Here is a 110,940-nt window from a genome sequence, read left to right on the forward strand (position 1 = left end):
GGTGACGATCCTGGTGGGTGCCGACCCCGGTGGCAGCACCGACCTCATCGCCCGGGCGGCAGCCGAGGGCATGTCCGACGAGCTCGGGGTCGCGGTCAACGTCGAGAACCGCCCCGGCGCCAACGGCGCGCTGTCGCTCCAGGAGCTCGCCGGCGAGGAGCCGGACGGGCAGACCCTGGCGGTCTTCAACGGCAGCCTGGCGTACATCACGCCGTTCGCGGTGGCCGAGGGCGAGGCCGTCTCGATCGAGGACTACGAGGTCGTCAGCGGGCTCTCGCTCGACGACTACGTGCTCGTCACCGCCCCGGACTCGGGCTTCGCGACGGTCGAGGACCTCGCCGCGGCCGGCCGGCCGATCACCTTCGGCACCACGGGCGTGGGCACCGGCAGCCAGCTCTCCCAGGAGCTGCTGTTCAACCAGGCCGGCATCGAGGCGACCTCGGTGCCCTTCGACGGCGGCGCGCCGACGCTGACCGCCGTCCTGGGTGGCCAGGTCGACGTCGGTTCGATCCAGCTGGGTGAGGCCATCGAGCAGATCGAGGCCGGCGAGCTGACCCCGATCGTGACCTTCGCCGAGGAACGCCCGACCTACCTGCCCGACACCCCGACCGCGATCGAGGCCGGCTACGACGTGCCGGTGCAGCAGTCGCGGGCCCTCGTCGCCCCGCAGGGCACCCCTGCCGAGGTGGTCGACCGGTTGAACGAGGCCCTGGACGCCACCTTCGAGACCGAGGCCTACCAGCAGTTCAACGAGGACAACCAGCTCACCCCGTGGGAGGTCGACGGCGCGCAGGTGACCGAGGAGTACACCTCCAACCTGCAGGACTACCGCGCCGTGGTCGAGGAGTACGGCATCGACCTCGGCGCGGAGCAGTGACCGCTGCCTCCGGCGGGGCGTCCGCGCCCGGGAGCCCCGGCGGCCGCTCGGCCGCCGGGGCTCCCCCGGCGGGCCGTCCGCAGCCCGAGGGCACGCCCGCTCCCGTCGCCGCCGAGGCCCGCCCGGCGGACCTCGACGACCTGCCGCTGGAGGAGATGAGCCTCGAGGAGGCCATCCACCGGGTCGAGGAGGCCGAGCACGAGGGCCGCCCGCCGGCCGCCGGCACGCCGAGCAACCTCGTCACGGCCGTCGTCGTCATCGCCCTGGGAGGAGCCGCCCTCGCCGGCGCGGTCGGCCTGGGCCTCGGCACCGCCGCGGAGCCCGGCTCGGGCACCTGGCCGATGCTCGTCGCCGTCGTCACCGTGCTGATCGGCGTCGCGCTGGTCGCGGTCGCCCGCCGGGCACACGACAGCGAGCGGTTCACGCGCAGCAGCCTGCTCGTGCTGGTCGGGCTCGCGACGATGGTCGTCTTCGTCGCCCTGCTGCCGGTCATCGGCTTCGAGATCCCGGCCGCGCTGCTCTGCTTCGTGTGGCTGCGCTTCCTGGGCGCCGAGAGCTGGCGGCTGTCGCTGGGCCTCAGCGTCGGCCTGGTCGCCGCGTTCTACCTCGTCTTCGTGGGCGCCCTCGGGGTGTCCATCCCGCACCTCTTCTAGGAGTAGCCGTGGACTTCGCCCCGGTGCTCGACGGCTTCGGTGTCGTGCTCGAGCCGGTCAACCTGCTCTACTGCCTGATCGGTGTCGTCATCGGCATGCTGGTCGGCGTGCTGCCCGGGCTCGGCCCGGCGGCGACCATCGCCATCCTGCTGCCGATCACCTTCGGCATCGAGCCGGTGACGGCGATCATCATGCTGGCCGGCATCTTCTACGGGGCCCAGTACGGCGGGACCATCACCTCGGTGCTGCTGCGGCTGCCCGGTGAGGCGTCGTCGGTCGTCACCGTCTTCGACGGGTACGCCCTGGCCCGCCAGGGGCGCGCGGGGACCGCACTGGGCATCGCGGCCATCGGCTCCTTCGTGGGCGGCACGGTCTCGATCGTCGCGCTGACCCTGGTGGCTCCCCTGGTCGCCGGCTTCGCGCTCGACTTCGGCCCTCCCGAGTACACCGCCCTCGCGCTGCTCGGCATCCTGCTCGTCGCCACCGTCAGCGGGGGGAGCCGGCTCAAGGCCGTCGTGGCAGCCTGCGTCGGACTGCTGCTGGCCACCGTCGGCCGCGACACGTTCACCGGCGCCGAGCGGTTCACCTTCGACAACCTGAACCTGGCCGACGGCCTGGACTTCGTCCCGATCGCGATGGGCCTGTTCGGTCTCGGGGAGATCCTCTACAACCTCGAGGAACGGCACCGCACGGTGCACGCACCGGCCACGGTGGCCAACGTCTGGCCGTCCCGTACCGACCTCCGCCAGGCCTCCGGCGCCATCGGCCGCGGCTCGGTGCTCGGGTTCTTCCTCGGCATCCTCCCCGGCGGCGGCGCCACCATCTCCTCGCTGGCCGCCTACGCGCTGGAGAAGCGGCGGTCGAAGACGCCGGAGCGCTTCGGCAAGGGCGCCGTCGAGGGCGTCGCGGCACCGGAGACGGCGAACAACGCGGCCGCGACGTCGTCGTTCATCCCGCTGCTCACCCTCGGGATCCCCGCCAACGGGACCATGGCGGTCATCTTCGGCGCGCTGCTGATCCAGGGCGTCGCCGTCGGCCCGCAGCTGGTCAGCCAGGAGCCCGAGCTGTTCTGGGGCGTCGTCAACTCCATGTACATCGACAACATCCTGTTGCTGATCATGAGCATCCCGCTGGTCGGCCTGTTCGTGCGGATCCTGCGGGTCAGGCCGGCGATCCTCGCCCCGGTCACCGTGATGATCACGCTCATCGGCGTCTACACGGTGAACAACAGCGTGTTCGACATCGTGCTGGTGATCGTGTTCGGCGCCCTGGGCTACGTCATGAAGAAGCTGGGGTTCGAGCCGGGGCCACTGGTGCTCGCCTTCGTCCTCGGCTCGCTGCTGGAGGACTCGCTGCGCCGATCGCTGCGGATCTTCGAGGGCGACCCGACCGGCTTCCTGACCCGGCCGATCTCCGGGACGCTGCTCGTCCTCTTCGTGCTGGTCGCCCTCCTCCCGGCGTTCCAGGCCCTCCGCCACCGCCGGCGCGCCACCGCGCACGACGCCGCCGCCGCCACCGACGACAAGGAGCTCGTATGACCGAGTTGACGAGGTCACCCAGAGACACAGCACCGTCGGTCGCGACGCCGACGAGCGCCAGCGAGGAGCGCTCGTGACCGTCCTCGTCGCTTACGTCCCCACGCCCGAGGGGGACGCCGCGTTCGCCGCCGCGGTCGAGGAGGCCGGCCGTCGCCGCGACCGGCTGGTCCTGCTCAACACCCCGCGCGAGGGCGCCCCGGTCAGCGCGGCCATGGCCGGCGAGGACGCCGTCCGGGCCCTCGTCGCCCGGGCGTCGGCCGCCGGCGTCGAGGTCGAGGTGCACCAGGAGGCGCACGCCGGCGACGTGGCCGACGAGGTCGTCCGGGTGGCCGGCGCGGTCGACGCGGCGGTGATCGTGATCGGCCTGCGGAAGCGCTCGCCGGTCGGCAAGCTGCTCATGGGCAGCACCGCCCAGCGGATCCTGCTCGACGCCGACCGCCCGGTGCTCGCCGTCAAGCCCTGACGCCCCGGACCGCGCCGGCCGGCCTCCTGGGAGGCTGGCCGGCGTGGCCGTCGAGCGGGTGGTGCCGGACCTGGTGAGCACGTCGATCGAGGAGGCGACCGGCTTCTACGGCCGGGTGCTGGGCCTGCAGCCGGTGATGGACGACGGTTGGATCGTTCCGCTCGCCGACCCGGACCGGCCGCACGTCCAGCTCAGCCTGGTGACGCGGGACGCGACCGCGCCGGTCGTCCCGGCCGTGTCGGTCCAGGTGGACGACGTCGACGCCGCCCATGCCGCCGCGCTGCGCGAGGGCGCCGAGATCGTCCACCCGCTGACCGACGAGCCGTGGGGCGTGCGCCGCTTCTTCGTCCGCGACCCCGACGGCCACGTCGTCAACGTGCTCGGCCACCGCTGACCCCCGGCGGCGGGGGTCAGCCCGGCGCGGTCACCGCGGCCAGCACCGCCGCGTAGGCATCCTCGGCGACCGCGCGCAGCTCGGCGTCCGTGCGGTCCTGCACCGGGTGCGGCACCAGCACGTGGGGCGCCGGGAAGCCCAGCGCCGCCCCCTGCAGCCGGGCCGCGTCGGCGAAGGCCGCGCTGGCGAGGAAGACCCCCACCACGCCGCGGCGCTCCAGGTCGGCGATGTCGTGCACACTGCACGACGTGCACGAGCCCTAGTCGGCCAGCGCCTCGACCACCACCTCGCACTGCTCGGTGATCTCCTGCCGCAGGTCGACCGGGGCGACCCGCGCGAACGTGGGCTTCCGGTAGCGGCGCACCGTGACGCCGTCCGCCCGCAGCAGCTCCGCCAGGCGGTCCAGGACGACGTCGCCGCGGGCCTTGCCGATGTCCAGCAGGCCCACCGTGCGGCCCTGCAGCGACGCCGGGCGCGGCAACGGCGCCCGGGCGGCCGGCCGGCGCTCGCCGGTCGGATCGAGGACCGTCGTCACGCCCGCACCTCCCGGGTCACCGGAACACTGCCCGTCTCGCCGGCGACCCAGCCCCCGACGATCGCGCTGAACAACCCCGCGTCGCCGCCGGCATGGGCCACCAGCAGACCACCGGGCCGGAACTTCGGCACCTCGCCGGCAGCGACCCCGGGCGGCAGGCCCTCGGCCATCCCGCCGGCCCCCCGCACCAGCTCCCCCGCCGGCAGCCGCAGCAGCCCGTCGAGCTCGGCCAGCAGCCGGGCCCGGTCCCAGCCGGCCGCCGCGAACACCCGGCCGTGCTCCGGGGAGACGACCAGCATCGCGTCGAAGGCCATCGGCAGCTTCGGGTGCGCGTTGACGCGCAGGCAGGCCGCGAACGTGCGGGCCAGCGACTCCGGGTCCCGGCTGAGCTGGTCGACCACCGGCTGCACGCCGGAGCCGGCGAAGACGGTGACCGCGTCGCCGGGCACCCCGCGGTCGGCCGCCAGCGGCGGGAACGGGCTGTCCTGCTCCCGCTCGGCGAAGCAGAAGGTGACCTTCCCCGGGTTGCCCAGGGTCGCCCGGTCCACCTCACCGGGACGCCCGCGGCCGACGTTGCGGACCACCAGCTGCAGCGCCCGGCCGATCGTGGCGTTCGCCCGGTTGCCCTGTCCCAGCGCGTTGACCCCGCTGTTCATCCCGATCCGCGTGGCCACCGGTCCGTTGACCACCACCACCGGCCCGGCGAAGTAGGTGGTCGCCAGCAGGCCGTGCAGCGCGAACTCCTCCGCCGACGCCGCCTCGACGGCCGCCAGGACGACCGGCAGGTGCTCGGGCAGGCAGCCGGCCAGCACCGCGTTGACCGCCACCTTCTCGACGGTGCAGGGCACCAGGTCCGGCGGGACGACGGCGACGACCTCCCCGGGGTCGCGGGTCGTGCCGCGCAGCATCCGCACCACCCGCTCCGGTGTCGGCGGCACCACGGGCAGTCCGTCGGTCCAGCCCCGGTCGAACAACGCCTCGTGCTCGTCCTCCAGGTCGGCCAGCTCGACCCGGCGGCTGGTCAGCCCGCTGCTCCCGTACCGCGCGTCGAGCGCGTCGACCCGGGTGGGGTCGACCGACAGCGACCCGCAGCCCGGCCGGTGCTCGGGCAGGCCCTCGCCCAGCCCGGCGACGCCGGCCAGCGCCTCCCACTGCCCACGGCTCCAGCCGACCACCCGCGCGGTCTCCGCGCCGTCCTCCACCCGCATCAGGGTGGGGACCGTCTCGATGCCCAGGCGGTAGGACAGCTCGAGGGCGGTGTCGTCGTGGTCGAACCAGGTGGGGTCGTCCTGGCACCACACGGCGGCGCCCAGCCCGCGCAGCACCGGCTCGACCAGGACGCAGGTCGGGCAGTCCCGCTTGACGACGGCGACCAGGCCGTCGGGCAGCTGCACGGACGCGACCCTAGCCGTCGGGGTTCGTCCGGGGCGTCGGCGGGGAAGGACCACGACGACGACCGACCAGAGCGGGGGACAGAGTGGCTGAGATCGCCTACGTGTCGGAGGTCCGCGTCGAGCGGCTGGGCGGGCCGCTCCGCGCGGCCCACCTGCCCGGCGAGGAGGAGCCGACCGTCTACGGGATGCACGGGGCCATCGCCGAGCACTACGGGATGCAGCCGGGTGCCGCACCGAGCCACGCCAGCACGATCGACCACCTCGTGGGCGCCGCACTCGGTTAGCTGACCGGGACGTTCGCCGGGGCCCTGGCGGCCCGGCGGATCGACCCCACCGGTCTGGTGGGGCACGCGCGCGGTGAGGTCGAGCTGGAGGGAAAGGTCCTGGTGGTCAAGCGCATCGCGGTCACCTACACCGGTCTGGACGTCGCCGAGGAGGACGCCGGGAAGGTGCAGAGGGTGCTCGCGGTCCATGCCGACGGCTGCCCGGTGGCGCGGAGCCTCAAGGGGTCGATCGAGATCACCACGCAGCTCGGCTGACCCGGGTCCGCGCGCACGGACCCGTGGTGCCCGGCCGCGCCGGGGCGGGAGACTGCGACGTGCCGGGGAGCTCCACCGCCCCGGCGTCCGGACACCTGCGAGGGGGGCCGGCGATGGGTGAGCGCACGACGTGCCTGGTCGTCGGTGGCGGCCCGGCCGGGATGGTGCTGGGGCTGCTGCTGGCCAGAGCAGGGGTCGAGGTGACCGTGCTGGAGAAGCACGCCGACTTCCTCCGCGACTTCCGCGGCGACACGGTGCACCCCTCGACGCTGCAGCTGCTCGACGAGCTCGGCCTGGGCGAGGAGTTCGCCCGGCTGCCGCACACGAGGGTGGAGCAGGTCGTCTTCCCGGCCGGGGACGGCGGCAGCGTGACCCTCGGCGACTTCCGCCGGCTCAGGGTCCGCCACCCCTACATCGCGATGGTGCCGCAGTGGGACCTGCTGGACCTGCTCGCCGACGCCGGACGCCGCGAGCCGACGTACACGCTGCGCATGCAGACGGAGATGACCGATCTGGTCCGCGAGGGCGACCGGGTCACCGGCGTGCGGTACCGCACCGCGGACGGCGCCACCGGTGAGATCCGCGCCGACCTCACCGTGGCCTGCGACGGCCGGCACTCGGTCGCGCGGCGCCAGGCGGGACTGCGACCGGAGGAGTTCCCCGTCCCGATCGACGCCTGGTGGTTCCGCGTCCCCCGCCTGCCCGGCGACCACCCGGCCGCCCTGGCCCCGCGGGCGGCACCCGGCCGCTTCGCCGTCGTCATCCCGCGCGAGACCTTCCTGCAGGTGGCCTACATCGGCCGCAAGGGTGCCGACCCCGAGCTGCGCGCCCGCGGCATCGAGGCCTTCCGCCAGGACGTCGCGGAGCTGATCCCCGAGTTCCGGGACCGGATGGACGCGCTGGCGTCGATGGACGACGTGAAGCACCTCGACGTCCGGGTGGACCGGTTGCTGCGCTGGCACGTCGACGGGCTGCTGTGCATCGGCGACGCCGCACACGCCATGTCGCCGGTCGGCGGTGTCGGCATCAACCTCGCCGTCCAGGACGCCGTGGCGACGGCGACCCTGCTCGCCGAGCCGCTGCGCCGCGGCGTGGTGGGCCCGGCGGAGCTGGCCGCCGTCCGCACGCGCCGGCTGGTGCCGACCGTGCTGGTGCAGACCCTGCAGCGGGCGCTGCACCGCGCCCTGGTCGGGCCACTGGTCGAGGGACGACGGCCCGGGCCGCCCGCGCTCGCCCTCGCGCTGGTGCGGCGCATCCCCCAGCTGTCCGTCGTCCCGGCGTACCTCATCGGCGTGGGGCTGCGGCCCGAGCACGCCCCGCCCTTCGCCCGGCGGGCGCCGGCGCACTCCTGACCCCGGCAGCCGAGTGGCGCGCGCACGCGCGGGACCTCCGTACCTGGCGCCCGCCGGCCGGCCCCGGGAGCCTCGGGCGATGGACGACGGCCCGGTGGTGCAGCTCGACGCGGCGTTCTTCGCCGACCCGCACGCCCGCTACGCGCGGTTGCGCGAGGAGCGGCCGGTCGCGCGGGCGGTGACACCGGTGGGCCTGCCGGTCTGGCTGGTCACCCGGTACGACGACGCCCGGGCCGCGCTGGCCGACCCGCGCCTGGCCAAGGACTCCGACGGGTTCGCCGCGGTGATCGAGCGCCAGCAGCTGCCGCCCGGGGCACGGGCCGTGTTCGCCCAGGAGCTCAGCCGGCACATGCTCAGCTCCGACCCGCCCGACCACACCCGGCTGCGCAAGCTGGTGGGCCGCGCCTTCACCGTGCGGGCGATCGCCGGCCTGCGCCCGCGGGTCGAGGCGATCGCCGCCGGGCTCGCCGACCGGATGGCCGCCGGCCCGGACGAGGTCGACCTGCTCGACGCGTTCGCCTTCCCGCTGCCCATGGCGGTGATCTGCGACCTGCTCGGCGTCCCTGAGGGCGAGCGCACGTCGTTCCGCCGCTGGTCGAACACGCTGCTGACCTCCGACGGCGCGGTCGAGGAGCGCACCGCCGCGGGGATGTCCATGGCCACCTACCTCACCGCGCTGGTCGAGGAGAAGCGGGCGAGGCCGGCCGGCGACATGCTGTCGGCGATCGCCGCCGCCGCCGAGGACGCCGACCGGCTGTCGGCCGACGAGACCGTGTCGATGGCCTTCCTGCTGCTGGTCGCCGGGCACGAGACGACGGTCAACCTGATCGGCAACGGCGTCCTCGCGCTGCTGCGCCGTCCCGACCGGCTGGCCGAGCTGCGCGCCGACCCCGGCCTCGTCCCCGCCGCCGTCGAGGAGTTCCTGCGCCTCGACGGGCCGGTCAACCTGGCCACGTTCCGGCACACCACCGAGCCCGTGCCCATCGGCGGCACGACCATCCCGGCCGGCGAGGTGGTGCTGGTGTCCCTCGCCTCGGCCAACCGCGACCCCGCCCACGTGGTCGCCCCCGACGAGCTGGACTGGCACCGCCAGGTCGGCCACCTGGCCTTCGGGCACGGCATCCACCACTGCCTCGGCGCCCCGCTGGCCCGGCTCGAGGGCGAGGTCGCCTTCCGGACGCTGCTCGGCCGCTTCCCCGACCTCGCCCTCGCCGCAGATCCCGACGAGCTGACCTGGCGGCAGAGCATCCTCATGCGCGGCCTGACCCGCCTGCCGGTGCGGCTCCGCGGCAGCAGTCCCGGCCGGGTGACCGCGGGGCACACCGCCACCGCCGGGACGCGGTGAGCGCCGGCCCGGCCGCTCAGCGGTCGGGCGTGTCGACGCCCAGGTCCTGGAGCGCGGCGTGCACCCGCCGGGCGTCCCGGTGGGCGTAGCGCAGCCCGGGACGCTGCTCGTCGACCTCGACGGGCAGGCCCCGCGCGACCAGCAGGTCGGCCACCACCCGCGTCGCGGCAGCGTCGTCGGTGGAGGAGAGGCCCGTCGTCATCGCCGCCCACCTGCGGCGGTCCAGGGCGACCAGGCCCGTCACGACGACGACCGGCCCGAGGGCGGCCCGGACGGCCGGCGGCCGGCCGGTCCACCGCAGGGCCAGCGCCGACCCGGCGGCCGCGGCCAGGCAGGCGCCGCCGAGGGCGGCGTGGCCCACGGCGTCGAGCCGGGCGGTGCGGGGGAAGCGCGGACGCCGGTCCCCCGTCCACCGCGGTGCCCGCGGGGTCACCGCCGCAGGCCGGACTCGAACGCCCGCCGCAGCACCAGGTGCGCCGTGTGGGGGTCCGCGGTCGCCCCGGCCGAGCACACCACGGCTCCGGGGGCGAGCAGGTGCCACCAGCGGCCCTCGACCTCCAGGACGACGGCGCTGGCGCGCACCGCCCCGACGTCCACCTGCCGGTCGAAGGCGACGTCCTCGGCCACCTGACGGACCAGCCCGTACGGGAAGCTGCCGGCCCGCTCGGCGCGGTGACCGGCGTCCAGCCGGTCGACCCAGCGGAGCGCCTCCGGGAAGGTGTCGACGACGGCCCGGCGCAGCGCCGGACGGTCCGCGAGGGCGGCGAAGTCCGGCGGCGACCCCACCTCCTCGCGCCGTGCCCGCACCGCCCACGACACGGGGTGGTCCGGGTCCGGCCGCTCCTCCTGCCGCTGCAGCTCCGCGTCGAGCAGCGCGGCCCACCAGCCGGTCCAGTGCCGGCCCGCCTCCCGGCGCTGCTGGTCGGAGAGCAGGGCGCGGCGGTCGGGCACCGTCCCGGCGAGCGGCGGCGGCACGGCCGGCCCCGGCGGGACCGCCAGCCCCAGGGCGTCCCGGACGAACAGCGCGACGTGCGGCAGCGAGTCCCGCGCGGACTCCGCGAACCGCCACGACGTCGTCCCGGCGAGCTGCACGGTGCACCTCCCTCGGCCCGGCCACGTACGTGCTCCAGCGTGGCCCATCCGGCCGGCGACCGGGACCCGCCTCCGTGCGACACCTCGGCGACGTCCCGGGCAGGTGCGGGCAGCGGGGCCCGGAAACGCGATTGCGCCCCTCGCTACAACGGGGAGGTGCAGATCCTCGAGACCGGCCCCGACGAGGCAGCCTTCACCGGCTGGTGCGAGGTGTGGGCGGCGACCCAGCGCGCCGACCGGCCGGGCGAGGCGCCGCGGCCGGCGAGCGACCACGTCGCCCTGGGACGGCGGCTCACCACGCCGGGCGGCGCGCTGCAGGGCACCCACCGGGCCGCGGTCGACGGCGGCGCCGTCGTCGGCGCGCTCCGGGTGCTGCTGCCGGTGCGGGACAACCCGGCGGTCGCCTACCTCGACGTGGCCGTGCACCCGGCGCACCGCCGCCGGGGAGTCGGCAGCGCGCTGCTCGCCGACGGCGCCCGGCTGGCCGCGGCCGCCGGGAGGTCCACGCTGATCGCCGAGGTCGACGAGCCCGGGCCGGCGGCGCCGGGGCGCGCCTTCGCCCTGCACCACGGGTGGGCGTGCGACCTGCGGGAGACCCGCCGCGACCTGCTGCTCCCGGTCGACGAGCAGCGGCTATCCGCCCTGGAGGCCGGGGCCCGGGCGGCGAGCACGGGCTACGAGGTCGTCACCTGGCGGGACCGGACGCCGGACAGCCTCCTCGAGGACCGGGCGCTGCTCAGCCGCCGGATGTCCACCGACGCCCCGAGCGGCGACGTGCCGGTCGAGGAGGAGGACTGGGACGCCGCCCGGGTGCGCGAGCAGGAGGCCGTCCACGTGGCCCGGGACCGCACGGTGCTGTCCGCCGGCGCGGTGCGCGAGGGCCGGCTGGTGGCCTTCACCGACCTGCACGTGCCGCTGGCGACGCCGGAGCGGGCCGACCAGAGCGGCACGCTGGTGCTGCGCGAGCACCGCGGCCACCGGCTCGGCACCCGCGTCAAGACCGCGGTGCTGCGCGAGCTGGCCGCGACGCTGCCGCAGGTGCGCCGGATCAGCACCTACAACGCCGAGACCAACCGGCCGATGGTCGCGGTCAACGAGGCGCTGGGGTTCCGCCCGGCGGGCGGGCTGTCCACCTGGACGCGTCGACCCTGACCGTCTCCCCCAGCCGCTCGCCGTCGAGGAAGCGGGTCACCAGGCCGGCGATCTCGTCGGGGCGCTCGAGGATGAACAGGTGCCCCCCGCCCCGGACGACGTGCAGCGTCGCGTCCGGGATGCGCCAGGCCAGCAGCCGCCCGTTGACCAGCGGGATGATCGGGTCGTCGTCCCCGGTGATGACCAGCGTCGGCTGCCGCAGGGTGTGCAGCCACGGCATGCTGCTCCACCCGGTGATCGCGTAGAGCTGACCGAGGTAGCCGATCGCCGACGGGGGCCGCACCCGGCCGACGACCGACTGCAGCAGCCGGCGGGGGTCGGTGCGGGCCATGCCGCCGTAGATGCTCCCGGCGATCCGCAGGTAGTGCTCGGGGTCGCGGTACCGGCGCGGCGTGGTCAGGTGCAGCAGCGCGGACGGCGCACCGGGCATGCCGCCCACCCCGGGGGCCGTGGCCGCGAGCACCAGGCCCCGCACCCGGTGCGGCGCCTGCTTGGCCAGCTGCTGGGCCACCACACCGCCCAGGGAGACGCCGAAGACGTCGACCTCGTCGTACCCGAGCACGTCGAGCATCCCGGTCACCGTGCGCACCAGCCCCGGCATCCGCCGCGGGCTCCGGTAGGGCGTCGAGCCGCCGATGCCGGGCGCGTCGAAGCTGACCACCTGCCGTCCCCGGGCGACCAGCGCCCGCTCGAACGGCTCGGCGAGGTCCAGGCTCGCTCCCAGACCGGTGACGAGCAGCAGCGGGCGGCCCTCGCCGCGGACCGACGTCCGCAGCCGGACCTCCCCCACCTCGACCTTGCGGACGCGGGCCTCGTGCCCCGCCGTCACGCGAACGCCGAGGCGCCGGTGATGTCCCGGCCGACGATGAGGGTCTGGATGGTCTCGGTGCCCTCGAAGGTGTGGATCGACTCGATGTCGGCCATGTGCCGGATGACGTGGAAGTCCAGCAGGATGCCGTTGCCGCCGAGCAGGTCGCGCGCCTCGGCCAGCACCGCCCGGGCGGTGGAGGTGTTGTGCGCCTTGGCCAGCCCCGCCAGCGTGGGCTCGACCCGGCCGGCCAGCGCCAGGTCGGCCAGCCGGCGGCAGTACAGCTGCATCGAGGTGACCTTGGCCAGCATCCCGACCAGCCGCTCCTGGATCAGCTGGAACTCCACCAGCCGCTTGCCGAACTGGGTGCGCCGCCCGGCGTAGGTCAGCGCCGCCTCGTAGCCGGCGACGGCGTGGCCCAGTGCCATCCAGGCGCAGGAGCCCCGGGTGGTGGCCAGCACCGCGCCGGTGTCCTTGAAGCTGCGCCCGCCCGGCAGCACGTTCTCCGCCGGGACGCGCACGTCCTCGAGCTCGATCTCGGCCTGCCACACCGCCCGCAGCGAGCCCTTGCCCTCGATCCGGCGCGCCCGGTAGCCCGGCGTCCCCTTCTCGACGAGGAAGCCCTTGACCTGCCCGTCCTCGGTGTCGCGGGCCCACACCACGACGACGTCGGCGACGGTGCCGTTGCCGATCCACTTCTTGGACCCGTCGAGGACGTAGGAGTCGCCGTCCCTGCGAGCCGAGGTCTCCAGGGCGATGGAGTCCGAGCCGTGGTCGGGCTCGGTGAGCGCGAACGCGCCGAGGGCCTCGCAGCGGGCCATGGCGGGGAGCCAGCGCTGCTTCTGCTCCTCCGAGCCGAGCATGGCGATCGACTTCATCGCCAGCCCCGCCTGGACGCCGAGGAAGGTGCCCAGGCTGCCGTCGCCGCGGTTGAGCTCCATGTGCACCAGGCCCGCCGACAGCGCGTCCATCGGCGGGCAGCCGTAGCCCTCGATGCCGTCGCCCACCAGGCCCGCCGCGCCCAGCTTCTCGGCCAGCTCCCGGGGGAACTCGGCGCGCTCCCAGTAGCCGTTGATCACCGGCAGCACCTCGTCCTCGACGAAGGCCCGGGTGCGCAGCAGGTGGTCCAGCTGCTCGGGCGAGAGGTCCTCGCGCAGCTGGAAGTAGTCGGTGGACAGGGCGTTGCCGATGCCCTCGGCCAGCTCCACGTCGGTCCCCTCCGGTCGGGAGTGTGCGGTCACGAGTCCCGCACGTAGCTGCCCGGCGCGGCCTCGCGGACCCGGAAGCGGGCGCTGCCGAGCTCCTCGGGCGCGTCCTTGTCCGGGCCGGACCGCTCGCCGAGCCAGGCGCTGTAGTCCGGCCACCAGGAGCCCTTCTCGGTGCGGGCGGTGTCGGACCACTCCTCGACGGGGGCGGAGTTGTCGTCGGTGACCCGGTAGCTGGACTTCGGGTTGCCCGGCGGGTTGACCAGCGCCGCGATGTGCCCGTTGGTGGAGAGCACGAAGCGCATCTTGCCGCCGAGCAGCTGGCTGCTGCGGTAGCACGACTGCCACGGGCAGATGTGGTCCGCGGAGCCGGCCAGCACGTAGGAGTCGACGGTGACCTGGCTCAGGTCCACCTCGGTGCCGAGCACCGTCACGCTGCCGGGGTGGGTCAGCTTGTTGCCCAGAGCCATGTCGACGAAGTCCGCGTGCAGCCGGGCGGTCATCCGGGTGGTGTCGGAGTTCCAGGACAGGATGTCGAACTTCGGCGGGCGCTTGCCCTGCAGGTAGTTGTTGACCCAGTAGTTCCAGATCAGGTCGTTGGGCCGCAGCCAGGCGAACACCTCGGCGAGCCTGCGGCCGTCGAGGTAGCCGGCGCGCCGGGAGGCCGCGACCGATTGTGCGGCGGTGTCCGGGTCCATCGTCGCGCCGAGCAGGCCGGCGCGGGTCTGGTCCAGCACGGTGACCAGCAGGCTCAGGCTGGCCAGCCGGTCCTGCCGGCCCTTCGCGGCCAGGACGGCGGCGGTCATGCTGGCCAGGATGCCGCCCGAGCAGGTGCCCATGAGGTTGGTGGACTCGACCCCGCAGATCTCCTCGACCGCGTCGAGGGCGTCGAGGATGGCTGTGACGTAGGTGTCGAAGCCCCACTCGCGGTGCCGGGCGTCGGGGTTGCGCCAGGACACCATGAAGACCTGCTGGCCCTGGCCGACGAGGTGCTCGACCAGGCTGCGCCCGGGCGCGAGGTCGAGCACGTAGTACTTGTTGATCGTCGGCGGCACGATGAGCACCGGCACGGTGCGGACGGTCTCGGTCGTCGGCCGGTACTGGATCAGCTCGAACACCGGCGTCCGCAGCACCACCGCGCCGGGGGTGACGGCGAGGTCCCGGCCCACCTCGTAGGCGTCCGGGTCGACCATCGTCGGCACCCGCGGCGGGCTGGCCAGGTCGCGCACCAGGTTCCGCGGCCCCCGCACGAGGTTGGCGCCGGCGGTGTCGATGAGGGCCTTCCACGCCACCGGGCTGATCAGCGGGTTGTTGCTCGGCGCGAGCGCGTCGACCAGGTTGGTGCCGGCGAAGCGCACCCGCTCGGCGTCCTTCCACTCCAGCGGCACGTCGTGCAGCAGGCCCAGGGCGGTCTCGCCGGTGGCGAGGTAGGCCTGGACCAGCCGCCGCAGCAGCGGGTTCTCCGTCCACGCCGGGTCGGCGAACCGCCGGTCCCGCTTGGAGGGGGCCACGTCGCTGGTGCCCACGGCGATCTGCGCGAGCTGACCGGCCAGCTCCCGGGCGCGCGCGGCCACCTTGTCCGGACGGCGGGCCAGCCCGCCCAGGAACCGCAGACCCGGCTTCCCGGGGGACAGCCGCCGCACCGTCCCCTGGGCCGCCTGCGTCAGCAGCAGGTCGAGGGGGCCGGCAGCCCCGGCCACCTCACGTGAGTCGTCGACCGATGTCATGCCAGCCCCTCCCAGGAGAACCCCGTCCGTGGTGCCCGGCGTACGCACCGGGTCACCGGGCGCCGTCCGCATCATGCCCGTGCCACCCGGACCCATGCCCACGGGACGGGCGTCGCACGCCTCGATCCCACCTGGACGGGGTAGCTGCGGGGGCGGGTTCCGGCGACCAGGGGGAGGCAGGCATGCGTGCCGCCGTCATCACGTCACGGGACGGGCCGGACGCCGTCCGCGTGCTCGAGGTGCCCGAGCCCCGGCCCGCCGCCGGCCAGGTCGTCGTCGACGTCCGGTGTGCCGGGGTCGCCTTCCCCGACGTGCTCCAGACCCGCGGGGAGTACCAGCTCCGTCCCGAGCTGCCCGTCGTCCCGGGCTGGGAGGTCAGCGGCGTCGTCCGGGCGGACGCCGGCGGCTTCCGCGCCGGGGACCGCGTGGCGGCCATGCCCGTCCTGGGCGGCCTCGCCGAGACCGTCGCCGTCGACCCCGCCATGGTCTTCCCGCTGCCGGACACCGTGCCGTTCGACGCGGCGGCGGCGGTGCCCCTCAACTACCTGACCGCGCACCTCGCCCTCGGCCGCCGGGCGCGGCTGCGTACCGGCGAGACGGTCCTGGTGCACGGCGCGGCCGGCGGCCTCGGGACGGCGGCCTGCCAGCTCGCGGCCGCCGCCGGGGCGCGGGTGGTCGCCGTCGTGTCGAGCGCCCGGAAGGCGGAGGTCGCCCGCGCCGCGGGCGCGCACGACGTCGTGCCGGCCGACGGCTTCCGCGACGCGGTGCACCGGCTGACCGGCGGCCGCGGGGTGGACGTGGTCGTCGACCCCGTCGGCGGCGACCGGTTCCCCGACTCGCTGCGCTGCCTGGCCCGCGAGGGCCGGCTGCTCGTCCTCGGCTTCACCGGCCGGGGCATCCCCGCGGTCGCCGTCGACCGGCTGCTGCCGGGCAACACCACCGTGGTGGGGGTGGCCTCGGCCGAGCTCTGGCGGGCCGAGCCGGAGTACCCCCGGCAGCAGTGGCGCGACGTGGAACCGCTGCTGCGCTCCGGGGCGGTGGACCCGCCGATCGGCGCGGTGCACCCCCTCGCCGACACCGCCGAGGCCCTCCGCTCGCTGGACGAGCGGCGCGCGGTCGGCCGGGTGCTCGTCCGCGTCCGGGACTGAGCGCGGCGGCGAGCTGCTCAGACCAGCCCGAGGGCGTGCACCGCCTCCGCGACCTCGAGGAAGCCCGCGACGTTCGCCCCGAGCACCAGGTCACCCGGCGACCCGTACTCCTCGGCCGTCTCGTGGCAGCGGGTGTGGATGTCCCGCATGACCTCCTCGAGGCGGGCCTCGGTGTGCTCGAAGGTCCACCGGTCGCGCGAGGCGTTCTGCTGCATCTCCAGCGCGGAGGTGGCGACCCCGCCGGCGTTGGCCGCCTTGCCCGGCGCGAACGCGATCCCGGCCTCGCGGAAGACCCGCACGGCATCCGGGGTGGAGGGCATGTTGGCGCCCTCGACGACGTACCGGCAGCCGTTGCGGGCCAGAGTCACCGCGGCGTCGCCGTCCAGCTCGTTCTGCGTGGCGCTGGGGATGGCGAGGTCGCACGGGACGTCCCAGATGCTGCCGCCCTCGACGAAGGTCGCCGAGGGCACCCGGTCGGCGTAGTCGCCGATCCGGCCCCGCTCGACCTCCTTGACCTGCTTGAGGACGTCGAGGTCGATGCCCTTCTCGTCGACGACGTAGCCGCTGGAGTCCGAGCAGGCGACCGCCGTCCCGCCGAGCTGGTGCACCTTCTCGACGCCGTAGACCGCCACGTTGCCCGACCCCGAGACGACGACCCGCCGCCCGTCGAAGGACTCGCCGCGCGCCTCGAGCATCTCGTCGGCGAAGAAGGCCGCGCCGTAGCCGGTGGCCTCGGTGCGCACCAGCGAGCCGCCCCAGCCCAGGCCCTTGCCGGTGAGGACGCCGGACTCGTAGCGGTTGGTGATCCGCTTGTACTGGCCGAACAGGTAACCGATCTCGCGGCTGCCGACGCCGATGTCGCCGGCCGGTACGTCGGTGTACTCCCCCAGGTGCCGGTACAGCTCGGTCATGAACGACTGGCAGAAGCGCATGATCTCGGCGTCCGACCGGCCCTTGGGGTCGAAGTCGGAGCCACCCTTGCCGCCGCCGATCGGCATGCCGGTGAGGGCGTTCTTGAAGACCTGCTCGAAGCCGAGGAACTTGATGATGCTCAGGTTGACCGACGGGTGGAACCGCAGGCCGCCCTTGTAGGGGCCCAACGCCGAGTTGAACTCCACCCGGAAGCCGCGGTTGATGTGCACCTCGCCGCGGTCGTCCTGCCACGGCACGCGGAAGATGACCTGCCGCTCGGGCTCGCAGATCCGCTCGACGGTCTTCATCTCGGTGTACTCGGAGTGCCGCGTCAGCACGACGGCGAGGGACTCGAGCACCTCGCGGACGGCCTGGTGGAACTCGGTCTCGCCCGGGTTGCGGCGGAGGACGTCGTCGTAGATCCGCTCCACGACCGCCGGCACGTCTGCGTCCACTGTCTCTGCACTCCTCGTCCCCGCGGTCTGCCCGAGCGGCCCACCGGCGTCTGCCGGCCGCCGTGGAGCCGCTCCGGAGAAGGTACGAGGATCTCGGGCGCCGGGCACGCCGGCGGATCAGCCCTCGACGGGTCCGCAGGCGATGCGGCCGCCGGCGTCACCGGTGTTCCGGGTCATCTGGTCCGGGCCACCGGGCGCGTAGCGCTCGGGGACGTTGGCGTAGTTGTCCCGGTCGGCGTGCACCATCACCGCGCTGCCGTCCTCGTCGTCGAGCTGGTCGAGGGTCAGCGCGTCGGTGACGGCCGTCAGCGTCCCGGTGCCCGCCTCCGTCACGTACAGCACGGGCAGGTCGCCGGGGTGGTCCCCGTGGTCGGTCTCACCGGCACCGATGTGCCCGCCGGCGGACAGGAAGTCGCCCGTCATCGAGGGATCGGTCGGGCTGGGGCTGTCCGGCTCGCACAGGCCGACGGCGTGCAGGTGGAACCCGTGGAAGCCCGGCGCCAGGCCGGTGACCTCCACCTCGACCCGGGTGCCCCCGTCCGCCTCGCTCAGGGTCGCCACGCCCACCTCCCCGCCCTCGGGGTCGACCAGCCGCGCGGTGAGCCCCCCGGCCCCGGCCGGCGGGGAGTCCGCAGCCGCCGAGACCCCGCCGGAGGACGCGGACGGCGCCTCCTCGTCTCCCGCACAACCGCCCACGGCGGCGGCGAGCGCACAGGCGGACAGGACGGTGGGGACGACCGGTCGGCGCATGGGGTCCTCCTCCTCGGTCTCGGCGGTTCCCCAGGCTTCTCCGGGCCGCGCTCCCGGGCCAGGACCTTCGGTCCTCGGCCGCCGGCGTGCGCCCGGCGTGCCGCCACGACACGCCGCGGCGAGGCCAGGAGGACGGCGGCCCGCAGGCCGGCGCGTCCCGGCGCGTCCCGGCGGGGTCGAGGGGGAGGAACGGACCCAGCCGGCGTGCACCCGGTGAGGTCGCACAGGAGGTGTCCCGGGTGCGCCGGCCGTCCCGGCTCCGGTGACCGGGTCCCCGGTCCTCCCGACGGGGCCGTCCCCCACGCCGCACCCCGGGGTTCGAGGTCGACCCGTCAGCGGGCGAGCTGGCGGCTGATCACCAGGCGCTGGATCTGGTTGGTGCCCTCGAAGATCTGCATGACCTTGGCCTCGCGCATGTAGCGCTCGACGGGGAAGTCGCGGGTGTAGCCGTACCCGCCGAGCACCTGGACGGCGTCGGTGGTCACCCGCATCGCCGCGTCGGTGGCGACCAGCTTGGCCACCGACGCCTGGCGGCTGTAGGGACGGCCGGCGTCGCGGCGGCGGGCGGCGTCGAGGTAGGTGGCCCGCGCGGTGTCGACGGCCGCGGCCATGTCGGCCAGCAGGAACCCCAGGCCCTGGTGGTCGATGATCCTCCGCCCGAAGGTGCTGCGCTCGTGCGCGTAGTCGACCGCGGAGTCCAGCGCCGCCTGGGCCAGCCCGGTGGCGACCGCGGCGATGCCGAGACGCCCGGAGTCCAGCGCGGAGAACGCGATCGGCAGCCCCTGGCCCTCGGTGCCGATCAGCCGGTCGGCGTCGATCAGCGCGCCGTCCCAGTTGGCCATCGTGGTCGGGATGGCGTGCAGGCCCATCTTCTCCTCGGGCCGGCCGAACGACAGGCCCTCGACCTGCCCGGGTGCGAGGAAGCAGGAGATGCCGCGGGAGCCCTCGCCGGTGCGGGCGAACAGCGCGTAGAAGTCGGCCTTGCCGCCGTGGGTGATCCACGCCTTGGTGCCGGTCACCCGGTACCCGCCGTCGGTCCGCTCCGCCCGGCACGCGAGCGCGGCGGCGTCCGACCCGGCCTGCGGCTCGGACAGCGAGTACCCGCCGACCAGCTCCCCGGCCAGCATCCGCGGCAGCCACCGCTCCTGCTGCTCCGGCGTCCCGAAGGTGGCCAGCGGGTGGCAGGACAGCCCGTGCACCGACACCGCCACGGCCACCGCCGCCCAGCGCGCGCCGAACTCCTCGAGCACCTGCAGGTAGACCTCGTAGGGCTGCCCGCCGCCGCCCAGCTCCTCCGGGTAGGGCAGGCCGAGCAGCCCCAGCTCCCCCAGGGTCGCGAACAGCCCCTCGGGATAGCTCTCGGCGCGCTCGTGCTCATCCACCCGGGTGGCCAGTTCCTTGTCCGCGACCTCGCGGACGAGGGCGAGCAGGTCCTCGGCCTCCTCGCTCGGCAGCAGGCGGTCCACGGTCACGGCAGGCCCTCCAGGGTCAGTTCTTCAGCTCGGGGAACTGGTCGTCGCGCCACTCGACGCCCGAACGGCTGTCGGCGCCGGCGAGTTCCTGCTCGCGGGCCCGCAACTCCACCCGCCGGATCTTCCCCGAGATGGTCTTGGGCAGCTCGGCGAACTCGATCCGCCGCACCCGCTGGTAGGGGTTGAGCCGCTCGCGGGCGTAGCGGAGCACCGACAGCGCGGTCTCCTCGGTCGGCTCGTGCCCGGGCGCCAGCGCGACGTAGGCCTTGGGCACGGCCAGCCGCAGCGGGTCGGGCGCCGGGACGACGGCCGCCTCGGCCACCGCCGGGTGCTCGATGAGCACCGACTCCAGCTCGAACGGGCTGATCTTGTAGTCGCTGGCCTTGAAGACGTCGTCGGTGCGGCCGACGTAGGTGATGTAGCCGTCCGCGTCGACCGTGGCGACGTCCCCGGTGTGGTAGTACCCGCCGGCCATCGCCTCGGCGGCGCGCCCGGAGTCGCCCTGGTAGCCGGTCATCAGCGGGAGCGGGTGCTGCGCGAGGTCCAGGCAGATCTCCCCCTCGCCCGGGCCCTCGACCCGGCGGCCGGTCAGCGGGTCGACCAGCACCACCGGGACGCCGGGCAGCGGGCGGCCCATCGACCCCGGCTTGACCTCCGACCCGGGCGTGTTGCCGACCTGCGCGGTGGTCTCGGTCTGCCCGTAGCCGTCGCGGATGGTCAGCCCCCAGGCGCGCCGGACCTGCTCGATGACCTCCGGGTTGAGCGGTTCCCCGGCGCCGATGACCTCGCGCAGCGCGCCGGGCCCGCCGGACAGGTCGGCGTTGATCAGCATCCGCCACACGGTGGGCGGCGCGCAGAAGGTGGTCACGCCCTGCTCGCGGAGCAGGGTCAGCAGCGCGGCCGGGTCGAAGCGCCGGTAGTCGTAGACGAGCACCGTCGCCTCGGCGATCCACGGGGCGAAGAAGCAGGACCAGGCGTGCTTGGCCCAGCCCGGCGAGGAGATGTTGAGGTGCACGTCGCCGGGCTGCAGCCCCAGCCAGTACACCGTCGACAGGTGCCCCACCGGGTAGGAGACCTGGGTGTGCTCCACCAGCTTCGGCCGCGACGTCGTCCCGGAGGTGAAGTACAGCAGCAGCGGGTCGCCGGGCGCGGTGCCCGGGTGCCCCACGGGCGTGGGCTCGAGCGCCGCGGCGTCGTGCAGGTCGGCCCAGCCCCCGGCCGGCCCGACGCTGATCCGGGTGTAGTCGCCGGGGACGTCGTCGAACTTGCCGACGTCGGCGGCGTTGCAGACGACGTGCCGGGCACCGCCGCGGGTGATCCGGTCGACCAGGTCCGCGGTGCCGACCGCGGTGGTGGTCGGCATGATCACCGCGCCGAGCTTCATCACCGCGAGCATCGACTCCCACAGCTCGACCTGGTTGCCGAGCATGAGCAGCACCGGGTCGCCCTTGCCGACGCCGCGGCCGGCGAGCCAGGCGGCCAGCCGGTCCGACGCCCGGGTCATCTCGGCGAAGGTCCGCCGCGTCGTCGTCCCGTCCTCGGTGACCACGACGAGCGCCGGGCGGTCGCTGTCCCGGGCCACCGCGTCGAACCAGTCGACCGCCCAGTTGAACCGCTCCCCCAGCTCCGGCCAGCGGAACTCGGCCACCGCCGCCTCGTGCCGGCCGCGCACGGCCAGCAGCTGGTCCCGGCTCGCCCGGTAGGCGGCGGTGACGTCCATGGCGGGGTCCTCCCTGCGCGTCGGCGGGTGCGCCCGGCGGGCTCCGGGTGCTCGGACCTCCGGACGCCGCGTGGCGCATGTCACTCTAGGCCCCGTCCAGCCCGGAACCCGCAGGCCACAGGAGTGGAACCGTGTTCGACGAGACGCTCACCGCGACCATCGCCGAGGCCCGCCGGCACGCCCTCGGCGACCTGCTGCGGCGCTCCGCGGCCCGGGTGCCGCGGAGGACGGCGCTGCGCTTCCGCGACCGGTCCCACACCTACGCCGAGCTCGACACCGTGGTCGACCGGGTCGCCAACGCGCTCACCGCCCGCGGCGTGGCGAAGGGCGACCGGGTGGCGCTGCTGTCGCACAACGACGACGGCTACGTGGTGCTCACCTTCGCCCTCGCCCGGCTGGGCGCCATCGCCGTCCCGGTGAACTTCATGCTGGGTGCCGGCGAGGTCGCCTACATCCTCGACCACTCCGGGGCCACCGGCGTCGTGGCCGAGGCCGCGCTGCTGCCGGTGGCGCAGGGGGCGATCGAGCAGGCCGGGCGGGTGGGCGAGGTCGGTGTCCGCGGCGTCCTGGGCGGGGACGGGGACCCGCCCGGCGGCTGGGAGGCGTTCGGGACCTGGGCGGCGCACGACGACGCGACCGCGCCGCAGGTCCCCGTCGCCGACGACGACGTGCTGCAGCTGATGTACACCAGCGGCACCGAGTCGCGGCCCAAGGGGGTGATGATGACCAGCCGCAGCCTGGTCGGCCAGTACGTCAGCTGCATCGTCGACGGGCGCTACAGCGCCGCGGACGTCGTCCTGCACGCGCTGCCGCTGTTCCACGTCGCGGCCCAGCACTGCTTCCTGAACCCGAACCTCTACCTGGGCGGCACCAACGTCGTCCTCGACGGGCCGGACCCGGCCACGGTGCTGGAGACCGTCGAGCGGGAGCGGATCACCAGCCTGTTCTGCCCGCCGACGGTGTGGATCGGGCTGCTGCGCCACCCCGACTTCGACCGCCGCGACCTGTCCTCGCTGGCCAAGGGCTACTACGGCGCGTCGATCATGCCGGTGGCGGTGGTCGAGGAGCTGCGCCGCCGGCTGCCGGGCACGGCGCTGTTCAACTTCTACGGCCAGACCGAGATGTCCGCGCTCGCCCTGGTGCTGTCGCCGGAGGACCAGTTGCGCAAGCCCGGGTCGGCCGGCACGGCGGTGGTCAACAGCGAGACCCGGATCGTCGACGAGGCCGACCGGCCCGTGGGCCCCGGCGTGGAGGGCGAGATCGTGCACCGCAGCCCGCACGCCACCGCCGGCTACTGGAACGACCCGGAGAAGACCGCGGAGGCGTTCCGCAACGGCTGGTTCCACAGCGGCGACCTCGGCGTGATGGACGAGGACGGCTTCACCACCGTGGTCGACCGCAAGAAGGACGTGATCAAGACCGGCGGGGAGAACGTGGCCAGCCGGGAGGTGGAGGAGGTCGTCCACCAGCACCCCGCGGTCGCCGAGGTCGCCGTCTTCGGCATCCCGCACCCGCGGTGGATCGAGGCGGTGGCGGCGGTCGTCGTCCTCCGCGAGGGGCGGACGGTGGACCCCGACGAGCTGGTCCGGTTCTGCCGGGAGCGGCTGGCCGGCTACAAGACCCCGCGGTACGTGGCCGTCGCCGAGACCCTGCCCAAGAACGCCAGCGGGAAGATCCTCAAGCGCGAGCTGCGGACGACGTTCGCGGACCTGGCCGGCTGACCGGCCCGGCGAGTCCCGCCGGGCCGCACCCGGAGCCGTCGGTTACCGTCCGGTACGTGTGGCACGGACCACACCCGAGCGACACCGGAGGACCCGTGCTCTACACCGCGTACCAGTGGCAGCAGCGGCTGACCGCGCCGGCCCGGACGACGACGGCGCTGACCGCACGGGCCCTGGAGGCGCTGCCGGCGCCGCTGGCCGCACTCCCCGCCGCCCGCCGGGTGCGGGCCGCCTGCCGGATCGTCGCCGACGCCCGGCCCACGCACGTCCGCCCGGAGTGGGGCATCGACTCCGTGGACGTCGACGGCCGGCCGGCCGAGGTGGCCGTGGAGCCGGTGCTGTCGACGCCGTTCGCCGACGTCCTGCACTTCACCAAGCCCGACGTCGCCGGCCAGCCGCAGGTGCTGGTCGTGGGGCCGATCTCCGGCCACTTCGCCACGCTGCTGCGGCCCACGGTCCGCACCCTGCTCGCCGACCACGACGTGTACGTCGTCGACTGGCACAACGCACGCGACGTCCCGGTGGCGGCGGGGCGCTTCGGGCTGGACGAGTACGTCGACCACGTCGTCCAGGCGATCCGGCACCTCGGCCCGGACACCCACGTCCTGGCCGTGTGCCAGCCCGCACCGCTGGTGCTCGCCGCCGTCGCCCTGCTGGCGGCGGACGGCGACCCCGCCCAGCCCCGCAGCGTCACGCTCATGGCCGGGCCCATCGACACCCGGGTCAACCCCAACCGGGTCAACGAGACCGCCGGCCGTCACCCGCTGTCGCGGTACGAGCGGATGCTGACCACCACGGTCCCGGCGCAGTACCCGGGCGCCGGCCGGCGGGTCTACCCCGGGGTCGCGCAGCTGACGGCGTTCATGTCGCTGAACCCGCGGCGACACCTCGGCGCGCACGTGGCGATGTACCGGGCCATGGTGGCCGGCGACGAGGCGACGGCGGCGACCACCCGAGCCTTCTACGACGAGTACGGCGCGGTCATGGACGTGCCCGCGGAGTTCTACCTGGAGACGCTGCGCCGCGTCTTCATGGAGCACGACCTGCCCCGCGGCGTCTTCACCTGGCGCGGCCGGACGGTCGACCCCTCCGCCATCGAGCACACCGCGCTGCTCACGGTCGAGGGCGCCCAGGACGACATGTGCTCGCCCGGGCAGACCGAGGCCGCGCACGCGCTGTGCACCGGGATCCCGGCCGAGCACCGGCGCCACCACCTGCAGCAGGGCGTGGGCCACTACGGGGTCTTCGCCGGCTCGCGCTGGGAGACCGAGATCTACCCGGTCCTGCGCGCCTTCATCGCCGAGCAGGAGGCCGCGCGGGAGGTGGTCCCGGTCGGCTGACCGGGACGGCGGGCGGCCCGCGCCCGGGCCCGCAGCAGGACGGCGACGCCCAGGACCGCGGGGCGGCCGGCGGTCAGCGGCGGTGCCAGCGGACCGCGCCGTACGCGGACGTGCCGAGCACGATCGAGGAGAGCACGACGCTGCGCGGCGCCACGTCACCGCCCCGGCGCGCCACCAGCACGGCCGCGGCGTCGAGCGCGGTCAGCAGCAGGGTGACCTCCGTCGTCCGCCGGGCCTGCGGCGCGGGGGTGACCAGCAGGGCCGCGCCCATCGCGATGTTGCGGGCCGCGGCCAGCCGGACCAGCAGCGGCAGCAGCACGTCGGTGCGCGTGCCGGTGTCGTCGGCCCCCAGCAGGCGGGGCAGCGCCCGCGGGGCGAACAGCGCCGCCGTCCCGATCCAGATCGACAGCGTCCCGATGGTCTTCCGGGTGACGTCCCAGTCCCTCGCCATGGCCGGTCACTGCCCGCCGGGCGACCGCGCCAACCGGCGCCCTGCGGCGATGACCAGCACCATCGCCAGGAACGGCAGGGTGACGACGCTGGCCACCCCGTCGCTGACCGTGGCGACGGCGAAGGCCACGGCGCCCGGTGCGTCGAGCGGGCCGAGCACGCCGTCGACGCCGAGCGCGGCGATCGAGGGCGGCAGCGTGAGCAGCGCGGAGACCGCTCCCCCGAGGACGACGCCCAGCGCGACCGCACCCGGCGCCGTCCGGACCGCGCGCAGCGCCAGGCCGGTGCCCCGCCCCAGCGCCCCGCGCGGGGCGAGCCGCCCGCCGCCGGGCAGCGCGGCCACCGCGCCGGTCACCCACAGCTGGGCGACCAGGGCGGTGCCGAAGCCGACGACGTCGACCAGCAGGGCGGCCACGACGCTCGGGCTGTCGTGCACGAGCAGCTGCCGTGCCACGTCGGGGACGGTGTTGACGGCCGTGGCCAGCAGCGCGGCGAGGTAGGCGGGGCGCCGGTGCCGGACCAGGGCCGCCAGGGCGGCGCGCACCACGCCCACCGGCGTCACGGGCGGGTGGCGACGAGGGCGGTCCAGCAGCCGGCCAGCCGGGTCTGCTGGCCGACGACGGTCAGCCCGGCGCCGCGGCAGGCGGCGGCGATGCCCTCCGGGGTGGGCCGGTCGCCGTCGGCCGGGTGCCGCGACACCGCCCGCAGCGGGCGGCTGTCGACGAACCGCGCGGTCATCTCGCAGGAATAGAACCGCCCGCCGGGGCGCAGCACGCGGGCGGCCTCCCGGACGACGTCCCGCCACGCGTCGCTGTGGTGCAGCACGTGGTAGCCGAACACCGCGTCGTAGGCCGCCGCGGCGGCGGTCAGCGACGTCGCGTCGCCCTCCTGCACGTCGACCCGCGTACCCAGGTCGCGCACCGCCTCCCGGCAGGCCGCGACGCTCGCGCCGAACCGCTCGACGCCGTCGGCGTGCCCGGCCCCGAAGACCTCGAGCGCCAGCCGCAGCCCGGTGCCGCGGCGGCCGGTGCCGAGCTCGAGCACCTGGCCGCCGGGGACCCGCCCGCCCAGCCGGAGCAGGAGGGGCGCCTCGATGCGGCGCTGCGCCAGCGCCCGGAGGCGGGAGTTGACCCAGAGCCGGTTGGCGTCGACGAGGGTCGGCGGGACGGGGCGGCTGGTCGGCATCGTGCCGTCCTGCCCCGGAGGCGCCGGGGGTAACCGGCGGGTCAGCCCCGGTAGTTCACGTGCGGGTGGTCCATGTGGTTCGCGGTGCGGCTGCCGCGGTCGGCCATCGACTTCCAGGAGCCGCCGGGCGAGGAGAGCATCCGCTGCTCCCAGATGATGTAGTCCACACCGAGCTCGTCCCAGTGCGCGATGTGGTACTCGACGATCGCGTCGCCGAGTGCCGAGTCGCTCATGACCATGTAGTCCAGCGCCAGGCCCGACGGGTGCCCACCGGGGTCGGCGGCGCTGGGCCGGGTGCCGCCGAGGGTGATCGAGGCGGCGCCGGGCACGTTGCTCACCACGGCGTTCGCGGCGGCCTGCACCACGGCGGCGACCGGGCCCGAGCTGTTCGTGATCTTCGCGACCGCGCCGGCCGCGGCCGCGGCCCGCGGGGCAGCGGCGGCGGGCGCGGCCTCACCGGCCTGTGCGGGAGCGGCCGCGGTCGCGGACGCCTGGGCCGCCTGCGCCGCCGCGGCCTCCTCGGCGGCCTTCGCGGCCGCCTCCGCCTCGGCCTTCGCCTTGGCGGCGGCCTCCGCCTCGGCCTTCTGCCGGTCGAGCACCGCCTGGTCGGCGGCGGCCTGGGCCTGCTGCGCGGCGGTCTCCGCGGCCTCGCGGCTGCTGCGGCTGGCGGCCAGGTCCTGCAGCGGCTGCAGCTGCTCGGTCACGTCGAGCGGCGCGGCCTGGGCGGTCAGCCCGAGCTCCTGGGCGACGCTGACGGTCGCCGCCGGGACGGCCTCGGCCTGGGCGGCGGGCTCGGGGCCGACGACGACGCCGACCAGGACGGCGCCGGCGGTGGCCACGCCCAGGTACAGCGCGGGACGGCGGACGGCAGCGGGGGGACGGCGGCGCGAGCGGGCGGGGCGGCCGTAGGTGATGCGGCGTGACATGGGGTGGGGGGTCTCCGAGGCGTGCGGGCGCAGCGGCGCGACGGGGCGCTGCGGGGTGACGGGGAGTGGCCGTGCGGGACGCCGCTGCTCGCGGGGGGAGCGGCTGGGAGCCGGTCGAGCGCGGGTGCTCGGTCGGGAGCCGGCGGGCGTCCTCGTCGGGTCAGGTGCGGCGGCGCACCCGGGTCCGGAGCCGGCGGGCTGGTGCGGCAGGGCAGGGGCACGCCATCCGGCGGCTCTCCGTTCTTCCGTGAGCCGCCTACCGGGTTAGCTGACGGGTTCGGGCGGGAAGCAGCCCTACCTGCACCCGGACGTGCGTCCAGGAGCGGGATTCACCCCAGTACTGCGGTGGGTCCCCGGCTCGCCCCGGAGGGCGACTCGGCGGCGTCCGGGCGGGCCCCCCACGGGGGCGTGACGACCGACCGGACGCATCGACCGTAGCTGCGTTATGCAGCTGTGACAATCCGCGGTCGCCGATCTCGTGCGTGACACGCGTCGCGGACCCACCGGTCCGCCGACCCGGGCTGCTACGGCGGCGCCGGGGAGCTGGCGGGCGGAGCTCACCCAGGAACCCTCCCGGGGCTCCGCCCGCGGTCAGCATGCTGGCGACCCACCGGTTCCGCAACAGGTGTCCACGACGTCCGAGCCTCGCCGGGCGCCGGCCCCGCCCCTGGCCGGCAGCCCGACGGACGGGACCCGTCGCGGGCACCGGGACCGGTCGCGCAGTGGCGCCCGGTCGCGGACCGGGGGTTCCCCGCGGTGCGGCGGGGCACCTCCTCCCCATGAGCGAGATGGACCCGCGGGACCCCAGCACCCTCTACGCGGAGGGGCCGGTCACCGCCGAGCCACCCGAGGACGACGTGCCCGAGACCTCGCCGCTGCCCGACTCCGGCGGCACCGGCCCGGGCCCGGACGACCTCGACCGGCTGCTCTGAAGGAGGACCCCGTCCTCCCCGCCCCTCGCGGGCCCGGGGCGGGGAGGACGGGGCCGCGGAGGATCAGCCGACGTAGTTGACGTGCGGGTGGTCCATGTGGTTCGCCGTCGCGCTGCCGCGGTCGGCCATGGCCTTCCACGCGCCGGTCGGCGAGGTCAGGATCCGCTGCTGCCAGATGACGTACTCGACACCCAGCTCGTCCCAGTGGGCGACGTGGAAGGCGACGATCGCGTCGCCGAGGGCGGCGTCGCTGCCGACCATGTAGTCCAGCGCCAGGCCCGACGGGTGGCCGTTCGGGTCCGTCGCGCTGGGGCGGGTGCCGCCGAGGGTGATCGAGCCGGCGCCGGGCACCTCGCTCACCACCCGGTTCGCGGCGGCCTGCACCTGCGGGGCCACGTCCCCGGCACTGTTGGTGATCTCGGCGGTGACCGCCGGGGCGGGTAGCGGAGCGGCAGCGGCCAGCGGCAGCGCCGGGGCGGCGGCAGCGGGAGCCGACTGACCGACCGAGCCGGCCACCGGCGCCGGGGCGGCCGGCTCCGACGCCGCGGTCACCAGCACCTGACCGGGGAAGATCCGGTTCGGGTCGGCGCCGATGACGGTGACGTTGCGCTGGTACAGGTCCCGCCACGACTGGCCGTGGGCGGCGGCGATCTTCGCGATCGTGTCCCCGCGCTCGACGGTGTGGCCGGCGTCCGCGGCGGCGGCTGTGGCCGCCACGGGGAGCTCGACGGCGTGCGTGGGGAGGGGGGCGGTCGTCCCGGCGAGGGCCTGGCCCGGGGAGCTCAGGACGCCGAACCCGACGACGGTGGCGCCGGCGGCGACGGGCGCCTTGGCGAGCACCTTCTTGGTGCGGACGTAACGGGGTGCGCGGTGCTTGGCCATGGTGATCTCCGATCACCGCCGGCGAGGTGAGCTGTCGGGTTCGGGCGATCGGTGCCCGGCCGCGGTCTCGCGGCTTCACCCCGAGGCGCGCGGGAGCCCGGGGTCTGTGCCCGGGTCGGAGCGCGCCGTGGTCGTGGGTCCCCCACCCCTGCCCTGGGATCTGGAGGCAACCGGTGGGCAGGGTTTGGCGGAACCGGCGCCGCGCTCTTCTTTGCTGAGCGCACACGAAACGCTACGTGCAGTCATGTGAACTGTCGTCGTGACGCCGGTCACAATCCGGTCCCGGAACGGCGCGCCGCAGGTCGCTCCGGCGTGTCGGCCGACTGCGTCGCCCGTCACGTCGGACGGCGGCCCGGTCGCCGGGAGGCGGTCAGCGGGGGGTGCGGTGCGCGTCGAGCCAGGCGACGACGTCCCCGAGCACGGCGTCCTTCTCCGGCTCGTTGTGCGGCTCGTGGAAGAGCCCCTCGTAGGTCCTCACCGTGAGGTCCGCGGAGCCGGCGTGCGCGCGGACGACCTCGCTCGCGGCCGGCGGGACCAGCCGGTCGGCGGTGCCGTGCAGGACCAGCAGCGGCAGGGTGAGCGAGGGCAGCCGCTGCGGCATGGCCAGCGCGGTGGTCATCAGCTCGGCGCCGGTGCGGGCGACCATCTTCCCGGTGTGGTTGAGCGGGTCGGTCCGGTAGTCGCGGACCACCTCCGGGTCCCGGCTGACCGCCTCCGCGTCCAGCTGCAGCACCCCGACGTCGGGCAGCACGCGGGACAGCAACGGCGCCACGGTCCGCTGCACGGCGTTCGCGGCGCTGGTGTCCAGCGCCGCCGCGGAGATCACCGCGCCGGTGACCCGGGGGTCCGGCGTCCCGGTCAGGTACTGCAGGGCGACCAGCCCGCCCAGGCTGTGCCCGTAGACGAACAGCGGGACGCCGGGGTGCTGCTCGCCGGCGTACCGCACCAGCGCGGCGACGCCGTCGACGGCGGCGGCCATGCTGCCGATGTTGCCGCGCCGGCCCGGCGAGCGGCCGTGGCCGGGGTGGTCGACGGCGTGCGTCGCGTAACCCGCGGCGGCCAGCCGCTCGGCGACGTACCGGTAGCGGCCGCCGTGCTCGTGCGCGCCGTGCACCAGGACGACGGCGCCGACCGGCCCGGGCACCGTCCAGGCCTGCCGGTACTGCCCCGAGGACAGCGTGCCCTCGGTGTGCGCGGGCCGGGCAGCGGTCATCGGGCGGACCTCCTCGTCGGGGTGGCGGTGCCAGCGCATCCTGCAGCAGCCGGCGGACCGGCTGCCCGCGGGTCGCCGGGCGGCCCTAGGTTGGAGGCCATGCCGAGCACGTCGCCGGGCGCCGCGCCCGGAGGGACCGTCCGCGACCTGGGCCTGCCGGCGCGGGCGGTCACCGCGCTGACCCGGGCCGGGATCACCACCACCGAGCAGCTGGCCGCACTCACCCGCGCCGAGCTGGTCGCCGTCAACGGGCTGGGCCCGGGCACGGTGGCCGCCATCCGCCGCGTCGTCCCCGAGCCGCCCGGCCGCCTCGCGCCGCCGGAGCCCGCCCCGCCGGGGGACGACGAGGAGTCGCCGGCCGCCCCGGCGATCCCGTCCTTCGAGTCGCTGCGCTCGACCCGCCGCCGGACGACGGTCGACCTGATCGTGCCGGCGACCCCTCCCCCCGCCGATCCCGTGCCGTCGGCCCCCCGGCCGCCCGACTACGCCGACCTGTGGCGCCTCGGGGTGGCGCTGGGCTCGGCCGCGGCGACCCTGCCGCTGCGGCTGACCCTGTTCGCCGTCCGGGAGCCCGCCCGCCGGCTGCGGCGGCTGCTCCGCGGGTAGCGCCGAGGCCCGGAGGCGCCGCCCGGGCACCCGAGGCCGGCGCGCCGCCGGTCGCCGGCTCTGACAAGCTCGCGCGGTCGTCGTTCCCCACCGTGCAGGAGGACCCGTGCGCGCCGCCCAGATCGCCACCCTCGACGGCCCCTCGGCCATCTCCGTGGTCGACGTCCCCGAGCCCGACGCGGACGGCCGGGTGGTCATCGACGTGCACGTCGCCGGCGTGACCTTCCCCGAGGTCCTGCTCAGCCGCGGCGAGTACCAGGTCAAGCCGGAGCTGCCGTTCGTCCCCGGCAGCGAGGTCGCCGGCGTCGTCCGCAGCGCGCCGGAGGGCAGCGGCCTGCAGCCCGGCCAGCGGGTGGCGGCCTTCCCCGGCTTCGGCGGCTTCGCCGAGGTGGCCGCGGCCGACCCGGGCTTCGTGTTCCCGCTGCCCGACGGCGTGGGCTTCGAGCAGGGCGCGGCGCTGCCGATGAACTACCTGACCATGCACTTCGCGCTGGTCCGCCGCGGCCGGCTGCAGGAGGGCGAGACGGTGCTGGTGCACGGCGCGGCCGGCGGCCTGGGGACGGCGGGCATCCAGCTGGCCAAGGCCTACGGCGCCCGCGTGCTCGCCGTGGTGTCCAGCGAGGCCAAGGGCGCGACGGCGCGGGCCGCGGGCGCCGACGAGGTGGTGCTCGCCGACGGCTTCCGCGAGCGGGTGAAGGAGCTCACCGGCGGCCGCGGCGTCGACGTCGTCGCCGACCCGGTGGGCGGCGACCGGTTCACCGACTCGCTGCGCAGCCTCGCCCGCGAGGGCCGGCTGCTGGTCCTCGGCTTCACCGGCGGGGAGATCCCCACGGTCAAGGTCAACCGGCTGCTGCTCAACAACGTCTCGGTCGTCGGCGTCGGCTGGGGCGCCTTCTGGACGGGCGACCCCGGCTACGTGCAGGAGCAGTGGCGGGACCTGCAGCCGCTTCTCGAGCGCGGCGCGCTGGACCCGGTGCTCGGCACGGTGCACGACCTGGCCGACGCCGCGGCCGCGGTCACCGAGCTCGACGAGCGCCGCGCGACCGGCAAGGTGCTGCTCCGGGTCCGCTGAAGAAGGACCACCCTCCTCCCCACGCCCCGCAAGCTCGGCGCGGGCCCCGGAAGGGGGGCCGAAACGGGTCAGTCCGTCGGCGACGCGGGCGCGGTCGGCGGGGTCGGCGGCGTAGTCGGTGCGGAAGGTGGAGCGGTGCCTGTCGGCACCGACCCGGTCGCCTCGCAGGCGGCGGTCCCGGCCTGCAGCCGCTGCTGCAGCGGCTGCAGCCGGCGGACCACCTCGTCGAGCTGGGCCGCGTCCAGCGACGCCGCGGCGGCGCCGAGGTCGTCGACGGTCGCGGCGATGTCCCGCGCGGCGTTGAGCGCGCGCAGGCAAGCGGCGTCGACCACGACGGGGCCGGTCGGCTCGGCCGGACCCGGCGGCGGCGCGGCCGGCTCGGACGCCACGGCCCCCTGCGCCGTCGTCGCCACGGGCGCGTCCTCCCCCAGCAGGCCGACCAGCAGCACCCCGGCGGCCAGGCCGAGGACGAACGTCCCGGTGGCGAGCCAGCGGGTCCAGCCGCGGTCCGCCCGGCCCTCCGGCGGCTCCTCCTGGCGCCGCGAGACCGGCTGTGCCATCGGTCGTCCTCTCGCCCGGCGGTCCCGAGAGGCCGGTCGTACCCTGCGGGAGCAGCGATACGCGCCGGTCCAGGCTGGTGGGAGGCCGCGTTGTCCGCACGGCACTGGGGCGGGTCCCTCGTCCGGGCCCCGGCGGCCGCGCTGCGTGCCGGAGGCCGGGCCGCCCGGACGGCCGTGGTGGCCGGGCGGTGGCTCGTCCTGGCCGGCTGGCTCGTCCTGGCCGTGGCGGCCGTCCTGCTCCCCGAGCCCAGCGGCGGTGGCGGCGGGGACGACGTCGGCGGGCTGCTCCCCCCGGGCAGCGAGGCGGTAGCCGTGCAGGCGCGCAGCCTGGAGCTGTTCCGGGTGCCGGTCCTCTCCGAGACCACCGTCGTCGTGCACGACCCCGAGGGGCTGGACCCGCTCACCCGGGCCGACGTCGCCCTGTGGGCCCTGGCGCACACCCAGGCCACGCTCGAGGGCACCGTGTCGCCGAGCGGCGAGCAGGTCGTCGCGGCGGTGCCGATCCCGACCTCGGCGCCCGACACCGCGGTCACCTACCTGTACGTCACCCAGGGCACCTCGCTCGCGGAGGCGACCTCGCTGGCCCGCCAGTACGCCAGCCACTTCGACAACCAGGCCTCGGTGCAGACCTCCGTCACCGGGCTGACGCCGGCCCGGGTCGCCCAGGCCGAGTACCTGGAGTCGCGGCTGCTGGTCTTCGAGGTGGCGACGCTCGTCCTGATCGCGGTCGTCGTGGCGCTCACCTTCCGCTCGGTCGTCGCGCCGGTCGTCGTGCTGTTCGTCGCGGGGCTGGGCTACGTCGTCGCGGTGCACGTGCTGGCCGTCGCCGCGGCCGCCCTCGGCTTCGCCCTGCCCGACCAGCTCCGGCCGCTGACCGCCGCCCTGCTCATCGGCGTGGTCACCGACTACTGCGTGCTCTTCTTCTCCGGCTACCGGCGACAGCTGGACCGCGGCCTGCACCGGCACGAGGCGGCCCGCCGGGTCGTGCTCACCGAGGGGCCGATCGTGGCCGTCGCCGGGGTGACCGTCGCGGCGGGGACGGCGGCCCTGCTGGTCGCCGAGTTCGCCCTGTTCCGGGCGTTCGGCCCGGCCCTGGCGCTCACCGTGGTGGTGGGGCTGCTCGTGTCGCTCACCCTCGTCCCCGCCGTCCTGGCCGTCCTCGGCCGGTGGCTGTTCGCCCCGTCGCCGGTCAGCGGCGGCCGGGCCCTGGAGGCCGGTGCCGGACGCGGCACGCGGTGGCTGGCGCGGGTGCTCGCCGGCCGGCGGGGGGCCGTGGCCGGGCTGCTGCTGGGGGTCGCCGTGCTGGTCCCGGCGGCGCTGCCGCTGTCGGACATGCGGCTGGGCGTGTCGTTCTCCAGCGCGCTGCCGGACGACGACCCCGTGCAGCGCGGCGCCCAGGTGCTCGAGGACACCGGCGTCCGCGGCATCACCGCGCCGATCGAGGTGATCCTCGAGGGCGAGGACGTCGCCCGGCAGCGGGAGGCCCTCACCCGGCTGCAGGAGGCGCTGGCCGCCCAGCCCGGGGTCGCACGGGTCCTCGGACCGGCGCAGAACCCGCTCCCGGAGGAGTACGGCATCGTCTTCTCCGAGGACGGCGACGCGGCCCGGTTCGTGGTCGTCTTCGACAGCGACCCGCTGGCGGCCACCGCGATCGCCGACCTGCGCACGCTGCGCGACCGCCTCGACGGGCTGGTCGCCGGAGCCGGCGTCGAGGGCGTGACCGTGGGGGTCACCGGCCAGACCGCGATCGCGAGCGAGCTGGACCGGATCACCCGCGACAACCTGCAGCGCACCCTCGTCGCGGTGCTCCTGGTGGAGCTGGTCATCCTGTCGCTGTTCCTGCGCGCCCTGCTGACACCCCTGGTGCTGCTCGCGCTGAGCGCCCTGGGCGTCGCGGCCGCCCTCGGGCTGACCGTCGTCGTCTTCCAGGGCGTGCTCGGGGAGCCGGGCCTCACCTTCTACGTGCCCTTCGCCACCGCCGTGCTGCTGCTGGCCCTCGGGTCGGACTACAACGTCTTCGCCGTCGGCGCGATCTGGGAGCAGGCCGGCCGGCGCCCGCTCGCCCAGGCCATCGCCGTCGCCATGCCGGCGACCGCCCGGGCGATCAGCGCCGCCGGCCTGATCCTGGCCGCCACGTTCGCCATGGTCGCGATCATCCCGCTGAGCACCTTCCGCCAGATCGCCTTCGCGATGGCGGTCGGCCTGCTGATCGACACGTTCGTCGTCCGGCCGGTGCTCACCCCCGCCGTGCTCACCCTCCTCGGCCGCAGCGCCGGCTGGCCGGGCCGGCGGATCCGCACCGGGGCCGCCCGGCCCGGGGCCGGCGAACAGCAGGGGATGCTGGCCGAGGAGTCCGCGCGGCAGCGCACCGACGCGCCGCCCCGCACCACGGTCGGGGCAGGCGGGCAGACGTGAGCGGCGGCCCGGCGCCCGCCGGCCACGGCCCGGGGGGCCACCGCCGCCCTCGCGGCGGTCGTCGTCCTGGGGACGGCGCTGCTGCTCGGGGCGGCCGAGTGGCTCGCCCGGGTCGGGGCGGAGTCCGTGCTGGCCCGCGCCGTGCAGGAGCGGACCGGCGTGCTGGAGCCGCCCGAGGTGGAGGTGCACGGCAGCCCGGTCCTGCTCCAGGCGCTGCGCGGTCGCTACGACGACGTCGAGGTCGACGTCGACACCCTGTCCTCCGGCCCGGTGCGGCTGCGCGACGTCCACGCCGAGCTGTCCGGCGTGTACCTCTCCTTCCACGACCTGCTCGACGGCAACACCGACCGGATCTACGTCGAGCGGTCCGCCGAGCAGGCCCTGCTCACCTACGACGACCTCGACCGCTACCTGCGCTTCACCGGCCGCCCCCTCGACGCCGAGCCGGCCGGCGACGGGCAGCTGCGCCTCACCGGGACCGTCGACGTGCTCGGTGGGGCGCGGCCGGTCTCCGCCCTCGCCCGGGTCGCCGCCGAGGAGGGCGCGCTGCTGGTGCGCCCGGAGGAGCTGAGCACGCCCGTGCCGCTGGACGGCGTCGAGGAGGCCCTGCTGACCCAGCGGTTCACCTTCCCGGTGCCCCTGGACCCCCTGCTGTTCGAGGACCGCGGCGTCGACGTCACCGTGCAGCCGGACGGCCTGGCGATCCGCACCGCCGGCAGCGGCGTCGTCCTCGGCTCCTGACCCGCGGGTCACGGGAGTGTGACGGAAACCACCTTCACCGGGTGGGTCCCGGCCGGCGTTCCTACCGTCGGGAGCATGGACACGACCACGACCCACCGTCGCCGGATCGCGCCCGGTGTGCTCGCCGGCGCCCTGCTGCTGGTGCCGCTGGCCGGGTGCGGGGGTTCCGGTGACGACGCCGCGCCGGAGGCGACCGCGACGGCGTCCGCTCCCGCCGAGGGGACCACCGCGCCGTCGGGGACCGCCGAGCCCGGCGCGACCGGCAGCGACGGCGGCACGAACGCCGACGTCGACTGCGCGGGCACGTCGTGCTCGGTGACCCTCGCCGGGAACGGGGCGCAGGCGGAGGTCCTGGGGACGCCGATCGTCCTGGGCGCCGTGGAGAACGGCCGGGCGACCGTCCGGGTCGGCGACCAGGAGCTCACCTGCGGCCAGGGGGAGAGCGTCTCGGCCGGCCCGCTGACCCTCGCCTGCACGACCGTCACCGAGGACGCGCTGACCCTGACCGCCTCCCTCGGCTGACCCCGCAGACGTCGCCTTCTTCGACGTCATGACGGTAGCGATGTATCGTTACCGTCATACGGGACGTCGAGGAGGGCGTGATGCACCCCATGCGAGACCACGGTGGCCGCACCACCGGCCGCCGCCACCACCACCCGCGTCGCGGCCACCCGGGCGCCTTCGACGGGCCGGCCGGACCGCGCCGCGGAGGCCGTGGCCGGGCCGCGCGCGGCGACGTCCGCGCCGCCGTCCTGCTCCTGGTCGCCGAGCAGCCGATGCACGGCTACCAGCTCATGCAGGCGATCGCCGACCGCAGCGGCGGCCGGTGGACCCCCAGCCCGGGCGCGATCTACCCGACCATCAGCCAGCTCGAGGACGAGGGCCTGGTCGCCGTCACCGCCGAGGCCGGCCGCAAGCTCGTCACGCTCACCGACGCCGGCCGCCGGCACGTCGAGGAGCGCCGGGAGACCTGGGCCGACCCGTTCGCGGGACGCGGCGCGTCCGACCCCGCGACCGACCTCCGCGGCCCGCTGGAGGAGGTGCACGCCGCCGTCCGCCAGGTCGCCCGCACGGGCACCGACGCACAGCGGGCCGCCGCGGCCGGCGTCCTCGCCGAGGCCCGCCGGTCGCTCTACCTGCTGCTGGCCGACGGTCCCGAGGCGCCCGCCGGTGGACCCACGGCCGCCGGCTGAACCCGCCGATCGGGTCGCGGTCCCCCGCCAGAGCAGCACCGACTGCACCACCGGCCGAGCACCCTGGTGCGCCGTGCGCTGGCGTGAGCGGTGTGCGCCACGGAGAGTCGGACGGGTGACCACCACGCACACGCCGGTCGAGCACCTCGACGTGCTGGTCGTCGGGGCCGGGATCTCCGGCATCGGCGCCGGGCGGTACCTGACCACGGAGCTGCCGCGGAGGAGCTTCGCGATCCTGGAGGCGCGCGAGACCTCCGGCGGCACCTGGGACCTCTTCCGCTACCCCGGCATCCGGTCGGACTCCGACCTGCACACCTTCGGCTACGAGTTCAAGCCGTGGCGGGACGAGCAGTCCATCGCCGACGCGCCGCGGATCCTCGCCTACCTCCGCGAGACGATCACCGAGAACGGCCTCGACGAGCGCATCCGCTACTCGCACCGGGTGCTCTCCGCCGCCTGGTCCACGCCCGAGGCCCGCTGGCTGGTCGAGGTCGAGCGCACCGGCACCGGGGAGCGGCTGCAGCTGTCGGCGGGCTGGCTGTTCTGCGCCGGCGGCTACTACCGCTACGACGAGGGCTTCACCCCGGTGTTCGACGGCCGCGAGCGCTTCCGCGGCCCGATCGTGCACCCGCAGCACTGGCCGGAAGGACTGGAGTACGCCGGCAAACGCGTGCTGGTCATCGGCAGCGGCGCCACCGCGGTCACGCTGGTGCCCGCGCTGGCGGAGACCGCCGGCTCCGTGACGATGCTGCAGCGGACGCCGTCCTACGTCATGCCGGTACCGCGCACCGACGTCCTCGCCGACAGGCTGCGCGCCTGGTTCGGCGACGAGCGCGGGTTCGCGCTCACCCGGCGCAAGAACATCGCCCGCGGCATCGGGATCTGGAGGTTCTGCCAGAAGTACCCCAGGGCGGCGCGGAAGCTGATCCGCTGGGTCAACGCCAGGCAGCTGCCGGAGGGCTATCCGGTCGACGAGCACTTCAACCCGCCCTACGACCCGTGGGACCAGCGGCTGTGCGCCGTCCCCGACGGCGACCTGTTCCGCGCCATCCGCAACGGGACGGCGGACGTCGTCACCGACCGGATCGCGACCTTCACCGAGGACGGCGTGCTGCTGGAGTCCGGCCGGGAGCTGCAGGCCGACGTCGTCGTCACCGCCACCGGCCTCACCGTGCAGGCGATCGGCGGCATCTCGCTGACCGTGGACGGCGAGCCGGTGCACCTGCCCGACACGGTCACCTACAAGGGGATGATGCTGTCCGGCGTCCCCAACTTCGTGATCGCCATCGGCTACACGAACTCGTCCTGGACGCTGAAGATCGGCCTGCTGTGCGAGCACTTCTGCCGGCTGCTCGCGCAAATGGACGCGCACGGGTACGACGTCGCCCGGCCCGAGCCGAGCGACCCGGACATGCCGACCCGGCCGTTCCTCGACTTCGCCGCCGGCTACATCCGGCGCGCGGTCGACCAGCTGCCCCGCCAGGGCGACCGGCTGCCGTGGCTGACCTCGACGAGCTACTCCTCCGACGTGAAGCTGCTGCGCGCCGAGAGCGTCACCGACCCCGAGCTGCACCTGTCCCGCGCCGCCACCGCCGCGGCGGTGACCGCATGACGGCGGCCGAGTCCGACACCGACCGGCTCGTCGAGCTCACCACCGACCTCGTCCACAGCACCGCAGGAAGAACCCGATGAGCAGCGTGCGCGGCAAGGTCGCCGTCGTCACCGGCGCCGGCTCCGGCATCGGCCGGCAGCTGGCCCTCGAGCTGGCCCGCCGGGGCGCCCGTCTCGCGGTGTCCGACGTCGACGAGCCGGGCCTGGGCGAGACCGCCGAGCGGGCCAGGGCGCTGGGGGTGGAGGTGCACGCCTCCCGCCTGGACGTCAGCGACCGCACCGCCGTCGAGGCGTACGCGGAGACGGTGGCCGGGCACTTCGGCGTCGTGCACCAGGTCTACGACAACGCCGGCGTCGCGGGCGGGTCCACGGTGCTGGAGACCGACTGGGCCGAGTACGACCGCGTCTGGTCGGTCAACCTGTTCGGCGTCCTGCACGGCACCAAGGCGTTCCTGCCCCACCTGATCGCCTCCGGCGACGGGCACGTGGTCAACGTGTCCAGCCTCAACGGGATCATGGGCCAGGGCCGCATGACGGCGTACTGCACCAGCAAGTTCGGCGTCCGGGGCTTCACCGAGAGCCTGCGCGCGGAGGTGCTGGCCGCCGGGCACCCGGTGCAGGTCAGCGTCGTCCCACCCCGGCGGGGTCCGGACCAACATCGCGACGGCGGCGTTCGAGCACGCGAAGGCGCAGGGCCGGGAGCTCACCCCGGCCGAGGAGGCCCGCCACCGGGCCTACACCGAGAAGCTGCTCCGGATGCCGCCCGAGCAGGCGGCGCGGATCGTCGTCGACGGGGTGGAGGCCGGCCGGCCCCGCATCCTCGTGGGCAACGACGCCCGGGTCGTGGACCTGCTGGTCCGGCTGGCGCCCCGGCTCTACCCGGTGCTGGTCGCCCGCGCCGAGCGCCGGTTCGCCAGCGGCACCTGACCGCGGGGGACGGCGGACCCGGTCAGGGGCGGCCGGCGTCCGGCACGCGGGCGACGTCCGCCCCGCCCCCCGCCGACGGGTACCGGTCGAAGGCGGCGAGGTCGGCCAGCTGGAGGGTGCGGGCGACGTCGCTCGGTGAGACGACACCGACGACCCGGCCGCCGTCGAGGACGACCGCGCGGCCGTCGCTGCACCCCTCCATGCGCGGCAGCAGCCCGGTCAGCGGCTCGCCCGGCCGGGCCACGGGGATCTCCGCCGGTGGACAGGCGATGTCGCGCAGCCGCGTCGTGGCCCGGGCGGCGGGCGGCACCGAGCGCAGCCGGTTGAGCGTCACCAGGCCGACGAGGGCACCCGAGGGGTCGACGAGCGGATAGGTGCTGAAGCGCCGCACCAGGGCGACCTCGTGCAGGAACCGTTCGACGGTCTGGTCGGGGTCGGCGACGAGCGCGGGACTGCTCATGACCGCGCCCACCGCCAGCCCGCCCAGCCGCCCGGACACCCGCGCGTGCTGCTCCTCGGCCGTCGCCGCGTTCACCACGAACAGCCCGACCAGCGCGAGCCACAGCCCGCCGAACCCGCGGCCGGTGACCAGCTGCAGGAAGCCCAGCGCGATCAGGGCGAAGCCGAAGAGCCGGCCCGCACGCGCCGCGGTCACCGCCGAGGACCACGCGTCGCCGCGGAGGCGCCACAGCAGGGCGCGCAGCAGCCGCCCGCCGTCGAGCGGGGCGGCCGGGACGAGGTTGAAGACGGCGAGCGCCACGTTGATGCCGGCGAGGTACTCCGGGACGGCGACCGGCAGGCCGTCGGCGCCCGCGAGCCGCGCCACGAGGGCGCCCCCGGCGAGGAGGACGCCGAGGAGCAGGCTGGTGAGCGGGCCGACGCCGGCGATGCGGAACTCCGCCCCGGGCGTGCGGGCGCCTCCCCTGAGCCGGGCGACACCGCCCAGCAGCCACAGGGTGATGCCCTCCACCTCGACCCCGTTGCGGCGGGCCACCAGGGCGTGGGCCAGCTCGTGCGCCAGCAGCGAGGCGAGGAAGGCCACCGCGGCCGCGATCCCCGCGGTGACGTACGCGGCGGCACCGCGGCCGGGCAGCACGAGGGGGAACCGGCCGAAGGCCAGCCCTCCCGCGATGATCAGCACGATCACCAGGACGCTGGCGTTCACGCCGACGCGGATCCCCGCGATCCGACCCAGGGCGAAGGTCTCGCTCACGTGGCGCCTCCCACGGCGGATCCCGGTCGAGGGTCACCCGCCGCCCGGTCGGCCAGCCGGAGCACCGCCCCGGCGACCACGTCCGGCCGCATCCGGAGGTCCCGGCGTCCGTCCACCCTCACCAGCCCGGTGGCACCGGTGGGCAGCTCCATGGACGGAGGGTGCCCCCGCCGTCGGACGGTGACACGCGATCGGGCGCCGTGACAGGCTCCGACGGCGGGCCGGATGCGGCCCGCCCACCACCCCTGACCAGGAGGAACGATGGCCTTCCGCGGCATGATGGCGCGCCTGGGCTCCGGCGGCGCCGGCGTCGAGACCGTGCTGGACCGGCAGGAGACGACCCCGGGCGGGGCGGTGACCGGCACCGTCCACGTCACCGGCGGCAAGGTCCCGCAGGACGTCACCGAGGTCCGCGTCGCGCTGCAGGCCACCGTCGAGGTGGAGAGCGGCGACAACTCCTGGCGCGAGGAGGTCACCTTCGGCACGGTCGCCGTCGCGGGCGCCGCGCGGATCGAGCCCGGCGCGCAGCACGCCCTGCCGTTCAGCCTGCCGGTGCCGTGGCAGTGCCCGGTCACCGCGATCGACGGCTGGCAGCTGCGGGGCATGCGCGTCGGCCTGCGCACGCGGCTGGACATCGCGGGCTCGGTCGACCCGGGCGACCTCGACCCGGTGACCGTGCTGCCGCTGCCGGTGCAGCGCACCGTGCTGCACGCGCTGGACGGCCTGGGCTTCGCGTTCCGCGGCGCCGACGTGGAGAAGGGCCGCATCCGCGGCAGCGAGCTGCCCTTCTACCAGGAGGTCGAGTTCGCCCCGCCGTACGGCCTGCGCGGGCGGGTCAACGAGCTGGAGGTCACCTTCCTCGCCGACCTGCAGGGCGTGGACGTCGTCCTGGAGGTCGACCGGCGCGGCGGGCTGCTCAGCGAGGGGCGCGACGTCGGCGGGCGGCTGCGGCTGGCGCACACCGACACCGACGTGCGGGCCGTGGCCGCCCAGCTGGACGCCGTCGTCCGGCAGCTGGGCACCCGCCGCGGCTGGTTCTGACCCCGGCTCACCGCCTGCCGGCCATCAGGACACCGGCCACGGGCAGGGCGACCGCCGCGGCCGCGGCAGCGAACACCGCGACCTGCACCGGACCGGCCGAGCCCGCGGCGGCGACGGCGGCCCCGGCGGCACCCACCCCCAGGGCGGCACCGACCAGCACCAGCGAGAGGACGGCGCGGTCGGTGCCCTCCTCGCCGTCCTCGGCCGGCCGCCGTCCGGCCGTCACCAGGCGTGCGCCCTGCGCGGCCAGCACCGCGGCCACCAGCAGCAGCACGACCAGCACGACCCAGTCCACGGCGGGGGCGTACCCGGCCGGGCGCGGGAACCGCACCCGGCCCGAGGTCGTCACCGAGTCGTAACCGGGCCGGTCGCGGTGTGACGACCCGGTGTCGATCCGTGCCGGGACGGCGGTGCGCACCACCGGGCGGGATACCCGGTCCCCTGGACCGACCCGGCTCCGGCGAGAGGACGCGCAGTGACCCCGCGGCGGCGGCTGCTCCTCCCCCTGCTGCTGCTGGCCCTGCTGGCCGCGTGCGGCCTGGGGCCACAGCCGCGCGGCGAGCCGGTGCCCCTCCCCGAGGCGCTGCCCACCCCACCCCGCCCGCCCGGCAGGGGTGGCGACGACGTCGTCGTCTACCTGGTCGCCGGGTCGCGGCTCGAGCCGGTGGCGCGGGCGGTCCCCGAGGGCCGACCGCAGGACGCCGTCGACCAGCTGCTGGCCGGGCCGACGCGCGCCGAGGTCGCCGGCGGCCTGCGCACCGCGCTGTCCCCGCAGCACCTGACCGTGCTCACCGGCCCCGACGACGACGGCACCGTGACCGTCACGGTCACCCGCGGCTTCGCCGGCATCGGCGGCGGCAACCAGCTGCTGGCCGTCGCCCAGGTCGTCTGGACGGTCACCCAGTTCCCCCAGGTCGACGACGTGCTGTTCGCCCTCGACGGCGGCCTGGTCGCCGTGCCCACCGACGACGGCCTCACCGACCGGCCGGTGGTCCGGTCGGACTTCAGCTCGGTCGCGCCGGCGGCCTCCTCGTCACCGTCCCGTCATCCCACCGCCTCGCAGACCGGCGGGCGGTGACGGAGGCGTGACGAAGCCCCCGTCCGGCGCGGACCCCCCGGCCGGGGCGGGCAGGCAGTCCGCGCACACCCCGCCCGGGACGCCCCCGGGCCACGAGAGAGGACCGTTCATGCGCACTCCCCTGCCCCGCACCGTCCGCACCGCCGCCGTCGCGGTCGCCGCCGTCTCCACCCTGGGCCTGTCGGCCTGCGGCGGGGACACCGCCGGCACCGAGGCCGGCGCGGACGTCGAGGACGTCGTCGAGGAGGAGCCGCCGGCCGACGGCCCCTACGACGGGGTCTACGACAGCGCCTTCTACGACGAGGTGGACAGCTACGCCGGAGAGGAGGTCACCCTCTCCGCCGACGTCGACGAGGTGATCACGCCGGAGGCGTTCACCATCGCCGGCACCGACGACACCAGCGTCGAGGCGCTGCTCGTCGTCGGGGCGACCGGGGACACCGAGCTCGCGCCGGAGACCACGGTCGGGGTGACCGGCACCGTGATGGAGTCCTTCGTGCTCACCGACGTGGAGGAGGACCTCGGCGTCGACCTCGACGACGCGCTGTTCGCCGAGTGGGAGCAGGAGCCCTACGTCGTGGCGGAGAGCGTGGCGGTCCTGGAGAACGCCGAGGGCTGACCCGGCTACCGTCGCGTGGTGGGCCCGGTACCGGCCCGCCACGCGACGGTTCCGGAACCGGAGAGGTGGAGGAGCGCCGAGGTGGGCAGTCCCGGGAGCACGGGCCGAGCCGTCCTGATCATCGAGGACGACGAGCGCATCCGGCGCGTCGTCTCGATCACGCTGCGCCGTGAGGGCCTGGAGGTGATCGAGGCCGGATCCGGCGAGGAGGGCCTGGCCAGGCTGGCCGAGCGGCCCTTCGACATCGTGCTGCTGGACCTGATGCTGCCCGGCCGGGACGGCTTCGAGGTCTGCCGGGAGATCCGGCGGGTGTCCACCACCCCGGTGATCATGGTGACCGCCCGCGCCGACAGCCACGACGTGGTCGCCGGCCTGGAGGCCGGTGCCGACGACTACGTCACCAAGCCGTTCGTGGCCAAGGAGCTGTCCGCGCGCATCCGCGCCCTGGCCCGCCGCACGCGGGCCTCCGGTGCCCGCCCGCGCGTGGTCGTCGGCGACCTGGAGATCGCCCCGGCCGACGGCGTGGTGACCCGGGACGGCGCGGTCGTGCCGCTGACCAAGACCGAGTTCAAGCTGCTGGCCGAGCTGGCCGCCGAGCGCGGCCGGGTGCTCAGCCGCGAGGCGCTGCTGGAGCGGGTGTGGGGCTACGACTACTTCGGCGACTCCCGGCTGGTCGACGTCCACGTCCGGCGGCTGCGCAAGAAGGTCGAGGCCGACCCGGCGAACCCGACGATCGTGACCACGGTGCGCGGCATGGGCTACCGGCTGCCGGAGTGAGCCCGACGGCCGGACGCCGGCCGTGGCCGCTCGGCGGTCCGCCCTCGCTCCGCGGCCGGGCCACCCTCGCGCTGACCGCCGTCGCCGTCGTGCTCACCACCGCCGTCGCCGTCGGCGTCTGGGTCTTCGCCACCCAGTACCTGCTCTACACGCGGCAGAACGTCACGCTCGGGCAGGCCGTGGCCAACGCCTCGCTGGTCCAGCGCGGGCTGTCGGCCGAGGGCCTCTCGCGCCCCCAGCTGCTGTCCCAGCTGCCCCGCGAGACCGGCTCGGTCTCGCTGCTGGTGGACGACGGCGAGTGGAGCACCACCTCGCTGCGGATCGGCCAGGAGGAACTGCCCGAGGCGCTGCGCAGCGCGGTCCGGGAGGGCACCCCGTCGCGGCAGCGGATCACCGTGGACGGCGAGCCCTACCTGGCCGTCGGCGTGCCGCTGGCCGGGTTGGACGAGGCCTACTTCGAGGTCTTCCCGCTGCGCGAGCTGGACAGCACCTTCGAGGTCCTCGGCGTGCTGCTGGGCCTGGCCGTGCTGGCGGTCGCGCCGGTGTCGGCCGCCGTGGGCTGGTGGGTGACCCGACCGGCGCTGCGCCCGCTGGACCGCATCTCCGCCGCCGCGGCGGCGATCGCCGCCGGCGACCTCGGCGCCCGGATCGACCCCCGCGGGGACCCGTCGCTGGCACCCATCGCCGCGTCGTTCAACGCGACGGCGGCGGCGCTGGAGCAGCGGGTGCGCGCCGACGCCCGCTTCGCCTCCGACGTCAGCCACGAGCTGCGCAGCCCGCTGACGACGATGCTCAACGCCATGGCGCTGGTCGAGGCCTACGCCGACGACCTGCCCGCCGACGGCCGGGAGGGTCTCGCCCTGCTGCGCTCGGAGGTCCTCGACTTCGAGCGGCTGGTGGCCGACCTGCTGGAGATCTCCCGGACCGACGCCGGCAACACCGACCTGGTGATCGAGGACGTGCGGCTGGCCGCGCTGGTCCGGGAGGCGCTGACCCGACGGGCGGCCACGGGCGGCGGCAGCGTCGACCTCACCGTGCGCGCCGACGCCGCCGACACCGTCGTCCGGGCCGACAAGCGGCGGCTGGAACGGGTGCTGCGCAACCTGATCGACAACGCCGACACCCACGGGGGCGGGCTGACCGCGGTCAGCGTGGAGCGCTCCCCGGACAGCGCGTGCGTCGTCGTCGACGACGCGGGCCCCGGCATCCCGGCGGAGGAGCGCGCGGCCGTGTTCGAGCGGTTCGCGCGCGGCAGCGGCAGCACCCGCGCCAGCAGCGACGGCAGCGGGCTGGGGCTGTCGCTGGTGAGCCGGCACGTGCAGCTGATGGGCGGCAGCGTGCTGGTGACCGACGCACCGGGTGGCGGGGCGCGGTTCGTCGTCCGGCTGCCCGCCGACGCCGGGACGGGGCAGCACCCGTGAGGCGCGCCGTCGTCACGCTGGCCGCGGTCGCGGTGCTGTCCGGATGCGGGCTGGGCGCCCAGTCGGCGCCGGAGCCGATCAGCATCCCGCGGCCCTCGACGACCGAGCCGGAGGTCGGCGGCGACCCGGACGGACCCCGGGTCCGCGTGTGGTTCGTCCGCGGCAGCCGGCTGGAGGCGGCCGAGCGCCCGGCCCAGCGGCCGGGCCTGACCCCCGCCCTCGACGCGCTGGTGGCCGGCCCCAGCCGCGGCGAGGTGGTCGAGGGGCTGCGCACGGCGCTGTCGCCGCAGAGCCTGACGCCGGACCGGCCCGCCGCGGCCGACGCCGTGGTGACCATCGCGGTGTCCCGGGAGTTCACCGAGGTCGCCGGCGGCAACCAGCTGCTGGCCACGGCCCAGGTGGTGTTCACCGTGACCGAGTTCCCGGGGGTGGAGGCGGTGCGGATCACCGCGGACGGCTCCCCCGTCGAGGTGCCCACCGACGACGGGCTGACCGCCCAGCCGGTGGGCCGTGACGACTACGCCTCGGTCGCGCCGCCGGACCAGCCTCCGGGCACGCCGTCCTCCGGGGAGGCCCCGCCCGCGGACCCGTCCACCGCGCCGCCCGCCGCGCCCTCGACCCCCGGGCGGCGCCGGCGGGATGTCACCGGACCGTAAGGGACGTCCGCGTTCGGGCCGATCCGTCCCACGGGTAGCCGTCGGCCGATGGCACAGGACACGGGGACCACGGCGCCGGCCGCCCTCCGCTTCGGCGTGCGGGCGCTGCTCGGCTGGGGCGCGGTGCTGCTCGGCGGCGTGCCGTTCCTGCTGCTCTGGCTGCTCGTGCAGCGCTCCTGGTCGCCGCTGGCCGGGCTGGACGGCGAGGTGGCGGCGGGCCTGAACGAGCGGGTCAGCGGCTCGCCGCTGCTGGTGACGGCGCTCCGCTGGGTCACCGACCTGGGCGGCACGGGTGCCGCCGTGCTGGTCATGGTGCTGGCGACGGTGTTCCTGCTGATCCGCGCGCAGCGCCGGCTGGCCGCGTTCGTCGCCGTCTCGGGGATCGGCCTGGCGGTGCTCGGCCCGGTGACCAAGGCGCTGGTGGACCGGGCGCGCCCCGTGGTCGGGTCCCCCGTCGTCGAGACGCCGTCGAACGCCAGCTTCCCGAGCGGGCACTCGATGACCGCGGTCGTCGTCTACGGTGCGCTGCTGCTGCTCGCGCTGCCCGCGGTGCGCCGCCGCGCCCGGCCGTGGCTGGTCGCCGGGACGGCACTGCTCGTGGTCGCCGTCGGGTCCACCCGGCTGGCCCTCGGCGTGCACTTCGTCTCCGACGTGCTCGCCGGCTGGGCGCTGGGCGCCGGCTGGCTGGCGGTCACGGCGGCGGCCTTCCGCGGCTGGCAGCACGACGCCGGACGGCGCACCGACGAGCCGCTGGACCCGCTCGACGTGCCACCGGCCGAGGCGCCGCACCTGGCTCCGTCGGCCGACCCCGCGCTGCCCGGCGGCCGGGCGACCGCGCTCCGGCTGCTCGCCGTGGCCGCCGGGCTGTGCGCCGTCGTCGGCGCGCTGGGGCTGCTGGTCACCGCGGTGCTGACCGACACCTGGCTGGGGCGCTTCGACCGTTCGGTCGTCCAGTGGTTCGTCGAGGTGCGCAGCCCCGCGCTGACGACGGTCATGGAGACGGTCAGCACGCTGTCGGGCACCCGCACCGTCCTCGCCGTCGGACTGGCGCTCGCCGTGCTCGGGCTGGCGGTGGCGGCGAGCTGGCGACCCGTGGTCTTCGTGGTCGTCACGCTGGTCGGCGAAGTGGCTCTCTACTTCTTGAGCTCCCAGGTCGTGTCCCGGGCGCGCCCGGCGGTGGCCGACCTGACCAGCGGCCTGCCCAGCGGGGCGAGCTGGCCGTCGGGGCACGCGGCGGCAGCGGCCGCGCTGTACGGGGCGCTCGCGGCGCTGGTGGTCGTGTACGCCCGCGGGCGGGGGCGGTGGCTGGTCCTCGCCGTCCCGCTGCTCCTGGCACCGGCGATCGGGGTCTCCCGGGTCTACGTCGCGGCGCACTACCCCACCGACGTGCTGGCCGGGCTGGCGCTCGGGGCCCTCTGAGTGTGGGCCTGCGCCGCCGTCCTGCTGCCGCCTCCCGGCCGCGGGGTCCGGGCGGGCACCCGGTGACGGCGCTCCGCGTCGCCGCGGTCGTCGCCGCCGCCCTGGCGCTGCGGCTGTGGGGCTCGCGTCGCGTGGCCCGCCGGCGCGCCGACGGCCCGACGGGCCTGCGCACCGACGACGGCGTGCGGCTGCACGTGGAGGTCGGCGGCTCGCGCGACGCCTCCCCCACCGTCGTCCTGGTGCACGGCTTCGCCGCCCGCTCGTCGATGTGGGACGCCCAGTGGGACCGGCTGTGCGCGGACGCCCGGGTGGTCCGCTACGACCAGCGCGGCCACGGGCGCAGCGGCTGGGCCGGCCGGCTGCGCGCGGGCCCGGACCGGCTCGGCCGCGACCTCGGCCAGGTGGTGGACCGGTACGGCGGGCCGGGTCCGGTCGTGCTGGTGGGGCACTCGATGGGCGGCATGGCGGTCCTGGCCCTGGCCGGGCAGCGACCGGAGCTGGTGCGCGACCGGGTCGCCGGCGTGGCGCTGGTGTCCACCCTCGCCGCACCGCTCGCCCTGGCCGGCAGCACGGCCGACCCCACCGGCCCGGACGACGCCGTCCGCCGGGTCCGGACCTGGCTGGCGCGTGCCGCGGCGTGGGGCCTGTGGCTGGCCACTCCGCTGGTGCACGCGCTGCACCCGTTCCGCACCCGGCCGGTGCAGCGGCTGCTGCGCGGCCGGCTGTTCGCCGCCGACCCGCCGGAGGCCGCCGTGCGCGAGATGACCGACGCCTGGACGACCACGCCGACCGCGGTGACGGCCGCCTCGCTGCCCGGGCTGGCCGGCTACGACCGGCGGGCCGCGGTCGAGGCGCTGCGCGGCGTGCCGGTGCTGGTGCTCACCGGTGCCGACGACGCGACGATCCCGGCGTCCGCCGTCGCCCGGCTGGCCCGCCGGATCGGCCCCCGCGCCCGCCTGGTGACCGTGCCGGGGGCGGGCCACATGGTGCCGCTGACCCACGCCGGCGTCGTCACGCCGGCGCTGCTGGACCTGGTGGCCCGGTGCCGGGCCGCCGACGGACGGAGGACCTCGTGAAGCGCTGGCTCGGGCGCATCGGCGCCCTCCTGGGTGTGCTGCTGGTGCTGCTGGCGGTGTACGGCGTGTTCGTCGAGCCCCGGCTGGTCCTCGACGAGGAGCGCGCCGAGGTACCGCTGCCGCAGCTGGCAGCGGAGGACGCCGGCACCGAGGTCGCCGTGGTCTCCGACTGGCAGATCGGGGCGTTCTTCGACAACGACGGGATGGTGGCGGACGCCGTCGGGACCATCGTGGCCGCCGACCCGGACGTGGTGCTGCTCGGCGGGGACTTCGTGTACAGCGACGACCCGGGCGTCGAGGAGCAGGTCGACCGCGTGGTGGAGCTGGTCGCCCCGCTCGCGGAGTCCGGCATCCCGACCTTCGCGGTGCTGGGCAACCACGACCACGCCACGGGCATGGCCGAGGAGCTCACCCGCGCCCTCGAGGGCGTGGGCATCCCCGTGCTGCAGAACGAGGCGGTGCCGGTCGAGGGGACCGGGGACCTGCACGTCGTCGGCATCGGACCATCGCGGCCGGGGCTGGCCGACGTCGACGCCGCGCTGGCCGACGTCCCCGACGACGCGCCGCGGGTGGTGCTGGCCCACAACCCGACCGTCTTCCCGGAGCTGCCGGCCGGCAGCGCGCCGCTGACGGTGTCCGGGCACACCCACTGCGGCCAGATCGCCATCCCGGGTTTGCCGCGCTGGTCCTACATCGAGCTGACCGAGCAGGAGGAGGTCGTCACCGACGGGTGGGCGCCGGAGGGCTACGGCGCGGAGGGCAACCGGATGTTCGTGACCTGCGGGATCGGCTTCAGCGTCATCCCCGTGCGCGTCAACGCGCCGCCGCAGGTCGCCTTCTTCGAGCTGCAGCCCGGTTCATGACGGTTCGGTGACACAACCGGCCGTGGGTGGGGGCGGGTTCGGTGGACCGGGCAGGAGGAGACCAGGAGCGGGCCGCACCGGCCTGCCGTCGGAGAGGAGTCGCCGTCGTGCGCGCGTACCGTTCCCGGCCGCTGGCCGGGCCCACGCTGGCCGCCGTCCTGGTCCTGGCCGGCGCCGGTCTGTCCGGCTGTGCCGAGGACGACGAGGGCGCGCTGGCACCGGACCTGGAGACCGAGGTCCCCGACCTGCGCGGCGAGGGCGACCTCGACGACCCCTACATCGGCGTGCTCGACGCGGACTTCTACGAGGACCTGCCGGCCTACGACGGCCAGGAGGTCACGCTGCTCGCCGAGGTGGCCCAGGTGCTGTCGCCGCGCGCCTTCACCGTGACCGCGCCGGACGACGCGGAGGTCGGTGAGGTGCTGGTCGTCGCCACGCCCGACGCCGGGGACGCCGAGCCGGAGGCCGGCAGCCAGGTGTTCGTGGCCGCGACGCCGGTGGACTCCTTCGAGGCCGGGGTGGTCGCCGAGGAGCTCGGGCTGGAGGTCGACGTGGCCGAGCTGGCGGAGTGGGACGAGCAGACCTTCCTGGTCGCCGAGGTCCTGCAGCCGGCGTCCTGAGCGAGGCCGAGATGACCGACGTGACCTCGTCCGACGGCACCCGGCTCGCCCTCGTGGTCGAGGGGCCGGACGACGCACCGACCGTGGTGCTCGTCCACGGGCTGGGGTTGTCCACCGACTCCTGGGGCGACGTCCCCGCCCGGCTGGCCGGCGCTCACCGCGTGGTCGGCTACGACCTGCGCGGCCACGCGCAGAGCGGCGACGCCCGCACCGGTGACTACTCGCTGGAGGCCCATGCCCGGGACCTCGACGCGGTGCTCGCCGCGTGCGTCCCGGCCGGGGAGCGGGCGGTCGTCGTCGGGCACAGCCTCGGCGGCGGCATCGTGCTGGCCGCCGCCCGGCGGTCCGGCACCGCGCGGATGGCCGGCGTGGTCTTCGCCGGGTCGGGCGGCTCCGGCGTCACCGCGCCGGGCCTGCCGGCCCGCTCGCTGCCCGCGCCACTGGCGGCCGCCCTGCAACGGGGCTGGTTCGGCGTGCTGCGCGCCGCGGCGCTGGTCGGCCACCGGGTGCGCGGAGTGGAGGCGGTGTCCGACGCCCTGGTCCGCCGATCGGCTTTTGCCCCCGGGGAGCCCGCCGAGCTGGTGGCGCGGGTGCGGGAGAGCTTCCTGACCACCCGGCCACGCGCGCTGGCCGGGACGACGCTGGCCAGCCTCAGCCACGACGGCACCCGCCTCGCGCCGCACCTCGACGTCCCCACGCTGGTGGTGCACGGCACCGCCGACCGGGAGGTGCCCGAGGACGAGGTGCGCGACCTGCTCTCCGCCCTGCCCGACGCCGAGCTCGTGTCCGTACCCCGAGCGGGGCACGTGCTGCCGCTCACCCACGGGCCCCTGGTCGCCGAGCAGGTGGCCCGCTGGGTCGCCCGGACCAGCCCTGCCCGTCCCACCTCGCCACAGGAGGCCTCATGACTCTCTCCCCCACCCGCCGCACGCTGACCGCCGCGTTCACCGGCGCGACCCTGCTGCTGGCCGGGTGCAGTGCGAACGAGCTGGAGGAGGACGCGCCCGCGGAGGACCCCGGCACCGAGGTCGACGGCGGCGCGATCGGCCCGGACACCCGGGTGAACGACGACGTCAGCCTGCTGCAGGTGCAGTTGGAGTACCCGCTGGACGGCGTCTACGAGGTCGGTGAGGACGCGCGGCTGTTCATGGCGGTCAGCAACACCGGCGGCGACCCGGTCGCGCTCACCGACATCAGCGGACCGGACTTCGGCGGGGTGGCCGTGACGACCGAGGAGGGCACCGGGCTGCCGCTCACGGTGGACCCGCAGGACAACCTCTACGTCGGCGCGGAGGGCCCGCCGGAAGTCGTGCTGCTCGACCTCGGCCAGGAGCTGCGCTCCTCCCAGTCCATCCCGGTGACCTTCACCTTCGCCGAAGCCGGCGAGGTCACCATCGAGGTGCCGGTGTCCGCCGAGGGGCAGGACCCGACGAACCCGTTCGACTTCCCGAACGACGACCCCGACCAGGACCCGACCGAGGACGACCCGGCGAGCTCGTCACCCACCGGCTGAGCCGCTGGAGGCCGAGGGCCCGGCGGACCGCTCGCGCGGTCGGCCGGGCCCTCGGCGCAGGTGTTGCGGGGGTGCCGGGTCACCACCAGCCCCGGCGGCGGGCACCCCACGCCATCGGGGGGACCACGACGGCCAGGGTGCCGGCGAGGACGAGGGCGGCCGGGTTCTGCAGCGCGGCGGCGAGGACGAGCAGGGCGGCGACGACGGCCGCGAGCGCCAGCAGGGTGCCGCGCAGCGGAGGGCGGGCGGTGCCGGTGAAGTCGCGCAGCGACGTCCCCAGGAGGGGGTCGTCGCGGTCCAGCTGGGCGGCGATGCTCCGCAGGACGGCGGACTCGTCGTCGGTGAGGGCCACGGGCGGCCTCGCTCTCGTGCTCCGGTCGGGCTGGGACCGGCGACTACCCAGCGTGGAGCGGCTCCACCCACGTCGTCACGCGCTCGCCACGAGGTCGTCACCGGTCCGTTCACCAGCTCCGGCGGGGCCGTGGTCGCGGCGCCGGTCGTGGCCGTCGCGTGCCGGGTGGCGGAACCTCCGTCGCCCACCAGGCCTGCGCCGCCCACCGAACCGTCGCCGGCCTGTGATGCTCGCCGGCCGGTCCCGCTCGGGGTCCAGGAGTGCTCAGCCTCCGACGAGGAAGGCGACGAGGACGGCGAGACCTGTCCCGATCGCGACGACGACCGCCAGGCCGATGAGCATGCGGACAGCCCGGCGCCTGCCCGACCTGTTGCACCTCAGGCCCGCCGCCAGGTCGCCCCACTGGTCCACCTCCCCCGCGGGAGACAGCGGGTGGTGCTCGTAGCGCTCCATCGCGCCATCCTCGCCGAAGCCCGACGCTCGTGGGACGGTCGACCGGGACCGTGGCGCCCAGCCCCCGCCGCCTCCCCCCACGACCAGGGCATCGATCAGTAGGGCGGGGGTTCGGTGACGGCGGTGAGGCCGGTGGGTGTGGTGACGGTCAGGGTGCCGTCGGGTTCCAGGGTGTGGGTCCAGCCGGGGGCCTGGTGCTTGCCGCGGTGGTCCCCGGTGCAGTAGCCGGCCAGGTTCGCCGCGGCGGTCGCCCCGCCGACGGCGTGCGGGCGGGCGTGGTCCAGCTCCCCGGCGCGGGGAAGCGGGCGGCGGCAGCCGGGGAACCGGCAGCGCCGGTCCCGCGCCCGCACGTGGCGGGCCAGCGCCGCGCCCGGCCGGTAGGCGCCGGTCGGGCCGGCGCCGCGCAGCCCGGGACGCCCGGTCAGGTCGTGCCCGCAGGCCTCCGGGGCGCGGCGGCAGGCGCGGGCGCCGCAGTGCCCGGCGCGGCGCAGCGCGGGCAGGTCGGTCAGGGCGCGGAAGGCGCCGGTGACCGCGTCGGTGAGCACGATCCGCGGCCGGTCGGCCAGCCCACCGCCGGCGGTGGCGGCCAGCAGCTCGGCCAGCGCCTGGCGCTGGTCCTCGGCGGCGGCGGCGAGTGCGCTGAGGGCGTCGGGGGCGGCGTCCACCCGCCCGCCGGGGCCGGTGCGCCAGCCGGCCTCTTCCGTGGCCGCCGCGGCCTGCGCGGTGCGCACGCTGCGCCGGGCGTGCCCGAGGGCCAGCCCGGCGGCGTGCACCGCCGCGCCGGCGTCCTCGACCGCCCGGTCCGCGGCCGCCCACCAGCCACCGGCTGGGCGCGGTTCGGGCGGTGTCGATGTGGTGGGCGGTGATCCCGAGCCCGGCCGTGACTGAGTGCCCGGCGCTGCGCCGGGATCGCCAAACGGGGCCAGGCCGTCACCGTCGTCGCGAGCGACATCATCAAGAGCGAACTCGGATGGGAGGGCATCGGGGTCGCAGGCGTCGAGGTCGTGAGCGTCGGGGTCAAGGGCGCCTGCGGCGTCCAGCCAGCTCTCCCCGGACAGGTCATCCGGTGGCCAGTCGGGCTCCTCCAGCCCGCCGGCCAGCAGCCGGGCCTCCACCTGGTCCCACCAGGCGCCCAGCTCGGCCTGCTCGGCCTCCTGCCAGGCCACCCCACCGGCCGGCGGCGCGGTCCCGGCCGGGTCGGTCGGGTCGGCCAGCACCTGCGCCTCGTGATCGGGCAGCACCACGCCTCGGCCGGCCAGGCCGTGCACCAGCTGGCGGACCATCTCCGCGGGGATCAGCTGCCCGTCCACCTCACCGGGGGCGTCCCCACCCAGCAGCGTGCCCATCGAGGCCACCACGCTCAGCAGCACCCGCACCGGCGGCAGATCGGTCTCCCCCGGGCGCAGCACCAGATCCAGCAGCGCGTCGACCATCCGCTGCCCCCGCGTCCGCGCCGGACCACCGTCCTCGTCGGCCAGCGCGTCGGCGTAGCTGCTCAGCGCCGCGTGCAGCGCCCGCGCCTCGGGCATGGTGCACACCACGGTGACCGCGGCCATCCCCTCCGCGCGCTCGGGGCGCAGATACACCCCGCGCTCCCGCATTGCCTTGGCCAGCCGCCGCGCCGCCGCCGCGGCGTCCCGCCGGGCCACCACCCGCCGCGCCTTGTCCCCCAGCTGCGCCGGGGAGGTCACCCCGTTCCGCCGGGCCAGCCACGCGAGCAGGTCGGCCTCGATCTCCGCCCGCAACCCGGCATCGGCGACCGGGGCGACCTTGTCGATCAGGTGCCACAGGTGCCCGCCGTGCACCAACCCCGACTCCAACGCCGCCAAGGTGCCGGGCAGCCGGTGCACCAGGGTCAACGACTCGGACAGCAGCGCCTCGGCGGCCGGCTGGGTCAGGTTCACCGCGATCGCCAGCTCCGGCGTCGCCCACTCACTGACAGCACGAAGCAGATCGGACCGCGCGGCCCACCGCTCGGCCGACATCGCACCCCGCTCACCCTGCGCCCGGTCGGCCGAGGCCGGCCGCGAGGCGGCGAACGCCGCCACCGCCCGCGCCCGACGCGCGGTGGCCCGGCCGATCTCCCGCTCGGCGGCCTGCACCTCCCCCAACGGCCCGGCCGCCCACCCCACCGTGGGCGGCGCGACAGCCGCCGCGCTGGTCCCGGTCGCTTCGTACACGTGTTCGACTGTAGCCGCCGACGGCGACAGTCACAAGGAGAAGCTGCAGCTCAGAGGCGCATGACATCGGCCGCGGGAGCGCAGGAGAGTAGACCGGGCAGTGGCCCGAGCGCGACACCCGACGTCGCCCGCACGCTCGGACCGCACCAGGCGCAGAGGCCGACAAGGCAGCGTCAGCAGACTGCAGACCGGACTTCGCTCGCGCTGACAGACACACCGACCGCCGTCGCGGAGAGCGCAGTCAGAGGCGCACGAGGGTCAGCCGCGGCACAGGCCCGCTGGAGCGCGTGAGAGTGGAGTGGGCAACGGCGCGAGGGCGACACCGGCGTCACGAACGAGTGTGGATCGGAGCAGGCGCGGGGCCCGACACGGGCGGCGTGAGCAGACCGCAGATCGGACGTCGCTTGTGCTGGCAGGTGCCCACTCCTAGCGTGACCGCCGTCACCGGAAATGCCGACGTCAGGAGCCAGTGGTGAAGAAGCTCATCAACGATCCCGCGGACGTCGTCCCCGAGGCCTTGCGCGGCATGGCCGCAGCCCACCCGGAGCTGCGCGTCGACCACGAGAACCGGGTGGTGTTCCGCGGTGACGCGCCGGTGCGCGGCAAGGTCGGCCTGGTGTCCGGCGGCGGCTCGGGGCACGAGCCGATGCACGCCGGGTTCGTCGGCACGGGGATGCTCGACGCGGCGTGCGCGGGCGAGGTGTTCACCTCCCCGGTGCCCGACCAGGTGGCGGCCGCGACCCAGGGGGTCGACGGGGGCGCCGGGGTGCTGCACATCGTGAAGAACTACACCGGCGACGTCATGAACTTCGAGATGGCGGCGGAGCTGGCGGCCGCGGAGAGCGACACGGAGGTCGTCGCGGTCGTGGTCGACGACGACGTCGCCGTCCAGAACAGCCTCTACACCGCCGGACGGCGGGGCGTCGGCGTCACCGTGCTGCTCGAGAAGCTGGCCGGCGCCGCGGCCGAGGAGGGCCGGCCGCTGGCCGAGGTCGCGGAGATCGCGCGGCGGGTCAATGCCACCGGCCGCAGCATGGGCATGGCGCTCACCTCCTGCACCGTCCCTGCGGCAGGCCGGCCGACGTTCGACCTGCCGGACGACGAGATGGAGATCGGCATCGGCATCCACGGCGAGCCCGGCCGCCGCCGCGTCCCGCTGGCCCCGGCCCGCGAGGTCGCCGAGATGCTGGTCGAGCCGGTCCTCAGCGACCTCGACATGACCGGCGGGGACGGGGTGATCGCCTTCGTCAACGGCATGGGCGGCACCCCGCTGCTCGAGCTGTACCTCATGTACGCCGAGGTGGTCGCCGTCCTGGAGAAGGCCGGGGTCGGCGTGGCCCGCAACCTCGTCGGCTCCTACATGACCAGCCTGGACATGGCCGGCTGCTCGGTGACCCTGCTCCGGGCGGACGACGAGCTGCTGCGGCTGTGGGACGCGCCCGTGCGCACCCCGGCGCTGCGCTGGGGCGCGTGACCGTGGTCGACGCCGCCGGGCTCACCGCCTGGGTCCACGAGTTCACCCGGCTGGTGCACGAGCAGCGCGACGCGCTCACCCAGCTCGACGCAGCCATCGGGGACGCCGACCACGGCGCCAACCTCGACCGCGGGACGGCGGCCGCCGTCGCCGCGCTCGAGGCCCAGGCCCCGGAGGAGCCGGCCGCCGTCCTCAAGACGGTCGCGACGACGCTGATCAAGACCGTCGGCGGCGCCAGCGGCCCGCTCTACGGCACCTTCTTCCTGCGCGCCGCCGGCGCGCTCGACGGCGACGACGGCGCCGCGTTCGCCACGGCGGTGCGCGCCGGGTACGAGGGGGTCGTCGCGCGCGGCAAGGCCGAGCGCGGGGACAAGACGATGCTCGACGCGCTCGGCCCGGCGTGCGACGCCCTCGACGAGGCGCTCGGCGCCGGCAAGCCGCTCGACGAGGCGCTCCGGCTCGCCGCGGACGCCGCCGCCCAGGGCCGCGACGCGACCGTGCCGATGGTCGCCCGCAAGGGCCGGGCCAGCTACCTCGGCGAGCGCAGCGCCGGCCACCAGGACCCGGGCGCCACCTCGGCCACCCTGCTGGTCGAGGCCGCCGCCACCGCGCTCGCCGGCCGGGGCTGACCCGCGTGCCGGTCGGGGTGGTCGTCGTCTCGCACAGCCGCGCCCTCGCCGAGGCCGCGGTCGAGCTGGCCCGCGGCATGCTGCCCGGCCGGGAGCTGGCCATCGGGACGGCGGCCGGGGACGTCGACGGTGGCCTCGGCACCGACGCCACCGCGATCGCCGACGCGGTCACCGCGGCCGACAGCGGGGACGGCGTCGTCGTCCTGATGGACCTCGGCAGCGCCGTCCTCTCCGCCGAGACCGCCCTGGAGCTGCTGGACGACGAGGTCCGGGAGCGCGTCGTCCTCTCCCCGGCCCCGCTCGTCGAGGGCCTCGTCGGCGCCGTCGTCACCGCGGCCGCGGGCGCCGGCCGGGACCGGGTCGCGGCCGAGGCGCTCCTGGGGCTCGCCCCGAAGCAGGCCCACCTCGGCGGCTGAGCGAGCCGCTCCACACGGCTCGCTGACCGGGACCGGCGGCTCAGCCGCGTGCTCGGGCAGCACGCCGCCGCCCCGGTCGCGCCGCACCAGGTGGTGGGCCGGGCCGGTCGGCACGTCGTGCAGGTACCGGGACCGTCGGACCCGGCTGCCACCATGGCGCCGTGCTGTTCGCCGACGTCGTCGCCGCCTCCGCCGCGGTCGCGGCCACCCGCTCGCGCACGGCGAAGGCCGCGGCCATCGCCGGCCTGCTGCGCCGCGCGGACGACGACGAGCTGCGGCCGGTCACCGCCTGGCTGGCCGGTGACACCCTGCAGGGCCGCGTCGGCGTCGGCTGGCGCACCCTCACCCGCCTCGCCCACGACCCGGCCCCGGCACCCGCGCTGACCGTGGGCGACGTCGACCGCGCCCTCACCGAGCTGGCCGGCACGACCGGCACCGGCTCGGCGGCCCGGCGCGACGCCCTCCTCGAGCAGCTGTCCACCTGCGCCACGGCCGACGAGCAGCGCTTCCTGGTGCGGCTGCTCACCGGCGAGCTGCGGCAGGGCGCGCTGGAGGGCGTCGTCCTCGACGCGATCGCCACCGCGTCCGGCGTCCCGGCCGCTCGGGTCCGGCGCGCCTTCATGCTCTCGGGCAGCCTGCCGGACACCGCCGCCACCGCCCTGACCGGCGGCGCGGAGGCGCTGGACGCCGTGCACCTGCAGGTCGGCCGCCCGGTGCGCCCGATGCTCGCCGGCCCGGGCTCCTCGCTGGACGCCGCGCTCGCCGACCTCGGCGACGACGTCACCGTCGAGCACAAGCTGGACGGCGCCCGCATCCAGGTGCACCGCGACGGCGACGTCGTCCGGGTGTGGACCCGCACCCTCCGCGAGGTCACCGAAGGCGTGCCGGAGCTGGTCGCGCAGGTGCGGGCGCTGCCGTGCCGTACCGCCGTCCTCGACGGGGAGACCCTCGCCCTGGACGACGACGGCCGCCCGCGCGCCTTCCAGGACACGATGAGCCGTTTCGGCAGCGCCGCGGACGAGACGGTGCTGCTCAGCCTGTTCTTCTTCGACCTGCTGCACCTCGACGGCCGCGACCTGCTCGACGAGCCGCTGGCCGTCCGGCTCGACGCGCTGGCGCAGCTGCTGGCCGGCGAGGAGCACGCGGCGCTGCGGATGCCCGGCGTCCGCCGGCCGACCCCCGAGCAGGCGGCCGAGGTGCTCGACGGCGCGCTGGGCGCCGGGCACGAGGGCGTCGTCGTCAAGGCGCTCGACGCGCCCTACGCCGCCGGCCGGCGCGGCCGGGCGTGGCAGAAGGTCAAGCCGGTGCACACCCTGGACCTGGTCGTGCTCGGCGCGGAGTGGGGGTACGGGCGGCGCTCGGGGAAGCTGTCGAACATCCACCTCGGCGCGCGGGACCCCGACGGCAGTGGGCCGGTGATGGTCGGCAAGACCTTCAAGGGGATGACCGACGAGCTGCTGGACTGGCAGACGCAGACGTTCCCCGGCCTCGCCCGGCAGCAGCACGACTGGGGCGTGCTGCTGCGGCCCGAGCTGGTCGTGGAGGTCGCCCTGGACGGCGCCCAGCGCAGCCCGCGCTACCCCGGCGGGCTCGCCCTGCGCTTCGCGCGGGTGGTCCGCTACCGGCCGGACAAGTCGCCGGCCGAGGCCGACACCCTCGACGCCGTCCGGGCACTGCTCGCCGGCGGCTGAGCGCGGGCCCTCAGGCGGGGACCGCGGGTGCGTCCCAGTCGACGGAGTGGGCCCGCACCCAGGCCTGCGGGTCCCGGCGCCGCAGCACGACCGGCATGAGCAGGTCGCGGACGACCCGGCCGACGGCGGGGGGCGACTTCGCGCTGCTGGTGCGGAAGCCCTGGGCGACGACCCGCTCCGCCCGCTGCCGACGCAGTCCCTCGTACGCCTGCAGGGCCGTGGGGAGCGGCAGGTCGCGCAGGCACCGGGCCAGCACGACGGCGTCCTCGACGGCGAGCGAGGAGCCCTGGCCCGCCGCCGGCGAGGTCGCGTGCGCGGCGTCCCCGATCAGCACCATCCGCCCGGCCGACCACCGGCGCGCGGTCGGGACGTCGTACGTCGTCCACCCGCGCAGCGGACCGGGCGTGGCCTCGACCAGGGACAGCACGGGCGACCGGTCGCCGCGGTGCAGGTCGTGCAGCCGGGCCCGCCACTCCGCGTCCGAGGTGGCCGCCACCTCCCCGGCCGACGGTTCGCGGGTCAGTGGCGGGTTGGCGAACCACCAGGTACCGCCGGACGGCGCCGCCAGGTACCCGGCGAACGAGCGCCGGCCGAACACCATGGTCAGCCGGCCGACCTCGGCGCCGGGCAGCACGTGCTCGGAGTACCCCGCCGTGTTGAGGACCGGGACGAAGCGGGGCGCCGCACCCCCGGGGTCGACCAGGGCCCGGACGGCCGAGCGGACGCCGTCGGCCCCGACGAGGAGGTCGGCCGACTCGACCGTGCCGTCGGCGAAGACCGCCGTCACCGCCGAGTCGGTGCTGCGTGCGTCGACCAGCCGGGAGCCGTAGCGCACCGTCACGCCCCGGCGCAGGGCCTCGGCGTGGATCGCCCGGTAGAGGTCCGACCGCCGCATCGACAGGCCGACGTCCCCGCCGGGGCCCGAGGTGGGGAGGGCGCCCAGCACCTTCCCGGTCCAGCTGCGGAACTCGATGACCGGCGTCGGGAAGCCCACCTCGGCGACCGCCCGCTCCGCGTCGATCGCCCGCAGCGCGTCGAGCCCGTTGACCTGCACGCCCAGCCACGCGCCGACGTCTCCCGCCGGGCCGGCGTGCGCCTCGTGGACGGTGGCCTCGATGCCGGCCCGCTGCAGGGCCATCGCCGCCACGGGGCCGGCGACCCCGCCGCCGACGACGATCGCTCGGGTCATGCCGACACCTCCACCGTCGCGTCCCGGGGACGGCATCTCCCCACACGCCGCCACCGGGTGCCACCCTCCCGCACCCGGAGGCTCCCCGCGCTACCGGTCGGACCGCTCCCCCGCCGGCGCCGACACGCTCGACGCCGGGCGGGCACCGCGCGCAGGGGGCTCGACGCCGGCCCGGGCCGGCCAGCCGAGCAGCGCGGCGACCGCCCCGAGGACGGCGACAGCGCCGAGCAGCGCCACGCACCCGCCCCAGCCGGCAACGTCGAACAGCGGCGCCGGGGCGACCGCGCCGACGCCCCCGCCCGCGTAGTAGCAGGTCAGGTACAGCCCGACGGCGCTCGACCGGGCCCGGCCGGCACCCGCCGCCGCCTGCGCGGTGGCACAGGTCTGGGCGGCGAACACCCCGGTGCAGGAGGCCGCCAGCCCGGCGACGACGGCCGGGGTCGCCGGCACCAGGGTCAGCGCCAGGCCGCCCAGCACGACCCCCGTGGCCAGCACCAGCACCACCCGGCGGCCGACGCGCGACACCAGCCGGCCGGTCAGCGGCGTGACGACGACGGCGACCAGGAAGACCGCGAACACCGCTCCGACCTCGGCGGTGCCCAGGCCGAACGGCGGCCCGGACAGGTGCAGCCCGGCGTAGGTGAACGCGCCGACCTGCACGAAGAGCACCGACGCGCCCAGCAGGCAGGTGCCGATCAGCCGCCGGTCGCGCAGCTGCCCGCCGATGCCGCGCACCCCCGCCAGCAGGCCGGGCGAGGGCCGGAAGCGCTGCTCCCGCGGCAGCCAGGCCGCGACCGCGCCCAGCACGAGCAGCAGGACGGCGGCCAGCGCGACGAACGACGCCCGCCAGCCCAGCGGCTCGGCGACCGCGCCGGACAGGAACCGGCCGAGGAAGCCGCCGAACGCCGTCCCCGAGACGTACAGCGCGTTGACCGCCGCGGAGCGCGGGCCGGCGACCTCTTCCGCCACGTAGGCCACCGCCACCGCGAACACGAACGGCACGGCCAGCCCCTGCGCCGCGCGGGCGGCCAGCAGCGCCGGGAGGGCCGGCGCCGCCGCGCAGGCGAGGGTGGCCAGCACCGTCGCGGCGATGGCCGCCAGCATCACCCGCTTGCGGCCCAGCCGGTCGGACACCGCCCCGGCGAACGGCGCGCCCACCGCGACGCCCAGGGCGGTGGCGCTCACCGTCCAGGCGGCGCCGGTCGCGGACACGTCCAGGTCGGCGGCGAGCGCGGGCAGCAGCGGCTGCGTCGAGTAGATCGTCAGCAGCGCGGACAGGCCGAGCAGGAAGACCGCGGCCGACCCGCCGACCGTCGTCCCCCGCGCCACCGGCCCAGCGCACCACACCGGGCCGGCGACGCGGGGGCCGGGTTCAGTGAGCGTGCTCCGGCGCGTGCGGGTGTCCGGACACCGGGACGACGATCGCCTCCTGGGTGCTGCGGGCCACGACCATCTCCACCGGCTCGGTGTCGCTGGCGTTCTGCTCCCAGTGCACGATGCCCGGCGGGATGAACACGAAGTCGCCGGCCCGGGCTTCCCGGACGTCGTCCAGCCGGTCCCCCACCCACCAGCGGGTCACGCCGCTGATGACGTAGATCGCCGTCTCGGACTCGCCGTGGTGGTGGACGCCGGTCTTCCCGCCCGGCTCGAGGACGGCGTAGCCCATCCACATCCGCTGCGAGCCGGTGATCCCGGCGGACACCGCCGCGAAGCGCTGCAGCCCGGGCGTCTGCGCCGTCCCCGGGTCGCGCTCCTCGGGGCCGACGACCCGCACGTCGAGGGACTCGGCCATCTCAGGCGATCCGGCGGAGCCGGTTGATGGTCAGGCCCTGCTCGTCGAGCAACTCCTCCAGCCGGCCGGCGAACTCGACCAGGTGCGGGGTCTGCAGGTGCGCGTCGAGGTGCGCAGCCGTCTCCCAGTTCTCGTAGAAGAAGAAGGTGCCCGCCTGCTCGACCGACTCGTGCAGGTCGTAGTTGACGTAGCCCGCCTCCTGGCTCGTCGGCTCGACCAGGGACGTCAGCGCCGCGCGCAGCCGGTCCTCCTGCCCCGGCTTCGCGCGCATGTGGGCGATGACCGTGAGCAGGTCCCGGCGGTCGTCGGTGGGGGTGGGCATCCGCGTCTCCTCTCGACCGGCGGCGTCCCGATCGGACGGCCGCCATCAGATGGTGGGACATGTACCACTGGCCTAGCGTCGACGCATGGCGATCATCCACCGGGCCGACCTGCGACCGTCCAAGCTCGAGCTGGTCGCCGGCTGGCTGCCGTCCCGCCCGTGGGGCGTCGCGGCCGGACCGGAGCAGGTGGCCGCCTACCGCTTCGACGACCCGGCCGGCGAGGTGGGCACCGAGACGTTCGTGCTGCGGGCCGGCGACACCCTGCTGCACGTGCCGCTGACCTACCGCGGCGCGCCCGTGCCCGAGCTGGCGGAGCACCTGGTGGGGACGACGGAGCACTCGGTGCTCGGCCGGCGCTGGTGCTACGACGCCTGCGCCGACCCGGTCTACCTCGCCGCACTGGCCGAGGTCGTCCTCACCGGCCGCCCGCAGGCCGAGGAGCTCGTCGTCACCGACGGGACGCCGGAGCGCCGCGACCCGAGCGCCCGGGTGACCGGCAGCGGGACGGCGGCGGGCGTCGGGCCGCTCGGTACCCCCGTCGTCGCCGACTCCGCCGACGCGACGACCGTGCGCGCCGGCGACATCGAGCTCGTCGTCCGCCGGGTCCTGGACGCCACCGCGACGGCTCCCGGTGCGACGCTCACCGGGACCTGGGCCGGGCAGTCCCAGCCGGTGCTGCTGGCCACCGCCCGCCGTGTCTAGGCGTCCGCCACCTTCGGGGCCACCGCTGTCCCGAGCAGCTCGATGCCGCGCAGCAGGTCCGCGTGCGCCAGCCGCGGGTTGGTCATCTGGATGGAGACGCGGTCGACCCCGCCGAGCTGCTCGGAGACCCGGCGCAGCTTGTCGGCCACGGTGTCCGGGTCGCCCATGAAGAAGGCGCCGTTCGGCCCGCTCGTCGCGTCGAACTGCGCCCGCGTCGGGTGCGCGAAGCCGCGCTCCCGGGAGATCTTCGCGAACATCTCGTGCCAGCCGGGGTAGATCGTGTCGGCGGCGGCCTGCGCGCTCTCCGCGACGTAGCCGAACACGTGCAGGCCCACCTGCAGCCGCGACGGGTCGTGCCCGGCCTGGGCCCCGGCCCGGCGGTAGAGGTCGACCAGCGGGCCGAACTGCCGCGGCTCGCCGCCGATGATCGCCACCATCAGCGGCAGGCCGAGCAGCCCGGCGCGGACGAAGGACTCCGGCGTCCCGCCGACACCGACCCAGATCGGCAGCGGGTCCTGCAGCGGCCGGGGGTGGACGCCCTGCCCGGTGAGGGCGGGGCGGTGCCGCCCCGACCAGGTCACCTCCTCGGAGTCCCGCAGCCGCAGCAGCAGGTCCAGCTTCTCCTCGAACAGCGAGTCGTAGTCCGCGAGCGACAGCCCGAACAGCGGGAACGCCTCGACGAACGAGCCGCGGCCCACCACCAGGTCGACGCGACCCCGCGAGATCAGGTCCAGCGTGGCGAACTGCTGGAAGACCCGGACCGGGTCGGCGGCGCTGAGCACGGTGACCGCGCTGCCGAGCCGGATGCGCGAGGTCCGCGCGGCCGCCGCACCCAGGATCACCGGCGGCGCGGAGTCGTAGTACTCGGGCCGGTGGTGCTCGCCGATGCCGAAGGAGTACAGGCCGACCTCGTCGGCGAGGGCGATCTCCTCGAGCAGGTGCGCCATCCGCTCCTCGGGACCGATGAGCCGCTCGGTCGAGGGGTCGGTCACCGCTGCGACGAAGCTGTCGACGCCGATGTGCACGGGTGTCCTCCAGGGGTCGGGGCCGCCACCGGCGACGGTCCAGTGCTCAACCAGTCAAGCAGGTGGGCCGACGACCTCCTCGTCCCCGTCGGCGTGGTGCGCGCGCAGGCACCCCGACCACCCCACCGACGTCGTCGGCGGCGACCGGCCGCACCTCCTCCTCGGCGTGTCCCCCCGCACGCCCCGGCGTGTTCCCATCCCTCGCGTCCATCGCGCCTGACGGGGGTTGCGCGGCTCCCGCACGGCTCCCCATGCTCCGCCGGTCCGGCACGACCTGCTTCCGATCAGCGTCTGGAGCCCGCATGCCGCCAGCACGAGATCGACCGGGGACCGCGCGACCCCCCTCCAGTCCCGGGCGCGGTCGGAAGGCCGCTCGAGGAACCGCATGAGCCGGCGCAGCGGCACCGACGGGACCGGGCACGCGGGGGGCGCCGTCCCCGGCTCCGCGGACGGCGTCTTCACCCACCGGCAGGTCCTGACCGTCCTGGCCGGGTTGATGGCCGCGATGTTCCTCGCGGCCCTCGACCAGACGATCGTGGCGACCGCGATCCGCACCATCGCCGACGACCTCGACGGCTTCTCCCTGCAGGCCTGGGCGACCACCGCCTTCCTCATCACCTCGACGATCTCCACACCGCTGTACGGCAAGCTCTCCGACGTCTACGGGCGGCGGCCGCTGTACCTGTTCGCGATCTCGGTGTTCATCGGCGGCTCGGTGTGCTGCGGCGTGGTGGACTCGATGTACCAGCTGGCGGCCGCCCGGGCGGTACAGGGCGTGGGCGCCGGCGGGCTGATGTCGCTGGCGCTGGCGATCATCGGCGACATGGTCCCGCCCCGGGAGCGCTCCCGCTACCAGGGCTACACGATGGCCGTCTGGGGCAGCTCCAGCGTGCTGGGCCCGGTCCTCGGCGGCTTCCTGGCCGGCCAGGGGTCCCTGCTCGGCGTCGACGGGTGGCGCTGGATCTTCCTGGTCAACGTCCCCCTGGGGGCGCTGGCGTTCGCCGTCGTCTTCCGCGTGCTGCACCTGCCGCACGAGCGGCGCGAGCACCGCATCGACTGGCCGGGCGCGCTGGCGCTGGCCACCTGCGCCGTACCGCTGCTGGTCGTCGCCGAGCGGGGCCGCGGATGGGGCTGGACCTCACCGGCGGCGCTGGCCTGCTACGCGCTCGGCGCGGTCGGGCTGGTCTGGTTCGTGCTGGCCGAGCGGGCCCACGGCGAGGACGCGCTGCTCCCGCTGCGGCTGTTCCGGGTCCGCAGCTTCACCGTCACCGCCCTGGGCAGCGTCGTCCTGGGCGCGGGCATGTTCGGCGGCCTGCTGCTGATCCCGCAGTACCTGCAGATCGTGCACGGCTCCAGCGCGACCGTCGCGGGCCTGCAGATGCTCCCGCTCGTCGCCGGGATCATGGCCGGCGCGGCGAGCTCGGGGATCGCGATCTCGAGGACCGGCCGGTACCGGGCCTTCCCGCTTCTCGGCACGGTGCTGATGGCCGCCGGCCTGGTCTCGCTGTCCCTCGTCATGGGGACCAACACCCCCTACGGGCTGTTCGTGCCGTTCATGGCCCTGTTCGGCGTCGGTGTCGGCTTCACCTTCCAGCCGGTCGTCGTCGCGGTGCAGAACGCCGTCTCCCCGCGGGAGATCGGCGTGGCCACCTCGTCGGTGGCCTTCTTCCGCCAGACGGGGGCCACCGTGGGCGCGGCGGCGTTCCTCTCGCTGCTGTTCACCCGGCTGCCCCTGGAGATCGACGGCGCCGTGCGGGACGCCGTCCGCGCCGACCCCGGCCTGGCGCCCGGGCTGGAGACGCTCGACGGGGTCGGCGACGACCTCTCCGACACCTCCTTCGTCCAGCAGCTGCCCGACGCGATCGCCGAGCCGTTCCGCGTCGGCTTCTCCAGCTCCGTCGACCTGGTGCTGCTCGTCGTCGCCGGGGTGGTGGCGGTCGGTGCCGTCGTCTTCCTGTTCCTGCCGCAGCTGGCGCTGTCCACCCAGTCCGGTATCCAGGCCCGGCTGAGCGCCGCCCGCGCAGCCGGCGCCCCGGCCGTGGCGGCTCCCCCGCCGCCCGCCGTCCGGGCGGCGGTGCGCCCGCCCCGGCGGCGCCTCCCCGGCACGGAACGCCTGGTGGCCGGCACTGCCGCGCTCGGGATCGCGCTGGGCCTCGGCGGGATCGTCCTGGGTCCCCCCGCCCTCGTGACCGGCGGGACCGGTGGGGCCACGACGGGGCCCGGGGTCGAGGCGCTGCCGCCTGTTGTTGCTCCGCCCGGCCCGGCTCCCGGGACGGGCTCGGACGGACCGGGCCTGTCGGCTCCGGACGGCGGCGAGGCCGACGGGACGCCGCGGTCGACGCCGCAACGGTCTGCCGCCGCACCCGGGGACGCTGCGGCGACCCCGCCTGCGCCCACCACGCGGACAACGGCCCCGGCGCCCATGACGGGGACGACCGCGCCCGAGGTGTCCGGCGGGTCCGGCGCCACGAGCACCGGTCCGACGAGCACCGGTCCGACGAGCGCCGGCCCGACGAGCACCGGTCCGACGAGCACCGGTCCGACGAGCACCGGTCCGACGAGCACCGGCCCGACGAGCGCCGGGACCACGGGCTCGGGCGTCACCGGCTCCGTTGCGGGTCAGCCCAGCGCCACGAGTCCCGGGACCAGCAGCTCCGCGCCGAGCCTGTCCAGCGCAGCGGCCGTTCCCGCGCCGGCCGGTACGCCGACGCCGACCCCCAGCCCCACACCGAGCCCGACCCCGAGCCCCACACCGAGCCCGACCCCGACGCCGACCCTCAGCCCCACACCGACGCCCAGCCCCACACCGACGCCCAGCCCCACACCGACCCCCACACCGAGCCCGACCCCCAGCCCCACACCGACGCCCAGCCCGAGCCCCACACCGAGCCCGACCCCGACGCCGTCACCCAGCCCCGCACCGACGCCGTCACCCAGCCCCGCACCGAGCCCCAGCGCGACCCCGAGCTCCAGCCCGACAGCGACCTCCGTCCCGACACCCACTCAGGGGTCGACGACCGCGCCGACGCCCACCGCGACCGCCGCACCGACGGGGACCGGCACGACCACGGCCACCCCCTGACCGTTCGGCGGCGGCAGGCACCCCGTGCCGGATCCGTCGCACCCCGGCGCTACCGTGCCGTGACCGAGCGCACACCCGTACCGACCAGGAGGTCCCGCGCCGGTCGACCCGCACATCGCCGGGCTGCTCGGCGTGCTCGCCGCGAGCGGCGTGCCACCCGTGCACGAGGGAGCGGCCCCCGCCTGTCGCCGCTGCACGCCGCCGACCTGACCGGGCTGCCGCCCGCGGTGGTCGTCACCGCCGAGTACGACCCGATGCGCGACGAGGGCGAGGCCTACGGCGCGGGGCCGGCGTCCCGGTGGAGGTCACCCGCTACGACGGGATGGTCCACGGCTCCTTCGCCGTGGGGGCGGTGTCCCCGGCGGCGCAGGCGGGCGTGGACGAGAGCTGCGCCCGCTCCGGGGAACTGCTGCGCTGTTGAGCCTCCGGGACCGCCGCCGCTCCGGGACGCGTTTCAGGCGGCGGCGTACCGGGAGTACGTGATGCCGCTGCGGAAGGCGCGGGACTCGACCAGCCGGAGCCGGGCCGCCGCGGTCCCGTCGGGGAACAGCCGGCGACCGCGGCCCTGCACGACGGGGTAGGCGAACAGCCGGTACTCGTCGACCAGGCCGGCGCCGATCAGCGTGTGGCAGAGGGAGATGCTGCCGGTGACCACGATGTCGGCGCCGGGCTGCTCCTTGAGCGCCCGCACCTGCACGACCGGGTCGCCGGACAGCACGGTGGTGTGCTGCCAGCCGGGCTCGGTGAGGGTCCGCGACACGACGTACTTCGGCACCGCGTCGAGGTAGGCGCTGATGCCGGTGGTGTCGTCCTCGCGCGCCGGCCAGTAGCCGCGGAGGTCCTCGAAGGTGCGCCGGCCGACGAGGAACGCGTCGGAGCGCTGGTCCTGGCGGTGCACCTCCTCGAGCAGGTCGGCGCCGTCCGCCTGGCCCTGCGGGTCGAACCAGTCGTCGAGCATCTCCACCGCGCCGTCGACCGTGGTGTTCTGCGTGATCGCGAGCGTGCGCATGCCGCCTCCCAGGGGTCGTCGCAGGAAGGACCCGCCGGGCGGGCCGGACTCATCGGCCTCAGGGGCGCCAGGCCGGCCGGTAGTCCGGGTGCGCGGCGTGCGGGAGGGCGAGCAGCGCCAGGGTGAGCGCGGCGAGCTGGTGCCGGTCGGTGGGCGCGAGCGGGAGGTCCAGCCCCTCCGGCCGCGCGCCGAGCACGTGCAGGTCCGGAGCCGCGTCGCGGCAGGCGAGCACCAGCCGGCGCCGCGCCGCGCAGTCGGCGAGCGCCCGCGCCGGGTCGTGGTGGGCGGCGTGCGCGGCGGCGTCCACCGGGAGGTCCCCCAGGAGGCCGCCGTCCCACTCCGGGCGGCCGGTCGCCGCCGCGGCGGCGGCCGCGAGCCGCTGGTCCTCGGCGATCCGGGCCAGCAGGAAGCCGTCGAGGTCGGGTTCGCCGTCGGGCTGCAGGCCGGGCTCGGCGTCCATGTCGCCATCCTCCGCCCGGCGCGGGCGCGCCGGAACCGGTCGCCGCCTCGCGGCGCCCTAGGGTGGACCGGCCATGCGGAACCCCATCGGATCGTTCGACCTGCTCGTCGCGGAGGAGCTGTCGGTGGGGCACGGCGGCACCCCGGTCTGCGCACAGGTGGACCTGCGCCTGGCACCCGGCCGCGCGCTCGCCGTCGTCGGCCCGAACGGCTCGGGCAAGTCCACGCTTCTGCGCACCCTGGTCGGCCTGCTGGAGCCGCTGGCCGGCATCGTGGCGTTCGACGGCTCCCCGGTGGACGAGCGGTCGGCCGGGTTCCGCCGAGACGTCGCCGCCGTGCTGGACGACGACGCGTTCTTCGCCTCCCTCACCGGCCGCGAGCACCTGCTGCTGACCGCGCGGGGCCACGGCGTGGCCGGCCCGGAGGACGCCGTCGACACGGAGGTCGCGGCGTTCGGGCTGGCCGGGCGGGCCGACGCGCTGCCCTCGGCGCTGTCGTCGGGCCAGCGGCGGCGGCTGGCGCTGGCGGCCGCTTTCGTCCGCCCGGCCCGGCTGCTGGTGCTCGACGAGCCCGAGCGCCGGCTCGACGCCGGCATGCGGGCCCGGCTGGCCGCCCGGCTCGCGGCGCTGCGGGACGCCGGCACGGCCGTCCTCCTCGCCAGCCACGACGCCGACGTGGTCGGGACGGTCGCCGACGAGGTCCTCGTGGTGGACGACGACGCCTGCCGGCTGCTCGACCCGGCCGAGGCCGCCGGCCGGATCGCGGAGCTCTGAGCCGTGGCGACCAGCACCCCGGTGGCGCCGCTGGACGGCGTGGCGGTGCGCCGGCAGACCCGCCGCGCGACGGCGGCCCGGGCGCGGACCACCCTATCCGAGCGTCTCGGCGAGGCCTGGGGCGGGCTCGTCTCGGCCGGGATCGGCGTCGCGGTCGCCGGGGGGAGCCTCGCCTCGCTGCGCGAGGAGGTCGCACTGGCCGGTGCGCCGGTCACTGCCACGACGCTGCCCGCCTCCGCCAGCTCCGCGGCGCTGGCGGTGCTCGCGGGGGCCGGCGCGGTCGTCGTCCTGGCCCGGCTCGGCCCGGTCAGCGCCACGCCCGCGGCGGCGGCCTGGTGGCTGCCGCTGCCGGCCGACCGGCGGGGTCTGCTCCGCGGGGAGCTCTCGCGGCTGACCACCGCGGTCGTCGCCGTCGCGGTGCTGGTGGCCCTGCCGCTGGTCCTCGGCGGGACGGCGACCCCCACCGTGGCGTCGGCGCTCGGCGGGCTGGGCTGGGCGGTCGCCCTCGCCGTCGCCGCGGTCGGCGGCACCGCGCTGCTGCAGACCCGCGGCCGCGAGCGCGGGGTGGCGCCGGCGGCGGGTGCGGTGGCGGTCGGGGCCGCGCTGCTCGCCGCGGTCGTCGCCACGGCCGGGGCGCTCGGCGCCCGGCCGCCCGATCTCCCGGGGGCCGGTGCCCCGCCGGGCTGGCTGCTCGCCGTCGCGGCCGTGGTCGCCGCCGCGCTGCTGGTGCGGGCCGAGCACGGCCTGGGCCGGCTCGACGCCGGGCGGCTGCGGGCCGGTGGTGCGACCGCGACGTACGCCGGCGGCTCGGTGCTGGCGCTGGACACGCGGAACCTGGGGCGGGCGCTGGCCGGGCGCGACCGGCCGCCGCGGCGCAGCCGGCGCTTCCGGCCGGCCCGCCGCCCCTGGCAGGCCGTGGTCGCCGGCGACCTCGCCGTCCTGACCCGGGGGTGGTGGCAGCTCGGCCAGCTGCTCGTCGCGGTCGCCGTCCCGGTGGTCGTCGCCCGGACCGAGGGGCTGGGCGCGCTGCCGCCGGCGGTGTGGGCCGGCTGCCTGGCCGGCTGGGGGCTGGCGGCGACCGCGGCCGGCCGGCCCGCACGCGAGGCCCAGGGCGCACCGGAGCTGGACCGGCTGTTCGCGCTCTCCGCGGCGGCGGTCGTGCGCAGCCGGGCGGTGCTCCCGCTGTGCGTCACGGCCGTGGTCTGCACCGCGACCGGGCTGCTGCTCGGCGTCGGCACCGGTGCCCCGGGCACCTGGACGCTGCTGGCGCTCGCCGTCGCCCCGGTCTGGGCAGCGGCAGCGCTGCGCGGGGCCTACCGGCCGGACCCGGACTGGTCCGGGCCGGTGGTGTCCACGCCGATGGGCGCGCTGCCGGCCGGGGTCGGCGCCACGCTGGTGCAGGGCGTGGACGTCGGGGTCGCCGGCAGCCTGCCGCTGCTCGCCGCGCTGCTGCTGGGCGGCCCGACGCCAGCGCTGGTCGCCGTCCAGGCGGTCTGGTCGCTGCTGCTCGCAGCGGCCGTGCTGGCCCACCTGGGCGGCCGGCGCGCGGGCTGACCCGCCGGGTCAGCCGTCGCCGGGGTGCACCACCCCGGCGCTGCCGCCACCGCGCCGCACGGCCTCGGCCGCGGCGAGCAGCCGCCCGTCGGGCAGGAACTCCACGCCGGTGGCGGCCCCGATCTCGTCGACCGGCGCGAAGGCGTGCCCGCGGGCGGTCAGCTCGGCGCCGTAGGCGTCGAGGAAGGCCGGCTCGGCGTCGGCCGTCGCGGCGTTGCGCTGGCTGGCCCGCGGAGCCGCGATCGCGTCGGCCAGGTCGGCCCCGCGGTCCAGCCGGGCCACGAGGGTCTGCAGCACGGTGGTGATGATCGTGGCCCCGCCGGGCGAGCCGAGGGCCAGCAGCGGCTCGCCGTCCTGCAGCACGACGGTCGGCGCCATGCTGCTGCGCGGCCGCTTGCCCGGAGCGGGCAGGTTCGGCTCGGGACGGGTCGGGTCGGCGGGGGCGAAGGTGAAGTCGGTCAGCTCGTTGTTCAGCAGGAACCCGCGGCCGGGGACGGTGATGCCGCTGCCACCGGTCTGCTCGATGGTCAGCGTGTAGGCGGCCACGTTCCCCTCGGCGTCGGCCACGGTCAGGTGGGTCGTGGACGGCCCCTCCGTGCCGCCGTCGCCGGGAGGTGCGGCCGGGGCCGGGCACGGGCCGTACTCGCCGTCCGGGACGCCCGCCGGCACCGGCTTCGGGGCCGCCCGGTCCGGGTCGACCAGGCAGGCCCGCTCGGCGGCGAAGGCGTCGGAGAGCAGCTCGGCCAGCGGCACCTGGGTGTAGGCGGGGTCGCCGACGTAGGCGTTGCGGTCGGCGAAGGCCAGCGCGCTCGCCTCCAGGTAGGTGTGCAGGACGTCGACCTCGGGGAGGGTCGCCAGCTCGAACCCCTCCAGCACGTTCAGCGCCTCGCCGACGGTCGAGCCACCGCTGGACGGCGGCGCCATCCCGTAGACCTCCAGGCCGCGGTAGTCGACGCGGGTCGGCTCGCGCAGCGGCGCCTCGTACGCGGCGAGGTCGGACTCCTCCAGCAGGCCCGCCCGCACCGGCTCGGCGCCGTCCGCCAGCGGGGGCTCCTGCGCGGTGCGCACGACCTCCTCGCCCAGCTCCCCGGTGTAGAGGACCTCGACGCCCTTCGCGGCCAGCAGCTCGTAGGTGCCCGCCAGGTCGGGGTTGCGGAAGACCGAGCCCACCTCGGGCAGCGCGCCGCCGGGGAGGAACAGCTCGGCGGACGGCGCGAAGCGGCGGAACCGCTCCTCGTTGTCGGCGGTCTGCTCGCGGAACGTCTCGTCGACGACGAAGCCCTCCGCGGCCAGCTCGGTGCCGCCCTGCAGCGCCTCGGCCAGCGAGAGCGTGCCGAACTCCTCGAGCGCCCGCTGCCACGTCAGCGGGGTCCCCGGCGTGCCGACCGACAGCCCGCTCGTCACTGCCTCCTCGAAGGGCAGCGGCTCGCCGTCCTCCCCGAGGAAGGCGTCGGCCCCCATCGCCTGCGGCGCGGTCTCCCGGCCGTCGATCGTGGTGACCTTTCCCGTCGCGGCGTCGTGGTACACGAAGAAGCCGCCGCCTCCGACGCCTGCCGAGTAGGGCTCGGTCACGCCGAGCGCGGCGGCGGCGGCGACCGCCGCATCGGCGGCGTTGCCACCCGCGGCCAGGACCTCCAGGCCGACCCGGGTGGCGTCGGGGTCCACCGTGGCGACCGCGCCCCCGGTGCCGACCGCGCGGGGCACCTTCTCCGGGGGCGGCACGGCGTCGCCCGGGGTGGCACCCGCCGGACCGGCCGGGGCGACCCCGGTCAGGACGGCTGCGGTCAGGGCGGTCAGGACGGTGCGTCGACGCGGCACGGGGACTCCTCGGGCGTCGGGAGGGTCGCGGTCGGAGGAGGCCAGCCTGCTCCTGGCCCGGCCGGCCCGCCCGTCGAGCCGGTGCGGCTCAGGGCATCAGCCCGCGGAACGCCCGCGCAGCTCGTTCTTCTGCACCTTGCCGGTGGAGGTCTTCGGCAGGTCGCCGTAGACGAACCGCTTGGGCACCTTGAACCCCGCCAGCCGCGACCGCACGAAGGCCGCGAGCTCCTCGTCGGTGACCTCGCTCCCGGGCCGCAGCGTCACGTGGGCCACCGGGACCTCCCCCCACGTCTCGTGGGGCTCGGCGACCACGGCGGACTCCAGCACGGCCGGGTGGGCGTCCAGGGCGCGCTCGACCTCCACCGAGGAGATGTTCTCCCCGCCGGAGATGATGATGTCCTTGCTGCGGTCCCGGATCTCGAGGTAGCCGTCCGGGTGGACGACCGCGAGGTCGCCGGTGCGGAACCAGCCGGGTCCACCGTCGGACCCCGGCAGCGTCGCGGCCGCCGTCGCCTCCTCGTCCTGGTAGTAGCCGAGCATGACGTCGTTGCCGCGGGCGACGATCTCGCCGATCGTCTCCCCGTCGCGGGGGACGTCGGTGCCGTCCTCCCCCACCACCCGCAACGGCTCGGCCACCACGTTCGGGACCCCCTGCCGGGCCTTGAGGTCGGCCTGCTGCTCTGCCGGGAGGTCGTCCCACTCCGGGTGCCACTGGTTGACCGCCACCGGCCCGTAGGTCTCGGTCAGCCCGTACAGGTGGGTGACGTCCATGTGCAGCGCGGCCATCCGGGCCAGCAGGGTGGGGGTGGGCGGCGCGCCACCGGTCTGCACCGAGACCCGCGGGGAGACCGGGCCGGCCTCCGCCTCCTCGGCGTTGGCGATCATGGTCAGCACGGTCGGCGCCGCGCTGAAGTGGGTGATGCCCTCGCTGCGCAGCAGCTGCCAGATGCGGGCGGGCTCCACCTTCGGCAGGCACACGTGGGTGGCGCCGCCGGCCGACACCGCCCAGGGGAAGCACCAGCCGTCGCAGTGGAACATGGGCAGCGTCCACAGGTACCGGCTGGTGGGGCCCAGCCCGGTGTGCAGGGCCATCGCGAGCGCCTGCAGGTAGGCGCCCCGGTGGCTGTACATGACGCCCTTGGGCCGGCCGGTGGTGCCGGAGGTGTAGTTGAGCGCCAGCAGCCCGTCCTCGTCGGCGCAGGGCAGCGCCAGGGGCTCGGCCGCGGCCAGCAGCTGCTCGTACTCGTCGTCCTCGCCGCCGGCCAGCACGACCGGGATGCCCACCGCGGCGGCGACCTCGGTGGCGGTCGCGGCGAACGCGGCGTCCGCGACGAGGACCGCCGCGCCGGAGTGCCGCAGGATGTACTCCAGCTCGGCCGGCTTCAGCCGTGTGTTGAGCGGGACCAGGACCGCCCCGGCCCACGGCACGCCGTTGTGCATCTCGAGCATCGTCGAGCTGTTGGCGCACAGCGCGGCCACCCGGTCCCCCGGTGCGACGCCGCGGGCAGCCAGCGCCCCGGCCAGCCGGCGGGAGCGGTCGGCGAACTCGCTGTAGGTGGACCGGCGGTCTCCGTCGACCACCGCCGTCCGCTCGGGGAAGACCCGCGCGGAGCGCTCGAGGAAGGCGGTCGGGGTGAGCTGGGCCGAGCTGAAGGTGGCCACCGGGTCTCCTGAGGGCGGGGTGCGGACGGTCCCCCCGGGGATTGCCTGTCCGGTCCCGTGACAACCGTCTCCCGCTCCGGCCGGTCAGGTCTGCAGCAGCGCCCAGAGCACGCAGAGGGCGAGCAGCCCGACGCTGACCACCCAGGCCGCGGACGCCGGTCCGGGGGTGCGCACCTCAGACCGTCCCGAACTGCTCGCTGTGCACCCGGTCGGCGGGCACGTCGAGCTGGCCGAGCGCGGCGCGCAGCGAGCGGACCGTCTCCTCGCGCGAGCAGACCAAGTACTGCAGCGAGCGGGCGTGCGGCGGCAGGTGGCGGGCCAGCAGCGCGGCGTCGATCCGGCCGCGCTCCCCCGCCCACTCCTGGGACGCGCGGCTCAGCACGTGCACCACCGTGAGGTCCAGCCGGCCGCGCAACCGCTCGAGCTGCCGGATGCCGGTGATCCGGTCCTCGCTGCGGTTGCCGAGGAACAGCCAGACCGGACGCCGGTCGCCCTGGTCGGCGAGCGTGGCCAGCATGCTGAGGAACGGGGTGACGCCGACGCCGGTGGCGAGGAGGACGTAGCCCATGCCGGGGTGGCGGTCGAGGGTGAACGAGCCGTGCGGGCCGTCGACGTAGACGGTGTCGCCGACCCGCAGCCGGCGGATCGAGCGGGTGAAGTCGCCGACCTGCTTGATCGTGAACTCCACCCGGGGGCGGAGCGCGCTCGAGGAGATCGAGAACGGGTGGTAGGTCGGGGTGAACGGCACCCGGCCCGGCAGGATCCAGGCGAACTGGCCGGCCGTGAACGACCACGGCCGGCCGTGGTGCCGGTGGGCGGGCTCCAGGCCGACGGTGACGCTGCCGCCGGGCTCGGGCCACAGCTCCACCACCCGCCAGGGACGGCGCCACAGCCGCAGCGGCCGCACCAGCCGGACCCACACCGCCAGCCACAGGAAAGCCGCGGCGTAGACGACCCACCCGAGGCGCACCCACGGCGCGCTCATCCAGTTGTCCACGAGGAAGGCGTGCACCAGGCCGGCCAGCACGACGGTCACGCCGAGCAGCGAGTGGAGGACGTGCCAGACCTGGTACGGGATGCGCAACGTCCGCCGCCACACCGAGGTGACGACCAGCAGCGCCAGCGCGAGCACCGACACCCAGGCGAACTGGGCCCGCAGCGGCGCGTCGGCGACGTCGAGCAGCACCAGGTGGCGGCCGTCGGCGAGGAACAGCAGCACCGGGTGGCCGAGCGCGGCCACGACGGCCAGCCCGGACACCTGCCGGTGGTAGCGCAGGACGGCGTCGATGCCGAACGGGGCAGTGGCGAGGGAGAACCGGGCGGCCAGCGCGAACTGCAGGCCCAGCACCGAGAGCGCGAGGAAGCCCAGCGCCACCGACAGGTCGACCAGGAAGCCGCGCCCGGGACGGACGGCGGTGAGGCACAGGGCCAGCGGCGCGACGGCGACCAGCGCGTGCAGCGCCGTCCAGGCCACCGCCTGCACCCGGGTGGAGGGCGCGGCCCGGCGGGTGACCGGGACCGGCACCTCGCCGGTGAGGTCGGCGACGCGCGGCCGGCCGAGGACCGTGCTCACCGACGGCGCCCGCGGCGCCGGTCAGCGGGGTGGGGCATGGGGGTGGTCTCCCGAGCGGTCGAGCGGTGGTGGGGACCCGCTCCGCGCCGCCGTCCGCCAAGCCCCGTGGCCCTCGCGGCAGCAGCCCCCCATGACGGGCGGTGTCCGGCCCAGGACTGTAGGTGAGCGGTTCGGGCGTCCGTCAAGTCAGGAACCGGCCGGTCCGCCGGATGCGCAGGTCAGCCGCGCGGGTGGGTTCGCTCACAGGCACCGAGGTGCGCCCGCCGGGGCGCCGTGGTCACCTGGGGCCGGCACGAGGGACGAGGAGGGGTCGTGGCACGGGTCCACCTGCTGGCCACCGGCGGCACGATCGCCAGCGGGCGCACCGCTGACGGGCTGTCGGCCACCACACCGGCCGCCGAGCTGCTCGCCGCGGCCGGGCCGCTGCCGGGCATCGAGGTGACCGTCGGCGACCTCACGACCGTGCCGAGCTTCGCCCTCACCGGCGCCGACGTGCGCGGCCTGGTCCGCGAGGTGCGCCGCCGCCTGGCCGACGGCGTCGACGGCGTCGTCGTCACCCACGGCACGGACACGATGGAGGAGTCGGCGTTCCTGGCCGACCTGGTGCACGACGACGAGCGGCCGGTCGTGTTCACCGGCGCGCAGCGGCCGTTCGACGCGCCGGCCCCGGACGGCCCGGCCAACCTGACCGACGCCCTGCGGGTGGCCGCCGACCCCGCGGCGCGCGGGCTGGGCGTGCTGCTGGGCTTCGACGGGCTGGTCTTCGCCGCCCGCGGGGTCCGCAAGCTCGACACGCTGCGCAGCGGGGCCTTCGGGGCGCCGGGGCGCGGACCGCTGCTGAGGGTGGCGGCCGGGGCCGTCGTCCCGCTGGCCCGCCCGCCGCGCCTGCCGGCGCTGCCGCTGGACCTGGACGCCGACCTGCCGCGGGTCGACGTCGTCGCCTGCCACCAGGGTGCGGACGACGCCCTGCTGCGGGCCGCGGTCGCTGCGGGGGCGGCCGGGGTGGTGCTCGAGGCGCTCGGTGCGGGGAACGTCCCGCCGCCGGTCGCCGCGGCGGCCGCCGAGCTGGTCGCCGGCGGCGTCCCGGTGCTGGTGTGCTCGCGCGTGCCGGCCGGGCCGGTCGCGCCGCTGTACGCGGGAGGCGGCGCGAGCCTCGCCCGCGACGGCGCCCTGCTCGGCGGCGACCTGAGCCCGTGGCAGGGCCGGCTGCTGCTGGCCGCCGCGCTCGCGCTGGACCCGGGGGACCCGGCACGGGTGCTCACCGGCCGGCTCTGAACACCGACACACCGAGAGGGGAACGGGCATGGCCAAGGAGATCTTCGTGTCCTTCGGCGTCGACATCGACGCGGTGGCCGGATGGCTGGGGTCCTACGGCGGGGAGGACTCCCCCGACGACATCTCGCGGGGGCTGTTCGCCGGCGAGGTCGGCGTGCCGCGGATCCTGGAGCTGTTCCGCCGCGAGGGGCTGACCCAGACCTTCTTCTGGCCGGGGCACTCGATCGAGACGTTCCCGGAGCAGTTCGACGCCTGCGTGGCGGCGGGGCACGAGATCGGCGTGCACGGCTACAGCCACGAGAACCCGATCGCGATGACCCGCGAGCAGGAGGCGGCGGTGCTGGACCGCTGCATCGACCTCATCGAGCAGCGGGCCGGACGGCGGCCGACCGGCTACGTCGCGCCGTGGTGGGAGTTCTCCCCCGTCACCAACGAGCTGCTGCTCGAGCGCGGCATCGCCTACGACCACTCGCTCATGCACCGGGATTTCGAGCCCTACTACGTCCGGGTCGGCGACAGCTGGACGAAGATCGACTACTCGCAGCCGGCCGAGACGTGGATGCAGCCGCTGGTGCGCGGCCGGGAGACCGAGCTGGTGGAGATCCCGGCGAACTGGTACCTCGACGACCTGCCGCCGATGATGTTCGTCAAGTCCAGCCCGAACAGCCACGGCTTCGTCAGCCCGCGTGACATCGAGCAGATGTGGACCGACCAGTTCGACTGGGTGTACCGCGAGCAGGACTACGCCGCGTTCACGATGACCATCCACCCCGACGTCGCCGGGCGGCCGCAGGTGCTGATGGCGCTGGAGCGGGTCATCGCGCACATCAAGGGCCACGACGGCGTCCGCTGGGTGACCTTCGACGAGATCGCGCAGGACTTCCTGCGCCGTTCGCCCCGCCCGGCCTGACCCGGTGTGCGGCGCCTGCGGCACCGGCCGCGTCGCCGCGCCGTGGGAGGACGTGCTCGCCGGCGCCGGCCCCGCCGAGCGGGCCGTCCGCGCGGCGGCCGCCGGCCGGCTGCTCAGCGCCCGGCGGATGCGCGTCACGCCCTGGCGCGGCGGCTACCTGCTCGCGACGCCGACCGGAGCGGCCCGGCCGGTGGCCTCGCTGCGCGAGCTGTGGGCCGCGGCCGGCCCCGTCTCCCCGCCGCCCACCGGGCAGCCCGGCTGGGCCCGCGCCGCGACGCCGGTCGGCTGGGACCTGCAGGCAGCCGCCGTCTGGATCTCGGTCGCCGCCCGGTCCGGGACGCTGGCGGCAGCCGAGCTCCCGGGCGGCGCGGTGGGGTTCGCCGCGGACGGCACCGCATCCGTCGAGCACCGCTCCGGGATGGAGGTCGGCGTCCTCGGCCCGGACCCCGGGACCGTGCTCGCCGACCTCCTCCACTTCGCGGCCCGAGGTTGACGCCCGTGTGCCCGGGTGGCTCCCGGGCACAGGCAGACAGACGCGTCCGCTGGCGGTCAGAACGGTGGCAGGTCGTCGTCCGGGGCGGCCCGCGTCGGCGGGGAGCCGGTGGTCTGCGGCGGTTCCGGTGCCGGTGGGCGCGTGCCGGGTGGTCGGGTGGTGCGGGTGATCCCGGAGGGGGTGGTGACGGTCAGGGTGCCGTCGGGGGTCATGGTGAACCGCCAGCCGCGGGCGAAGGTCTTGAGCCGGTGGTGGGAGCGGCACAGGCAGCACAGGTTGGCGCAGTCGGTCTCGCCGCCGTCGGCGTGCGGGAGGACGTGGTCGCGGTCGGTCCAGCCGACCCGCTGGCCGCAGGTGGGAAAGCGGCAGGTGCGGTCGCGGGTGGTGACGAAGGCGTGCTGGGCGGCGGTGGGCTCATACGCGTTGGTGGCCGGCGGTGCGCCCAGGACGGGGCAGCCGCAGTCGTCTGCTGGGTGGTCCCGGCAGCCGCGGCGGGCGGCTTGGGCCAGCTGCGCCGGGGTGGTGGTGGCCAGCAGCCGCCCGTCGGGGTCGGTGAGCGCGAAGGTCAGCGACCCGCCCTCGGGTGCGCGCAGCCCCAGCGCACCGATCCGGGCCAGCAGCTCGCGGAGGTGGGCGGCGGTGATCGGCAGCCCGGCCACCGACCCCGGGGTGTTCGAGCCGCCCTCCAGGGCGTCCAGCGCCGCGGTGACCGTGACGTGCGCGGTGGCCGCGGGCAGGCCGGAGTCGGCGGGGCGGCGGATCAGCCGGGAGAACACCTCGGCCCGCAGCTGCCCGATCGGGCGCGGATCGCCGTCGGCCTTGGCCATCCGGGCCAGCTGGTCGATCAGGTCGTAGCCCTCCGCGGCCTGCTCGGCGGGCAGCTCCGCGGCCAGCGTGGCCATCCCCTCCCGGGAGGCGGGGTAGACGCGCACGTCGGCCTGCCGGCGCGCGGCCTTGCGCCGCCCGTCGATGGCGGCCGCGTCCCGCTCGAGCAGCAGCGCCAGCGCCTTGGCCCTCAGTCGGCCGGTCGACAGCTGCCCGGCTCCGGGTAGCAGCCGGGACTCGATCGCCCGGGCGATCGCCGGGGAGGTGTGCGCGAGCACGTCGACCAGCACCTTGGCCCGCGCCTCGTCCAGGGTGCCGGCCGCGAGCGCGGCCCAGGTGGCCGGCAGGCTCTCCCGGTACACCCAGGCCCGGTGCGCCAGGTGCGCGGCGGTGCCCCGGCCGCAGTTGAGCACCACCGCCAGCTCGGCCGGGAAGAACTCCGACACGCCGGGCAGCTCGGTGTCCGCAGCCCACGACCCCTTCCGCGCACCCGGGTGCCCGGGCGGCGGGTCCAAGGTGTCGGGGGTGTCATCGGCCAGGCCCAGCACCAGTTCGGCCTCGTAGGCGGCGTCCATCGCCTTGCGCGCCTGCAGGCGCTGCAGCTCCGCGGCCTTCTCCGCCCGGGTCAGTGCGCCCACCGGCAACCGTTGCGGGGTCGGCGGCCGCTCCAGCAGCCGGCCGACCAGCGCGGCCTCGATCGGCGTGCGCACGGAGCCGGCTGACGTCATGACCCGAACATACGTTCGAGGTCTGACAGTTCTGGACGGTCGGACGTGACGACGAGGGCCTGCCCATGAAGTACGTGCGCTACCGCCCGCGTCCCTGAAGGCGGCTTTAGAGGCACCCGCGAGTCGCGTGGACAGCCTTTGGTCAAGAGCCCGCTAGCGCCGTTGGCGTCGGTGAGCCGTGCCGACGAGGACGGCGCTCGTGCTGAGGGCCAGGATCGCCGCCAGTCCGACGTAGGTCCAAGAAAGGGCCACGCAGACCGCCCACAGTGCGATGGAGGCGGCACTCGCCACACGAGGTGCCGTCGAGGCCGCCGTGGTGATCAGCACGGCCGCCGCCACGATGGACAGCGGCAGGGCGAGTAGGGCGAGGACTCCCGCGCCGATGTTCGCGCCGTCTTCCGGCGGGGTCGCCAGGATGGCGATGACGACGACCGACCACAGGGCATCGGCCACGACCGTGAGCGCGACACCAGCCTTCTGACCCGACGTCGTCATGGCCCTGTCCTCCGGCGGACGGGCGTCGGTGGCGGCACGTCGTCATGATCACCTGGGGCGGACCGCAGCACCAGTCAGGTCGCCTGAACGGTTGCCCCGCCGCTGCACGTACACGGGACGCGGCGAACGACCTGTCCCAGAGTGGGCCGCTATGAGTCATGCGGCCACGTCCCTGTGGGGGCGACATGCGGGCTGCCCAGCCTCTGCGCAAGTAGCCGCTTCAAGAGCCGCTTGACGGGGCCGGTGGGCCGACTCGGGTCCCACTGCTCCGGCCCCATCTCGGCGTCGGACTTGGAGAGCGTCAAGACGGTCACGTGATGGCTGGGAGGCCGCCGTTCGACGAGCGTCCACCCCAGAGCTTCCAGGTCATGGACTACGTCGGCCTCGCTGTCCCAGACGAGACCGCGCCAGCGGCGGCCGCGTGGGCCATGGAAGCCTCGTCGTCGTCCACCGTGAGCCAGTCGCTCGGTGCGCTCTGGACCGACCAACCGGAGACCCCAGGCCTCCGCTTCGCCGGTGTTCCTGCCGCGGGCGAGCGGCCACAGGAGGGCGAGCAGCGGCTGCTCGTCGCTCATGCGGCGACCATAGCTACGAGTACCTCACTGGAGGGCGCTGTCTACGTGTCCCGTAGTGGGCCGCTCAGGGCGTCCGCCTTGGACGACTCAAGCCGTACCGCAGGTCCCTTGCCGACTTCGGGCAGACCGAGATGCGTCCCACCAATTCTGCGTTCTCTTCGGGAGGTCTGCGATGAGGTGTCAGAGAACGACACACTGGTCGCTCGGGATGTCTCCAGCGGCGATCTCCCGCAACCGCTTCAGCAGCGCCTTACCCAGCTCCGTGGCCACCCAATGGGGTGTCGCCACGGGAACCTGCGGCGGCTTCTCGCCAGGAGTTGGATGCCTGGGCATCGGCCCGTTCCTCATCTCGACTATGGAACTGCTGGCGATCAAGCCGACTGATTCGAGTGTCTTGAGGACTGCGCTGAAGGCCGCGCCGAGCTCGGCGCCGCCGAGCGCGTACTGACTTACGATTCGCCCCGACTTGGTCTGCTGGCTCTCAATCAGGTCGAGTAGCCGGACGTGCGGTGCTTCGATTGCCGCAATGGCCTGCGCCAGAAACTGTTCCTCTTCCAGCACTGCCCGGTCTGTCAGTACATTAGCTAAGACCCGGCCGAGGAATAGCAACTTCTCGTGAGACTCGGTCGAGAGTGCGCCAATCAAGACGGTAGTCGTGACGTGTTCAAGCTCTGGCTCATCGGTCAGGCGGTCGGTCACTTCCGGGACGGCGATACCAAGGCACTCGGCTGCATGCTCAACTGGGACGGCCGTTCGCTGCCGCCGCCGCTCGCCCAGCTTGCTGGCCATCGCCTCGGTTAGGTCGACAGCCATCTGGCTCGCAGCCGAGCCGATCATGCCGCCGGCGGGTCCGGCGACCGCCAACCCCGCCGCGGCGGCAACGCCGGCGGCTCCTGCCCTAGCGAGCAACCCCACCAACTGATTTCCGCCGCCTTGGTCTTCAGTCATACGTGAGACGCTAGCGGCGACGTCCGATAAGACGATGTCACTGCGCACATAACGTCGCCCAGCGTCGTAGGGCGGTTGCAGATCGAGGCGCCCACAACTCCCCTGAAGTGGTTCGTTGTCGTACTGGCCGTGCGGTCGAGCGAGGTGCTCGCCCTGTCCCTGAGTGGGCCGCTCAGGGACAGAGGGCGGCCTATGGGACACCAGGACGTGCGATCGGCATGGTCGGTGACGCCCGGCCCGGCACCGTCGAACGGGCGGAGTCAAACTGCTCTGCTCCTCGCCGATCATGTAGGTGTGGCAAGGCAAGAGGTTCGTGGGAAGAAGCGCCCTTCGAGAGTCGCGGGAGCGCTCGTCTTCCTCGGGCTGGTCGTCGGCTTCTCGATCATCCAGGTCCTCTTGTTTGGAACGCCTGCCCCGCCGAAGGATCTGGCGGTCCTGACGGCAATCATGATGGTTGTCATTTCCATCTGGCTGGGGGCCGTACTCGTCTGGGACCGGATCATGCGGAAGCGCCGTCGCAATCGACTCGGTGGCTAGCTGTACTGACCACTGAGGTTGGTAACGCGGCTGGCCGGTGGGTGACCGCCGAGTGCGGTGTGGCCGCGGTGATGGTTATAGCGGTGTAGCCAGGCCGAATAGGCAGCTTCGCGTTCGGCGTTGCTGGCGTAGGGGCGGGCGTAGGCCCATTCCTCGAGCAGGGTGCGGTGGAAGCGTTCGACCTTGCCGTTGGTGGCTGGCCGGTAGGGGCGGGTGCGTTTGTGCGTGATGCCGGCGAGGGCGTCGCGGAAGTCGAACGACCGGTAGCAGGCGCCGTTGTCGGTCAGCACCCGGCAAACGGTGATGCCGCAGCTGGCGAAGTAGGCGTGCGCGCGGGTCCAGAAGGCGGCCGCGGTCTCCTTACGCTCGTCGGCCAGCAGCTCGGAGCAGGCCAGCCGGGAGTGGTCGTCGATGGCGGTGTGCAGGAACGAGTAGCCCTGTCCGCGGTGCCGGTTGGGCCGGTGGTGCCGGCCGTGGATGCGCCAGCCTCCGCCGTCGGGGATGCGGCCCAGCTTCTTCACGTCCAGGTGCACCAGATCCCCCGGGGCGGCGTGCTCGTAGCGGCGTATGACGCGACCGGTGGGCCGGTCCAGCCAGGTCAGGCGGGCCAGGCGGTAGCGGGAGAGCACCCGATAGACGGTGGAGGGATGCACGCCGAGCAGGAAACCGATGCGAGCCGGCCCCCACCGCCGGATCACCCGGACCTTGATGATCCGCCGCTCCAGACGGGTGGGCGTGCGCCGCGGACTGCGGTGCGGGCGGCTGGGCCGGTCGACCATGCCCGCTGCGCCCTGCTTGCGGTAGCGCCGGGCCCAGCGGGCCGCGGTGGTCGCCGAGGTCTGGAACCGCTCGGCCGCCCGCCGCAGCGTCCAGCCCTGCTCCACGACGCAACGGGCCAGCAGAACCCGGCCACGCGGGGTCAGGGTGGCGTTAGCGTGAGACACGAAGACCTCCGGGCTGAGGAGCGGTTCTTAGACAGCTCCACACCTCACCCGGAGGTCTTCCTCATGTCACCGGACGCCGTCACCAACGTCCGTGGTCAGTACAGCTAGCCCGGGTGAGTGCCGACGGAGACGGGCAGAGGTTCCTGTCCCAAAGTGGGCCGCTCAGAGACATGACTTGGGCGGGTGGTCGTCACCCTCTTCGATGATCCTCCCTCGACGTCTGCGACGGGCGGGGACACAGTGCTGGGCATGCAGCCAGCCAGCCCTGCGCCGCCGCCCGCAGACGGTCCGTCAGGCATCCCGACAGCGCCAATGCTGGCTACCGCTGTCCTCGGGCTGAGCGCAGCGACGCTGGGCCTGCTGCCGTGGCCGCCGCCGGTGTGGTCGCAGTCATCACTGTGGCTGGTTGCCGACGTGCCGGGTGCGCTGTGGGTGTTCCTGCTCGTAGGCGCCGTCGTCAGCATCGCCACCGCGGTGGCGCTCACCTGGCGGGAGGCCGACCTGGGTCCACGCGACCTCCTGGCGTGGGCCTGGTCGGCCCTCGTGGTGCTGGCTGCAGCGGCGCTGCTGTGGAACGCGCTGTATGCGGCGGCGTTGTCGACGATCGACTTCGGTGCCCCGATCCCGATCTTCCACTGGCTGTTCACGTTCATCCCCGCGGTCTTGGCCGGCTCGCTGTTCCGCCATCGCGGACGCCGCGCTCGGTGGACTGCCGCGTTGGGGACGGGAGTGGTCACCGTGCCGCTGTTCGCGCTGTCCTGGTCGCTCCTGATCCCGGGACTCTCACTGGCCGGAGTCGCCAACACCTTGTGGGCCACCGGCATCCTCGGTGTCGCTCCGCTCGCCGTCGGGGTGGCCGCAGCGGGGGCGATGGGCGGCGGGGCAGCCGACAGTGCGCGTGTCTCATAGTGGGCCGCCATGGGACGGCCAGTTGGCTCGCCGCGAGGGCTTGAGGAACGTACCTACTGACTCAGGACTTCGCCTCATGGACCCAGATGGACGACCACCTCGTACATCGGTGCAGACGGGCCGTGCCAGCAGTAGAGCGTCTCTCCACGCTCCCGCGCTGTCAGCGCCCAATCCAGCCGAACAAGCCGATGTGACGTCGACTCGACACGTCGGGGCCACGTGGTCGCACTTCGCCAGGCCTTGTCGTACTGCTCCATCCGCGCGTCCCGAAGACGGCTCCCCCTCGCCTGATCCTCGGCGGCGAGTCGGACGAGTTCCTCACGCGCGTCCGCCATGGCGTTGACGAAGCGTTCGGTGCACACGTGCAGAACACCCTTGCCCTCCCGAGCGACGACCTCCAGTGCACCGGCGGCAGGCTCACCGGTGAGCGCGGTCAGCAGAGCCGCTGTATGCCGGGGCGTCTCGCCAAGGTCCTGGCGGGAAGGGCCGGCGAGCGACCGCTTGCGGCCGCCCGTAGGAACGCACGGCCCGGTTGCCACGTCCATGCGGCGCAGCTCCCTCTCCCGCGTCGTGAAGACGACGACGGCGATGCTGAAATCGAGATCCCCCAGGGCTCGAGCAACCCACGACGACAGAGTCACGTCGTCAGACGCTAGCGGCGAGTAGCAGCTCCAGAACGGTGCGGCACATCTCGGCCCTTCGGTGGGTTCTCTGGAACTGTCCCTAGGTGAGCCGCTCTGGGACCGATCTACCGGGACGACGGGTACTCGGCGGCGAGGCCCTGCGGCGGATGCCTGTAGTCGGCGGGTAGTTGTTCCCAGGGGGTCCAGCCGCCATGGTCGAGCCGGCTTCGGTACCAATGACCGTCGCCCCCGCGAAGCTCTGACGGCAGCCCCTCTGGCGGCGTCTGGCCGGGACTCCACTGGGCCGTGATCTGCCTGTGATGGAACCCGGCCTCGCGCCTGCGCCGCTTGGCGTCATCCACGGATTCGGCCCAGAAGACGTAGCGGCCGATCCACGAGTCGGCTCCGGCGTCCTTCGAATCAACGCCGTACACGCCTTCGGCCGGGACCGCCGCTCGGAGCGCGCGACGCTGTGCTCTGGTCAGCCTTTCGGCGCGGGCCACGACAGCATCATCGGCACCGTCACCCGTGTCCCTGAGTGAGCCGCTGTGGGACACCCGCCGAGATTGACCTCGAGGGCGGCCTGTGGGACCCATCCAGCCCCCGTACTGGCTCGTGCTCCGATCGGTTGAGGCAGGGAGCCACCGTCGAACGGTGGCCTCGAAGTCGGGCGCATGCCAGACGAGGCTCGTCCTCCGGCAGGACTGAGCCGCCGAGAGATGTGGGTCTGGGGCGCGCTGATCGTGCTCGTAGGCGTGCTCAACCTGTGGTTGTTGATCAGCGGCGACGCTGGGCGGCTTGCCCTGGTGGTAGCCGTTGTCCAACTGGCGATCTTCATCCTCCTCATCACCAGAGTCGTCCATGTCGGCCGCGACAACAGGTCCCACCGCTGAGCCCAGATGTTCCCGTAGTGGGCCGCTCAGAGACAAACGGCGGCTGCGGGCCCGGCCTGCATGCGGCGGCTCCCGGGTGAGCCCGCTGCTGCGGGACCGGCCGTCGGAGCAAGCGTCCGGCGCTGGTCCCATCGGAGGCTCAGGCACGGTGGTCTGCGAAGCCCGGGGGCCGCGTCCGCGACTCGTCGATCGTCCGACGTGGGGATTCGCCGGGCGCGGCAGGGGTGGCCGCTGGTCGACCGCTCGGAGGCACCCGCGGCAGTGCCGGCGCGCATGATGCGATCAACGTCCCCGACCGAGGAGCCGCCCCCATGCCCGCACCCGGGACCCCGCTGGACCAGCTCGGCTTCCTGACCATCGGCACCTTCGACCCGGCCGACCCCGGGCCGGGTCACGAGGCGACGCTGGCGATGGTCGAGCTCGGCGAGCGGCTCGGGTTCGACAGTGCCTGGCTGCGGCACCGGCACCTGCAGCACGGCATCTCCTCGCCGGTCGCCGTCCTCGCCGCGGCGACCCAGCGCACCCACCGCATCTCCCTGGGCACCGCCGTGACCCCGCTGGCGTGGGAGAACCCGCTGCGACTGGCCGAGGACCTCGCCACCGTCGACGTGCTCTCCGGCGGCCGGCTCCACCCCGGCATCAGCGTCGGCCCGCCGATGCACTGGGACGACGTCAAGGCCGCGCTCTACCCCGACACCGCCGACCGCGAGGACTTCGGCTACGGCCGGGTGGAGCGGCTGCTGCGGTTCCTGCGCGGCGAGCGGGCATCGACCTTCGCCGGCCGGGAGGGCGTCGTCGAGGAGTGGTCGGACCGGGTGCAGCCGCACTCCCCCGGCCTGGCCGGCCGCACCTGGTACGGCGGCGGCAGCCTGCGCTCGGCGCAGTGGGCCGGCGAGCACGGCCTGCAGTTCCTGACGTCGTCGGTGGTGAAGGCAGAGGAGTCGGAGGACTTCGCCGAGGTCCAGGCCTCCCACGTGCAGGCGTTCCGGGCGGCGAACCCCACCGGCCGGGTCTCGCAGGGGCTGGTCGTCATCCCCACCGACAGCGCCACGCCCGACCAGCGTCGCCGGTACGCCGCCTACGTCGCGGCCCGCACCCCGCGGACGACGTCCCCGCAGGGCCCCGCCCGGATGCTCTTCGCCCGCGACCTGCTCGGCGATTCATCGGCGATCGCCGAGCAGCTGTACGCCCACGCCGGCTTCCGGGAGGTCTCCGAGGTGGTCTTCGCGCTGCCGTTCGACTTCGCGCCGGAGGACTACGAGCAGATCCTCACCGACATCGCGACCCGCCTCGGCCCCGCACTCGGCTGGGCACCGACGACCTGAGGCGCCGGCGCACGGGCGCGGCCCCCGGAGGACGCGCGACCACTCGAAGGGGTGGACTCGGGTTTGGGCAACCGGGTCGTGCACCATCCACCTGTGGTGACCATCACCGGAGGACCGGGCGGGCCCGGGCACGACCCGGTCCCCGGCGACCTCCTCGCCGACGTGTTCGACCGGTATGCGGGCCGAGCGCTGGCGCTGGCCCGCCGGATCGTCATCGACGACGCCCTGGCCGAGGACGTCGTGCAGGAGGCCCTGCTCGCCTGGTGGCGCCGTCCCACGGCGTACGACCCGGCGCGCGGGGAGTTCGGGCCGTGGCTGCTCGCCCTGGTGCACCACAAGGCGGTGGACGTCGTCCGCCGCGAGGCCGCCCAGCAGCGCACCGCCGGCGCGGCCGAGAAGCTGGCCCTGCTGCAGCCGGCCCCGCCCGATCCCGCCGAGGTCGCCGCGGACCGGTCGGCGGCCGGGCACGTGCGGTCGGCGGTCACCGCCCTGCCGGCCACCCAGCGCGACGCGATCCTGCTGGCCTACTGGGGCGGGCTCACCCAGCGCGAAATCGCCCAGCACACCGGCGCTCCGCTGGGCACGGTCAAGACGCGGATGCGCAGCGGCATGCGGCGGCTGCACACGACCCTGGTCGCCGACGTCCCCCCGCCGCGGCAGCCGCCGGCGGTCTGACGCCGACGGGCCGGCGCCGGAGGGGCGGGACCGGCCGGCACGCACCCGGCGCGCCGGCCACGGTTTCTCAGGCCATCTCGGGGACGCGCAGGTGGGCCAGGGCCAGGTCGAACTCGGCGACCTCGGTGATCGTCGAGCCCATGGCCGCGCTGAACTCCTCACGGAGCGCGGCACCCTGCCCCCGGGCCCGCTCCATGGCGGCGCGGTCCTCGTAGGTCACGGCCGCCACGGCGCGCAGGCCGGCCCGGTCGACCAGCAGGCTGACGCTGCAGAAGCCGGGGAGGTCGTCGAGCCTCGGCAGCAGGCTGATTCGGAAGGCGTCGACCATCCCGTCGACCCGGCCGGCCGGGACGTCGCTCCAGATGGCCCGGACGCACGCCGCCTGCCCTGCCGGCCGGGACCGGTGCAGGACGGCGACCTCCCACTCGGCGATCTCGACGGACTCCGCGCGCAGCACCTCGTCCAGCCGCCTCCGCAACTCCCGGACGTCGTCCGCGCCGGCCCGCATCGCGTCCTCGGTGGTCCACGCGACGGTGACGATGCACCGCCCCGCCTCGCGGTCGGCCAGCATCGACATCCCGACACAGCCGTCCAAGCGCTCCAGCCTCGGCCAGACCTCGCTCCTGGCGAAGGCGATGCCGTCGTCGACCGCGCGCGGGTCGCCGCGGACCGTGGTCGTCCTGGCGTACATGCCGGTCCTCCTCCCCGGCGGTGCCGAGAGGCACCGCCACGCAGGGAAATGTCCTCGTCCGCGTCGGGGTCGGCGCGGTCCGGAGAATCCCGGTCGGACCGCCGGGACCGGGTGCGGCGCGTGCGGACTCTGCGCATCCCACCGGGTACCCAGCCAGCGGCCGGCGGCCCTAGTCCACCGGACCGGGGCCGGGGGTGACCGGGACGTCGAGCTCCACCTCACCGGCCGTCGCGAAGGTGAAGGTGACCGGGACGGTGTCGGTGGGAGAGATCGGCGCGTTCACCCCCTCCACCTGCATCCGCACGGCCTCGCTGACCGCCTCCACCTGGCCGCCGGCCGGCAGCTCGATGCCGTCGGCGCTCGGTGCACCGGACTCGTCGAGCAGCCGGACGGACTCCGCCGCCGGTGTGCTGACACCGACGAGCCGGTCGGCGTGCTCGGCGTCGTTCGTCAGCACGCCGCGCAGCGGGACGGAGGCCCCGGCCTCGACGGTGTCCTCGGCGTCGAGGAAGACGTCGTCGAGCGACACCTGCCCCACCGTGCCGTCGACACCTGCGACGTCCGGGGTCTCCCGGGCGGTCTCCGCCTCCTGCCCGGCACCGCAGGCGCCCAGTGCCAGGACGGCGACGAACGCTGAGGCCGCCCAGCGGGCGGGTCGGAGCTGTCGCACGGGAACTCCCTCGGGTCGCCGGGCCGCGCCGCACCCTCCCGCCGCGCGCGACCCGACACCAGGGGCGAGGGGCCCGGGCCGGTCCGGCCGCGGGACGTCAACGCACCGGGGCGATCTCCTCGACGGGGCTGCCCACCGCGTCGGGCAGCCACGGCCCGCCCCCGGTCCGCGCCCAGGCCTGCCCCGGCCGCAGCAGCTCCACCCGCGCCCCGCCGTCCACCGTGCGGAACGCGATCCGCCGCTCCCAGCGCCCGGCGGGGCCGTCGTCCCCCGGGACCGCCACGCCGACGGCGAGCACGCCGGCCCCCTCCAGGGGCACCGCCCCCGGCGCGGTCCCGACCGTCCAGCTCACCTCCCCGGACGGCGGCAGCGGCTGCTCCCGGGTGCGGTCCCCGGCGGTCAGGTACGCGACGGCGTCGGGCCGGCCGGCCGGGGCGGTCAGCCGCAGCCGCAGCGTGACCTGCGGCCCGGCGTCCACCTGCAACGGCTCGACGACCGGCGGGGCGTCGGCGTCCTCGGACAGCCGGTGCAGCGACCGGCCGGGGAACCGCTCGGCCAGCGCCAGGTCGGCCCCGCCGCGCTGCTCGGCGTAGAGCACCGGCTGCCGCAGCGACGGGTCGTTCTCCAGGAACGGCGTGCTGCTGACGAAGCCCAGGTCCCCGCGCCGCGGCAGGAACAGCAGCGCGTCGTCCAGATCCGCGTCGGCCACCACCTGCTGCACCGCCCGGTACTGCCCGCTCACCGCCCGGTGCCCGGCGACCGGGCCGGGCACGGCCAGCGCGGTGAGCACGGCCATGACGACGACGAGGCCGGCGGCCGCCGGCCGGTTGCGGCGTGCCACCCGCACCAGACCCGCCGCCCCGAGCACGACCAGCGGGACGACGACCGGCAGCCAGTAGAACGGTCCGAACAGCGCCAGCCCGTCCCACTGCGTGCTCATCGCCCACGGTCCCCAGAACGGCAGGTAGCCCAGCGGGACGACGACGGCCAGGGCCGCGACCGCCCACCGCCCGGGGCCGCGGCTCCGCAGCAGGCCGAGGACGGCGAGCGCCACCAGCACCAGCCCGCCGGCCACCCAGCCCGGCGTCCCGACCAGGTTCGTCAGCAGGCCGGCCACCCCGTCGGCGGGGGTGAACTCCACCGTGTACTCCGGGAAGACGCCGCGCTCGCCGAAGCCGAAGGTGTCCTGCGGGCCGGTCACGGTGAACGGCAGCCGGAGCGGCCCGCCGACGACGGCCGCGTTGTAGACCAGCGTCAGCGCCAGCACGGGGAGTGCCCCGGCGGCGACCCGCCAGACGACCCCGACCCGGGACAGCCCGCCGCGGTCGCGCGCCAGCAGCACGGCCAGGCCGAACGGCGCGACGGTGAGCAGCGCGTCGAAGGGCCGGGCGAAGGCCGCCACGCCGGCCACGGCGCCGGCGAGCACCAGCCGCGGCGTCGAGCCGAGCCGCGCGCCCGACAGCAGCAGGACGGCGGCCCCCAGCCCCAGCGCGAGCGCGGACAGGTAGGGCAGGTACGTGCCGCTCTGCACCAGCACCACCGGCGACAGCGCGAACAGCGCACCGGCGGTGAGCGCGGCGACGCGGTCGCGCAGCACCTCGGCGGCCAGCAGGGCGACCAGCACGGCCGCGGCCGCGGCACTGACCGCCAGCGCCGCCCGCGGCGACCCGGTGAGCCAGTCGCCGGCCGCGATGACCGCCGGCCAGGGCGGGGCGTACTTCAGCACGATGCGGTCGCCGACCACCGCCGACGCCCAGGGCCGGAAGGCGTCGTGGTCGGCCGGGAGGGTCACCGCGCCGGTCTGCAGCAGCCGCGCCAACGCGACGTAGACGGAGTCGTCGCGGTTGAGCGAGTAGAGCGGGAACAGCGCCAGGTTGGTGAGCACCGCCGCCGCACCGGCCACCAGCGCCAGGAGGACGAGGGCCGCCCGCCACCTCGCCGCCGTCATCCCGCGCGAGTGTAGGGCGGCCCCGTCCCGGGGCCCGCTCCGAACGTGCGAAAGGTGGCGAGGACCGGGTCCTTCACCGGTGCGCGGCAGCCGCGGCCAGCAGGCCCAGCGAGTTCGTCGCCAGGTGCAGCAGCGCCGGGGCGGCCAGGCTGCCGCTGCGCAGCCGCAGCTCCGCGAACAGGACGCCGGCGGCCGCGGTGCCCAGGCAGGCCAGCAGGACGGCCCCGGCGCGCGACAGCGGCCCGCCGGCCAGGTCGTTGGCCGCGAGCGCGCCGAGCGTGGGCCGCACGTGCCAGAGCCCGAAGACGGCGGCGGAGACCCCGACCGCACCGGCCCGCGGGAGCAACCGGGACAGCGCGGCCAGCAGCACCCCGCGGAAGGCGACCTCCTCCCACAGGACGGTGCCGAGCGGGATCCGCACCAGCACCTGACCGGCGAGCTCCCCGCCGCCGAGGCCGGCCACCCGGGCGTCGGCGAGCAGCGGCCGGAGGGCGGGGACCGCCAGCGCCGTCCCGTAGCCGGCCGCGACGACCGCCGCACAGGCCCCGCCCCACCGCACCCCCGCCGCGAGGCGCCGGCGGTCGAGCCCCAGCTCGGCCCACGACAGCCCGGCGGCGCGGGCGGCCGCGAGCAGCACCCCCGCCGCCGCGACGTCGGCCACGACGTAGGACCCGGGCCGGCCCGGCAGCCGGTGGACCACCAGGTTGTTCCAGGCGAGCAGCACCGGCAGCAGCGCCCCGGTGAGGAGCAGCACCCGCCTGCGGTCGGCTGCGCCAGCATGCACGGGTGGGGTGTTCCCGGGGACGACGCCGGCTCACCTGCGTGGTGGCAGCCCTCGCCTGCGCGACCGCGGTCGCCGTCTCGGGCGAGCTCTCCGCGGGCGCCCTTCTGGCCGTGACGGCCGCCGGTCTCGTCGTCGCCGCGGTCGGGTTGGTCCGGCGCGCCGGTGCCGAGGCCCCCCGGGTCGGCCGGCGCGGCCTGCCGTGGCTCGGCTGGCTGGCGGCCGCCGTCGTCTGGGAGCTGGCCACCCTCGCCGACGACGACCTGCCGACGCTCAGCGACCTGGCCGACCCGGTCCTCGCCTCCCCGGTCGCGCGCGGTGCGGCGACGCTCGGCTGGCTGGCGGCCGGCGCCTGGCTGGTCGGCCGTCCCGGCCCGCGGCGGCCCGGGTGACCGGGTTCGCGGCGCTGCTGGTCGCCGCCCTCGTCCTGGAGGTCGCCGCCCGACGCGGAGCCGGGCCAGCGACGGCCGCGGAGGCGGTGGCGGCCGCCCTGCGCTCCACCCCGGGCCGCGTCGTCGTCCTGCTGGCGTGGCTGTGGCTCGGCGTGCACTTCCTGGCCCGCTGACGCCGCGTCGACGACTCGGGGCCCGACCGGCCGGGTAGGGGCCGCGCGGTCCGTCCGTCCCGCCCCTGGAGGTCGCCGTGGGAACCCGCACCGACGACGGGGCGCCGCCGTGGTGGCAGCGCGGCGCGGTCTACCAGGTCTACCCGCGGTCCTTCGCCGACTCCGACGGCGACGGCGTCGGCGACCTGCGGGGTCTGCGGGCGCACCTGGACCACCTCGCCGACCTGTCCGTCGCCGCGGTCTGGCTCTCGCCGGTCTTCCCCTCCCCCATGGCCGACTTCGGCTACGACGTGTCCGACCTGTGCGACGTCGACCCGCTCTTCGGCACCCTCGCCGACCTCGACGACCTGGTCGCCGACTGCCACGCGCGCGGCATCCGCGTCGTCCTGGACTGGGTGCCCAACCACACCTCCGACCAGCACCCCTGGTTCCGCGCCTCGCGCTCCTCGCGGGCGGACCCGAAGCGGGACTGGTACGTCTGGCGGGACGGCGCCCCCGACGGCGGCCCGCCCAACGACTGGCGCTCGGAGTTCGCCGCGGTCGGCCCGGCCTGGGCCCGCGACGAGGCGACCGGCCAGTGGTACCTGCACTCCTACACCCCGCAGCAGCCGGACCTGAACTGGGAGAACCCCGAGGTCGAGGCCGCCATGCACGACGTCGTCCGGTTCTGGCTGGGCCGCGGCGTGGACGGGCTGCGCATCGACGCGCTGCAGCGGCTGGCCAAGGACCCGCTGCTGCGCAGCAACGCCGGCGGCACCCGCCGGCACGACCAGGACTGGGAGACCGCCCACGAGCGGCTGCGCGGCATCCGGCGGGTCGTCGACGAGTTCCCCGACCGGATGATCGTCGGCGAGGTGTACCTGCTCGACCTGCCGCGGGTGGCCGCCTACCTGGCCGGCGGCGACCAGCTGCACCTGGCGCACAACTTCGTCTTCCTGCACCTGCCGTGGGACGCCGACGCCTTCCGCACCACCATCGAGGGCTTCGAGTCGCTGGTCGAGCCCGAGACCTGGCCGGCGTGGTTCCTCGGCAACCACGACCACTCCCGGGTCGCCACCCGGTACGACGACGGCGGGCACGGTCCGGCCCGCGCCCGGGCGGTCGCGCTGCTGCTGACCGCGCTGCGCGGCACGCCCTTCCTGTTCCAGGGCGACGAGCTGGGCCTGCCGGACGCCGTCGTCCCGCCGGACCGGGTGGTCGACGTCGACGGCCGCGACCCCGAGCGGGCGCCGATCCCCTGGCGCCCGCCGTCGGTCGCCGGCCCCGGCGCGGGCTTCACCACCGCGGAGCCCTGGCTGCCGCTGGTGGCCGACGCCGAGCGGCTCTGCGTCGAGCGCCAGGCGGCCGACCCGTCCTCGACGCTGTCGCTGGTGCGCGAGCTCGGCGCGCTGCGCGCGTCCTCCCGCACCCTGCAGACCGGCGCGCAGCGGTTCGTCGACGCCGGCCCCGGGGTGCTGGCCTGGCTGCGCGAGGGGGACGGCGAGCGGCTGCTGGCGGCCGTGGACTTCGCGACCGGGCCGCGCCGGCTCCCGCTCGACGCGGCCGCCACGCTGCTGGTGTCCACCGACCCGGAGCGGACGCCCGGGCCGGTGCGCGACCTCGAGCTGCGGCCGGACGAGGCCGTCCTGCTGCGCCTGTCCGGCGGCTGACCCGCTTGTCCGCGGACGTCCGCCGGTCCCACCATCGGCCGCGGGCGGCGCGGAGGGGGGCGGGGTGGACGTCGGGCCGGAGCTGGTGCCGCTGCTCTCGGACCGGCGCGCCGTCGTCGGCTGGATGCTGCTGGCCCTGCTGGTGACCTTCCTGGCCACCCGGTTCGTCACGCGGGCCGTCCACGCCGGGCGCGGCCCGTTCCGCGACGCGAGCGTGGGCGGCGTGCACCTGCACCACGAGGTCTACGGGATCCTCCTGCTGCTGGGGACGGGCACCGTGGAGTTCGCCTACCGCCCGGGCGCGCCCTGGCTGCAGCTGCTCGCGGTGCTGTTCGGCGCCGGGGCGGCGCTGGCCCTCGACGAGTTCGCGTTGTGGCTGCACCTCGAGGACGTCTACTGGAGCCGCGAGGGCCGCAGCTCCGTGGACGCCGTCGGGATCGCGCTCGTCGTCGGGGGCCTGCTGCTGGTCGGTGCCAACCCGTTCGACGCCGACCGTGCGGCCGGCGAGGTGGTGTCGTGGGCAACGGTCCTGTTCAACACGGCCGTCGCCCTGGTGGCGATCCTCAAGGGCCGCGTGGTCCTGGGCGTCGTCGGCGTCTTCGTGCCGCTCGTCGCGGCGGTGGGCGCGCTGCGGCTGGCCCGGCCGCGCTCGCCCTGGGCCCGGTGGCGCTACCCGCCCGGATCGCACCGCCGGGCGCGGGCCGAGGCGCGCTTCCCCGCCGGGCGGCGCACCCGGTGGGACGCCGTGGTCGACCTGTTCGCCGTCCCGCCGGCGGGACGCTCCTAGAGCTGGACCGCCACGGTGGCGGCGAGCTCGCGGGCGGCCTCCAGGTCGGCCGGGCCGGGCGCACCGGTGAGGCTCAGCGGCTCGGCGACCTGCTTCCAGCGCAGCGCACCGGTGACCGTCGCGATGCTGCGCAGCGCGCCCGCGGTGTCGTCGTTGCCGTGGACGTACACGCCGTAGGGCAGGCCCACGGTGGCGTCCAGGCACGGGTAGTAGACGGTGTCGAAGAAGTGCTTGAGCGCCCCGGACATGTAGCCGATGTTGGCCGGGGTCCCGAGCAGGACGCCGTCGGCGGCCAGCAGGTCCGCGGCGCCCGCCGACAGCGCCGGGCGCACGTCGAGGCCGACCTCCTCGACCATCGCGACGCCCTCCCGCACGGCCTCCAGCACGGCCTGCAGCGACGGCGAGGGCGTGTGGTGGACGACGAGCAGACGCGGCACGCCGGCATCCTCCCCCGCCGGGTCAGGGGCGCAGCTCCGCGTAGACCTCCGCCGCGTGGTCGAAGACGGCGAAGTGCCCCTCGCCGGCCAGCCAGTGCGCCGTGCAGCGGGGCAGCATCGCGGCCAGCACCCGGCCGAGCGCCACCGGCACCTGCCAGTCCTGCGTGCCGTGCCAGAGGTGCACCGGCTGGCGCACCTCCGACAGCGGGAACCCCCACGGCCGGAACAGCAGCGCGCGGTCCTCGGCCATGGGGGCGGCGCCGTTGCGCAGCCCCTCGGCGAAGGTGTCGGCCAGGACCCGGCGGACCTCCGGGCGCCCGATCACCCGCCGGTCGGCCGGGTTCAGCCGCGCCTACAGGTAGCCCGGGATCGCCTCCGGGCGCTGCGCCAGGGGGGCGAACACCGGCCGCATCAGCGCCGCCGCGGGCGACGGCCGGTGCGCGACCGCCCGCAGCCGCCGCGGCACCCACCCCGGCCACGGCCACGGGACGTCGGGCGGCGGCGCCCCGCCGAGGACGCCGACGCTGCGCACCCGCGAGTCGAACGCGTGCGCGCAGGCCAGCGCGTAGGCGGCGCCGCCGGAGAGGCTGAGGACGGAGAACTCGTCGATGCCGAGCGAGTCGAGCAGCGTCGCGACGTCACCGGGCCAGTCGGTCACCCGCCGGCCCGGCTGCGGGTCCGAGCGCCCGAAGCCCGGCCGGTCGGGGACGACGAACCGCACGCCCCAGCGCCGGTAGTCCTCGGGGTCCTCGACGTGGCGCTCCAGCCGCGAGCTCGGCGAGCCGTGGCAGCCGAGCACCGGCCGGCCCGCCGGGTCGCCGTACTCGGCGTAGGCGAGCGTCCGCCCGTCGGGCAGCCGGACGGTGCCCTCGCGTGGGCCGGGTCGTCCACCGTGGCCGGGTCGCTCGCGCATCCCGGGCCGGTACCCCGCCCGAGGGCTCCCGGACCGCCCCATCCCGGGTCGGGCGGTCCTAGCCTGCGGCGGGTGCGCACCGACCGGGGGCTGGACCGGCTGATCACGTTCCTCGACGCCGTCGTGGCGATCGCGATCACGCTGCTCGTGCTGCCGCTGGTCGACGTGCTGCCCGACGAGGGCGCCGCCGTCGACCTCCCCACACTGCTGGCCGAGGAGGCGCCCCGGTTCGGCGCGTTCACGCTGAGCTTCGCGGTGATCGCCCGGTTCTGGCTGGTGCACCACCGGCTGGTCGAGCAGGTGGGCTCCTACGACCGCACCTTCGTGCTGCTCAACCTGCTGTGGACGATGACGATCGTGCTGCTGCCGTTCGCCACCGAGGTGGCGGCGGTCTACGGCGCCGACCGGCTGGCCGTCGCGGTCTACATCGGCACGATGGCGCTGAGCTCGGCCTGCCTGACCCTGCTGACCCTGCTGCTCCGGCGCCGCCCGCAGCTGCGCCGGGCCGGCGCCGACGAGGAGGACGACCCGGCCCGCGCGGTGCTGACCACGAGCGCGTTCGTCCTCGCCCTGCTGGTCGGCGTCGCGGTACCGACCATCGGCTACGCCGCGCTGTTCCTGCTGTTCCTGCCCGACGCGGCGCGCCGGCTGCGCGCCCGGCGGGCCGCCGCGCGGCCCCGCTGACGCGCGAGCGCACCCGCGGCGGCACCTACGTCGGACCGGGCGTGCCGTCAGCGTCGGAAGTCGTGCGCCTCGTCGTAGCCGAGGTCGCCGGCGGCGTCGTCGGGGGGTGGGGCCTCCGGGGTCTCCGCCTGGGGCCGGGGGCGGCTGCCGGTCACCTCGTGCGCCATGTCCTCGTGCGCCATGTCGTAGCCGAGGTCACCGGTCGGTTCGCGCGGGTCGGGCTCCATGTGGGCTCCTCTCACCGGGGAGTCCATGGTCGGCCTCCGGGAGCAGGGCCACAAGGACACCCGGGGTGCCCGGCCGTGCGGGACTCAGGTGCCGATCACGGTGCGGACGGCGTAGAGCTCGGGGAAGAAGGTGAGGTCGAGGGCCCGGCGCAGGAAGTCGACGCCGGAGGACCCGCCGGTCCCGGTCTTCGCGCCGATGGTCCGCTGCACCGTGCGCAGGTGGCGGAACCGCCACAGCTGCCAGTTGTCCTCGACGTCGACCAGGCTCTCGCAGGCCTCGTAGACCCCCCACGGCGTGCCCGCCGCCTCGTAGACCTCGCGGAGGACCGGGACCAGGTCCGGCTGGTACGTCCACGGCCGGCGCACGTCACGCTCCAGGACGGCCGCCGGGACCGGGAGGCCGAGCCGGGCCACCAGCCGGAGGAACTCGTCGTAGAGCGTCGGCGCGGCGAGCAGCTCCTCCAGCAGCTCCCGGGCGGCGGGCTCGCCGTCGAAGACCGCGAGCATCCCGGGGTGCTTGTTGCCGAGCACGAACTCGACCGCCCGGTACTGGTGGGACTGGAAGCCCGACGCGTTGCCCAGGGCGCCGCGGAACTGCACGTACTCGCGCGGGGTCAGGGTGGCCAGCACCGACCACTGCTCGACGAGCGTGCGCTGCACGCTCTTCACCCGGGCCAGGCACTTGAGCGCCGGCGCCAGCTCGTCGCCGGCCAGGTACCGGCAGGCGGCGCGCAGCTCGTGCAGGACCAGCTTGAGCCACAGCTCGCTGGTCTGGTGCTGGACGATGAACAGCAGCTCGTCGTGGTGCTCGGGGCTGCTGCGCGGGTGCTGGGCGGCCAGCAGGTGGTCGAGGTCGAGGTAGCCGGCGTAGGTCAGCGCACCGCCCAGGTCGGTGCGGACGGAGTCCTCCAGCGGCCGCACCGATCCCGACGGGTCCGGGTCCGACGGCACCACGGCCGTCACCGTAGCCCTCAGCGGCTGCGGTAGAGGCGGGTCGTGACCGGGAGGAACACCGCGGCCAGCCCGGCCGCCACGGCCAGCGAGACGGCGATCGCGGTGCCGTCGGGGGCGCCGGCCATGAGCGAGCGGGTCGCGGTGGCCAGCACCGAGATCGGGTTGACGTCGACGAACGCGCGCAGCGGCCCGGGCAGCGTGCGGGGGTCGACGAAGACGTTGGACAGGAAGGTCAGCGGGAACAGCACCATGAAACCGCCGTTGAGCACGGCGCTGGGCGAGCGCAGCACCAGGCCGACCGCGGAGTACACCCACGACAGCCCGAAGGAGAACACGACGACCAGCGCGAGCGCCGCCAGGGCACCGGCCGCCCCGCCCTCCGGCCGGTAGCCCAGCGCGACGCCGAGCACCAGGATCACCGTGCCCGCCAGCACGTACCGGACGCTGTCGCCGAGCAGGGCCCCCAGCAGCGGCGCCGGCCGCCAGATCGGCAGGGACCGGAACCGGTCGACGACGCCCTTGGTGAGGTCGGTGTTGAGCGCGACGCCGGAGTAGACGGTCGTGAACACCACCGACATGACGAGGATCCCCGGCAGCACGTACTGCAGGTAGGCACTCGTCGAGCCGGCCAGCGCACCGCCGAACAGGTAGGTGAACATCAGCACGAAGAGCACCGGCGTGATGGTCACGTCGATCAGCTGCTCGGGGACGTGCTTGATCTTGAGCATGCCGCGCCAGCCGAAGGTGAGCGCCGTCGCGAGCGGACCGGGGCGCGGGGGGCGCGCCGTGGACGCGATGGCCCGCCGGACGGCGGCGGTGTCGGCGTCGGTCCGGGGTGCGGTGGCGGTCACGACGCCTCCTGCGTTGCGGGTGCCGGCTCCTCGGCGAGGTGACCGGTGAGGGACAGGAAGACCTCGTCCAGGCTGGGCTGGTCGAGGGAGAAGTCGGCCAGGCCGACGCCGGCCCGCCCGAGCGCGCCGACCGCGGTCGCCGCGCGGTCGGCGTCGCTGCAGGCCGCCGACAGGGCGGCCGGGTCCGGCTCGAGGGTCACCGTGCCGACGGCGGACTCCAGCAGCCGCGCGGCCTCCGGGCGGCGCGCCGGGTCGAGCAGCCGCACGTGCAGCGCCCCGTTGCCGACCGACGCCTTGAGCTGGCCCGGGGTGCCCTCGGCGATCACCCGGCCGCGGTCGATGACCACGATGCCGTCGGCGAGCTGGTCGGCCTCCTCCAGGTACTGGGTGCACAGCAGCACCGTCGTCCCCTCGGCCACCAGCGCCCGGACGATCTCCCAGACCTGGTTGCGCGAGCGCGGGTCCAGCCCGGTCGTCGGCTCGTCGAGGAAGGCCAGCTGCGGGGTGACGACGATGCTCGCGGCGATGTCCAGCCGCCGGCGCATGCCGCCGGAGTAGTGCTTGACCAGCTTCCCCGCGGCGCCGGCGATGCCGAAGGCCTCGAGCAGCTCGTCGGCCCGCGCCCGCGCGGCGGCCCGGCGGTGCCCGAGCAGCCGGCCGACGAGCACCAGGTTCTCCCGGCCGGTGAGCTCCTCGTCGACCGAGGCCAGCTGGCCGGTGAGGCTGACCAGCCCGCGGACGGCGTCGGCCTCGGTGACGACGTCGTGGCCGAGCACCCGGGCGGTGCCGGCGTCCGGCGGGACGATGGTGGCCAGCATGCGGATCGTCGTCGTCTTCCCGGCGCCGTTGGGCCCCAGGACGCCGTAGATGGCACCGGCCGGGACGGCGAGGTCGACGCCGGCCACCGCGCGGGTCTCCCCGTACGACTTGGCCAGGCCGGTCGCCTCGATGGCGAGCGTGCTCCCTGATGTCATCCCGACTCCCTCGGCGGCGGTGCGGTGCAGCGTCCCCCGTCCCTCTGACGGAATGTGCGCTGCGGGCTCATCGGTCCGCCACCGCTTTTCCGGTCCCGCCTCACCGGAGCGATCGTCGGACCTCGAGTGCACTGGAGGTCAAGGGCCGTCGTCCCCGGCGTCGAAGCGGACCTCGACCTCCTGGTGCCGCACCGCCCGCTGCGCGCGTGCGGCGTCCGAGTAGACCCGCTCGTCGCCCTCGGTCAGGTCGGTGTGGTCGACGAACGGGGTGAGCAGCGCGCGTGGGTACAGCCGGTCGACCCGGACGACGTCGACCTCGACGCAGAGCACCAACGCGACCGCGGACAGGTAGACGAAGGCGATGAGGCCGAGCACGAGGGCGAAGACGGCGTCGACGGCGCTGGCGTTGGCGACCACGCTCGCGACGTAGACGCCGCCGAAGGACTGCAGCAGCTGCCAGAGCACCGCGGCGATGAGCGCGCCGGGGAGCACCTGCCGGTTGGTGAGACTGCGCGCGGTGGTGATGCGGAAGCCGAGCACGACGACCGCTGCGTTGGCGAGCACGGAGGCGACGGTGAGCAGCACGTGCAGCCCGCCGGAGAAGCCGCCGCCGTAGGCCGCGGCACCGGTGCCCAGCGCGGAGAGCACGGTGCTGGCCAGCAGGAGCAGGCCGAGCGTGAACAGCAGCAGCAGGCTGCGGCCGCGGGAGGTGATCGGGTCCGGCCGGCTGTGCCGCGGCACCGCCCACACCGAGTTCATCGTGTGCTGGACCGCCTGCCCCAGGCCCAGCGCGCCGTAGAGGGCCACCGCCCCGCCGACCACGATGCCGGTCACCCCGCCGCCGAGACCCTCCGGCCGGGCCAGCTGCGGCCCGATCACGGGGAACTCCCCCAGCGCGGAGTCCAGCAGCCGCTGCTGCAGCCCCGGGTCGCCGGCCAGCACCAGGCCCAGCACGGTGGCCAGCAGCAGCAGGGTCGGGAACAGCGACAGGAAGCCGTAGTAGGTGATCAGCGCGGCGAGGAAGTGGCCGTCGTCGTCCAGGTACTTGTAGAACACCGCGATCGGGAACCCGGCCGCCGGATGCCGGCGCTGGAACCGGTCGACCCGCTCGGTCCACCTCATGCCGGTCAGCCTCCCGCGTCACGCGGTAGGAAGGGGGACATGGCCGACTCCTTCCCGTCCCTCGCCGAGCTCGCCGCCGAGGAGGACGACCTGCAGTTCGCCGGCTTCACCAACGACGATGCCTGGGAGCTCGGCTCGGCGCTCGTCGCGACCGCCCGGGACCGGGGCGCGCCGGTCGCGGTCGACGTCAGCCGGCACGGCCACCAGCTCTTCCACGCCTCGCTGCCGGGCACCAGCCCGGACAACGACTCCTGGATCCAGCGCAAGACCCGCGTGGTGCACCGGTTCGGCCACAGCAGCCTGTACGTCCGGCAGGCCTCGGTCGAGCGGGGGACGACGTTCGAGGCGGAGTTCGGCCTGGACCCCGCGCTCTACGCGGCCCACGGCGGCGCGTTCCCGGTGCTCGTCCGCTCGGTGGGGCCGGTCGGCGCCGTCGTCGTCTCCGGGCTGCCGCAGCTGGACGACCACCGGATGGTCGTGGCCGCGATCCGGGTGCACCTGGGCCGGTGACCGGCCCGCTCCCCCGCCGCTGGACCGGCCGCCCGGGCCGGGTGCGCCGGACCTGGGCCCGCCACCCGCAGCTGGGCCTGGCGGTCAAGGCCGCGCTGGCCGCGGCGCTGGCCTGGCACGTGGCGGGGCTGCTGCCGCTGGACCCGGCCGAGCAGTACCCGTACTACGCGCCGCTGGGCGCGGTGATCGCCACGTCGACGACGCTGAGCGGCTCGGTGCGCGGCTCGGTGCAGTCGGTCGCCGCGATCGCCCTGGGCGCCGCGCTCGCGCTGGGCGTGTCTGCGGTGGTGGGCGACAACCTCGGCACGCTCGCGCTGGTGGTCGCCGGCGGCGTCCTGCTGGCCGGCTGGCACCGGCTGGGCAGCTCCGGCAGCTGGACGGCGACCTCCGCGCTGTTCGTGCTGGTCCTCGGCACCCAGGACCCCGGGTTCGTCGCGGCCTACACCGGACTGACCGCCATCGGCGCCGTCATCGGCCTCGCGGTCACCGCGGCCTTCCCGCCGCTGCCGCTGGCCCCGGCCCAGGAGCAGCTGCGGGCGCTGCGCGACACCCTGGCCGGCCAGCTCGAGGACCTCGCCGGCGGGCTGCAGCAGGAGCACCCGCCCACCGAGGACCAGTGGCGGCAGCGCACCCACCGGATCGACCCGGTGCTGGCCCAGATGCGCGACGCCGTCCAGCAGGCCGCCGAGGCCCGGCGGGGCAACCGGCGGGCCCGCCGCTACCGGGAGCTCGCCGAGGCGCAGTACCGGCAGGCCCGGGCGCTGGAGCGGCTGAGCCTGCTCGTCGAGCAGCTGACCCAGGTGATCGCCGAGACCGAGCGCGCGGAGTTCGAGCGGGTCGCACTCGGCCCGGCGCTGCGCCCGGCGGCGTCGCGCACCCTGGCCGCGCTGGCGGCGGCGCTGCGCTCGGTCGAGGACGCCACCGCCGACCCCGCGGCCCTCGCCCGGGCCGACGCGTGCCTGCAGGAGTTCGTCGACGCCGTCCGCCGGGCGCGGGCCACCAGCGCCGACGACCTGTTCGTCGCCGGGGACGTCGTGCACACCGTGCGCAGCTCGCTGGCCGCGCTGCGCCCGGCAGCGCCCGTCGGCTGACTCAGCCGCGGCCCAGCCGGGCCAGCACCCGGGTCTCCCGCCCGGCGCCGGCGGGCGGCTCGGACCCCGGACGGCAGATGCCCTCCGTGTAGAGGGCGGCACCGAAGGCGTCCGCACCGGACTCCACGCGGTCCAGCTCGGCGTCGGTGAGCGCGGCGTCGAGGCCGGCCGACCGGGCGACGTCCCAGCGGTGCACGACCATGTCCCACACGTAGAACTGCTCGAGGGTCGCGCCGAGCGTCGTCGGCCCGAAGTAGCCCTCGTAGGGCTGCCCGGCGACCGCCTCGTCGGCGACGGCCGCCGCGACCCGGCCGGCGTGGGCGCGCCAGGCCGCCGCCGGGTCGGCGTCGACGTCGGGCTCCTGGCCCAGGTCGACGCCGCGCCCGACGAGGAACTCGCGCTGGGTCTGCACCAGGTGCCGGACGACGTCCCGCACGCTCCACCCCTCGCAGGTCGAGGGCCGGTCCCACGCATCGGTCGGGACGGCGTCGAGGACGGCGGTCAGCGGGCGGTCGGCGGCCGCGTAGGCGGTGGGGATGGGGATCGTCATGGCCGGGACGGTAGGAGCGGGGCAGGCTGCGGTCTTGATGGAACCCGACACCGCCCCGCGCCGCCTGGACCACGTCGAGCGCGCGCACCTGCGCTCCCCCGGCGACGCCTCGCACGTCCTGCACCGCTACGACGCCCCGCCGGAGTTCGCCGGCCTGCTGGAGCGGTTCTGGATCCCGGTCTGGTCGGTGCCGCCCGGCCGGGAGGCGCCCCAGCAGGTGCTGCAGTACCCGGTCACCCTGCTGGTGGTCTCCGGCGACTACGCCCGTTTCTACGGCGTCGTGCCCGGCCTGTCGACGACCACGCTGACCGGGGACGGGTGGGCTGTCGGGGTCATGTGCGCCCCGGCCGCCGGCGCCCTGGTCGCCCGCGGCTCGGTGGCCCCCTACACCGACCGTCACGTCCCGCTGGCCGAGGTGCTCGGCGCCGGGGGCGAGCGGCTGACCGCGCGGGTGCGGGCGGCGATGGCCGCCGACCCGGCGTCCCCCGCGGCGCACGGCGAGGCGATGGCCGCCTTCGGCGACGCGCTGCGCCCGCTGCTGCCCGTCGACGCCGAGGGCGACCTGGTCAACCGGGTGGTGGCGTTCGTGGAGGGTGACCGCGAGGTCGTCCGGGTGGCCCAGGTGTGCGCGGAGTTCGGGCTGTCCGAGCGGGCGCTGCAGCGGCTGGTGCGCCGCCGGCTCGGGCTGACGCCGAAGTGGCTCATCCAGCGCCGCCGGCTGCAGGAGGCCGCCGAGCGCCTCCGCGGTTCCGGCACGCCCCTCGCCGAGGTCGCGGCGCTGCTGGGCTACGCCGACCAGCCGCACTTCAGCCGCGACTTCTCCCGGGTGACCGGGATGACGCCGGGCGCGTTCGCCGCCCGGTACGCCTAGCGGCTCACCAGGCGCGGGAGGAGCTCGGCGCCCGCGGTGGCCGCGGCGGCGCAGCCGAGCACGACCAGCCAGGCGAGCGGGTCCAGCGGCGTGCAGCCGAAGAAGCGGCTGAGCCCCGGGGTCTGGACGACGGCGGCCAGCACGGCGAGCGAGCCCGCGGCGGTGACGAGCACCAGCGGGCTGCGCCGCCCGGCCCAGGCGGTCTGCCCCAGCTGGGTGGTGATCAGCGCGGCCAGGCCCATCGTCCCGGCCCGCCCGCGGAACCCGGTGAGCCGCCCGGCGGTCCACGCCGCCGTCGCCCCCGCGGTGGTGGCCGCCCCGCGGACCAGCACCATGCGCCGCACCTCGCGCGCGAAGCCGCGCCGCGGCCCGGCCTCGAGGACGGCGGCCAGCGGGTGCCCGGCCAGGGGGCCGTCGCCCCCGCCGGGAGCGGCGCTCCGCGGCGCGGCCACGGCGACGGCGAGCGCCGGGAACATGTCGGTGAGCAGGTTGACCAGCAGCAGCTGCCGGGTGTTCATCGGCGCCCGCCCGCCGAACGCGGTGCCGAGCACGGTGAACGAGACCTCGCCGGCGTTGCCGCCGACGAGCACCGAGACGGCGTCCTGCACCCGCGCCCACATCGCCCGGCCCTCGGCGACGGCGTCGACCAGCCGGGTGAGGTCCAGGTCGGTGAGCACCAGGTCGGCCGCGGCGCGGGCGGCGGGGGACTCGGCGCCGGAGACGCCCACGCCGACGTCGGCCAGCCGGATCGCGGCCGCGTCGTTCACCCCGTCACCGGTCATCGCCAGCGTCGCTCCGGCACGACGGAACGCGGCGACCAAGGAGACCTTCTGCTCCGGCGACAGCCGCGCGAAGACCGCGGTCTCCCGCACCATGCGGGCCCGCTCGGCGTCGGAGGCGCGGGCGAACTCCGCCCCGGTCACCACCCGGTCGGCACCGGGGACGCCGGCCTGGGCGGCGATCGCCCGCGCGGTCCCCGGGTGGTCACCGGTGGCCACGACCACCCGGACGCCGGCGGCCCGCAGCTGCTCGACGGCCGCGACCGAGGACCCCCGCACCGTGTCGGCCAGCCCGACCAGCCCGCGCAGCGTGAGGTCGGCGGCGGCCTGCTCGAGGTCGTCGGCGCCGTCGTGCGCGCGGTCGGCGACGGCCAGCACCCGCAGCCCCTCGGCGGCGAGCTCGTGCACCTGCCCGGTGAGGTCCCCGGCGTCCCGGCAGCGGGCGGCGACGACCTCGGGGGCGCCCTTGACCACGAGCCGGCCGTCGCGCACGGCCGCGGAGAAGCCCCGCCCGGCGGCGAACGGCAGGCTCTCCCCCGCCTCGCCGTCGGGGCACACGCCGCGCTCCTCGGCCGCCTCCACGACAGCGCGGTCGGTCTCGTGCGCCCGGTCGTCGCCGTTGCCGACCCCGGCAGCCACCAGCTCCAGCAGCCCGTCCTCGTCGAGCTCCCCGTCCAGCGGGAGCAGCCGGGCGACCCGCAGCCGGTTCTCCGTCAGCGTCCCGGTCTTGTCGAAGCAGACGGTGTCCACCCGGCCGAGCGCCTCGAGCACCCGCGCGCTGCGGACGACGGCGCCGCGCCGCGACAGCCGCCGCGCCGCGGCCTGCTGCGCCACGGTCGCGACCAGCGGCAGCCCCTCGGGCACCGCGGCCACGGCGACCGCCACGCCGTCCCGCACCGCGTCGCGCAGCGGGCGGCGCCACAGCACGCCGAGGCCGGCGACCACGGCGCCGCCGGCCAGCGTCATCGGGAGCACCTGGCGGGTGAGCTCGCCCAGCCGGGCCTGCACGCCGGCCGGGGGCGCCGCCCCGCCGGCCGCCCGCGCCGCGCGCCCGGCCTGGGTCGCGTCACCCACCGCGACGACCACCGCGCGGCCGCGGCCGGCGACCACCGTGGTGCCGTCGAAGAGCACGCAGCTGCGGTCGGCGACCTCGGCCCCCGGCGTGGCCGGCACCGACTTGCCCACCGACAGCGACTCCCCGGTCAGGTTCGACTCGTCGACCTCCAGGTCGACCGCCTCCAGCAGCCGGGCGTCGCTGGCCAGCACGTCGCCCGGCTCGACCTGCACGACGTCGCCGACGCGCAGCGCGCTGCCGGGCACGTCCTCCCGGCCGCCGTCGGTCTCCCGGTGGACGACGACGTCCTGCTCCAGCAGCAGCGACTCCAGCGCCGTCTCCGCCCGCAGCCGCTGCAGGCCGCTGACCAGGGAGTTGGCGACGGTGACGCTGCCGACGAGGACGGCGTCGGTCGCCTCGCCGAGCATCGCCGTGGCCGCGGCGCCGGTGCCGAGGACCGGGGTGAGCGGATCGGCCAGCTCGGCGGCGACGGTGCGGACGAACCGGGACGGCCCGCGGACCACCGGGTGCGCCCGGAGCCGGTGGAACCGCACCGGACGGGCGTCCTCCGCGGCGGGGAGCTCGGCCAGCCGGCGCACCACCTCGTCGGGGTCCAGCGCGTGCCACGGCGTGTGGACCGTCGGCGGCGGGACCGGGCGGCCGGCCGCGCGGACCGCCGCCCAGGTGCCGCCGAGCATCGCGACGGTCGTGGCGGTCTTCCCGGGCGAGGTCGCCCGCTGCTGCCCGTACCGCTCGCTGCCGACGGCGGCCAGCAGCGCGCCGAGGACGTTGCCGGTCAGCGCCGCCTGCACCGAGCGCCGGCTCACCGTGCGGGCCACCGCCGTCGCCGCGACCACCCGGCAGGCGTCGGTCAGCCCGGGTGGGGTGACCAGGTCGGCGCCCCACGCCGGGGCGCAGCCGGGCCGGGTCGGGGCGACGCCGACGTCGGCGGCCAGCAGCGCGGGACCGTCGGTGTCGCTGACCAGCAGGACGCCGCGCCCGTCGTCCTGCAGCCGCCGCACCGTCTCGGTCAGCGACTCGTCCGCCGGGGCCACCTCGTCGGCGGCCGCGGCCACCTCCCGGGTACCGGCGTGCGCGGTCAGCACCAGCCGGGCACCGGCTGCGGCGGCTGCGGCCAGCAGCGCCTCGGCGTGCGGGTCGAGCTCACGGGCGACGGTCACCGTGCCCACCCGGCGGCGGCCCTGGTACACCGCACGGACCCCTACCCCGGGGGCGTCGTCGGGGTCGGTGGCCGGCCCGAGCCGCAGGCCCTCCTCCGGCTCGTCGCCCTCGAGCGCGCCGACCAGCCGTGCCGCGGCCGACCAGACCCGGGCGTCGTCCCACCCCTCCGCCTGCGCGGTGGCCTCGAGCACCACCGGCGGGCCGGTGCACAGCGCTTCCCCGTCGACGACGACGGTGTCCACCCGGTCCAGCCGCTTGTAGGCCGAGCCGTCCATCGGCAGCACGTCGCGGCGGCACAGCAGGAGGTCCAGGGTCGTGGCGAACGCCGCCCGCCCGTGGAAGGCGGCCTTGGGGTTCAGCGCCTTGAGCAGGTCGGCCGAGCGGCCGGGGCGCCCGGTGAGCGCCAGCAGGCCGAGCGAGGCGGCCAGCTCGGTGGGGGCCAGCCGCTCCGTGTAGGTCTCGACCGGGCCGGGCGGCAGCGGCACGGGCCGGTCGCCGGGTGGGGTCAGCGGCTCGTGGTCGTCGTCCGGCTCCGGGCGGCACAACTCCCACTCGCGCCGCCGCCACACCTGCCGGTGGGCGCGCATCTCCAGGAGCTCCTGGAACGCGGCGGCGGCGTTGAGCGCGGGCACCGTGGGGCTCTGGGTGAGCGCGTGCAGCAGTGCACTGACGCCGGAGAAGGCCAGCTCGGTGCCGGTCGGTCCCACGCGCCGGTAGAGCTCCCGCTTCAGCCACGTCTGGGACTCCAGCAGCGCGACGGCGAGGGTCGCGTGGCGGGTGAGCGCCGGGACGGGCGACAGCCTGGCCGCGTAGGCGACACCGACGGCGGCGAGGTCGATGGCGGTCGCGGCGGCCGCGGCGAGCAGCGGCTCGAGGTCGGCCGGGTGGTCCTCCCGCGCCGGGAACAGGCCCTGCCCGCCGCGGGCCTTCTCGATGGCGGTCACGGTGCCGACGAGGTCCTCGACGGTGACCTGCCGCTCGTCGAAGGCGACCAGGACCCGGCCGACGACGTCGTTGACGGTCGCCCACTCCACGCCCTCGAGCCGCTCGAGGTGCCGGCGCAGCGCGGAGCGGACCTCCGGGGCCTCCTGCGCATCCGGCGCCAGCAGCTCGACCTGCACCCGGCCCCGGTCGGCCCAGACGCGGCGGGTGTGCCGCGCCGGCGGCGGCTCCACCATCCCGCGCGCGGCGTCGAGCAGGTCGTGCAGGCGCCCGTCGGGCAGCGGGTCGGCGCCGGTGACCACGGTGCCGACGGCGCGGGTGCCGGCGACCGCGGCGGCGTGGGCCAGCGACAGCGAGGCGTGGGCACCCCGGCGGGCGACCGACGCGGTCTCCCCCACCAGCCCGGCGGTGACGCCGGCACCGGCCACGACACCGGCACCGGCGAGCCCGGCCGCCGCGCCGAGCACGCCGCGGGCCGCTCCGAACCGGCGCAGCAGGGACATGGCCGTCTCCCGGAACTCGATCCCCCGGAACAGGGTGGGTGCGGACGCTACGCCCGTTGGGCACCGTGCGCGCGCGCGAGCGCCGTCGTCACCGCACGATCCGGTCCACGGCCTCCCGCGCCACCCCGGGCGGAACGGTGTGCCCGCCGGCGAACCTGCGGTAGGTGACGTCGTAGCCGTCCTCGCGCAGGACCGGCACGATGCGCCGGCTGGTCCGCTCGACGGGCAGCACGTCGTCGGCGTCGCCGTGCGACACGAACACCGCCGGCCGGCCCTCCCGGGACGAGCCGGCGACGGAGCCCGGGGAGAACGCGACCACCTCCCCGAACAGGTCCCCGTTGGCCAGGCCGAGGCCCAGCGCGTACGACGCGCCGTCGGAGAACCCGGCGACCGCGACCCGCGCCGGGTCGACCGGCACGGTCGAGAACACCCGGGCCAGCGCGCGGTCCAGCAGGGCGGCGTCCTCGCCGTGCCCGCCGGTGACCGCGTCCCACGTCGACCCGCGGGAGGACGGAGCGAGCACGAGCAGGCCCCGCTCGTCGGCCAGGCCGCCGAGGATCCCGACGCCCGCCTCGGCGTCCCCGCCGGCGCCGTGCAGCGCTACCACGAGCGGGAGACCGCCGTCCGCTGCCGGTGGCACGTGCAGCAGCGGCGGCCGCTCGACGCCCAGGTCCAGCGGCTGAGTCCCGGGAGCCGGGGGCGTGGCGGGGACGCCGGGCTGCGGGCGGGCGGTGAGGCGCGCGGCCTCGCCCGTGCTCCCGGGGGACCCCGTCAGCCGCCCGCCGCAGCCGGCGAGGACGCCCAGCCCGGCGGCGGCCAGCAGGCGCCGGCGCGTCCACGCGGGGCCCCGGCCCGCGGCGGGCACCGTCAGCCGCCGCCGTCCAGCGCGGCCCAGAAGGCCGCCCGGACGCCGTCGGCGCCCCAGGCGTTGGGCTCGATGAGCGAGCAGAACCACAGGTCCCGCTGCTCGGGCCGGGCATCGGGTCGCCGGGGGTCGCCGACGGCCAGCCCGTGGCCGCGGAATCGCTCGGCGATCTCGGCCACCGCCGCGCCGTGACGGGCCGCACCCCGGCGCAGGGCGTCGTTGAGCTCCCTGATCAGCGCGACGGCTTCCGGCCAGGGCGGCAGGCCGAGCCGGCCCGCGTCGCCGGTGCCGTCGCTGGGGTCGTACACCGTGCCCACGACCACCCGCCCGTCCGGGGCCAGGACCGTGCCGATCACCTCCAGCGCCCGGTCCAGGGCGGCCGCGACGCGGGCGACGACCGCGCGGGCCGCGGCGGTGTCCCCGTAGGCGCCGAGCAGGTCGTTCCCGCCGATCGTCACCGTGACCAGCGCGGGCCGCGTGGGGAGCGCCGCGAGCCGGGGCAGCTGGCGGTCCAGCAGCGTGCCGGTGGTCGCGCCGTCGGTGGCGAGCAGCGTGAACGCCGTCCCGGGCGCGGTGCTGCGCAGGTCCCGCCCGCGCCACTCCGGGAAGTCGTCGTCCCGGTTGGCGAACAGCAGGCTGGCCCCGCCGCGACCGGGGCCGCCGGAGTAGTCGTCGATGGAGATGGAGTCCCCGAGCGCGACGTACCCCGCGGTGCCGGCCACGGAGCCATCGTGCACCCGGGCGGCGGCAGGCGGCCCGGGCGTGCCCGGCGTGGGGGACGTCGCTCGATTCCCGGAGGCGGTCGCCCGGCGAACCCCTCTACGGTGGAGGGGCAACGACGGGCCCGCACGCGAGGGGACGACAGGTGGACACGGCACTCCAGCACGGGGCCGGCCCGCGCTACGTGCACGACGCGCTGTTCTTCTCCTCGCCCGACGAGCTGGCCGCCGGCGCGGTCCCCTTCGTCCGCGAGGGCCTGGGCGCCGGGGACGCCGTGGTCGTCGCCGCCTCCCCCGCCACCGCCGACGTCGTCCGCGAGGCCGTGGACGGCGACCCGCGGGTCCGCGTGCTGGCACGGCACGGCACCTACCACCGGCGCACCCCCTCGGCGGTCACCTCCTTCCAGCGGCTGGCCGACGACCTCTCCGCGGCCGGCACGCGGCGGGTCCGGGTCGTCGGCGAGACCGACTTCGGGCGCACCGAGCGGGACTGGCTGGAGTGGCAGCGCTACGAGGCCGTGGTCAACGACGCGCTGGGGCCCTGGCCGCTCTGGGGGCTGTGCGTGTTCGACACGACCCGGCTGCCCGGCCAGGTGCTGGAGTCCGTCGCCCGCACCCACCCGAACGTCGTGGCCGACGGCTCCCGCGGCCCGAACCCGCGCTTCGTCGACCCCGCGCGGTACCTGGCCGGGATGCCGGTGCCGGTGGA

At 75.9% G+C, this 110,940-nt stretch carries 114 protein-coding genes, 3 pseudogenes and 2 riboswitches (2 of these 119 only partly in view); of the genes and pseudogenes, 61 read left to right on the plus strand and 56 right to left on the minus strand.

The window, feature by feature from the left end; all coding sequences use genetic code 11:
- The 5 genes from BLR12_RS06570 to BLR12_RS06590 form a co-directional block, all read left to right on the plus strand.
- Positions 1-877: the 3' portion of a Bug family tripartite tricarboxylate transporter substrate binding protein gene (locus BLR12_RS06570; RefSeq protein WP_091375192.1), read on the plus strand. Its footprint begins 131 nt before the window's first position; only the last 877 of its 1,008 coding nucleotides appear in the window; the start codon falls outside the window, past its left edge; the stop codon is at positions 875-877.
- Positions 874-1,530, plus strand: a complete 657-nt coding sequence (locus BLR12_RS06575; protein ID WP_218120570.1) for a tripartite tricarboxylate transporter TctB family protein — start codon at positions 874-876, stop codon at positions 1,528-1,530. The genes BLR12_RS06570 and BLR12_RS06575 overlap by 4 nt, the downstream gene beginning before the upstream one ends.
- 8 nt (positions 1,531-1,538) lie before the next feature.
- The gene (locus BLR12_RS06580) at positions 1,539-3,068 is read left to right on the plus strand and encodes a tripartite tricarboxylate transporter permease (protein WP_091375196.1); all 1,530 of its coding nucleotides are present in this window, start codon (positions 1,539-1,541) and stop codon (positions 3,066-3,068) included.
- A gap of 73 nt (positions 3,069-3,141) precedes the next feature.
- Complete coding sequence (locus BLR12_RS06585; protein WP_091375199.1) at positions 3,142-3,531, plus strand: universal stress protein; 390 nt, start codon at positions 3,142-3,144, stop codon at positions 3,529-3,531.
- 43 nt (positions 3,532-3,574) lie between these two features.
- Positions 3,575-3,925, plus strand: coding sequence for a VOC family protein (locus BLR12_RS06590; protein ID WP_091375203.1), 351 nt, complete (start codon positions 3,575-3,577; stop codon positions 3,923-3,925).
- 16 nt (positions 3,926-3,941) lie between these two features.
- Here BLR12_RS06590 and BLR12_RS25495 read toward each other — a convergent pair.
- Positions 3,942-4,460 (minus strand): annotated as a pseudogene (locus BLR12_RS25495) (UGSC family (seleno)protein).
- Positions 4,457-5,854 (minus strand): thioredoxin family protein, encoded by a 1,398-nt coding sequence (locus tag BLR12_RS06605; protein WP_091375211.1) that lies wholly within the window; start codon positions 5,852-5,854, stop codon positions 4,457-4,459. The pseudogene BLR12_RS25495 and the gene BLR12_RS06605 overlap by 4 nt, the downstream one beginning before the upstream one ends.
- Positions 5,855-5,937: 83 nt before the next feature.
- On the opposite strand from BLR12_RS06605, the gene BLR12_RS06610 reads away from it, so the two are divergent.
- From BLR12_RS06610 to BLR12_RS06625, 4 genes are all read left to right on the plus strand, one after another.
- Positions 5,938-6,138, plus strand: coding sequence for a hypothetical protein (locus BLR12_RS06610; protein ID WP_091375214.1), 201 nt, complete (start codon positions 5,938-5,940; stop codon positions 6,136-6,138).
- Entirely contained in the window at positions 6,139-6,393 is a 255-nt protein-coding gene (locus tag BLR12_RS06615) for an OsmC family protein (RefSeq protein ID WP_143018717.1), read from the plus strand. It begins immediately after the preceding gene.
- Positions 6,394-6,506: 113 nt separating this feature from the next.
- Positions 6,507-7,745 carry an FAD-dependent oxidoreductase gene (locus BLR12_RS06620; protein ID WP_091375221.1) on the plus strand — a complete coding sequence of 413 codons (1,239 nt, stop codon included), beginning with the start codon at positions 6,507-6,509 and terminating at the stop codon, positions 7,743-7,745.
- Positions 7,746-7,824: 79 nt separating this feature from the next.
- Positions 7,825-9,090 carry a cytochrome P450 family protein gene (locus BLR12_RS06625; RefSeq protein ID WP_091375224.1) on the plus strand — a complete coding sequence of 422 codons (1,266 nt, stop codon included), beginning with the start codon at positions 7,825-7,827 and terminating at the stop codon, positions 9,088-9,090.
- 16 nt (positions 9,091-9,106) lie between these two features.
- Here BLR12_RS06625 and BLR12_RS06630 read toward each other — a convergent pair whose 3' ends face one another.
- A complete protein-coding gene (locus BLR12_RS06630; RefSeq protein WP_091375227.1) occupies positions 9,107-9,523 on the minus strand; it encodes a hypothetical protein in 417 nt (138 codons plus the stop codon).
- A complete protein-coding gene (locus tag BLR12_RS24345; RefSeq protein ID WP_176832383.1) occupies positions 9,520-10,182 on the minus strand; it encodes a hypothetical protein in 663 nt (220 codons plus the stop codon). Before BLR12_RS24345 ends, BLR12_RS06630 begins: the two co-directional genes overlap by 4 nt.
- A gap of 156 nt (positions 10,183-10,338) precedes the next feature.
- On the opposite strand from BLR12_RS24345, the gene BLR12_RS24350 reads away from it, so the two are divergent.
- Positions 10,339-11,334 (plus strand): GNAT family N-acetyltransferase, encoded by a 996-nt coding sequence (locus tag BLR12_RS24350; RefSeq protein WP_176832384.1) that lies wholly within the window; start codon positions 10,339-10,341, stop codon positions 11,332-11,334.
- Here BLR12_RS24350 and phaZ (BLR12_RS06640) read toward each other — a convergent pair.
- Genes phaZ (BLR12_RS06640) through BLR12_RS06650 form a run of 3 tightly spaced genes read right to left on the minus strand, consistent with a single transcriptional unit; the run spans position 11,273 to position 15,074 of the window.
- On the minus strand, positions 11,273-12,163 hold the full coding sequence (gene phaZ / locus BLR12_RS06640; RefSeq protein WP_218120571.1) for a poly(3-hydroxyalkanoate) depolymerase: 891 nt from the start codon (positions 12,161-12,163) through the stop codon (positions 11,273-11,275). The two genes, BLR12_RS24350 and phaZ (BLR12_RS06640), sit on opposite strands and share 62 nt — an antisense overlap.
- Positions 12,160-13,383, minus strand: a complete 1,224-nt coding sequence (locus tag BLR12_RS06645) for an acyl-CoA dehydrogenase family protein (protein WP_091375234.1) — start codon at positions 13,381-13,383, stop codon at positions 12,160-12,162. Before BLR12_RS06645 ends, phaZ (BLR12_RS06640) begins: the two co-directional genes overlap by 4 nt.
- Positions 13,380-15,074 carry a PHA/PHB synthase family protein gene (locus tag BLR12_RS06650; RefSeq protein WP_091375237.1) on the minus strand — a complete coding sequence of 565 codons (1,695 nt, stop codon included), beginning with the start codon at positions 15,072-15,074 and terminating at the stop codon, positions 13,380-13,382. Before BLR12_RS06650 ends, BLR12_RS06645 begins: the two co-directional genes overlap by 4 nt.
- Before the next feature lie 182 nt (positions 15,075-15,256).
- Between BLR12_RS06650 and BLR12_RS06655 the strand changes: the two genes are divergently transcribed.
- Entirely contained in the window at positions 15,257-16,222 is a 966-nt protein-coding gene (locus BLR12_RS06655; protein ID WP_091375240.1) for an NADPH:quinone oxidoreductase family protein, read from the plus strand.
- Positions 16,223-16,239: 17 nt separating this feature from the next.
- Here the strand turns inward: BLR12_RS06655 and gdhA are convergent, their stop codons facing one another.
- From gdhA to BLR12_RS06675, 4 genes are all read right to left on the minus strand, one after another.
- Entirely contained in the window at positions 16,240-17,589 is a 1,350-nt protein-coding gene (gene gdhA, locus BLR12_RS06660) for an NADP-specific glutamate dehydrogenase (protein ID WP_176832385.1), read from the minus strand.
- Positions 17,590-17,706: 117 nt separating this feature from the next.
- Positions 17,707-18,339, minus strand: coding sequence for a superoxide dismutase family protein (locus tag BLR12_RS06665; protein WP_091375242.1), 633 nt, complete (start codon positions 18,337-18,339; stop codon positions 17,707-17,709).
- A gap of 332 nt (positions 18,340-18,671) precedes the next feature.
- Complete coding sequence (locus BLR12_RS06670) at positions 18,672-19,811, minus strand: acyl-CoA dehydrogenase family protein (RefSeq protein WP_091375245.1); 1,140 nt, start codon at positions 19,809-19,811, stop codon at positions 18,672-18,674.
- Positions 19,812-19,827: 16 nt separating this feature from the next.
- Positions 19,828-21,531, minus strand: a complete 1,704-nt coding sequence (locus BLR12_RS06675; RefSeq protein ID WP_091375248.1) for an AMP-binding protein — start codon at positions 21,529-21,531, stop codon at positions 19,828-19,830.
- 131 nt (positions 21,532-21,662) lie between these two features.
- On the opposite strand from BLR12_RS06675, the gene BLR12_RS06680 reads away from it, so the two are divergent.
- Complete coding sequence (locus BLR12_RS06680) at positions 21,663-23,252, plus strand: acyl-CoA synthetase (RefSeq protein WP_091375251.1); 1,590 nt, start codon at positions 21,663-21,665, stop codon at positions 23,250-23,252.
- 95 nt (positions 23,253-23,347) lie between these two features.
- The gene (gene phaZ / locus BLR12_RS06685) at positions 23,348-24,592 is read left to right on the plus strand and encodes a polyhydroxyalkanoate depolymerase (RefSeq protein WP_091375254.1); all 1,245 of its coding nucleotides are present in this window, start codon (positions 23,348-23,350) and stop codon (positions 24,590-24,592) included.
- 73 nt (positions 24,593-24,665) lie between these two features.
- On the opposite strand, the gene BLR12_RS06690 is transcribed toward phaZ (BLR12_RS06685), so the two are convergent.
- Genes BLR12_RS06690 through BLR12_RS06705 form a run of 4 tightly spaced genes read right to left on the minus strand, consistent with a single transcriptional unit; the run spans position 24,666 to position 27,153 of the window.
- A complete protein-coding gene (locus BLR12_RS06690) occupies positions 24,666-25,043 on the minus strand; it encodes a hypothetical protein (protein ID WP_091375258.1) in 378 nt (125 codons plus the stop codon).
- Between the two features lie 6 nt (positions 25,044-25,049).
- Positions 25,050-25,604 (minus strand): hypothetical protein, encoded by a 555-nt coding sequence (locus BLR12_RS06695; RefSeq protein ID WP_091375261.1) that lies wholly within the window; start codon positions 25,602-25,604, stop codon positions 25,050-25,052.
- Entirely contained in the window at positions 25,601-26,227 is a 627-nt protein-coding gene (locus tag BLR12_RS06700; RefSeq protein WP_091375264.1) for a class I SAM-dependent methyltransferase, read from the minus strand. Before BLR12_RS06700 ends, BLR12_RS06695 begins: the two co-directional genes overlap by 4 nt.
- Positions 26,228-26,268: 41 nt before the next feature.
- Complete coding sequence (locus BLR12_RS06705) at positions 26,269-27,153, minus strand: VldE C-terminal domain-containing protein (RefSeq protein ID WP_091375266.1); 885 nt, start codon at positions 27,151-27,153, stop codon at positions 26,269-26,271.
- Positions 27,154-27,391: 238 nt separating this feature from the next.
- A riboswitch (cyclic di-AMP (ydaO/yuaA leader) is annotated at positions 27,392-27,544 on the minus strand.
- A gap of 388 nt (positions 27,545-27,932) precedes the next feature.
- On the opposite strand from BLR12_RS06705, the gene BLR12_RS24355 reads away from it, so the two are divergent.
- The gene (locus BLR12_RS24355) at positions 27,933-28,085 is read left to right on the plus strand and encodes a hypothetical protein (RefSeq protein ID WP_176832386.1); all 153 of its coding nucleotides are present in this window, start codon (positions 27,933-27,935) and stop codon (positions 28,083-28,085) included.
- A gap of 63 nt (positions 28,086-28,148) precedes the next feature.
- Here the strand turns inward: BLR12_RS24355 and BLR12_RS06710 are convergent, their stop codons facing one another.
- Both BLR12_RS06710 and BLR12_RS06715 read right to left on the minus strand, forming a co-directional pair.
- The gene (locus BLR12_RS06710; protein ID WP_091375268.1) at positions 28,149-28,967 is read right to left on the minus strand and encodes a LysM peptidoglycan-binding domain-containing protein; all 819 of its coding nucleotides are present in this window, start codon (positions 28,965-28,967) and stop codon (positions 28,149-28,151) included.
- Position 28,968: 1 nt separating this feature from the next.
- Positions 28,969-29,143: riboswitch (cyclic di-AMP (ydaO/yuaA leader) on the minus strand.
- 194 nt (positions 29,144-29,337) lie between these two features.
- On the minus strand, positions 29,338-30,180 hold the full coding sequence (locus tag BLR12_RS06715) for an alpha/beta hydrolase (protein WP_091376542.1): 843 nt from the start codon (positions 30,178-30,180) through the stop codon (positions 29,338-29,340).
- 99 nt (positions 30,181-30,279) lie between these two features.
- On the opposite strand from BLR12_RS06715, the gene BLR12_RS06720 reads away from it, so the two are divergent.
- Both BLR12_RS06720 and BLR12_RS06725 read left to right on the plus strand, forming a co-directional pair.
- Positions 30,280-30,786 carry a DNA-directed RNA polymerase subunit alpha C-terminal domain-containing protein gene (locus tag BLR12_RS06720; protein WP_091375270.1) on the plus strand — a complete coding sequence of 169 codons (507 nt, stop codon included), beginning with the start codon at positions 30,280-30,282 and terminating at the stop codon, positions 30,784-30,786.
- A 106-nt stretch (positions 30,787-30,892) separates the two neighbouring features.
- On the plus strand, positions 30,893-31,858 hold the full coding sequence (locus BLR12_RS06725) for an NADPH:quinone oxidoreductase family protein (RefSeq protein WP_091375272.1): 966 nt from the start codon (positions 30,893-30,895) through the stop codon (positions 31,856-31,858).
- Between the two features lie 68 nt (positions 31,859-31,926).
- Here BLR12_RS06725 and BLR12_RS06730 read toward each other — a convergent pair whose 3' ends face one another.
- Complete coding sequence (locus tag BLR12_RS06730; RefSeq protein ID WP_091375275.1) at positions 31,927-32,418, minus strand: hypothetical protein; 492 nt, start codon at positions 32,416-32,418, stop codon at positions 31,927-31,929.
- Between the two features lie 90 nt (positions 32,419-32,508).
- On the opposite strand from BLR12_RS06730, the gene BLR12_RS06735 reads away from it, so the two are divergent.
- From BLR12_RS06735 to BLR12_RS25100, 7 genes and pseudogenes are all read left to right on the plus strand, one after another.
- Positions 32,509-34,833 carry an MMPL family transporter gene (locus BLR12_RS06735; RefSeq protein ID WP_091375276.1) on the plus strand — a complete coding sequence of 775 codons (2,325 nt, stop codon included), beginning with the start codon at positions 32,509-32,511 and terminating at the stop codon, positions 34,831-34,833.
- Positions 34,834-34,914: 81 nt separating this feature from the next.
- Positions 34,915-35,574 (plus strand): LmeA family phospholipid-binding protein, encoded by a 660-nt coding sequence (locus BLR12_RS06740; protein ID WP_255363389.1) that lies wholly within the window; start codon positions 34,915-34,917, stop codon positions 35,572-35,574.
- Positions 35,575-35,649: 75 nt separating this feature from the next.
- Positions 35,650-36,096, plus strand: a complete 447-nt coding sequence (locus BLR12_RS06745) for a hypothetical protein (RefSeq protein ID WP_091375283.1) — start codon at positions 35,650-35,652, stop codon at positions 36,094-36,096.
- An 80-nt stretch (positions 36,097-36,176) separates the two neighbouring features.
- Complete coding sequence (locus BLR12_RS06750; RefSeq protein ID WP_091375285.1) at positions 36,177-36,767, plus strand: PadR family transcriptional regulator; 591 nt, start codon at positions 36,177-36,179, stop codon at positions 36,765-36,767.
- Between the two features lie 115 nt (positions 36,768-36,882).
- On the plus strand, positions 36,883-38,379 hold the full coding sequence (locus BLR12_RS06755) for a flavin-containing monooxygenase (RefSeq protein WP_091375288.1): 1,497 nt from the start codon (positions 36,883-36,885) through the stop codon (positions 38,377-38,379).
- Between the two features lie 76 nt (positions 38,380-38,455).
- Positions 38,456-38,956 (plus strand): annotated as a pseudogene (locus BLR12_RS25095) (SDR family NAD(P)-dependent oxidoreductase); the annotation flags it as partial.
- Positions 38,957-39,134: 178 nt separating this feature from the next.
- Positions 39,135-39,305 (plus strand): hypothetical protein, encoded by a 171-nt coding sequence (locus tag BLR12_RS25100; protein WP_255363392.1) that lies wholly within the window; start codon positions 39,135-39,137, stop codon positions 39,303-39,305.
- Positions 39,306-39,327: 22 nt separating this feature from the next.
- On the opposite strand, the gene BLR12_RS06765 is transcribed toward BLR12_RS25100, so the two are convergent.
- A complete protein-coding gene (locus BLR12_RS06765) occupies positions 39,328-40,518 on the minus strand; it encodes a site-2 protease family protein (RefSeq protein ID WP_091375291.1) in 1,191 nt (396 codons plus the stop codon).
- A 261-nt stretch (positions 40,519-40,779) separates the two neighbouring features.
- Between BLR12_RS06765 and BLR12_RS06770 the strand changes: the two genes are divergently transcribed.
- The gene (locus tag BLR12_RS06770; RefSeq protein ID WP_091375294.1) at positions 40,780-41,559 is read left to right on the plus strand and encodes a sporulation protein; all 780 of its coding nucleotides are present in this window, start codon (positions 40,780-40,782) and stop codon (positions 41,557-41,559) included.
- 7 nt (positions 41,560-41,566) lie between these two features.
- Here BLR12_RS06770 and BLR12_RS06775 read toward each other — a convergent pair whose 3' ends face one another.
- Positions 41,567-41,977: a hypothetical protein gene (locus BLR12_RS06775; RefSeq protein ID WP_143018718.1), complete on the minus strand. Its 411-nt coding sequence runs from the start codon at positions 41,975-41,977 to the stop codon at positions 41,567-41,569.
- A 57-nt stretch (positions 41,978-42,034) separates the two neighbouring features.
- On the opposite strand from BLR12_RS06775, the gene BLR12_RS06780 reads away from it, so the two are divergent.
- The 11 genes from BLR12_RS06780 (at position 42,035) to BLR12_RS06830 (ending at position 51,601) form a co-directional block, all read left to right on the plus strand.
- The gene (locus BLR12_RS06780; RefSeq protein ID WP_091375301.1) at positions 42,035-42,637 is read left to right on the plus strand and encodes a GerMN domain-containing protein; all 603 of its coding nucleotides are present in this window, start codon (positions 42,035-42,037) and stop codon (positions 42,635-42,637) included.
- A 109-nt stretch (positions 42,638-42,746) separates the two neighbouring features.
- Positions 42,747-43,256 (plus strand): hypothetical protein, encoded by a 510-nt coding sequence (locus BLR12_RS24360; protein WP_091375304.1) that lies wholly within the window; start codon positions 42,747-42,749, stop codon positions 43,254-43,256.
- A gap of 81 nt (positions 43,257-43,337) precedes the next feature.
- Positions 43,338-44,033 (plus strand): response regulator transcription factor, encoded by a 696-nt coding sequence (locus BLR12_RS06790; protein ID WP_091375307.1) that lies wholly within the window; start codon positions 43,338-43,340, stop codon positions 44,031-44,033.
- The gene (locus BLR12_RS06795; protein WP_091375310.1) at positions 44,030-45,454 is read left to right on the plus strand and encodes a sensor histidine kinase; all 1,425 of its coding nucleotides are present in this window, start codon (positions 44,030-44,032) and stop codon (positions 45,452-45,454) included. The genes BLR12_RS06790 and BLR12_RS06795 overlap by 4 nt, the downstream gene beginning before the upstream one ends.
- Positions 45,451-46,110: a GerMN domain-containing protein gene (locus BLR12_RS06800; RefSeq protein WP_091375314.1), complete on the plus strand. Its 660-nt coding sequence runs from the start codon at positions 45,451-45,453 to the stop codon at positions 46,108-46,110. The genes BLR12_RS06795 and BLR12_RS06800 overlap by 4 nt, the downstream gene beginning before the upstream one ends.
- A 48-nt stretch (positions 46,111-46,158) precedes the next feature.
- Positions 46,159-47,529: a phosphatase PAP2 family protein gene (locus tag BLR12_RS06805; protein ID WP_091375316.1), complete on the plus strand. Its 1,371-nt coding sequence runs from the start codon at positions 46,159-46,161 to the stop codon at positions 47,527-47,529.
- Between the two features lie 62 nt (positions 47,530-47,591).
- On the plus strand, positions 47,592-48,605 hold the full coding sequence (locus BLR12_RS06810; RefSeq protein WP_091375319.1) for an alpha/beta fold hydrolase: 1,014 nt from the start codon (positions 47,592-47,594) through the stop codon (positions 48,603-48,605).
- Positions 48,602-49,468, plus strand: a complete 867-nt coding sequence (locus BLR12_RS06815) for a metallophosphoesterase (RefSeq protein ID WP_176832388.1) — start codon at positions 48,602-48,604, stop codon at positions 49,466-49,468. The genes BLR12_RS06810 and BLR12_RS06815 overlap by 4 nt, the downstream gene beginning before the upstream one ends.
- Before the next feature lie 107 nt (positions 49,469-49,575).
- Positions 49,576-50,088 carry a hypothetical protein gene (locus BLR12_RS06820; RefSeq protein WP_091375323.1) on the plus strand — a complete coding sequence of 171 codons (513 nt, stop codon included), beginning with the start codon at positions 49,576-49,578 and terminating at the stop codon, positions 50,086-50,088.
- 11 nt (positions 50,089-50,099) lie between these two features.
- On the plus strand, positions 50,100-50,996 hold the full coding sequence (locus tag BLR12_RS06825; protein WP_091375326.1) for an alpha/beta fold hydrolase: 897 nt from the start codon (positions 50,100-50,102) through the stop codon (positions 50,994-50,996).
- On the plus strand, positions 50,993-51,601 hold the full coding sequence (locus BLR12_RS06830) for a copper chaperone PCu(A)C domain-containing protein (protein ID WP_091375329.1): 609 nt from the start codon (positions 50,993-50,995) through the stop codon (positions 51,599-51,601). The genes BLR12_RS06825 and BLR12_RS06830 overlap by 4 nt, the downstream gene beginning before the upstream one ends.
- Positions 51,602-51,680: 79 nt before the next feature.
- Here the strand turns inward: BLR12_RS06830 and BLR12_RS06835 are convergent, their stop codons facing one another.
- From BLR12_RS06835 to BLR12_RS25500, 3 genes are all read right to left on the minus strand, one after another.
- The gene (locus BLR12_RS06835) at positions 51,681-51,953 is read right to left on the minus strand and encodes a DUF3040 domain-containing protein (RefSeq protein WP_176832389.1); all 273 of its coding nucleotides are present in this window, start codon (positions 51,951-51,953) and stop codon (positions 51,681-51,683) included.
- A gap of 264 nt (positions 51,954-52,217) precedes the next feature.
- Positions 52,218-52,406, minus strand: coding sequence for a hypothetical protein (locus tag BLR12_RS06840; protein ID WP_091375335.1), 189 nt, complete (start codon positions 52,404-52,406; stop codon positions 52,218-52,220).
- A 95-nt stretch (positions 52,407-52,501) separates the two neighbouring features.
- On the minus strand, positions 52,502-54,586 hold the full coding sequence (locus BLR12_RS25500; protein ID WP_091375339.1) for an HNH endonuclease signature motif containing protein: 2,085 nt from the start codon (positions 54,584-54,586) through the stop codon (positions 52,502-52,504).
- 472 nt (positions 54,587-55,058) lie between these two features.
- Here BLR12_RS25500 and dhaK point away from each other — a divergent pair, with 472 nt between their 5' ends.
- From dhaK to BLR12_RS06865, 4 genes are all read left to right on the plus strand, one after another.
- Positions 55,059-56,060 (plus strand): dihydroxyacetone kinase subunit DhaK, encoded by a 1,002-nt coding sequence (gene dhaK / locus BLR12_RS06850; protein WP_091375342.1) that lies wholly within the window; start codon positions 55,059-55,061, stop codon positions 56,058-56,060.
- Positions 56,057-56,689, plus strand: coding sequence for a dihydroxyacetone kinase subunit DhaL (gene dhaL / locus BLR12_RS06855; RefSeq protein WP_091376545.1), 633 nt, complete (start codon positions 56,057-56,059; stop codon positions 56,687-56,689). Before dhaK ends, dhaL begins: the two co-directional genes overlap by 4 nt.
- A 5-nt stretch (positions 56,690-56,694) precedes the next feature.
- Positions 56,695-57,105, plus strand: coding sequence for a dihydroxyacetone kinase phosphoryl donor subunit DhaM (gene dhaM / locus BLR12_RS06860; RefSeq protein ID WP_091375345.1), 411 nt, complete (start codon positions 56,695-56,697; stop codon positions 57,103-57,105).
- 161 nt (positions 57,106-57,266) lie between these two features.
- Complete coding sequence (locus tag BLR12_RS06865; protein ID WP_091375348.1) at positions 57,267-58,796, plus strand: ATP-dependent DNA ligase; 1,530 nt, start codon at positions 57,267-57,269, stop codon at positions 58,794-58,796.
- Between the two features lie 10 nt (positions 58,797-58,806).
- Here BLR12_RS06865 and BLR12_RS06870 read toward each other — a convergent pair whose 3' ends face one another.
- The 4 genes from BLR12_RS06870 to BLR12_RS06885 form a co-directional block, all read right to left on the minus strand.
- Complete coding sequence (locus tag BLR12_RS06870) at positions 58,807-59,985, minus strand: FAD-dependent oxidoreductase (protein WP_091375352.1); 1,179 nt, start codon at positions 59,983-59,985, stop codon at positions 58,807-58,809.
- A 90-nt stretch (positions 59,986-60,075) separates the two neighbouring features.
- Positions 60,076-61,314, minus strand: a complete 1,239-nt coding sequence (locus BLR12_RS06875) for an MFS transporter (protein WP_091375355.1) — start codon at positions 61,312-61,314, stop codon at positions 60,076-60,078.
- Between the two features lie 43 nt (positions 61,315-61,357).
- Positions 61,358-61,777, minus strand: a complete 420-nt coding sequence (locus BLR12_RS06880) for a cupin domain-containing protein (protein WP_091375358.1) — start codon at positions 61,775-61,777, stop codon at positions 61,358-61,360.
- Between the two features lies 1 nt (position 61,778).
- Entirely contained in the window at positions 61,779-62,099 is a 321-nt protein-coding gene (locus BLR12_RS06885) for a putative quinol monooxygenase (protein WP_091375360.1), read from the minus strand.
- 85 nt (positions 62,100-62,184) lie between these two features.
- On the opposite strand from BLR12_RS06885, the gene BLR12_RS06890 reads away from it, so the two are divergent.
- Positions 62,185-62,802: a CG0192-related protein gene (locus BLR12_RS06890; RefSeq protein ID WP_091375363.1), complete on the plus strand. Its 618-nt coding sequence runs from the start codon at positions 62,185-62,187 to the stop codon at positions 62,800-62,802.
- On the opposite strand, the gene BLR12_RS06895 is transcribed toward BLR12_RS06890, so the two are convergent.
- Positions 62,799-63,827 carry an Atu2307/SP_0267 family LLM class monooxygenase gene (locus BLR12_RS06895; RefSeq protein WP_091375365.1) on the minus strand — a complete coding sequence of 343 codons (1,029 nt, stop codon included), beginning with the start codon at positions 63,825-63,827 and terminating at the stop codon, positions 62,799-62,801. The genes BLR12_RS06890 and BLR12_RS06895 overlap by 4 nt on opposite strands.
- A 385-nt stretch (positions 63,828-64,212) precedes the next feature.
- On the opposite strand from BLR12_RS06895, the gene BLR12_RS24815 reads away from it, so the two are divergent.
- From BLR12_RS24815 to BLR12_RS25115, 3 genes and pseudogenes are all read left to right on the plus strand, one after another.
- Entirely contained in the window at positions 64,213-66,909 is a 2,697-nt protein-coding gene (locus BLR12_RS24815; RefSeq protein ID WP_218120572.1) for an MDR family MFS transporter, read from the plus strand.
- Between the two features lie 59 nt (positions 66,910-66,968).
- Positions 66,969-67,133 (plus strand): annotated as a pseudogene (locus tag BLR12_RS25505) (hypothetical protein); the annotation flags it as partial.
- 74 nt (positions 67,134-67,207) lie between these two features.
- Complete coding sequence (locus BLR12_RS25115) at positions 67,208-67,330, plus strand: hypothetical protein (RefSeq protein WP_255363393.1); 123 nt, start codon at positions 67,208-67,210, stop codon at positions 67,328-67,330.
- 33 nt (positions 67,331-67,363) lie between these two features.
- Here BLR12_RS25115 and BLR12_RS25120 read toward each other — a convergent pair whose 3' ends face one another.
- Positions 67,364-67,918, minus strand: a complete 555-nt coding sequence (locus BLR12_RS25120) for a dihydrofolate reductase family protein (protein WP_091375369.1) — start codon at positions 67,916-67,918, stop codon at positions 67,364-67,366.
- A gap of 58 nt (positions 67,919-67,976) precedes the next feature.
- On the minus strand, positions 67,977-68,378 hold the full coding sequence (locus BLR12_RS06920; protein WP_091375372.1) for a DUF6221 family protein: 402 nt from the start codon (positions 68,376-68,378) through the stop codon (positions 67,977-67,979).
- 73 nt (positions 68,379-68,451) lie between these two features.
- Between BLR12_RS06920 and BLR12_RS06925 the strand changes: the two genes are divergently transcribed.
- Entirely contained in the window at positions 68,452-69,150 is a 699-nt protein-coding gene (locus tag BLR12_RS06925) for an ABC transporter ATP-binding protein (protein ID WP_091375373.1), read from the plus strand.
- Positions 69,151-69,153: 3 nt separating this feature from the next.
- Positions 69,154-70,704: a DUF6297 family protein gene (locus BLR12_RS06930; protein WP_091375376.1), complete on the plus strand. Its 1,551-nt coding sequence runs from the start codon at positions 69,154-69,156 to the stop codon at positions 70,702-70,704.
- Between the two features lie 9 nt (positions 70,705-70,713).
- On the opposite strand, the gene ggt is transcribed toward BLR12_RS06930, so the two are convergent.
- From ggt to BLR12_RS06945, 3 genes are all read right to left on the minus strand, one after another.
- Positions 70,714-72,522 carry a gamma-glutamyltransferase gene (gene ggt, locus BLR12_RS06935; protein WP_091375378.1) on the minus strand — a complete coding sequence of 603 codons (1,809 nt, stop codon included), beginning with the start codon at positions 72,520-72,522 and terminating at the stop codon, positions 70,714-70,716.
- Positions 72,523-72,618: 96 nt separating this feature from the next.
- A complete protein-coding gene (locus BLR12_RS06940; RefSeq protein ID WP_091375381.1) occupies positions 72,619-74,184 on the minus strand; it encodes an acyl--CoA ligase family protein in 1,566 nt (521 codons plus the stop codon).
- Positions 74,185-74,359: 175 nt separating this feature from the next.
- Positions 74,360-75,757 carry a ferredoxin reductase family protein gene (locus BLR12_RS06945; protein WP_091375384.1) on the minus strand — a complete coding sequence of 466 codons (1,398 nt, stop codon included), beginning with the start codon at positions 75,755-75,757 and terminating at the stop codon, positions 74,360-74,362.
- Between the two features lie 312 nt (positions 75,758-76,069).
- Here BLR12_RS06945 and BLR12_RS06950 point away from each other — a divergent pair, with 312 nt between their 5' ends.
- The 3 genes from BLR12_RS06950 to BLR12_RS06960 are packed head-to-tail and all read left to right on the plus strand — an operon-like array spanning position 76,070 to position 78,435.
- The gene (locus BLR12_RS06950; protein ID WP_091375387.1) at positions 76,070-77,032 is read left to right on the plus strand and encodes an asparaginase; all 963 of its coding nucleotides are present in this window, start codon (positions 76,070-76,072) and stop codon (positions 77,030-77,032) included.
- A gap of 28 nt (positions 77,033-77,060) precedes the next feature.
- The gene (locus BLR12_RS06955) at positions 77,061-77,942 is read left to right on the plus strand and encodes a polysaccharide deacetylase family protein (RefSeq protein WP_091375390.1); all 882 of its coding nucleotides are present in this window, start codon (positions 77,061-77,063) and stop codon (positions 77,940-77,942) included.
- Between the two features lie 4 nt (positions 77,943-77,946).
- Positions 77,947-78,435: a hypothetical protein gene (locus tag BLR12_RS06960; protein WP_091375394.1), complete on the plus strand. Its 489-nt coding sequence runs from the start codon at positions 77,947-77,949 to the stop codon at positions 78,433-78,435.
- A 56-nt stretch (positions 78,436-78,491) separates the two neighbouring features.
- Here the strand turns inward: BLR12_RS06960 and BLR12_RS06965 are convergent, their stop codons facing one another.
- From BLR12_RS06965 to BLR12_RS06985, 5 genes are all read right to left on the minus strand, one after another.
- A complete protein-coding gene (locus tag BLR12_RS06965) occupies positions 78,492-79,988 on the minus strand; it encodes an HNH endonuclease signature motif containing protein (protein WP_091375399.1) in 1,497 nt (498 codons plus the stop codon).
- Between the two features lie 153 nt (positions 79,989-80,141).
- Positions 80,142-80,483, minus strand: a complete 342-nt coding sequence (locus BLR12_RS06970; RefSeq protein WP_091375403.1) for a hypothetical protein — start codon at positions 80,481-80,483, stop codon at positions 80,142-80,144.
- Between the two features lie 149 nt (positions 80,484-80,632).
- Positions 80,633-81,058 carry a hypothetical protein gene (locus tag BLR12_RS23940; RefSeq protein WP_143018719.1) on the minus strand — a complete coding sequence of 142 codons (426 nt, stop codon included), beginning with the start codon at positions 81,056-81,058 and terminating at the stop codon, positions 80,633-80,635.
- Between the two features lie 180 nt (positions 81,059-81,238).
- On the minus strand, positions 81,239-82,006 hold the full coding sequence (locus BLR12_RS06975; protein WP_143018720.1) for a hypothetical protein: 768 nt from the start codon (positions 82,004-82,006) through the stop codon (positions 81,239-81,241).
- Positions 82,007-82,539: 533 nt separating this feature from the next.
- On the minus strand, positions 82,540-83,487 hold the full coding sequence (locus BLR12_RS06985) for an IS481 family transposase (protein ID WP_091375412.1): 948 nt from the start codon (positions 83,485-83,487) through the stop codon (positions 82,540-82,542).
- A 249-nt stretch (positions 83,488-83,736) separates the two neighbouring features.
- Between BLR12_RS06985 and BLR12_RS06990 the strand changes: the two genes are divergently transcribed.
- Positions 83,737-84,396 carry a hypothetical protein gene (locus BLR12_RS06990; RefSeq protein WP_143018721.1) on the plus strand — a complete coding sequence of 220 codons (660 nt, stop codon included), beginning with the start codon at positions 83,737-83,739 and terminating at the stop codon, positions 84,394-84,396.
- Positions 84,397-84,470: 74 nt separating this feature from the next.
- On the opposite strand, the gene BLR12_RS06995 is transcribed toward BLR12_RS06990, so the two are convergent.
- Positions 84,471-85,037, minus strand: a complete 567-nt coding sequence (locus BLR12_RS06995; RefSeq protein WP_091375418.1) for a hypothetical protein — start codon at positions 85,035-85,037, stop codon at positions 84,471-84,473.
- Positions 85,038-85,144: 107 nt separating this feature from the next.
- Positions 85,145-85,522: a hypothetical protein gene (locus BLR12_RS07000; RefSeq protein WP_143018722.1), complete on the minus strand. Its 378-nt coding sequence runs from the start codon at positions 85,520-85,522 to the stop codon at positions 85,145-85,147.
- A 216-nt stretch (positions 85,523-85,738) separates the two neighbouring features.
- Between BLR12_RS07000 and BLR12_RS24365 the strand changes: the two genes are divergently transcribed.
- From BLR12_RS24365 to BLR12_RS07010, 3 genes are all read left to right on the plus strand, one after another.
- Positions 85,739-85,912: a hypothetical protein gene (locus BLR12_RS24365; RefSeq protein ID WP_176832390.1), complete on the plus strand. Its 174-nt coding sequence runs from the start codon at positions 85,739-85,741 to the stop codon at positions 85,910-85,912.
- A gap of 311 nt (positions 85,913-86,223) precedes the next feature.
- Complete coding sequence (locus tag BLR12_RS07005; protein WP_091375424.1) at positions 86,224-87,237, plus strand: LLM class flavin-dependent oxidoreductase; 1,014 nt, start codon at positions 86,224-86,226, stop codon at positions 87,235-87,237.
- A 96-nt stretch (positions 87,238-87,333) separates the two neighbouring features.
- A complete protein-coding gene (locus BLR12_RS07010) occupies positions 87,334-87,912 on the plus strand; it encodes a sigma-70 family RNA polymerase sigma factor (RefSeq protein ID WP_176832391.1) in 579 nt (192 codons plus the stop codon).
- Positions 87,913-87,979: 67 nt separating this feature from the next.
- Here the strand turns inward: BLR12_RS07010 and BLR12_RS07015 are convergent, their stop codons facing one another.
- The 4 genes from BLR12_RS07015 to BLR12_RS07030 all read right to left on the minus strand — a co-directional run bounded on the left by BLR12_RS07015 (position 87,980) and on the right by BLR12_RS07030 (position 92,005).
- A complete protein-coding gene (locus BLR12_RS07015; protein WP_091375429.1) occupies positions 87,980-88,603 on the minus strand; it encodes a hypothetical protein in 624 nt (207 codons plus the stop codon).
- Between the two features lie 169 nt (positions 88,604-88,772).
- Positions 88,773-89,273, minus strand: a complete 501-nt coding sequence (locus BLR12_RS07020; RefSeq protein ID WP_091375432.1) for a copper chaperone PCu(A)C domain-containing protein — start codon at positions 89,271-89,273, stop codon at positions 88,773-88,775.
- A 97-nt stretch (positions 89,274-89,370) separates the two neighbouring features.
- Positions 89,371-91,221, minus strand: coding sequence for a hypothetical protein (locus tag BLR12_RS07025; RefSeq protein WP_091375434.1), 1,851 nt, complete (start codon positions 91,219-91,221; stop codon positions 89,371-89,373).
- Positions 91,222-91,294: 73 nt separating this feature from the next.
- Positions 91,295-92,005 (minus strand): CPBP family intramembrane glutamic endopeptidase, encoded by a 711-nt coding sequence (locus BLR12_RS07030; protein WP_255363345.1) that lies wholly within the window; start codon positions 92,003-92,005, stop codon positions 91,295-91,297.
- A gap of 2 nt (positions 92,006-92,007) precedes the next feature.
- Between BLR12_RS07030 and BLR12_RS07035 the strand changes: the two genes are divergently transcribed.
- The 4 genes from BLR12_RS07035 to BLR12_RS07045 all read left to right on the plus strand — a co-directional run bounded on the left by BLR12_RS07035 (position 92,008) and on the right by BLR12_RS07045 (position 95,003).
- Complete coding sequence (locus BLR12_RS07035) at positions 92,008-92,394, plus strand: hypothetical protein (protein WP_091375439.1); 387 nt, start codon at positions 92,008-92,010, stop codon at positions 92,392-92,394.
- Positions 92,391-92,567 carry a DUF6186 family protein gene (locus tag BLR12_RS24370; protein ID WP_176832392.1) on the plus strand — a complete coding sequence of 59 codons (177 nt, stop codon included), beginning with the start codon at positions 92,391-92,393 and terminating at the stop codon, positions 92,565-92,567. Before BLR12_RS07035 ends, BLR12_RS24370 begins: the two co-directional genes overlap by 4 nt.
- A 77-nt stretch (positions 92,568-92,644) precedes the next feature.
- Entirely contained in the window at positions 92,645-94,216 is a 1,572-nt protein-coding gene (locus tag BLR12_RS07040; protein ID WP_091375441.1) for an alpha-amylase family glycosyl hydrolase, read from the plus strand.
- Positions 94,217-94,280: 64 nt separating this feature from the next.
- Positions 94,281-95,003 carry a hypothetical protein gene (locus BLR12_RS07045; protein ID WP_091375443.1) on the plus strand — a complete coding sequence of 241 codons (723 nt, stop codon included), beginning with the start codon at positions 94,281-94,283 and terminating at the stop codon, positions 95,001-95,003.
- On the opposite strand, the gene BLR12_RS07050 is transcribed toward BLR12_RS07045, so the two are convergent.
- Genes BLR12_RS07050 through BLR12_RS25130 form a run of 3 tightly spaced genes read right to left on the minus strand, consistent with a single transcriptional unit; the run spans position 95,000 to position 96,353 of the window.
- Positions 95,000-95,440: a flavodoxin family protein gene (locus BLR12_RS07050; protein WP_091375446.1), complete on the minus strand. Its 441-nt coding sequence runs from the start codon at positions 95,438-95,440 to the stop codon at positions 95,000-95,002. The genes BLR12_RS07045 and BLR12_RS07050 overlap by 4 nt on opposite strands.
- 22 nt (positions 95,441-95,462) lie before the next feature.
- Complete coding sequence (locus tag BLR12_RS25125) at positions 95,463-95,765, minus strand: alpha/beta fold hydrolase (RefSeq protein ID WP_255363346.1); 303 nt, start codon at positions 95,763-95,765, stop codon at positions 95,463-95,465.
- Positions 95,766-95,792: 27 nt separating this feature from the next.
- Positions 95,793-96,353 carry an alpha/beta fold hydrolase gene (locus BLR12_RS25130; RefSeq protein WP_255363347.1) on the minus strand — a complete coding sequence of 187 codons (561 nt, stop codon included), beginning with the start codon at positions 96,351-96,353 and terminating at the stop codon, positions 95,793-95,795.
- 72 nt (positions 96,354-96,425) lie between these two features.
- Here BLR12_RS25130 and BLR12_RS07060 point away from each other — a divergent pair, with 72 nt between their 5' ends.
- Positions 96,426-97,037, plus strand: coding sequence for a TMEM175 family protein (locus BLR12_RS07060; RefSeq protein ID WP_091375448.1), 612 nt, complete (start codon positions 96,426-96,428; stop codon positions 97,035-97,037).
- A 47-nt stretch (positions 97,038-97,084) separates the two neighbouring features.
- On the opposite strand, the gene BLR12_RS07065 is transcribed toward BLR12_RS07060, so the two are convergent.
- The 5 genes from BLR12_RS07065 to BLR12_RS07085 form a co-directional block, all read right to left on the minus strand.
- The gene (locus BLR12_RS07065; RefSeq protein WP_091375450.1) at positions 97,085-97,264 is read right to left on the minus strand and encodes a hypothetical protein; all 180 of its coding nucleotides are present in this window, start codon (positions 97,262-97,264) and stop codon (positions 97,085-97,087) included.
- An 84-nt stretch (positions 97,265-97,348) separates the two neighbouring features.
- Positions 97,349-98,218, minus strand: coding sequence for a tryptophan 2,3-dioxygenase (locus BLR12_RS07070; protein WP_255363348.1), 870 nt, complete (start codon positions 98,216-98,218; stop codon positions 97,349-97,351).
- 17 nt (positions 98,219-98,235) lie between these two features.
- Positions 98,236-99,069, minus strand: coding sequence for an ABC transporter permease (locus tag BLR12_RS07075; protein WP_091375454.1), 834 nt, complete (start codon positions 99,067-99,069; stop codon positions 98,236-98,238).
- A complete protein-coding gene (locus BLR12_RS07080) occupies positions 99,066-100,043 on the minus strand; it encodes an ATP-binding cassette domain-containing protein (protein WP_091375457.1) in 978 nt (325 codons plus the stop codon). The genes BLR12_RS07075 and BLR12_RS07080 overlap by 4 nt, the downstream gene beginning before the upstream one ends.
- Positions 100,044-100,181: 138 nt before the next feature.
- On the minus strand, positions 100,182-101,165 hold the full coding sequence (locus BLR12_RS07085) for a YihY/virulence factor BrkB family protein (RefSeq protein WP_091375460.1): 984 nt from the start codon (positions 101,163-101,165) through the stop codon (positions 100,182-100,184).
- A 39-nt stretch (positions 101,166-101,204) separates the two neighbouring features.
- On the opposite strand from BLR12_RS07085, the gene BLR12_RS07090 reads away from it, so the two are divergent.
- Positions 101,205-101,675, plus strand: a complete 471-nt coding sequence (locus BLR12_RS07090) for a heme-degrading domain-containing protein (protein WP_091375463.1) — start codon at positions 101,205-101,207, stop codon at positions 101,673-101,675.
- Entirely contained in the window at positions 101,672-102,766 is a 1,095-nt protein-coding gene (locus BLR12_RS07095; protein ID WP_091375465.1) for an FUSC family protein, read from the plus strand. Before BLR12_RS07090 ends, BLR12_RS07095 begins: the two co-directional genes overlap by 4 nt.
- 1 nt (position 102,767) lies before the next feature.
- Here the strand turns inward: BLR12_RS07095 and BLR12_RS07100 are convergent, their stop codons facing one another.
- Complete coding sequence (locus BLR12_RS07100; protein ID WP_091375468.1) at positions 102,768-103,316, minus strand: TIGR03086 family metal-binding protein; 549 nt, start codon at positions 103,314-103,316, stop codon at positions 102,768-102,770.
- A 37-nt stretch (positions 103,317-103,353) separates the two neighbouring features.
- On the opposite strand from BLR12_RS07100, the gene BLR12_RS07105 reads away from it, so the two are divergent.
- Positions 103,354-104,187, plus strand: a complete 834-nt coding sequence (locus BLR12_RS07105) for a helix-turn-helix domain-containing protein (protein WP_091375470.1) — start codon at positions 103,354-103,356, stop codon at positions 104,185-104,187.
- On the opposite strand, the gene BLR12_RS07110 is transcribed toward BLR12_RS07105, so the two are convergent.
- From BLR12_RS07110 to BLR12_RS07120, 3 genes are all read right to left on the minus strand, one after another.
- Positions 104,184-108,647 carry a cation-translocating P-type ATPase gene (locus BLR12_RS07110; protein ID WP_091375473.1) on the minus strand — a complete coding sequence of 1,488 codons (4,464 nt, stop codon included), beginning with the start codon at positions 108,645-108,647 and terminating at the stop codon, positions 104,184-104,186. The two genes, BLR12_RS07105 and BLR12_RS07110, sit on opposite strands and share 4 nt — an antisense overlap.
- A gap of 88 nt (positions 108,648-108,735) precedes the next feature.
- Positions 108,736-109,512, minus strand: coding sequence for an alpha/beta hydrolase (locus tag BLR12_RS07115; protein WP_091375475.1), 777 nt, complete (start codon positions 109,510-109,512; stop codon positions 108,736-108,738).
- A gap of 2 nt (positions 109,513-109,514) precedes the next feature.
- A complete protein-coding gene (locus BLR12_RS07120) occupies positions 109,515-110,234 on the minus strand; it encodes an SGNH/GDSL hydrolase family protein (RefSeq protein WP_176832393.1) in 720 nt (239 codons plus the stop codon).
- 143 nt (positions 110,235-110,377) lie between these two features.
- Between BLR12_RS07120 and BLR12_RS07125 the strand changes: the two genes are divergently transcribed.
- Positions 110,378-110,940, plus strand: partial view of a sensor histidine kinase gene (locus tag BLR12_RS07125; protein WP_091375477.1) — the 5' portion only. It continues 400 nt past the right edge of the window; 563 of the gene's 963 nt are visible here — the first part of the coding sequence; the start codon lies at positions 110,378-110,380; the stop codon falls past the right edge of the window.

This window comes from Geodermatophilus sp. DSM 45219 (assembly GCF_900104025.1).
Classification (GTDB): domain Bacteria; phylum Actinomycetota; class Actinomycetes; order Mycobacteriales; family Geodermatophilaceae; genus Geodermatophilus.

What these genes read in the sequence shown, in the direction of transcription:
- BLR12_RS06620 (WP_091375221.1), top strand. Translation starts at nt 6,507, where the DNA reads ATGGGTGAGCGCACGACGTGCCTGGTCGTCGGTGGCGGCCCGGCCGGG.
- BLR12_RS06625 (WP_091375224.1), top strand. Translation starts at nt 7,825, where the DNA reads ATGGACGACGGCCCGGTGGTGCAGCTCGACGCGGCGTTCTTCGCCGAC.
- BLR12_RS06650 (WP_091375237.1), bottom strand. Translation starts at nt 15,074, where the DNA reads ATGACATCGGTCGACGACTCACGTGAGGTGGCCGGGGCTGCCGGCCCC.
- BLR12_RS06655 (WP_091375240.1), top strand. Translation starts at nt 15,257, where the DNA reads ATGCGTGCCGCCGTCATCACGTCACGGGACGGGCCGGACGCCGTCCGC.
- BLR12_RS06665 (WP_091375242.1), bottom strand. Translation starts at nt 18,339, where the DNA reads ATGCGCCGACCGGTCGTCCCCACCGTCCTGTCCGCCTGTGCGCTCGCC.
- BLR12_RS06675 (WP_091375248.1), bottom strand. Translation starts at nt 21,531, where the DNA reads ATGGACGTCACCGCCGCCTACCGGGCGAGCCGGGACCAGCTGCTGGCC.
- BLR12_RS06690 (WP_091375258.1), bottom strand. Translation starts at nt 25,043, where the DNA reads ATGGCGAGGGACTGGGACGTCACCCGGAAGACCATCGGGACGCTGTCG.
- BLR12_RS06700 (WP_091375264.1), bottom strand. Translation starts at nt 26,227, where the DNA reads ATGCCGACCAGCCGCCCCGTCCCGCCGACCCTCGTCGACGCCAACCGG.
- BLR12_RS06705 (WP_091375266.1), bottom strand. Translation starts at nt 27,153, where the DNA reads ATGTCACGCCGCATCACCTACGGCCGCCCCGCCCGCTCGCGCCGCCGT.
- BLR12_RS24355 (WP_176832386.1), top strand. Translation starts at nt 27,933, where the DNA reads ATGAGCGAGATGGACCCGCGGGACCCCAGCACCCTCTACGCGGAGGGG.
- BLR12_RS06710 (WP_091375268.1), bottom strand. Translation starts at nt 28,967, where the DNA reads ATGGCCAAGCACCGCGCACCCCGTTACGTCCGCACCAAGAAGGTGCTC.
- BLR12_RS06715 (WP_091376542.1), bottom strand. Translation starts at nt 30,180, where the DNA reads ATGACCGCTGCCCGGCCCGCGCACACCGAGGGCACGCTGTCCTCGGGG.
- BLR12_RS06720 (WP_091375270.1), top strand. Translation starts at nt 30,280, where the DNA reads ATGCCGAGCACGTCGCCGGGCGCCGCGCCCGGAGGGACCGTCCGCGAC.
- BLR12_RS06730 (WP_091375275.1), bottom strand. Translation starts at nt 32,418, where the DNA reads ATGGCACAGCCGGTCTCGCGGCGCCAGGAGGAGCCGCCGGAGGGCCGG.
- BLR12_RS06745 (WP_091375283.1), top strand. Translation starts at nt 35,650, where the DNA reads ATGGACACGACCACGACCCACCGTCGCCGGATCGCGCCCGGTGTGCTC.
- BLR12_RS06750 (WP_091375285.1), top strand. Translation starts at nt 36,177, where the DNA reads ATGCACCCCATGCGAGACCACGGTGGCCGCACCACCGGCCGCCGCCAC.
- BLR12_RS25100 (WP_255363392.1), top strand. Translation starts at nt 39,135, where the DNA reads ATGCCGCCCGAGCAGGCGGCGCGGATCGTCGTCGACGGGGTGGAGGCC.
- BLR12_RS06770 (WP_091375294.1), top strand. Translation starts at nt 40,780, where the DNA reads ATGGCCTTCCGCGGCATGATGGCGCGCCTGGGCTCCGGCGGCGCCGGC.
- BLR12_RS24360 (WP_091375304.1), top strand. Translation starts at nt 42,747, where the DNA reads ATGCGCACTCCCCTGCCCCGCACCGTCCGCACCGCCGCCGTCGCGGTC.
- BLR12_RS06805 (WP_091375316.1), top strand. Translation starts at nt 46,159, where the DNA reads ATGGCACAGGACACGGGGACCACGGCGCCGGCCGCCCTCCGCTTCGGC.
- BLR12_RS06825 (WP_091375326.1), top strand. Translation starts at nt 50,100, where the DNA reads ATGACCGACGTGACCTCGTCCGACGGCACCCGGCTCGCCCTCGTGGTC.
- BLR12_RS06830 (WP_091375329.1), top strand. Translation starts at nt 50,993, where the DNA reads ATGACTCTCTCCCCCACCCGCCGCACGCTGACCGCCGCGTTCACCGGC.
- BLR12_RS06840 (WP_091375335.1), bottom strand. Translation starts at nt 52,406, where the DNA reads ATGGAGCGCTACGAGCACCACCCGCTGTCTCCCGCGGGGGAGGTGGAC.
- BLR12_RS06870 (WP_091375352.1), bottom strand. Translation starts at nt 59,985, where the DNA reads ATGACCCGAGCGATCGTCGTCGGCGGCGGGGTCGCCGGCCCCGTGGCG.
- BLR12_RS06880 (WP_091375358.1), bottom strand. Translation starts at nt 61,777, where the DNA reads ATGGCCGAGTCCCTCGACGTGCGGGTCGTCGGCCCCGAGGAGCGCGAC.
- BLR12_RS06885 (WP_091375360.1), bottom strand. Translation starts at nt 62,099, where the DNA reads ATGCCCACCCCCACCGACGACCGCCGGGACCTGCTCACGGTCATCGCC.
- BLR12_RS06890 (WP_091375363.1), top strand. Translation starts at nt 62,185, where the DNA reads ATGGCGATCATCCACCGGGCCGACCTGCGACCGTCCAAGCTCGAGCTG.
- BLR12_RS24815 (WP_218120572.1), top strand. Translation starts at nt 64,213, where the DNA reads ATGAGCCGGCGCAGCGGCACCGACGGGACCGGGCACGCGGGGGGCGCC.
- BLR12_RS25120 (WP_091375369.1), bottom strand. Translation starts at nt 67,918, where the DNA reads ATGCGCACGCTCGCGATCACGCAGAACACCACGGTCGACGGCGCGGTG.
- BLR12_RS06920 (WP_091375372.1), bottom strand. Translation starts at nt 68,378, where the DNA reads ATGGACGCCGAGCCCGGCCTGCAGCCCGACGGCGAACCCGACCTCGAC.
- BLR12_RS06925 (WP_091375373.1), top strand. Translation starts at nt 68,452, where the DNA reads ATGCGGAACCCCATCGGATCGTTCGACCTGCTCGTCGCGGAGGAGCTG.
- BLR12_RS06955 (WP_091375390.1), top strand. Translation starts at nt 77,061, where the DNA reads ATGGCCAAGGAGATCTTCGTGTCCTTCGGCGTCGACATCGACGCGGTG.
- BLR12_RS06965 (WP_091375399.1), bottom strand. Translation starts at nt 79,988, where the DNA reads ATGACGTCAGCCGGCTCCGTGCGCACGCCGATCGAGGCCGCGCTGGTC.
- BLR12_RS06970 (WP_091375403.1), bottom strand. Translation starts at nt 80,483, where the DNA reads ATGACGACGTCGGGTCAGAAGGCTGGTGTCGCGCTCACGGTCGTGGCC.
- BLR12_RS23940 (WP_143018719.1), bottom strand. Translation starts at nt 81,058, where the DNA reads ATGAGCGACGAGCAGCCGCTGCTCGCCCTCCTGTGGCCGCTCGCCCGC.
- BLR12_RS06975 (WP_143018720.1), bottom strand. Translation starts at nt 82,006, where the DNA reads ATGACTGAAGACCAAGGCGGCGGAAATCAGTTGGTGGGGTTGCTCGCT.
- BLR12_RS06990 (WP_143018721.1), top strand. Translation starts at nt 83,737, where the DNA reads ATGCAGCCAGCCAGCCCTGCGCCGCCGCCCGCAGACGGTCCGTCAGGC.
- BLR12_RS24365 (WP_176832390.1), top strand. Translation starts at nt 85,739, where the DNA reads ATGTGGGTCTGGGGCGCGCTGATCGTGCTCGTAGGCGTGCTCAACCTG.
- BLR12_RS07005 (WP_091375424.1), top strand. Translation starts at nt 86,224, where the DNA reads ATGCCCGCACCCGGGACCCCGCTGGACCAGCTCGGCTTCCTGACCATC.
- BLR12_RS07015 (WP_091375429.1), bottom strand. Translation starts at nt 88,603, where the DNA reads ATGTACGCCAGGACGACCACGGTCCGCGGCGACCCGCGCGCGGTCGAC.
- BLR12_RS07025 (WP_091375434.1), bottom strand. Translation starts at nt 91,221, where the DNA reads ATGACGGCGGCGAGGTGGCGGGCGGCCCTCGTCCTCCTGGCGCTGGTG.
- BLR12_RS25130 (WP_255363347.1), bottom strand. Translation starts at nt 96,353, where the DNA reads ATGCGCGAGCGACCCGGCCACGGTGGACGACCCGGCCCACGCGAGGGC.
- BLR12_RS07065 (WP_091375450.1), bottom strand. Translation starts at nt 97,264, where the DNA reads ATGGAGCCCGACCCGCGCGAACCGACCGGTGACCTCGGCTACGACATG.
- BLR12_RS07080 (WP_091375457.1), bottom strand. Translation starts at nt 100,043, where the DNA reads ATGACATCAGGGAGCACGCTCGCCATCGAGGCGACCGGCCTGGCCAAG.
- BLR12_RS07085 (WP_091375460.1), bottom strand. Translation starts at nt 101,165, where the DNA reads ATGAGGTGGACCGAGCGGGTCGACCGGTTCCAGCGCCGGCATCCGGCG.
- BLR12_RS07090 (WP_091375463.1), top strand. Translation starts at nt 101,205, where the DNA reads ATGGCCGACTCCTTCCCGTCCCTCGCCGAGCTCGCCGCCGAGGAGGAC.
- BLR12_RS07100 (WP_091375468.1), bottom strand. Translation starts at nt 103,316, where the DNA reads ATGACGATCCCCATCCCCACCGCCTACGCGGCCGCCGACCGCCCGCTG.
- BLR12_RS07105 (WP_091375470.1), top strand. Translation starts at nt 103,354, where the DNA reads ATGGAACCCGACACCGCCCCGCGCCGCCTGGACCACGTCGAGCGCGCG.
- BLR12_RS07110 (WP_091375473.1), bottom strand. Translation starts at nt 108,647, where the DNA reads ATGTCCCTGCTGCGCCGGTTCGGAGCGGCCCGCGGCGTGCTCGGCGCG.